The sequence below is a fragment of the Brevundimonas sp. genome, from assembly GCF_035626975.1.
Taxonomy (GTDB): Bacteria; Pseudomonadota; Alphaproteobacteria; order Caulobacterales; family Caulobacteraceae; genus Brevundimonas.
Genome location: NZ_DASPMQ010000058.1, coordinates 1 through 110,861 on the forward strand (window position 1 = coordinate 1; position 110,861 = coordinate 110,861).

Annotated in this window: 112 protein-coding genes and 2 tRNA genes (1 of these 114 running past the window's edge); 35 read left to right on the plus strand and 79 right to left on the minus strand. The window is 68.9% G+C overall.

Going from position 1 to position 110,861, the window contains the following annotated elements; all coding sequences use genetic code 11:
• Nucleotides 1-298 precede the first annotated feature (298 nt).
• From VEB62_RS14965 to VEB62_RS14985, 5 genes are all read right to left on the minus strand, one after another.
• Nucleotides 299-1,060 carry a class I SAM-dependent methyltransferase gene (locus VEB62_RS14965; RefSeq protein ID WP_324801431.1) on the minus strand — a complete coding sequence of 254 codons (762 nt, stop codon included), beginning with the start codon at nt 1,058-1,060 and terminating at the stop codon, nt 299-301.
• Nucleotides 1,061-1,086: 26 nt separating this feature from the next.
• On the minus strand, nt 1,087-1,872 hold the full coding sequence (locus tag VEB62_RS14970; RefSeq protein ID WP_324801434.1) for a class I SAM-dependent methyltransferase: 786 nt from the start codon (nt 1,870-1,872) through the stop codon (nt 1,087-1,089).
• A gap of 250 nt (nt 1,873-2,122) precedes the next feature.
• On the minus strand, nt 2,123-3,172 hold the full coding sequence (locus VEB62_RS14975; protein WP_324801437.1) for an enoyl-CoA hydratase/isomerase family protein: 1,050 nt from the start codon (nt 3,170-3,172) through the stop codon (nt 2,123-2,125).
• 39 nt (nt 3,173-3,211) lie between these two features.
• Nucleotides 3,212-3,940: a hypothetical protein gene (locus tag VEB62_RS14980; protein ID WP_324801440.1), complete on the minus strand. Its 729-nt coding sequence runs from the start codon at nt 3,938-3,940 to the stop codon at nt 3,212-3,214.
• 52 nt (nt 3,941-3,992) lie between these two features.
• Nucleotides 3,993-5,132, minus strand: coding sequence for an isobutyryl-CoA dehydrogenase (locus VEB62_RS14985; RefSeq protein ID WP_324801443.1), 1,140 nt, complete (start codon nt 5,130-5,132; stop codon nt 3,993-3,995).
• Nucleotides 5,133-5,226: 94 nt separating this feature from the next.
• On the opposite strand from VEB62_RS14985, the gene hemB reads away from it, so the two are divergent.
• Nucleotides 5,227-6,231, plus strand: a complete 1,005-nt coding sequence (gene hemB, locus VEB62_RS14990) for a porphobilinogen synthase (RefSeq protein WP_324801445.1) — start codon at nt 5,227-5,229, stop codon at nt 6,229-6,231.
• On the opposite strand, the gene VEB62_RS14995 is transcribed toward hemB, so the two are convergent.
• The 5 genes from VEB62_RS14995 to VEB62_RS15015 form a co-directional block, all read right to left on the minus strand.
• Nucleotides 6,220-7,023, minus strand: coding sequence for an MBL fold metallo-hydrolase (locus tag VEB62_RS14995; protein WP_324801447.1), 804 nt, complete (start codon nt 7,021-7,023; stop codon nt 6,220-6,222). The genes hemB and VEB62_RS14995 overlap by 12 nt on opposite strands.
• Nucleotides 7,020-7,820, minus strand: coding sequence for a TatD family hydrolase (locus VEB62_RS15000; RefSeq protein ID WP_324801450.1), 801 nt, complete (start codon nt 7,818-7,820; stop codon nt 7,020-7,022). The genes VEB62_RS14995 and VEB62_RS15000 overlap by 4 nt, the downstream gene beginning before the upstream one ends.
• On the minus strand, nt 7,820-8,797 hold the full coding sequence (locus tag VEB62_RS15005) for a DNA polymerase III subunit delta' (RefSeq protein ID WP_324801452.1): 978 nt from the start codon (nt 8,795-8,797) through the stop codon (nt 7,820-7,822). The genes VEB62_RS15000 and VEB62_RS15005 overlap by 1 nt, the downstream gene beginning before the upstream one ends.
• The gene (gene tmk, locus VEB62_RS15010) at nt 8,794-9,420 is read right to left on the minus strand and encodes a dTMP kinase (protein WP_324801454.1); all 627 of its coding nucleotides are present in this window, start codon (nt 9,418-9,420) and stop codon (nt 8,794-8,796) included. Before tmk ends, VEB62_RS15005 begins: the two co-directional genes overlap by 4 nt.
• Nucleotides 9,421-9,570: 150 nt before the next feature.
• A complete protein-coding gene (locus tag VEB62_RS15015; protein WP_324801456.1) occupies nt 9,571-10,431 on the minus strand; it encodes a septal ring lytic transglycosylase RlpA family protein in 861 nt (286 codons plus the stop codon).
• 273 nt (nt 10,432-10,704) lie between these two features.
• Here VEB62_RS15015 and VEB62_RS15020 point away from each other — a divergent pair.
• A tRNA-Ser gene (locus tag VEB62_RS15020) sits at nt 10,705-10,794 on the plus strand.
• A 125-nt stretch (nt 10,795-10,919) separates the two neighbouring features.
• Here the strand turns inward: VEB62_RS15020 and VEB62_RS15025 are convergent.
• A complete protein-coding gene (locus VEB62_RS15025) occupies nt 10,920-12,707 on the minus strand; it encodes an ABCB family ABC transporter ATP-binding protein/permease (protein ID WP_324801459.1) in 1,788 nt (595 codons plus the stop codon).
• Nucleotides 12,708-12,985: 278 nt separating this feature from the next.
• Between VEB62_RS15025 and VEB62_RS15030 the strand changes: the two genes are divergently transcribed.
• The 10 genes from VEB62_RS15030 to VEB62_RS15075 all read left to right on the plus strand — a co-directional run bounded on the left by VEB62_RS15030 (nt 12,986) and on the right by VEB62_RS15075 (nt 18,510).
• Entirely contained in the window at nt 12,986-13,147 is a 162-nt protein-coding gene (locus VEB62_RS15030; protein WP_324801462.1) for a hypothetical protein, read from the plus strand.
• A gap of 98 nt (nt 13,148-13,245) precedes the next feature.
• A complete protein-coding gene (locus VEB62_RS15035; RefSeq protein WP_324801465.1) occupies nt 13,246-14,259 on the plus strand; it encodes an ATP-grasp domain-containing protein in 1,014 nt (337 codons plus the stop codon).
• Entirely contained in the window at nt 14,256-15,125 is an 870-nt protein-coding gene (locus tag VEB62_RS15040) for an SDH family Clp fold serine proteinase (RefSeq protein WP_324801467.1), read from the plus strand. Before VEB62_RS15035 ends, VEB62_RS15040 begins: the two co-directional genes overlap by 4 nt.
• The gene (locus VEB62_RS15045; protein ID WP_324801469.1) at nt 15,122-15,643 is read left to right on the plus strand and encodes a MauE/DoxX family redox-associated membrane protein; all 522 of its coding nucleotides are present in this window, start codon (nt 15,122-15,124) and stop codon (nt 15,641-15,643) included. The genes VEB62_RS15040 and VEB62_RS15045 overlap by 4 nt, the downstream gene beginning before the upstream one ends.
• Before the next feature lie 19 nt (nt 15,644-15,662).
• Nucleotides 15,663-16,229, plus strand: a complete 567-nt coding sequence (locus VEB62_RS15050; RefSeq protein WP_324801472.1) for a thioredoxin domain-containing protein — start codon at nt 15,663-15,665, stop codon at nt 16,227-16,229.
• Between the two features lie 189 nt (nt 16,230-16,418).
• Nucleotides 16,419-16,880 (plus strand): helix-turn-helix domain-containing protein, encoded by a 462-nt coding sequence (locus VEB62_RS15055; RefSeq protein WP_324801475.1) that lies wholly within the window; start codon nt 16,419-16,421, stop codon nt 16,878-16,880.
• A 23-nt stretch (nt 16,881-16,903) separates the two neighbouring features.
• Nucleotides 16,904-17,239, plus strand: a complete 336-nt coding sequence (locus VEB62_RS15060) for a hypothetical protein (RefSeq protein WP_324801479.1) — start codon at nt 16,904-16,906, stop codon at nt 17,237-17,239.
• 18 nt (nt 17,240-17,257) lie between these two features.
• Nucleotides 17,258-17,695 carry a hypothetical protein gene (locus VEB62_RS15065; protein ID WP_324801481.1) on the plus strand — a complete coding sequence of 146 codons (438 nt, stop codon included), beginning with the start codon at nt 17,258-17,260 and terminating at the stop codon, nt 17,693-17,695.
• 53 nt (nt 17,696-17,748) lie between these two features.
• A complete protein-coding gene (locus tag VEB62_RS15070) occupies nt 17,749-18,021 on the plus strand; it encodes a hypothetical protein (protein ID WP_324801484.1) in 273 nt (90 codons plus the stop codon).
• Between the two features lie 69 nt (nt 18,022-18,090).
• Nucleotides 18,091-18,510: a helix-turn-helix domain-containing protein gene (locus tag VEB62_RS15075; RefSeq protein ID WP_324801487.1), complete on the plus strand. Its 420-nt coding sequence runs from the start codon at nt 18,091-18,093 to the stop codon at nt 18,508-18,510.
• Nucleotides 18,511-18,550: 40 nt separating this feature from the next.
• Here VEB62_RS15075 and gltB read toward each other — a convergent pair whose 3' ends face one another.
• The 4 genes from gltB to VEB62_RS15095 all read right to left on the minus strand — a co-directional run bounded on the left by gltB (nt 18,551) and on the right by VEB62_RS15095 (nt 26,756).
• Nucleotides 18,551-23,035, minus strand: coding sequence for a glutamate synthase large subunit (gltB, locus tag VEB62_RS15080; RefSeq protein WP_324801490.1), 4,485 nt, complete (start codon nt 23,033-23,035; stop codon nt 18,551-18,553).
• Nucleotides 23,032-24,465: an NAD(P)-dependent oxidoreductase gene (locus tag VEB62_RS15085; protein WP_324801492.1), complete on the minus strand. Its 1,434-nt coding sequence runs from the start codon at nt 24,463-24,465 to the stop codon at nt 23,032-23,034. Before VEB62_RS15085 ends, gltB begins: the two co-directional genes overlap by 4 nt.
• Nucleotides 24,466-24,609: 144 nt before the next feature.
• Complete coding sequence (locus VEB62_RS15090; RefSeq protein WP_324801495.1) at nt 24,610-25,290, minus strand: TorF family putative porin; 681 nt, start codon at nt 25,288-25,290, stop codon at nt 24,610-24,612.
• A 104-nt stretch (nt 25,291-25,394) separates the two neighbouring features.
• A complete protein-coding gene (locus VEB62_RS15095; RefSeq protein WP_414642059.1) occupies nt 25,395-26,756 on the minus strand; it encodes an ammonium transporter in 1,362 nt (453 codons plus the stop codon).
• 392 nt (nt 26,757-27,148) lie between these two features.
• On the opposite strand from VEB62_RS15095, the gene VEB62_RS15100 reads away from it, so the two are divergent.
• The 3 genes from VEB62_RS15100 (at nt 27,149) to VEB62_RS15110 (ending at nt 28,948) form a co-directional block, all read left to right on the plus strand.
• On the plus strand, nt 27,149-28,117 hold the full coding sequence (locus VEB62_RS15100; protein WP_324801500.1) for a hypothetical protein: 969 nt from the start codon (nt 27,149-27,151) through the stop codon (nt 28,115-28,117).
• A 23-nt stretch (nt 28,118-28,140) separates the two neighbouring features.
• Complete coding sequence (locus tag VEB62_RS15105; RefSeq protein WP_324801502.1) at nt 28,141-28,713, plus strand: fasciclin domain-containing protein; 573 nt, start codon at nt 28,141-28,143, stop codon at nt 28,711-28,713.
• Nucleotides 28,714-28,813: 100 nt separating this feature from the next.
• Nucleotides 28,814-28,948, plus strand: a complete 135-nt coding sequence (locus VEB62_RS15110) for a hypothetical protein (RefSeq protein ID WP_324801505.1) — start codon at nt 28,814-28,816, stop codon at nt 28,946-28,948.
• Nucleotides 28,949-29,041: 93 nt separating this feature from the next.
• Here the strand turns inward: VEB62_RS15110 and VEB62_RS15115 are convergent, their stop codons facing one another.
• The 5 genes from VEB62_RS15115 to tpiA form a co-directional block, all read right to left on the minus strand.
• Entirely contained in the window at nt 29,042-31,045 is a 2,004-nt protein-coding gene (locus VEB62_RS15115; protein ID WP_324801508.1) for a calcium-binding protein, read from the minus strand.
• Between the two features lie 150 nt (nt 31,046-31,195).
• Nucleotides 31,196-34,177, minus strand: coding sequence for a beta strand repeat-containing protein (locus VEB62_RS15120; protein ID WP_324801512.1), 2,982 nt, complete (start codon nt 34,175-34,177; stop codon nt 31,196-31,198).
• 104 nt (nt 34,178-34,281) lie between these two features.
• Nucleotides 34,282-35,934: a CTP synthase gene (gene pyrG, locus VEB62_RS15125; RefSeq protein ID WP_324801514.1), complete on the minus strand. Its 1,653-nt coding sequence runs from the start codon at nt 35,932-35,934 to the stop codon at nt 34,282-34,284.
• Nucleotides 35,935-36,023: 89 nt separating this feature from the next.
• The gene (gene secG / locus VEB62_RS15130; RefSeq protein WP_324801516.1) at nt 36,024-36,458 is read right to left on the minus strand and encodes a preprotein translocase subunit SecG; all 435 of its coding nucleotides are present in this window, start codon (nt 36,456-36,458) and stop codon (nt 36,024-36,026) included.
• A gap of 89 nt (nt 36,459-36,547) precedes the next feature.
• Nucleotides 36,548-37,297 carry a triose-phosphate isomerase gene (gene tpiA / locus VEB62_RS15135; protein ID WP_324801518.1) on the minus strand — a complete coding sequence of 250 codons (750 nt, stop codon included), beginning with the start codon at nt 37,295-37,297 and terminating at the stop codon, nt 36,548-36,550.
• 142 nt (nt 37,298-37,439) lie between these two features.
• On the opposite strand from tpiA, the gene VEB62_RS15140 reads away from it, so the two are divergent.
• Nucleotides 37,440-39,356 (plus strand): peptidylprolyl isomerase, encoded by a 1,917-nt coding sequence (locus VEB62_RS15140; RefSeq protein WP_324801521.1) that lies wholly within the window; start codon nt 37,440-37,442, stop codon nt 39,354-39,356.
• Entirely contained in the window at nt 39,353-40,867 is a 1,515-nt protein-coding gene (gene trpE / locus VEB62_RS15145; RefSeq protein WP_324801524.1) for an anthranilate synthase component I, read from the plus strand. The genes VEB62_RS15140 and trpE overlap by 4 nt, the downstream gene beginning before the upstream one ends.
• Here the strand turns inward: trpE and VEB62_RS15150 are convergent.
• Nucleotides 40,843-41,037 carry a peptidoglycan-binding protein gene (locus VEB62_RS15150; protein ID WP_324801527.1) on the minus strand — a complete coding sequence of 65 codons (195 nt, stop codon included), beginning with the start codon at nt 41,035-41,037 and terminating at the stop codon, nt 40,843-40,845. The genes trpE and VEB62_RS15150 overlap by 25 nt on opposite strands.
• Nucleotides 41,038-41,141: 104 nt before the next feature.
• Here VEB62_RS15150 and VEB62_RS15155 point away from each other — a divergent pair, with 104 nt between their 5' ends.
• The 3 genes from VEB62_RS15155 to trpC are packed head-to-tail and all read left to right on the plus strand — an operon-like array spanning nt 41,142 to nt 43,559.
• The gene (locus tag VEB62_RS15155; RefSeq protein WP_324801530.1) at nt 41,142-41,732 is read left to right on the plus strand and encodes an anthranilate synthase component II; all 591 of its coding nucleotides are present in this window, start codon (nt 41,142-41,144) and stop codon (nt 41,730-41,732) included.
• A 1-nt stretch (nt 41,733) separates the two neighbouring features.
• On the plus strand, nt 41,734-42,768 hold the full coding sequence (gene trpD, locus VEB62_RS15160; RefSeq protein ID WP_324801534.1) for an anthranilate phosphoribosyltransferase: 1,035 nt from the start codon (nt 41,734-41,736) through the stop codon (nt 42,766-42,768).
• Entirely contained in the window at nt 42,765-43,559 is a 795-nt protein-coding gene (gene trpC / locus VEB62_RS15165) for an indole-3-glycerol phosphate synthase TrpC (protein WP_324801537.1), read from the plus strand. Before trpD ends, trpC begins: the two co-directional genes overlap by 4 nt.
• 3 nt (nt 43,560-43,562) lie before the next feature.
• On the opposite strand, the gene VEB62_RS15170 is transcribed toward trpC, so the two are convergent.
• Both VEB62_RS15170 and VEB62_RS15175 read right to left on the minus strand, forming a co-directional pair.
• Entirely contained in the window at nt 43,563-43,757 is a 195-nt protein-coding gene (locus VEB62_RS15170; RefSeq protein ID WP_324801539.1) for a hypothetical protein, read from the minus strand.
• A complete protein-coding gene (locus VEB62_RS15175) occupies nt 43,754-44,035 on the minus strand; it encodes a hypothetical protein (protein ID WP_324801543.1) in 282 nt (93 codons plus the stop codon). Before VEB62_RS15175 ends, VEB62_RS15170 begins: the two co-directional genes overlap by 4 nt.
• A 169-nt stretch (nt 44,036-44,204) precedes the next feature.
• On the opposite strand from VEB62_RS15175, the gene lexA reads away from it, so the two are divergent.
• Complete coding sequence (gene lexA, locus VEB62_RS15180; protein WP_324801546.1) at nt 44,205-44,897, plus strand: transcriptional repressor LexA; 693 nt, start codon at nt 44,205-44,207, stop codon at nt 44,895-44,897.
• On the opposite strand, the gene VEB62_RS15185 is transcribed toward lexA, so the two are convergent.
• Nucleotides 44,891-47,032, minus strand: coding sequence for a ComEC/Rec2 family competence protein (locus VEB62_RS15185; protein ID WP_324801549.1), 2,142 nt, complete (start codon nt 47,030-47,032; stop codon nt 44,891-44,893). The genes lexA and VEB62_RS15185 overlap by 7 nt on opposite strands.
• Before the next feature lie 28 nt (nt 47,033-47,060).
• Here VEB62_RS15185 and gltX point away from each other — a divergent pair, with 28 nt between their 5' ends.
• Both gltX and gltA read left to right on the plus strand, forming a co-directional pair.
• Complete coding sequence (gltX, locus tag VEB62_RS15190; protein WP_324801553.1) at nt 47,061-48,485, plus strand: glutamate--tRNA ligase; 1,425 nt, start codon at nt 47,061-47,063, stop codon at nt 48,483-48,485.
• Between the two features lie 68 nt (nt 48,486-48,553).
• The gene (gltA, locus tag VEB62_RS15195) at nt 48,554-49,855 is read left to right on the plus strand and encodes a citrate synthase (RefSeq protein ID WP_324801556.1); all 1,302 of its coding nucleotides are present in this window, start codon (nt 48,554-48,556) and stop codon (nt 49,853-49,855) included.
• Between the two features lie 53 nt (nt 49,856-49,908).
• Here the strand turns inward: gltA and VEB62_RS15200 are convergent, their stop codons facing one another.
• The 37 genes from VEB62_RS15200 to VEB62_RS15380 form a co-directional block, all read right to left on the minus strand.
• Nucleotides 49,909-51,276 carry a DUF6880 family protein gene (locus VEB62_RS15200; protein ID WP_324801559.1) on the minus strand — a complete coding sequence of 456 codons (1,368 nt, stop codon included), beginning with the start codon at nt 51,274-51,276 and terminating at the stop codon, nt 49,909-49,911.
• 65 nt (nt 51,277-51,341) lie between these two features.
• Complete coding sequence (gene lpxB, locus VEB62_RS15205; RefSeq protein ID WP_324801563.1) at nt 51,342-52,511, minus strand: lipid-A-disaccharide synthase; 1,170 nt, start codon at nt 52,509-52,511, stop codon at nt 51,342-51,344.
• On the minus strand, nt 52,508-53,338 hold the full coding sequence (lpxI, locus tag VEB62_RS15210) for a UDP-2,3-diacylglucosamine diphosphatase (protein WP_324801566.1): 831 nt from the start codon (nt 53,336-53,338) through the stop codon (nt 52,508-52,510). Before lpxI ends, lpxB begins: the two co-directional genes overlap by 4 nt.
• Entirely contained in the window at nt 53,335-54,120 is a 786-nt protein-coding gene (gene lpxA, locus VEB62_RS15215; protein WP_324801569.1) for an acyl-ACP--UDP-N-acetylglucosamine O-acyltransferase, read from the minus strand. Before lpxA ends, lpxI begins: the two co-directional genes overlap by 4 nt.
• Nucleotides 54,117-54,596: a 3-hydroxyacyl-ACP dehydratase FabZ gene (fabZ, locus tag VEB62_RS15220; RefSeq protein ID WP_324801572.1), complete on the minus strand. Its 480-nt coding sequence runs from the start codon at nt 54,594-54,596 to the stop codon at nt 54,117-54,119. Before fabZ ends, lpxA begins: the two co-directional genes overlap by 4 nt.
• Entirely contained in the window at nt 54,589-55,620 is a 1,032-nt protein-coding gene (lpxD, locus tag VEB62_RS15225) for a UDP-3-O-(3-hydroxymyristoyl)glucosamine N-acyltransferase (RefSeq protein WP_324801578.1), read from the minus strand. The genes fabZ and lpxD overlap by 8 nt, the downstream gene beginning before the upstream one ends.
• A gap of 1 nt (nt 55,621) precedes the next feature.
• Nucleotides 55,622-56,200, minus strand: coding sequence for an OmpH/Skp family outer membrane protein (locus VEB62_RS15230; RefSeq protein ID WP_324801581.1), 579 nt, complete (start codon nt 56,198-56,200; stop codon nt 55,622-55,624).
• A 34-nt stretch (nt 56,201-56,234) separates the two neighbouring features.
• Nucleotides 56,235-58,664 (minus strand): outer membrane protein assembly factor BamA, encoded by a 2,430-nt coding sequence (gene bamA / locus VEB62_RS15235; protein ID WP_414642060.1) that lies wholly within the window; start codon nt 58,662-58,664, stop codon nt 56,235-56,237.
• A gap of 32 nt (nt 58,665-58,696) precedes the next feature.
• Nucleotides 58,697-59,914, minus strand: coding sequence for a M50 family metallopeptidase (locus tag VEB62_RS15240; RefSeq protein ID WP_324801584.1), 1,218 nt, complete (start codon nt 59,912-59,914; stop codon nt 58,697-58,699).
• A gap of 23 nt (nt 59,915-59,937) precedes the next feature.
• Nucleotides 59,938-61,134: a 1-deoxy-D-xylulose-5-phosphate reductoisomerase gene (gene dxr / locus VEB62_RS15245; RefSeq protein WP_324801587.1), complete on the minus strand. Its 1,197-nt coding sequence runs from the start codon at nt 61,132-61,134 to the stop codon at nt 59,938-59,940.
• A complete protein-coding gene (locus tag VEB62_RS15250; protein ID WP_324801590.1) occupies nt 61,131-61,946 on the minus strand; it encodes a phosphatidate cytidylyltransferase in 816 nt (271 codons plus the stop codon). Before VEB62_RS15250 ends, dxr begins: the two co-directional genes overlap by 4 nt.
• A complete protein-coding gene (gene uppS, locus VEB62_RS15255) occupies nt 61,946-62,701 on the minus strand; it encodes a polyprenyl diphosphate synthase (protein ID WP_324801593.1) in 756 nt (251 codons plus the stop codon). The genes VEB62_RS15250 and uppS overlap by 1 nt, the downstream gene beginning before the upstream one ends.
• Before the next feature lie 32 nt (nt 62,702-62,733).
• A complete protein-coding gene (gene frr / locus VEB62_RS15260; protein WP_324801596.1) occupies nt 62,734-63,291 on the minus strand; it encodes a ribosome recycling factor in 558 nt (185 codons plus the stop codon).
• Between the two features lie 29 nt (nt 63,292-63,320).
• The gene (pyrH, locus tag VEB62_RS15265; protein WP_324801598.1) at nt 63,321-64,064 is read right to left on the minus strand and encodes a UMP kinase; all 744 of its coding nucleotides are present in this window, start codon (nt 64,062-64,064) and stop codon (nt 63,321-63,323) included.
• Nucleotides 64,065-64,117: 53 nt separating this feature from the next.
• Nucleotides 64,118-65,791, minus strand: coding sequence for a ribonuclease J (locus VEB62_RS15270; RefSeq protein WP_324801601.1), 1,674 nt, complete (start codon nt 65,789-65,791; stop codon nt 64,118-64,120).
• Complete coding sequence (locus VEB62_RS15275; RefSeq protein WP_324801604.1) at nt 65,788-66,570, minus strand: type III pantothenate kinase; 783 nt, start codon at nt 66,568-66,570, stop codon at nt 65,788-65,790. The genes VEB62_RS15270 and VEB62_RS15275 overlap by 4 nt, the downstream gene beginning before the upstream one ends.
• Entirely contained in the window at nt 66,567-67,316 is a 750-nt protein-coding gene (locus VEB62_RS15280; RefSeq protein WP_324801607.1) for a biotin--[acetyl-CoA-carboxylase] ligase, read from the minus strand. Before VEB62_RS15280 ends, VEB62_RS15275 begins: the two co-directional genes overlap by 4 nt.
• A gap of 7 nt (nt 67,317-67,323) precedes the next feature.
• Nucleotides 67,324-68,766: an NADH-quinone oxidoreductase subunit NuoN gene (nuoN, locus tag VEB62_RS15285; RefSeq protein WP_324801610.1), complete on the minus strand. Its 1,443-nt coding sequence runs from the start codon at nt 68,764-68,766 to the stop codon at nt 67,324-67,326.
• A gap of 7 nt (nt 68,767-68,773) precedes the next feature.
• Entirely contained in the window at nt 68,774-70,252 is a 1,479-nt protein-coding gene (locus tag VEB62_RS15290) for an NADH-quinone oxidoreductase subunit M (RefSeq protein WP_324801745.1), read from the minus strand.
• Between the two features lie 11 nt (nt 70,253-70,263).
• On the minus strand, nt 70,264-72,333 hold the full coding sequence (nuoL, locus tag VEB62_RS15295) for an NADH-quinone oxidoreductase subunit L (RefSeq protein ID WP_324801613.1): 2,070 nt from the start codon (nt 72,331-72,333) through the stop codon (nt 70,264-70,266).
• 2 nt (nt 72,334-72,335) lie between these two features.
• A complete protein-coding gene (gene nuoK, locus VEB62_RS15300; protein WP_324801617.1) occupies nt 72,336-72,644 on the minus strand; it encodes an NADH-quinone oxidoreductase subunit NuoK in 309 nt (102 codons plus the stop codon).
• On the minus strand, nt 72,644-73,270 hold the full coding sequence (locus VEB62_RS15305) for an NADH-quinone oxidoreductase subunit J (protein ID WP_324801620.1): 627 nt from the start codon (nt 73,268-73,270) through the stop codon (nt 72,644-72,646). Before VEB62_RS15305 ends, nuoK begins: the two co-directional genes overlap by 1 nt.
• A gap of 74 nt (nt 73,271-73,344) precedes the next feature.
• Nucleotides 73,345-73,836, minus strand: coding sequence for an NADH-quinone oxidoreductase subunit NuoI (gene nuoI, locus VEB62_RS15310; protein WP_324801622.1), 492 nt, complete (start codon nt 73,834-73,836; stop codon nt 73,345-73,347).
• Nucleotides 73,836-74,147 (minus strand): hypothetical protein, encoded by a 312-nt coding sequence (locus VEB62_RS15315; protein WP_324801625.1) that lies wholly within the window; start codon nt 74,145-74,147, stop codon nt 73,836-73,838. The genes nuoI and VEB62_RS15315 overlap by 1 nt, the downstream gene beginning before the upstream one ends.
• Nucleotides 74,144-74,371 carry a hypothetical protein gene (locus VEB62_RS15320; protein ID WP_324801628.1) on the minus strand — a complete coding sequence of 76 codons (228 nt, stop codon included), beginning with the start codon at nt 74,369-74,371 and terminating at the stop codon, nt 74,144-74,146. Before VEB62_RS15320 ends, VEB62_RS15315 begins: the two co-directional genes overlap by 4 nt.
• Entirely contained in the window at nt 74,368-75,555 is a 1,188-nt protein-coding gene (gene nuoH, locus VEB62_RS15325) for an NADH-quinone oxidoreductase subunit NuoH (protein WP_414642061.1), read from the minus strand. Before nuoH ends, VEB62_RS15320 begins: the two co-directional genes overlap by 4 nt.
• A 3-nt stretch (nt 75,556-75,558) precedes the next feature.
• Entirely contained in the window at nt 75,559-77,604 is a 2,046-nt protein-coding gene (gene nuoG / locus VEB62_RS15330; protein ID WP_324801630.1) for an NADH-quinone oxidoreductase subunit NuoG, read from the minus strand.
• Nucleotides 77,605-77,641: 37 nt separating this feature from the next.
• Nucleotides 77,642-78,097: a TM2 domain-containing protein gene (locus tag VEB62_RS15335; protein ID WP_324801633.1), complete on the minus strand. Its 456-nt coding sequence runs from the start codon at nt 78,095-78,097 to the stop codon at nt 77,642-77,644.
• Nucleotides 78,098-78,163: 66 nt separating this feature from the next.
• Nucleotides 78,164-78,670, minus strand: coding sequence for a hypothetical protein (locus VEB62_RS15340; protein WP_324801636.1), 507 nt, complete (start codon nt 78,668-78,670; stop codon nt 78,164-78,166).
• Entirely contained in the window at nt 78,667-79,173 is a 507-nt protein-coding gene (locus VEB62_RS15345; protein WP_324801639.1) for a hypothetical protein, read from the minus strand. The genes VEB62_RS15340 and VEB62_RS15345 overlap by 4 nt, the downstream gene beginning before the upstream one ends.
• A 2-nt stretch (nt 79,174-79,175) precedes the next feature.
• Nucleotides 79,176-80,489: an NADH-quinone oxidoreductase subunit NuoF gene (gene nuoF / locus VEB62_RS15350; protein WP_324801642.1), complete on the minus strand. Its 1,314-nt coding sequence runs from the start codon at nt 80,487-80,489 to the stop codon at nt 79,176-79,178.
• 3 nt (nt 80,490-80,492) lie between these two features.
• Complete coding sequence (locus VEB62_RS15355) at nt 80,493-80,759, minus strand: hypothetical protein (RefSeq protein WP_324801644.1); 267 nt, start codon at nt 80,757-80,759, stop codon at nt 80,493-80,495.
• Nucleotides 80,756-81,418, minus strand: a complete 663-nt coding sequence (gene nuoE / locus VEB62_RS15360; protein WP_324801647.1) for an NADH-quinone oxidoreductase subunit NuoE — start codon at nt 81,416-81,418, stop codon at nt 80,756-80,758. The genes VEB62_RS15355 and nuoE overlap by 4 nt, the downstream gene beginning before the upstream one ends.
• Nucleotides 81,415-82,632 carry an NADH-quinone oxidoreductase subunit D gene (locus VEB62_RS15365; RefSeq protein ID WP_414642064.1) on the minus strand — a complete coding sequence of 406 codons (1,218 nt, stop codon included), beginning with the start codon at nt 82,630-82,632 and terminating at the stop codon, nt 81,415-81,417. The genes nuoE and VEB62_RS15365 overlap by 4 nt, the downstream gene beginning before the upstream one ends.
• 47 nt (nt 82,633-82,679) lie before the next feature.
• A complete protein-coding gene (locus VEB62_RS15370) occupies nt 82,680-83,276 on the minus strand; it encodes an NADH-quinone oxidoreductase subunit C (RefSeq protein WP_324801752.1) in 597 nt (198 codons plus the stop codon).
• 23 nt (nt 83,277-83,299) lie between these two features.
• Nucleotides 83,300-83,953, minus strand: a complete 654-nt coding sequence (locus VEB62_RS15375) for a NuoB/complex I 20 kDa subunit family protein (protein WP_414642062.1) — start codon at nt 83,951-83,953, stop codon at nt 83,300-83,302.
• On the minus strand, nt 83,923-84,300 hold the full coding sequence (locus tag VEB62_RS15380; protein WP_324801652.1) for an NADH-quinone oxidoreductase subunit A: 378 nt from the start codon (nt 84,298-84,300) through the stop codon (nt 83,923-83,925). Before VEB62_RS15380 ends, VEB62_RS15375 begins: the two co-directional genes overlap by 31 nt.
• Nucleotides 84,301-84,561: 261 nt before the next feature.
• On the opposite strand from VEB62_RS15380, the gene VEB62_RS15385 reads away from it, so the two are divergent.
• Nucleotides 84,562-84,638, plus strand: a tRNA-Asp gene (locus VEB62_RS15385).
• Between the two features lie 82 nt (nt 84,639-84,720).
• On the opposite strand, the gene VEB62_RS15390 is transcribed toward VEB62_RS15385, so the two are convergent.
• A complete protein-coding gene (locus tag VEB62_RS15390; protein ID WP_324801654.1) occupies nt 84,721-85,080 on the minus strand; it encodes a hypothetical protein in 360 nt (119 codons plus the stop codon).
• Nucleotides 85,081-85,319: 239 nt separating this feature from the next.
• Between VEB62_RS15390 and VEB62_RS15395 the strand changes: the two genes are divergently transcribed.
• The 3 genes from VEB62_RS15395 to VEB62_RS15405 all read left to right on the plus strand — a co-directional run bounded on the left by VEB62_RS15395 (nt 85,320) and on the right by VEB62_RS15405 (nt 88,892).
• Nucleotides 85,320-86,915 (plus strand): DEAD/DEAH box helicase, encoded by a 1,596-nt coding sequence (locus VEB62_RS15395; protein WP_324801657.1) that lies wholly within the window; start codon nt 85,320-85,322, stop codon nt 86,913-86,915.
• A 101-nt stretch (nt 86,916-87,016) separates the two neighbouring features.
• Entirely contained in the window at nt 87,017-88,075 is a 1,059-nt protein-coding gene (locus tag VEB62_RS15400) for a GGDEF domain-containing protein (protein ID WP_324801659.1), read from the plus strand.
• A 31-nt stretch (nt 88,076-88,106) separates the two neighbouring features.
• On the plus strand, nt 88,107-88,892 hold the full coding sequence (locus VEB62_RS15405; protein WP_324801662.1) for a lysophospholipid acyltransferase family protein: 786 nt from the start codon (nt 88,107-88,109) through the stop codon (nt 88,890-88,892).
• Here the strand turns inward: VEB62_RS15405 and VEB62_RS15410 are convergent.
• From VEB62_RS15410 to VEB62_RS15465, 12 genes are all read right to left on the minus strand, one after another.
• The gene (locus tag VEB62_RS15410; protein ID WP_324801665.1) at nt 88,882-89,220 is read right to left on the minus strand and encodes a TfoX/Sxy family protein; all 339 of its coding nucleotides are present in this window, start codon (nt 89,218-89,220) and stop codon (nt 88,882-88,884) included. The genes VEB62_RS15405 and VEB62_RS15410 overlap by 11 nt on opposite strands.
• A gap of 32 nt (nt 89,221-89,252) precedes the next feature.
• Entirely contained in the window at nt 89,253-90,059 is an 807-nt protein-coding gene (locus tag VEB62_RS15415) for a MetQ/NlpA family ABC transporter substrate-binding protein (RefSeq protein ID WP_324801667.1), read from the minus strand.
• A 22-nt stretch (nt 90,060-90,081) separates the two neighbouring features.
• Nucleotides 90,082-90,747, minus strand: coding sequence for a methionine ABC transporter permease (locus VEB62_RS15420; protein ID WP_324801670.1), 666 nt, complete (start codon nt 90,745-90,747; stop codon nt 90,082-90,084).
• The gene (locus VEB62_RS15425; RefSeq protein ID WP_324801673.1) at nt 90,747-91,736 is read right to left on the minus strand and encodes a methionine ABC transporter ATP-binding protein; all 990 of its coding nucleotides are present in this window, start codon (nt 91,734-91,736) and stop codon (nt 90,747-90,749) included. Before VEB62_RS15425 ends, VEB62_RS15420 begins: the two co-directional genes overlap by 1 nt.
• A complete protein-coding gene (locus VEB62_RS15430) occupies nt 91,736-92,134 on the minus strand; it encodes a HesB/IscA family protein (protein WP_324801675.1) in 399 nt (132 codons plus the stop codon). Before VEB62_RS15430 ends, VEB62_RS15425 begins: the two co-directional genes overlap by 1 nt.
• Before the next feature lie 7 nt (nt 92,135-92,141).
• Nucleotides 92,142-92,528, minus strand: coding sequence for an SUF system Fe-S cluster assembly protein (locus VEB62_RS15435; protein ID WP_324801678.1), 387 nt, complete (start codon nt 92,526-92,528; stop codon nt 92,142-92,144).
• Complete coding sequence (locus tag VEB62_RS15440) at nt 92,525-93,763, minus strand: cysteine desulfurase (protein ID WP_324801681.1); 1,239 nt, start codon at nt 93,761-93,763, stop codon at nt 92,525-92,527. The genes VEB62_RS15435 and VEB62_RS15440 overlap by 4 nt, the downstream gene beginning before the upstream one ends.
• Nucleotides 93,742-94,764 carry a Fe-S cluster assembly protein SufD gene (gene sufD, locus VEB62_RS15445; RefSeq protein ID WP_324801683.1) on the minus strand — a complete coding sequence of 341 codons (1,023 nt, stop codon included), beginning with the start codon at nt 94,762-94,764 and terminating at the stop codon, nt 93,742-93,744. Before sufD ends, VEB62_RS15440 begins: the two co-directional genes overlap by 22 nt.
• Nucleotides 94,761-95,510, minus strand: coding sequence for a Fe-S cluster assembly ATPase SufC (gene sufC, locus VEB62_RS15450; RefSeq protein WP_324801686.1), 750 nt, complete (start codon nt 95,508-95,510; stop codon nt 94,761-94,763). Before sufC ends, sufD begins: the two co-directional genes overlap by 4 nt.
• A gap of 322 nt (nt 95,511-95,832) precedes the next feature.
• The gene (gene sufB / locus VEB62_RS15455; protein ID WP_324801688.1) at nt 95,833-97,302 is read right to left on the minus strand and encodes a Fe-S cluster assembly protein SufB; all 1,470 of its coding nucleotides are present in this window, start codon (nt 97,300-97,302) and stop codon (nt 95,833-95,835) included.
• A gap of 3 nt (nt 97,303-97,305) precedes the next feature.
• A complete protein-coding gene (locus tag VEB62_RS15460) occupies nt 97,306-98,445 on the minus strand; it encodes a cysteine desulfurase family protein (RefSeq protein WP_324801691.1) in 1,140 nt (379 codons plus the stop codon).
• Nucleotides 98,442-98,915, minus strand: a complete 474-nt coding sequence (locus VEB62_RS15465) for an Rrf2 family transcriptional regulator (RefSeq protein WP_324801694.1) — start codon at nt 98,913-98,915, stop codon at nt 98,442-98,444. The genes VEB62_RS15460 and VEB62_RS15465 overlap by 4 nt, the downstream gene beginning before the upstream one ends.
• Nucleotides 98,916-99,076: 161 nt before the next feature.
• Here VEB62_RS15465 and VEB62_RS15470 point away from each other — a divergent pair, with 161 nt between their 5' ends.
• Entirely contained in the window at nt 99,077-99,727 is a 651-nt protein-coding gene (locus VEB62_RS15470) for an alpha/beta hydrolase (RefSeq protein WP_324801697.1), read from the plus strand.
• Between the two features lie 18 nt (nt 99,728-99,745).
• Here VEB62_RS15470 and VEB62_RS15475 read toward each other — a convergent pair whose 3' ends face one another.
• Together VEB62_RS15475 and VEB62_RS15480 are read right to left on the minus strand one after the other, a co-directional pair.
• Complete coding sequence (locus tag VEB62_RS15475) at nt 99,746-100,948, minus strand: exo-beta-N-acetylmuramidase NamZ family protein (protein ID WP_324801699.1); 1,203 nt, start codon at nt 100,946-100,948, stop codon at nt 99,746-99,748.
• Nucleotides 100,945-101,370 (minus strand): DOMON-like domain-containing protein, encoded by a 426-nt coding sequence (locus VEB62_RS15480; RefSeq protein WP_324801701.1) that lies wholly within the window; start codon nt 101,368-101,370, stop codon nt 100,945-100,947. Before VEB62_RS15480 ends, VEB62_RS15475 begins: the two co-directional genes overlap by 4 nt.
• A gap of 297 nt (nt 101,371-101,667) precedes the next feature.
• Here VEB62_RS15480 and tyrS point away from each other — a divergent pair, with 297 nt between their 5' ends.
• From tyrS to VEB62_RS15505, 5 genes are all read left to right on the plus strand, one after another.
• Complete coding sequence (gene tyrS, locus VEB62_RS15485; protein WP_324801704.1) at nt 101,668-102,930, plus strand: tyrosine--tRNA ligase; 1,263 nt, start codon at nt 101,668-101,670, stop codon at nt 102,928-102,930.
• Between the two features lie 72 nt (nt 102,931-103,002).
• Nucleotides 103,003-103,353: a GIY-YIG nuclease family protein gene (locus VEB62_RS15490; RefSeq protein ID WP_324801757.1), complete on the plus strand. Its 351-nt coding sequence runs from the start codon at nt 103,003-103,005 to the stop codon at nt 103,351-103,353.
• 9 nt (nt 103,354-103,362) lie between these two features.
• The gene (locus VEB62_RS15495; protein ID WP_324801707.1) at nt 103,363-103,830 is read left to right on the plus strand and encodes a peroxiredoxin; all 468 of its coding nucleotides are present in this window, start codon (nt 103,363-103,365) and stop codon (nt 103,828-103,830) included.
• Nucleotides 103,831-104,062: 232 nt separating this feature from the next.
• On the plus strand, nt 104,063-105,181 hold the full coding sequence (locus VEB62_RS15500) for a peptidoglycan DD-metalloendopeptidase family protein (protein ID WP_324801713.1): 1,119 nt from the start codon (nt 104,063-104,065) through the stop codon (nt 105,179-105,181).
• Nucleotides 105,165-105,737, plus strand: coding sequence for a bactofilin family protein (locus tag VEB62_RS15505; RefSeq protein ID WP_324801716.1), 573 nt, complete (start codon nt 105,165-105,167; stop codon nt 105,735-105,737). The genes VEB62_RS15500 and VEB62_RS15505 overlap by 17 nt, the downstream gene beginning before the upstream one ends.
• A gap of 165 nt (nt 105,738-105,902) precedes the next feature.
• Here the strand turns inward: VEB62_RS15505 and prfB are convergent.
• From prfB to VEB62_RS15520, 3 genes are all read right to left on the minus strand, one after another.
• A protein-coding gene (gene prfB / locus VEB62_RS15510) for a peptide chain release factor 2 (RefSeq protein WP_324801719.1) occupies nt 105,903-107,025 on the minus strand; the annotation gives its coding sequence in 2 pieces (ribosomal slippage) (nt 105,903-106,955 and nt 106,957-107,025; 1,122 coding nt in all).
• Between the two features lie 102 nt (nt 107,026-107,127).
• Nucleotides 107,128-109,518 carry a penicillin-binding protein 1A gene (locus VEB62_RS15515; protein WP_324801759.1) on the minus strand — a complete coding sequence of 797 codons (2,391 nt, stop codon included), beginning with the start codon at nt 109,516-109,518 and terminating at the stop codon, nt 107,128-107,130.
• A 60-nt stretch (nt 109,519-109,578) separates the two neighbouring features.
• Nucleotides 109,579-110,316, minus strand: a complete 738-nt coding sequence (locus VEB62_RS15520; protein ID WP_324801722.1) for an exonuclease domain-containing protein — start codon at nt 110,314-110,316, stop codon at nt 109,579-109,581.
• 170 nt (nt 110,317-110,486) lie between these two features.
• Between VEB62_RS15520 and VEB62_RS15525 the strand changes: the two genes are divergently transcribed.
• Together VEB62_RS15525 and VEB62_RS15530 are read left to right on the plus strand one after the other, a co-directional pair.
• The gene (locus VEB62_RS15525) at nt 110,487-110,627 is read left to right on the plus strand and encodes a hypothetical protein (RefSeq protein WP_324801724.1); all 141 of its coding nucleotides are present in this window, start codon (nt 110,487-110,489) and stop codon (nt 110,625-110,627) included.
• Nucleotides 110,624-110,861, plus strand: partial view of a hypothetical protein gene (locus VEB62_RS15530; RefSeq protein ID WP_324801726.1) — the 5' portion only. It continues 188 nt past the right edge of the window; only the first 238 of its 426 coding nucleotides appear in the window; it begins with the start codon at nt 110,624-110,626; its stop codon lies beyond the right edge, outside the window. Before VEB62_RS15525 ends, VEB62_RS15530 begins: the two co-directional genes overlap by 4 nt.

The window sequence follows — 110,861 nt, forward strand, 5'->3', positions numbered from 1 at the left end:
GTCGACGGGATGGGCAAAGTATGCGCCCGGCTCCAGCTGTGCGCAGGAGACGGGGTTTGGCGACAGGTGATGTCGTTGATCGTGCTGGATATTCACCCGCTGAACCCGACTATAGATTCCCGGATTGTCAGCACAGCGTCATGGGCTGATCGCGCGGCTTCCTTCTCCCCTTGGGGGTGGAAGAGGATCGCATGCGATCCGATGACGGGTGGCCCGTCAGGGCCGGATGAGGGGGATGTTCGCGGCGAGCTGTTCGCCAGCCGGTCCGGGCCGCCATCTCCCACCGCTGCGAGGTTCCCTACGCCGGCTTGCGGAACCGCAGCATGAACTGGCTGGTCTTGCCGCGGATGGAGGGGTCGAAGACGCTGGCGGTGCGCGGGTCCGCGGGGTCCGCCAGCAGATCGCTTTCGGCCTCGAGCACGAAGCCGGCGGCGGCCACCTCGCGTTTGACCGCCTCGATGTCGATGCGGTGCAGGCTGTCGGCGGCGGCGAGATCGGAACCGGCGACGGCGTGGTGGTCGATGATGACATAGAGCCCGCCGGGCTTCAGCGCCCGGAACACGGCGGCGTTGACCTTCGCGGCGGTGTCGGCCGGGAACGGCGCCAGATGCAGGTCGTGGTAGTTCTGGGCGGTGAAGACCAGGTCGAGGCCCGCCGGGAATTCCGGCGCGCCGATCGGCGAGCGGATGGCGTCGACATTGGGCAGGGCGTCGACGGCGTTCAGGCTCTCGCCATAGCTGGCCTGGAAGCCGATGAATTCGGCGGGCTGCCAGGCGGTGACATGACCCTCCGGTCCGGCGGCGGCCGAGAAGACGCGGGTGAAATAGCCGCCGCCGATGATCATGTCGGCGATCTTGTGACCCGGCGCGACCCGGGCGAAGGCGAGCGTCTCGGCCGTATGGCGGGCCTCGTCGCGGGCGCGGTCTTCGGCCGGGCGGACCGGATCAGCCAGGGCGGCGGCGTAAGCGGACGGCTCCTGAAGCGGCAAGGGCGCGGGGGCGAAGGCGGTAGTCGAGATGGCGACGAGCGCCGAGGCGGCGAGGAGTAGAGAACGACGCATGACAATTCTCCTGTCGAAACGAGGCCTTAGCCCGGCTTGCGGAAACGGTAAACGAACTGGTCGGTGCGGCCGCGGATGGCCTCGTCGAAGACGTTGACGGTGCGATCGTCGGCCGGGTTCACGAGCGCCGAGGATTCGCCGTCGAAGACGAAGCCCGCCGCCTCGACCTCGGCGCGCAGGGACGCGCCCTCGATGCGGTGCAGGGTCTGGACCTCGGTGTGGCCCGTGCCGGGGCGGCCGGAATGGTCGACGACGACGAAATAGCCGCCGGGCCTGAGCGCCGCGAAGATGGCGCGGTTCATGGTCGCCACATCGGTGTTGAAGGCCGGGATGTGGAAGTCGTGATATTCCTGGCTCATCCAGACGACGTCGAGCGGCTCCGGGAAGCTCATGGTGTTGAGGTCGCCGTTGACCCGGACCACGTTGGGGTAGGCCGCGACCAGGGCGTCAGCGCGCGGGTTCTCGCGCTCGGCGGTGCGGTTGGGCACGAAGGCGTAGACCTTGCCGGTCTCGCCGACGACGCGGGCGAACAGACGGGTGAAATAGCCGGCGCCGGGGCGGATGTCGGCGACCTTGTCGCCCGGCTCGATCATGGCGAAGGCCAGCATGCGGTCGGGGTGGCGCAATGGGTCGCGGGCGACCTCGTCGGCGGGGCGCAGCGGATCGCCGATGGCGGCGCGGTGCAGGTCGGCCAGCCGCATCGTCCCGTAGGTGCGCTCCGCCATCCGGTCCTCGCGGCCGGCGTACGGGTCGGAGCCGCAGGCGGTGAGCGCCAGCGCGGCGGCGAGGGCGAAAACGGACCGTTTGAGCATGATCGTCTCCTGAACCAGCGGCGACAGCCAAGCTCCGGAACGGGGCGTGATGCAAGGGGTTTGCGATCCGGTTCTGCGCTGCCGCTCACCTCTTACCGTCATCCTCGGGCTCGACCCGAGGATCAGAGGCTGGGCCGGGCTGTGCGTCGGGGAAGGCTCAACGAGCGGGACCGCATCGGCCTCGACGGAGCACCGGACGGTCTGATCCTCGGGTCAAGCCCGAGGATGACGGCGCTGGAGGGGAGACGGGTCAGGGAAGCGGCGTCCACTCCTCGCCTTCCGGCAGCGGGGCGAACAGGCGGTCCAGTTCGGCATCCGACACGCCGGTGAGATCGGCCGGCGACCATTTCGGGGCGTTGTCCTTGTCGACGATCACCGCCCGGACGCCTTCCTGGAAGTCGGGGGTGCGGACCACGCGGCCGCCGAGGCGGTATTCCATGGCCATGTTTTCGGCGAAGGAGCCGAGGGCCGCGCCGGTGCGGAGCTGGCGCAGGGTGACCTTGAGGGACTGGGGTGACTTGGTCCCGAACGTGGCCAGCTGGGCCAGGGCCCAGTCGGAACCGTCGGCCTCGAGGGCGGCGAAGATTTCCTCGACCGTGTCGAAGGCGAACAGGCGGTCGATGGCCGGAAGGTGAGGCTCGATCGGAGGCTCGCCGGCGTCGGTCTCCAGCCCGTCGGCGACGTCGACCGGGTGGGCCGGGTCGGCGGCGAGGATGGCGCGGAAGGCGTCCAGGGCGTCGGACGACAGGTAGTGGGTGTGGATGCCGAGGAAGACCGTGTCCGCCGCCTTGAGCCGGGCCCCGGTCAGGGCCAGCCAGACGCCGGTCTGGCCGGGCAGGCGCGGCAGGAACCAGCCGCCGCCGACGTCGGGGAACAGGCCGATGCCGGTCTCGGGCATGGCGTAGGTGGTGCGTTCGGTGGCGATGCGGACCACGGCCGGCTCGGAGATGCCTACGCCGCCGCCCATGACGATGCCGTCGACCAGGGCGGTGACCGGCTTCGGATAGTCGAACAGCAGGTGGTTGAGCTTGTATTCGGTGTCGAAGAAGGCCTTCGCCTCCGAGGCATCCCCTGCCCCGCTCCCGGCGATCATGCGGATGTCGCCGCCGGCGCAGAAGCCGCGTTCGCCTTCGTGGTCGATGAGTATGGATTTGACGGCGTCGTCGGTCCGCCACGCCAGCAGCGCCTCGATCATCGTCTCGCACATGGCGCGGTTCAGCGCGTGCAGGGCCCTGGGTCGGTTCAGGGTGAGGCGGCCGACGCCGGAGGAGACGCGGACGAGGACTTCGGGTTCGGTCATGGCGCCGCTCTAGAAGGGCGGAGAGGAGCCGTCCAGCCTTCAGCGCGCCGGCGTCACCGTCATGTCGTAGGGAATGAACAGGGCCAGCTCGAGCGGGCCCGACTGTCGCCATGTGACGCGGTTCGACATCCCGTCGACCTGCACCGCGTATCCATCCCCGAAGGTCGCCGCGGTCGTGCGGGCGTCGGCGGCGATGGCGGCGAGAATCGGCGCGCGATACTGGGCCGGATTGACCACGGACAGTTGCCAGTCGCCGCTGATGTCGGACAGCGAGCGGCCGACGGGCGCGACGCCGTCGACGAATGCCTCGATCCGTTCCGAGGCGGCGTCGAGGGTGTCGTTCTCGCGGATCGGCGTCTTGACGACCAGGCTGGCCACGCTGGTGTCGCTGCGGCCTGGATCCATGCCCAGCGTCAGGGTCGAGACCATGTCTTCGGTCAGCGGCACCAGCGTGCCGTCGTCCTCGATGCTGAGGTCGATGTCGGCGCGCCCGGCGGCGGCGCGCGCCATGGCGCGAAGGGTCCGGGTGATCTCGTCGCGGCGGCCCGGCGCGTCGCGGGTGTCGTTCACGACCCGCACGGCCACGATCAGATTGTCGGCCCGCCGCTCCAGCTGGATCACCGGGATGTCGTCGGGGTCCCATTCAATGGCGCGCGAGCCGGTGACGATGATCTCATCGACTCCGACGTAGTTCGACGCGTCCTGGGCAAGCGCGGGCGTCGCGCACAGGAAAAGGCCGATGACGGCCGAGGCTGCGATCCGTTTCATGATGAGATCCTCCCGCCATGACCATGACAAGTCAGGCGGAAGGCGTCACCCCCTACTGCCGCATCATCTCCCGCGCCGTGATCACGCGCATGATCTCGTTGGTGCCCTCGAGGATGCGGTGGACGCGCAGGTCGCGGACGATGCGCTCCAGGGGGTAGTCCTTGAGGTAGCCGTAGCCGCCGTGCAGCTGCAGGGCCTCGTCGGCGATCTGGAAACAGGCGTCGGTGGCGAAGCGCTTGGCCATGGCGCACCATTTGGTCGCCTCGGGATGGCGGGTGTCGAGGGCCCAGGCGCCGCGCAGGACCAGCAGGCGGGCGGCCTCCAGCTGGGTGGCCATGTCGGCGAGCTTGAACTGGGTGTTCTGGAAGTCGGCGATCGGCTTGCCGAACTGCTTGCGCGAGGCGACGTAGTCGAGGGTGGTTTCGAGCGCCAGCCGGGCGCCGCCCAGCGAACAGGCGGCGATGTTCAGCCGACCGCCGTCGAGGCCCATCATGGCGTAGCGGAAGCCGTCGCCCTCCTTGCCCAGCAGGTTGGCGGCGGGGATGCGGCAGTCGTCGAAGGCGACGATGGCGGTGGGCTGGGAATTCCAGCCCATCTTCCTCTCCTGGGCCCCAAAACTGAGGCCGGGCGTATCCTTCTCGACGACGAAGGTGGAGATGCCCTTGGGGCCGTCCGCGCCGGTGCGGGCCATGACGACATAGACGTCCGAGGTTCCGGCGCCGGAGATGAAGGCTTTCGAGCCGTTGAGGACGTAATGGTCGCCGTCCAGCTTCGCCGTGGTGCGCAGGCCGGCGGCGTCGGAGCCGGAGCCCGGCTCGGTCAGGCAGTAGCTGGCGATCAGCTCCATCGAGACGAGGCGCGGCACGTAGCGGGCGCGCAGGTCGTCGGAGCCGAACCGGTCGATCATCCAGGTGGCCATGTTGTGGATCGAGATGAAGGCGGCGGTGGAGACGTCGCCGCGCGACAGCTCCTCGAAGATCAGCGCGGCCTCGACCCGGCCCAGGGCCATGCCGCCGTGCTCCTCGCCGGTGTAGATGCCGCAGAAGCCCATCTCGGCGGCGTGCTTCATCACGTCGACGGGGAAGTGTTTGGTCTCGTCCCACTCGGCGCTGTGCGGGGCCAGTTCGGCGTCGGCGAAGGCCCGGGCGGCGTCCTGGATGGCGCGCTGGTCGTCGGTGAGGGCGAAGTCCATGGGGCGTTTCCTGAATCGATGCAGCGCTTCTATCCGAACCGGCGACAAACTGAACCCTCCCCCCGGCGGCGAGGCTTCGTCTATAAGCGCGGCCATGACCCAGCCGTTCGCCCCCGCCGCCTTTCCCTACGCCCGCCCCCGCCGGCTGCGCAGCGCGCCCTGGGTGCGGCGGCTGGTGGCCGAGACGACGCTGACGCCGGCGGACCTGGTCTGGCCGCTGATCGTGCACGACGGGGCGGATGAGCGCGTGGCGGTCGCCTCGATGCCGGGCGTGTTCCGGCTGAGCCCGAAGGCGGCGGCGGCGGCGGCGGTCGAGGCGCGCGATCTGGGCATTCCGGCGGTGGCGCTGTTTCCGAATGTCGACGGGGCGATCAAGGACGGCGTCGGCACCGGCGCGACCGACCCGGACGGGCTGATCCCGGAGTGCATCAAGGCCATCAAGGACGCGGCGCCGGAGATCGGGGTCATGACCGACGTGGCGCTGGACTGCTACACCGACCACGGCCACGACGGGGTGCTGGAGAACGGCCGCATCGTCAACGACGCGACGCTGGAGCGGCTGGCCGAACAGGCCTTCATCCACGCCCACGCCGGGGCGGACATCGTCGGCCCCTCGGACATGATGGACGGCCGGGTGCAGGCGATCCGCGAGGCGCTGGAGGCCAACGGCCTGCACGACGTGATGATCCTGTCCTATGCGGCCAAATACGCCTCGGCCTTCTACGGGCCGTATCGCGACGCGGTGGGATCGGCGAGGCAGCTGACCGGCGACAAGAAAACCTACCAGATGGACTACGCCAACTCCGACGAGGCGCTGCGCGAGGTGGCGATGGACATCGCCGAGGGCGCGGACGCGGTGATGGTCAAGCCGGGGATGCTGTACCTCGACATCGTCCGGCGGGTGTCCGAGACCTTCCGGGTGCCGACCTTCGCCTACCAGGTGTCGGGCGAGTATTCGATGATGCGGGCGGCCATGGCCAACGGCTGGCTGGACGAGGACCGGGCCATCCTAGAGAGCCTGCACGCGTTCAAGCGCGCGGGCGCGGCGGGGGTGCTGAGCTATTTTGCGGCTGACGCCGCACGGCTGCTACAGCGCTAGACGCCCCGTCCAGCCATCGAACGCCACCTCGACGTTCGCTGGAACCGCCGCCGACAAGGCGTTGTAATCCAGATCGATATGCAGGTTGGTGAGCACCGCCCGCTTCACCCCGGCGCGGGCGATCCAGTCGAGGGTCTTTTCGACGTGGGCGTGGGTCGGGTGGGGCGTCCAGCGCAGGGCGTCGACGATCCACAGGTCGCAGCCGCGGACGGCCTCGATGGCCGCCTCGTCGAGATCGGAGACGTCGCTGGAGTAGGCCACGGGGCCGATGCGATAGCCGACCGAGCGGATCGGACCGTGGGCCTGGTCGAAGGTGACGATGGGCACGGGGCCGCCGGGGCCGTCGACGGACCAGGGCTGGCCGTGCGGCGGCAGCGGCCGGGCGTCGAGGATGGCGGGATAGCCTTCGACGCTGTCGAAGATGTAGCGAAAGCGGCCGTGCAGGGCGGCGTGGGTGGCGGCGTCCATGAAGGCCGGGATGCGGCGGCGGGCGCGCATGGCGAAGACGCGCAGGTCGTCAACGCCGTGGGTCTGGTCGGCGTGGTCGTGGGTGTAGAGGACGGCGTCGACGTGTTTGACCCCGGCCGCCAGCATCTGGGCGCGCAGATCGGGCGAGGTGTCGATCAGGACGCTGGTGAGGCCCTCCGGGCCGTGACGGCGGACCAGCAGCGAGCAGCGGGTGCGGGCGTTCCTGGGTTCGGCCGGATCGCAGGCGCCCCAGTCGCCGTCGCCGCGGGGCACCCCGCCGGACGAGCCGCAGCCGAGGATGACGACCTCCAGTTCGCCGGTCATGCCGCGTCCTTGGTTTCTGGCGGCCTCGGGATACGGTCGAACAGGGCGAAGAACGCGTCCGTGGTGCGCGCCTCGGCCTCGTCGCGCGACCAGCCGCGGATCTCCGCCAGCTTGTCGAGGACGTGGCCGATGTAGGCCGGCTCGTTGCGCCGGCCCCGGTGCGGGACGGGCGCGAGGTAGGGACAGTCCGTCTCGATGATGATCCGGTCGGCGGGCATGGCGGCGATGATCTCGCGCACCTCGGCCGCGGCCTTGAAGGTGGCGATGCCGGAGACCGAGAACCATGCCCCGAGTTCCGCAACCTTTTCCGCCAGTTCCGGGCCGCTGGTATAGCAGTGCATCAAGAAGCGGAACGGTCCCCTCGCCTGCTCTTCCGTCAGGATGTCGGCCATGACGGCGTCGGCCTCGCGCGTGTGGACGACCAGCGGCAGGCCGGTGCGGCGGCCCGCCTCGATATGCTGGCGGAACACCGCCGCCTGGGTGTCGCGCGGGCTGAGGTCGTAGTGGAAGTCGAGGCCGCATTCGCCGATGCCGATGACGCGGGGGCGGCCGGCCAGCTCGACCAGCCGGTCGGCGGTCAGGTCGGCGTAATCCTTCGCCTCGTGCGGATGGACGCCGACCGTGGCCCAGATGTCGTCGTGGGCCATGGCGAGGGCGTGGGTGGCCTCGAAGGTCGACAGCCTGTCGGAGATCTCGACCATCAGCCCGACGCCGGCGGCGCGGGCGCGGGCGATGACGGCGTCGCGGTCCTCGTCGAACTGGGGGGCGTGCAGGTTGACGTGGCTGTCGATCAGCATCAGGCGCGGGCCTTGGTCCGCTGCAGGTCGGCGAGCGCCCCGGCCAGCACGTCGGCGCGGTCGAGATTGATGGCGGCGGTGCGGTCGGGCAGCTCGGACAGCCGTTCCCACAGTTCGGCCCAGCGGGCCCCCGACTTGCCTTCCTCGAGCGCGCGGACCTTCACGGCGGCGATCAGCCGGTCCATCAGGGTCTCGAACCGCTCCTGCCCTTCGGGACCGCGGAACCTGTCGGCGACGGCCATGGCCTCGGCCCGGTCCACGGTGGAGGCGGACACCCAGGCCTGGGCCAGCTGGTCGGCCTCGAGCGTGGCGCCGGAGGCCAGGGCCAGCGCCTGCCCGGGCGAGCCGGCGGCCATGCCGGCGATGCGGGCGGCCTCGGCCGAGGGGACGCCGGTGCGGTTTCGGACCAGGTCTTCCAGGGCATGCGGCGGCCAGACCGGGAAGGCCAGCCGGCGGCAACGCGAGCGGATGGTGGCCAGCAGCCGGCCGGGCGCGTGGGTGACGAGGAACAGCACACCCCGCTCCGGCGGCTCCTCAAGAACCTTCAGCAAGGCGTTGGCAGCGTTGAGATTCAGGTCGTCGGCGGCGTCGATGATGGCAACCCGGTAGCGGGCCTGCGACGGGCTCTTGGAGAAGAACTCCGGCAGGTCGCGGGCCTGGTCGACCGAGATGGACTTCTTCGTCTTGCCGCCCTCGACGGCGCGTTCCAGCACGAGCAGATCGGGATGGGACTGGGCCGTGATCAGCCGGGCCACCGGATCGTCGGGACGGGTCCCCAGCAGGCCGCGCGAGGGATCCGGGGCGGCGCCCAGCAGCCGGCGGGCGGCGCGGTAGGCGAAGGTCGACTTGCCCGAGCCCTCGACCCCGCAGAGCAGCCAGGCGTGGTGCAGCCGGCCCTTGTCGAAGGCGTCGAGGAAGGCGGCCTCGGCCGCGGCGTCGGGGATCAGGTCGAATCGGTCGCGCGGATGCTCGCTCACAGCAGCCGGGCCCCGACGGCGGCCCAGACCCGGGCGGCGACCGTGTCCTGATCGCCTTCGGCGTCGATGATCACGCAGCGCTCGGGATGGGCGGCGGCGATGTCGCGGAAACCGCGGCGCAGCCGCTCGTGGAATTCGAGCCCCTTGGACTCGAACCGGGTCTCGAACAGGCCCCGCCCGAAGGCGCGCTCAAGCCCGACCTCGACCGGCAGGTCGAAGACGAGGGTCAGGTCCGGCTGGGTCCGGCCGACGATGGCGGCGTCCAGCGCCTCGATGAACCCGGCCGGGGTCCCGCCGCCGACGCCCTGGTAGGCGCGGCTGGAATCGGCGAAGCGGTCGCAGACGACCCAGCGGCCCGCCTCCAGCGCGGGGCGGATGGTGCGCTCCAGATGATCGGAGCGGGCGGCGAACATCAGCAGGGTCTCGGTCATCGGCGACCAGCGTCCGGCGTCGCCGTTCAGGGCGATGTTGCGGATGTCCTCGGCGCCGTCCGAACCGCCCGGCTCGCGGGTCTGGACGACCTCCAGATCCCGGGCGCGCAGCCGTTCGACCAGCCGGGCGACCTGGGTCGACTTGCCGGTCCCCTCGCCGCCCTCGAATGTAATGAATCTGCCCTGGGTCACCGGCGCACAATGGCGGCGCCGGCCCGGTTCGCAAGGGTCCAGACCATTTTTGCCACAGGTCGAATCGCCCTGAATCCAAAAAACGGTCCAGTTTCATGTGGAGTGAAATCCGAGACGTGACGGGCGCCGCCCACCGCGACCGATTTCGCTCTAGGCTCCGGAAATCGTCGTGGCTTCAGGATACCCCCGCGAGACCACCGCGCGCCGGGAGCGCTCGGCCGCGCCCCCATCCGGCCATGGCCCGACCAGCACCCGGAACTGCCCCGGCAGGGCCTCGTCGACGGTCGCGCCGCCGCCCAGATGTTGTGCGGCGCGCCGGGCCTGGCGGGCGTCGGACCACGTCCCCGCCTGGACCCAGACGCCGGGGCGGGTGGACGCTCCGGCCGACGGGGACGTCGTCGGCTGATTCACGGGGACCGGCGTGGGCGCCGGAGCGGGTGCGTAGGGAACGGGATCACGCCGCGGCGACGGTCGCGCCTCTGCGTTCTGCACGACCGAACCGCCGCCGAGGCGCGGCGCGCGGCCGAGGTAGCGCACCCGCACCTCGCCGACGCCGGCCGAGCGCAGGTCCAGCGCCTCGGCCGCCCCGCGCGACAGGTCGATGATGCGCCCGTCCACGAACGGCCCGCGGTCGTTGACCCGGACCACGACGCGGCGGCCGTTGGCGAGGTTGGTGACCTCGACCAGGCCCGGCAGCGGCAGGGTCTTGTGGGCCGCCGTCAGGGCGTTCATGTCGAAGCGCTCGCCGGTCGCGGTCGGGCGGCCGTGATGGGCGTCGCCGTACCAGGAGGCCTGTCCGGTCTCGTCATAGTCCGGCTGTTCCGCCGGCTGATACCAGCGCCCCCGGATCTGATAGGCGCGCATGGTCCCGGAAACGATCGGGGCCGGATCGGTGACGACCGGGACCGCGCCCCGCGCGCCGCCCACGTCCGGCCGCGCCCCGCCGGCGCAGGCGGCCAGCAGCGACATCAGTCCGGCGAGCAGAAGTCCCTTGAGCAGTTTCGCAGCCATGGCCCGTCCTCAACGGCCAGGAGCATGACCAAAGACATTTCCGCTTTGGTTAACGGCGCGTTTGGCGCTATGCGGCGGGTCCGCTCGCGGGACACGGACAGGTGGCCGGGTGGTTTAAGGCAGCGGTCTTGAAAGCTGCTGACCTTGGGCGCTTGAAAGGGATGGCTCCGCGAAATAGGAGCCTGCAGCCGGTTCGTTTAGTCAGCGGGTCGTTCGGCATGGGGACCAAAACCGCCCCATAGGCGTGTCGCAAGCGGCGGCGCCCGCCGGTATGGAAGTGTGGCCGAGTGGTTTAAGGCACTGGTCTTGAAAACCAGCGACGGTGTGAGCCGTCCGTGGGTTCGAATCCCACCGCTTCCGCCAACTCGATTCCCGGACCTGGATCGGACCAGGGTCCAGATGATCGGCGACCGTATTCCCCGACCCGTCGGAGGCAATACTGGTGCGCCAAGGTTGATGGCTCACCGTCGAACCCACGGGCCGGTCGGTCAGGGAACCGGGGCGATGTCGAGGCGCCCGGCCGCGGCCTCACGCTTCTGGCGCGACCACATCGCCGCGTAAACGCCGCCCTGGGCCAGCAGATGCTCGTGGCGACCGCGCTCGACGATACGCCCGTGGTCGATCACCAGGATGTCGTCGGCGTCGACGATGGTGGAGAGGCGGTGGGCGATGATCAGCGTCGACCGCTCCGCCGAAACCGCCCGCAGACTGGCCTGGATCTCCCGCTCCGTCCGGCTGTCCAGTGCGCTGGTCGCTTCGTCGAACACGAGAATGGAGGGTTGTTTCAGGATCACCCGCGCGATCGCGATCCGCTGCTTCTCGCCGCCCGAGAGTTTCAGACCCCGCTCGCCCACCTGGCTGTCGTAGCCGTCCGGGAGGCTTCGGATGAAGTCGTGGATGCTGGCCGATCGGGCCGCATGCTCCACCTCGTCCCGGCTCGCGCCGGTCCGGCCATAGGCGATGTTGTAGTAGATCGTGTCGTTGAAAAGCACCGTGTCCTGCGGCACCACGCCGATCACCCGACGCAGGCTTTCCTGGGTGATCTCGCGGACGTCCTGGCCGTCGATCGTGATGCAGCCGTCCCCGACGTCGTAGAACCGGAATAGAAGGCGCCCGATCGTGGACTTGCCGCCTCCGGTCGGACCGACCAGCGCCACCGTGCCGCCGGGAGGGATGTCGAACGACACATCCTTCAGGATGGGCCGCCGCGGGTCGTATCCGAACGACACCCGATCGAAACGGACGTGGCCGCGTCGAACAATCAGAGCGGCCGCCCGGGGCGCGTCTTCAACTTCCACCGGCTGATGGAGCAAGTTGCCCATGGCCTCGATGTCGGTGACGGACTGCCGGACGCTGCTGTAGACCATTCCGAGCAGGTTGAGCGGCGCATAGAGCTGAAGCAGGTAGGCGTTGACCAGAACGAAGTCGCCGACGGTCATGGCGCCCGAGACGACGCCCCGCCCGGCCATCAGCATCACGGCGACGGACCCCGCCGAGATGATGACCGTCTGGCCGATGGTCAGCAGCGACTGCATGCTCTGGCTGCGGATCGCGGCCCGTTCATAGGCGCGTTTGGCCGTCTCGTAGCCGTCGGCTTCATGACGTTCGGCGCCGAAGTATTTGACGGTCTCGTAGTTGAGGATGCTGTCTGTGGCCTTGACGCTGGCGACGACGTCGCGCTGGTTCATGTCGCGGCGCAGATGCACCTGCCTGCGGGTGATGATCGCCGTAAAGGCCGCGTAGGCCCCGATGCCGGCCAGGGTCACCAGGGCGAAGTCCAGGCTGTAGAAGCGCCAGAGGATGGCGCAGACCAGCACCAGTTCCAGAACCGTCGGCAGGATGCTGAACAGCACCAGTTCCAGCAGAAACTCGATGCTGGCGGTGCCGCGTTCGACGATGCGGGACAGTCCGCCCGTCTGGCGCTCGATATGAAAACGCATCGACAACCGGTGCAGGTGCCGGAACACCTCCAGCGCGGTCAGCCGGATGGCCCGCTGGGCGACGCTGACGAACACCAGCTGGCGCAGGTCGCCCGTCATCTGGGCGGCGATGTTGGCGACGCCGTAGGCAAGAATCAGCGCGACCGGAACGATCACGATCGCCTCGACCGAGAAGGCGTCGATGATCTGCTTGTAAACCAGGGGCGCGCCGATGCTGACGAGCTTGCCCACGACGAGCAGGGCGATCGCCGCGACCACTCTCAGGCGCAGGATCGGCTCGCCTCGCGGCCAGAACAGCGACAGCAGCCGCCTCGCGATGGGTCCGGGGTCGGTCAAGGAGCCGTCCAGGGGCATGAAGGATCGCCGGAATCGAGTGCGTCGCGACGCGCGTCCCTCTGAACAGTCAAGGATCGAGACACACGCGGACGTGGAGTATGGCCTGGTCGGACCACGAAAACGAGATCAACCATGAAGAGCTATTGTAATTGATTCTCGCCGTTGTAGCGTCCGGCGGTGGCGTCGATCGCCGCTGCGGCATGGCTCATTCATGTCGTGTTTCAACTACCGAAAGGTCTCACGTTATGGAAAGCGGAAAGAAAACCTTCGCGTTCAAGTTGGCTGAGAAGAAGCGGAGTGGTGTGGCGGACGGCAAGTGGACGGCGCGCGCCGGCGTGGCGGTGGCCGGCTGCACGGACCCGACGGAACAGGGCATGTATCGCGAGAGCATCTACACGGACGGTCGTCCCGCGCCGCTCGACAAAGGCTACTGGTGCTGAACCAGAGCCTCCAGGCAGGGGCCCCGTCGCGGGGCCCCTGTTTTTCATCAGCCAACCGTCGACCGTAAGCCCCGCCAAACGGTTATGAGGCCCCAGGCATGGCGAAACGCGTGCTGATCGTCACCAATTCCTACGACCTTCACGCCGATCTGGTTTCGGCCAGGCTGAGCGCGATGGGAACCGCGCCTTTCAGGCTGAACCTCGACGAATTTCCAAAGGACTTCGACGTCACCCTGAGCTTCGCCGATGGACGCTGGAGCGGAGGGCTGACGCATTTGCCCACGGGTGACGCGGCGCCGATCGGGGAGATCGGGGCCGTCTGGATGCGCAAGAAGGCGGACTTCAGCTACAGATCGGGCAAGCTTCCGCCCCAGGAAAAGGCCTTCGCCGACGGCGAGATGGAGCACATCCTGTTCAGCATGCTCTACACGCTGGAGTGCTACTGGATGAGCCATCCGTTGGCCGTGCGGGCCGCGAGCTGGAAGGGCGAGCAGTTGCTGCGCGCGACCCGGATGGGGTTCGACGTCCCCGCCTCGATCATCACAAACCGGCGCCCCGACGTCGATGCGTTCCGGCACGCCGTCGGCGGCGACATCGTGTTCAAGACGCTCTCGTCCCCCATTCTGGCCGCCGACGAGGTCGCGGCCGAGGACCGGATCGCCGGCCACCTCTCGACGACGCTCATCACCGACGAGGACGAGGCGTTGCTCGACGCGGTCGCGGAGCTCCCCAGCTTCTTTCAGCCGAATGTGCCCAAGGCCCACGAACTGCGCGTCACCGTCATTGGAGACCGCGTGTTCGCGGCCAGGATTCACTCACAGGCCGATCCGAGGACCATGATCGACTGCCGGGATATGTCGGCGGAGATTCTCTATGAGGCCGAGGTTCTGCCGGCGGAGGTCTCGCATCGCTGCCTGGAGTTCGTGCATAGCTACGGTCTGACCTACGGCGCGATCGATCTCATCGTCACGCCGGAGGGGCGATACGTCTTTCTCGAGAACAATCCCGTCGGACAATTTCTGTTCGTGGAACAGCTCGTGCCGGCCCTGGACATGACGGGCCATACGGCCCGTTGTCTTTCGGACGCCATACAGAAAGAAGAGCGGACGTGAAGATCAGGGCCCCTGTCGAGAGGATCGAGGCGCGGAGACAGAGCCGGGTGCTCGTTCTCGCCGCCTCCAACCTCGAGCTCGACCTGCTGCCGTCGTTGTACGACGCCTTGCGCGAGATGGGGCGGAGCGAGCGGCTGGACGTGCTGTTCTATTGCCGGGGCGGCGTCGTCAACGCGGCCCGGCGGATCGCCCTTCTCCTGCATGAATTCACCGACCACCTGACTCTCATCGTGCCCGACCGGTGCGAGTCGTCGGGCACCATCGTGGCTCTGGCCGCCCATCAGATCGTGGCGGGACCCGTCGCGGTGTTCTCCCCCGTCGATCCGCTGCTCCAGGCGAGTTCCCCGACTTCCGGCGAGGCGCCGCTTGCGATCTCGGCCCAGGACGTCCGCCTTTTCGGCGAGATGGCCCGGCAGTGGTTCGGAATACCCGGCGAAGAGGCCCCGGCCGCGGCCATGTCCGCCCTGTGCGAAAACATCTTCCCCACGACGCTCACCGCCTTCTATCGATCGTGCCTCGAGACGCGCGAGATCTGTCTCGAACTGCGCGCCCTGGCGTCGCCTTCGGAGGACGCCCGGAACGTCGAGGTCGTGGACCGGCTGATCTACGGACATCACTCCCACACCTTCGCCCTGAGGCGCGACGATCTGGCGGCCCTTGGCCTGCCTGTACGGGGGGACCCGTCGACGGAGGATTCGGCCTGGGAGATCGCCCGATCGATCCGGGAATCGATCGGGGCGGCGGCGCGCGCCGACCTGGACGATGACTGGGTCGATGCGATCATCGCGACGCGGGAGGGCGTCCGCAGCCGTCGACGCAAGCCCTCCGGCCTCGCCCCCGCCTGGGACGCCGGCCCGGTCGAATGAACGACACCGCAGCCTATATCGGCGAGGCCTGCCGCTTCTACGCGATGTTGGTCCTGTTCGCGGCCGCGATCGGCAAGGCGGGCGCCGTTCGGGCCTTCCAGGGCACGCTCGAAGCCATCTTCGGCTTGACCAGCCCATGGAGCCGGATCGCCACCCTGGCGCTCATCGTCGTGGAGGGGGGCGTGGCGACGCTCCTGTTGGTCGGCGGAGACGTGGCGCGGGCGGCGATGATGATCGCGGCGGCCCTCTTCGTCGCCTTCCTGGCCACGATCTCGACGGTGCTGGCCAGGCGGGCGCGGGTCGCCTGCAACTGCTTCGGGGGTTCGTCGCACCGGATTTCGGGTTTCGATCTGGCCCGAAGCGCCGGTCTGCTCGCGGCCTGCGCGGTCTACTTCGCCCCGCCCGCCCGCGTCGCCTCCTTGTCGGCCGCCGGGCTCGTCCTGATGTTCGGCGTCGCGGCGATCACCGCCCTCCTGTCCGTCCGCCTGTCGGACGTCGCCTTCCTGATGCGTCGTTGAGGAAAGGACAGACTCGGGAATGAACGTCACGGTGCTCGAGTTCGCGATCGCCTTTCTGCTGTTCGCGGTGGCGCTGACCCTGTTTCTGGTCTTGCGCCTGGCGGCGCGGGTCGCGGCCCTCGAAGGGGCGCTGCACGCCCCCAGGCTTCAGATCGGCGACGTCGTGCCTGATTTCGAGGGACGACGCGCCGCGGACGGCGGCTCGTTCACCTCGGCCGGCCTGGCGGGGGGGAACACCGCCCTGATCTTTCTGTCCGCCGGCTGCCCGCAATGCGTCGCCAAGCGCCCGGATCTGCTGGCGATGCTCCCCGGCATGAACCGCGCCGAGGTCACATTCTGGATTGTCCCCGCCGATGATGCTCACGACCTCTCGGAGATCGTAGGCGGCTCTGCGCTCGAGGCGCACGTGCTCATCCTGAAATCCGACGTCCGTCGTCGCTTGAACCCGAACAACATCGTGCCGTCCTACCTCTTCATCGACGACCAGATGGTCGTACAGGACCAGAGCCATATGGAGGACGAGAATTGGCTCGACTTCGTCAGGCAGATGAAAGCGATCTCGACCGAGACGGCTGAGCCGGTCTGAGTTCCCAGGGTCGCCAGACCGCCGCCGACCGACGACCCGGTCCGCCCGGGCCATCCCGCCGCGCCCACTTCCACCGGCGCGGCCCGGGCGTCGCCCCGGCGTCGAGATCGGACGCGATGCGGTCGAGTTTCGAGAAATGCCGTCTGGCGTCCGTCCCCTGACCAACATAGGCTCCGCCACGGAGGGGTGATGGCGGGTCGACTTACAGAGCGTCAGCTGGAGTGTTTGCTTCTCTCGGCCACGATGACCGACAAGGACATCGGACGGCATCTCGGCATCTCGCACCACACCGTCAGCCTGCACGTCCGCGAAGCCCTTCGCCGACTCGAGGTGTCGTCGCGAAAGGCGGCGTTGCGCCGCCTAGCGGGCGATCCGCTATACGGACCCGAGGGTATGGCCGCCCCGCCCAACCCGGCGCTGCATCAACCGGCGCCGGGCGATCCAGTCGACGACGCGGATAGGACGACCCCGACAGGGGCAGGCGCCTGGTTTCTCCCGCGGCCTCCGCGGCCGGGCCTCCGCCTTGGACTCATTCTCGTCTTCGCCGCCGTCGCCGCCTTGATCACGGTGGGTATCGTGAGCGTTGTGTCCGGGGCCGTCGGGGTCCTGGCGCCGCACGCGCCGCCCGCCGCCATCCTGACGCAGGACTGATCATCGAGCGTTAGGAGCCACCCATGAAAAACAGACACGTAGGCGTCCGGATCGCCCGTCGCCTCCAGACCGCGGAACATGCGGTCGACAAGGCGATGGTCGAAACCAGCGCCCTGATCCAGGCCATGATCGAGGGGCGGACGGACGCGGGGCTGGCCGCGGAGGTCGGTCAGTCCGCCTTGCTGAACATGGTGCGAAGCCTGAACCAGCTGGCCGAAGCCCGGGGGGCGGTCGTCGAAGGGCACGAAGGACTGGCCGCCGTCGCCTCCGCCCAGGGAATCAGCTGGCGGCTCGAAGGCCCCCTCGAGGGAAAAAACACCCTGGCCGAGGTCCGGACGATCGAACGAACCGCCGCCTGACCGGGGCAAGGACGCAGCATGAGCGCAGCCCAGCTTTCTGTCCTCGGTCTGAGTCTCGTCAGCATCGGGCTTCTACTATGGGTGGGGAGATCGGCGGAACGCATCGCCGCCATCGCCTTCCTGGTCGCCATGATGGTCACGCCCCTCGTCGACGGCTGGCAGATCGGCGGCCTGCGCTGGGGCGTCGGCCTCCTGGCCGTCGGCCTGTTCGGAACCCTGGTCTGGTTGAGCCTGGCGGCGGTGCGGTGGTGGTTGGTGGCGGCGGCGGGCGTTCAACTGCTGTCGATCGCCACCTACCTCGTCGCCATCCTCGATCCCGACGTCCAGGTCTGGGCCAGTGTCTCGTTCCGCATCGTGGTGTGGGTCGAGCTCATGCTGATCGGCCTGTTCGGCGTCTGGGAGTGCCGCACCGCGCCCTACGCCCGTCCCCCCGTTATCTCCCGCCGACGCTCCTGACACCAACCCCTATGCGGCCGAGGCCGGCCGTCGTCCTGAAGGAGGGCGAACCCATGTCACAGAGATGGACTTTCGAGTCAGCCGTGGCGTTCTGGCGCCAGCACCACAATGCGGATCTTGAGGCGATCTGGGATCGCTTCATCGCCGCCGAGGCCTTCATCCTCGACCACAAGCCTCGGGCCGCGATCGAAGCGGACATCGTCCTGGAGGTCCTGTTGCAGCAGGGTCCGGACGGTCGCGGCGACGGTCGGGACCGCGGCGCGCTGCATGGCCTTCGCGCCTACATACGGACGCTGCAGGCCGAGCCGGCGACGGCGGCGGCCTAGACCGGCGGCGCGGCGCCTCTTGCCCGACGGGCGCGGAGTCGGCCATGGTCTCCCCCGGGGGAGATCTGCATGCCGCGCGCCATCGACGTCACCGATCCGGTCGACCGCTTTGTGGGTGAACGCCTGAGGACGGCTCGCCTGCAGCGCGGCATGTCCCAGACCGAGCTGGGCCAGGCGATGAACCTCAGCTTCCAGCAGATCCAGAAATACGAACGCGGCGCCAATCGCATCTCGGCTTCCATGCTGGTCCGCGCCGCCAGGGCGCTGGGCTGGCCCGTGGCGGACTTCTTTCCGCCGGAGGACCTCGACCTGACCTCGCCCGAGCGGGTCGAGCTCGGTGCGATCCGGGGCGGGGCGGCGCTGGCGGATTGCTTCCTGAAGATGGCCCCCGCCCACAGGACCGTCCTGCTTCAGGTCGCCGAGGCGTTCGCGCGGACGGGCCGCCAGGCCGACGCCGCCACGAGAGAACAGGCGCCGGCCGCCCGCTGAAACGGGCGGAAGCTTCGCCAACGCCGGCTTCCGCGACCGGTCAGGCGCGCCGGACGCTCACCGAGAGCCGCTCTTCCGCCAACGGCAGGATGTGGCTGAACCCGGTGACCGCCTCGGGCCACCGCTCGAGCAGGCGGAGCGCGATCGGGGAGCGGGTTTCGGCGGCGTGGCGGGCGACCAGGTCGTGCAGGCGCACGGCGGCCTCGCCCATCACCTTGCCCGCAACTACCGAGGCCGCGTTGAGACGGCCCTGCGCGGTTCCCTCGGGATCGTGGATGAAGGCCTCGCCCCCGGACATGCCGGCGCCGAAATTCCAGCCCGTCGAGCCGAGGATCACCACCACCCCGCCGGTCATGTATTCGCAGCCGTGGGCGCCGCAGCCCTCGATCACCGCCGTCGCGCCCGAGTTCCTCACCGCGAACCGCTCGCCGGCCGCACCGGCCGCGAACAGCGCGCCGGAGGTGGCGCCGTAGAGGCAGGTGTTGCCGATCAGGGCCGCACCGGCCGCCCAGGACGGCGGACGGACGATGATCTCGGCCCCCGACAGCCCCTTGCCGACATAGTCGTTGGCCTCGCCGTCGAGTTCGATGCGCAGACCCTTCATGCCCCAGGCCGCCAGAGACTGGCCGGCGGCGCCGCGCAGGTTCAGGGTCAGATGGCCGTCCGGCAGGTCCTTCCCGAACCGCCGCACGATGTGCGACGAGGTCCGCGTGCCGATGGCGCGCTGGGTGTTGGCCACCGCATAGGTCAGCTGCATCTTCTCGCGCCGCTCGAGGAAGGGCGTGGCGTCCCGCTCGATCTGGGCGTCCAGCGCGTCGGGCACGGCGTTGCGCGGCGCATCGGCCGGGCGCCGCTCGTCGCCCTCCCCCACCCGCACCAGCAGCGGGTTGAGATCGAGGTCGTCCAGCTGGGCGCCGCCGCGCGACACCTGGCGCAGCAGGTCGGTGCGGCCGACCGCCTCGTCCAGCGACCGCAGACCCATGGAGGCGAGCACCTCGCGCGTCTCCTCGGCGATGAAGCTGAACAGGTTGACCACCTTGTCCGCCGTGCCGGTGAACATGGCGCGCAGCCGCTCGTCCTGGACGCAGACGCCGACCGGGCAGGTGTTGGAGTGGCACTGGCGCACCATCAGGCAGCCGACCGCGATCAGCGAGGCGGTGCCGATGCCGAACTCCTCGGCGCCCAGCATGGCGGCGACGACGATGTCGCGCCCGGTGCGCAGGCCGCCGTCGGTGCGCAGGCGGACGTGACCGCGCAGGCCGTTCAGGCTCAGCACCTGGTGCGCCTCCGACAGGCCCAGTTCCCACGGCAGGCCGGCGTGCTTGATCGAGCCGAGGGCGGAGGCCCCGGTGCCGCCGTTGTGGCCGGCGATCAGGATCACGTCGGCCCGGGCCTTGGCCACACCCGCCGCGACCGCGCCGATGCCGGACTGGGCCACCAGTTTCACCGTCACCCGGGCGTCGGGATTGATCTGCTTCAGGTCGTAGATGAGCTGGGCCAGGTCCTCGATGGAATAGATGTCGTGGTGCGGCGGCGGCGAGATCAGGCCCACCCCGGGCGTCGAGTGACGCATGCGGGCGATGAATTCGGTGACCTTGAAGCCGGGCAGCTGCCCGCCCTCGCCGGGCTTTGCGCCCTGGGCCACCTTGATCTCGATCTCGCGGCACTGGTTCAGGTATTCGGCGGTGACGCCGAAGCGGCCGGAGGCGATCTGCTTGACCGCGCTGTTCGGATTGTCGCCGTTCGGGCGCGGATGGTAGCGCTCGGGATCCTCGCCGCCCTCGCCCGAGACCGAACGGGCCCCGATACGATTCATGGCGATGTTCAGCGTCTCGTGCGCCTCGGGCGACAGGGCGCCCAGCGACATGCCGGGCGTGACGAAGCGCTTGCGGATCTCGTTGACGCTCTCGACTTCCTCCAGCGGGACCGGCGCGGCCTCGCGGAAGTCGAGCAGGTCGCGCAGGGCCACGGCCGGCAGTTCGCGGGCGCGGCGGGAATAGGCCTTGAACCGCTTGTAGTCGTTGCGGGTCGTCGCATCCTGCAGGCGGTGGATCATCTCCGCGTCCCAGGCGTGGGTCTCCTCGCCGGCGCGGACACGATGCGCGCCGCCGATGCGCAGGCCGGGCCGGGAGGTGCCGAAGGCCCGCTGCCCCCGGGCCGCCGCCTGCGTCTCGATCCCCGCCAGACCCACGCCCGAGATGCGCGAGGTCATGCCCGGGAAGAATTCGGCGACCAGGGCGCGGCTGAGGCCCAGCGCCTCGAACTCGCAGGCGCCGCGGTAGGCCGAGATGACGGAGATGCCCTTCTTGGCGAGAATCTTCATCAGCCCCGCCTCGACGGCGGTCTTGTGGTTGAGGCAGGCGTCCCGGAGCGTGAGGCCCGGATAGCGGCCGCCGTCGAGCCGTTCGAGGAAGCTCTCCTGGGCCAGCCAGGCGTTGACCGCCGTGGCGCCGCAGCCGACCAGCACGGCGAAGGCATGGGCGTCGATGGCCTCGGCCGAGCGCACCACCAGCGAACAGAAGGTGCGCAGGCCCTCGTCGACCAGCCGGCCATGCACGGCGGCCGTGGCCAGGATCATCGGGATCAGGACCCGGGTCCCGTCTGCGCGTTCGTCGGTCAGGACGATCAGCCCCGCGCCGCCCCGGGCCGCCGCCACCGCCTCGTCGCGAATGCGATCGAGCGCGGTCTTGAGCGCCTCGCCGGGCCGGGCGTCCGGCGCGGGCGCCGGGAAGGTGCAGTCGATCACGGTGGTCGAGCCGGCCCCCACGACGTCCAGCATCCGCTCGTACATGCCGGTGGTCAGAACGGGACTGTCCAGCACGAAGACCTGGGTCTGGGTCTCGTCCTGGGCGAGGATGTTGCCAAGATTCTTGAACCGGGTGCGCAGGCTCATCGCCCCCGCCTCGCGCAGGGAGTCGATCGGCGGGTTGGTGACCTGGGCGAAGGCCTGGCGGAAATAGTGGGAGAAGGGCCGGGTCTGTTCCGACAGCACAGCGGGCGGGGCGTCATCGCCCATGCTGGCCACGGCCTCCTTGCCCTCGCCGGCCATGGGATCCAGCAGGGCGTCGATATCCTCCTGGGTCCAGCCGACGGCGGCCTGGAACCGGGTCAGGGCCTCGCCGGTCAGGCCGCGGGGTTCAGGGCCTGGGCCGATCCGGGGCTCCAGCTCGACCATATTGGACAGCCAGTCGCGGTAGGGATGCTTCGCCGCCAGCCGGTCGATGGTCTCGGTCTCGTCATAGAGCCGTCCCGCCTCCAGATCGACGGAAATCATCCGGCCGCCGCCGATGTGCAGGCGGCGGGCGATGCGATCGTCGGAGACGCCGGTCATGCCGGCCTCGGAGCCGCAGATCAGCAGGCCGTCGGTGGTCTCGGCGGCGCGCAGCGGCCGCAGCCCGTTGCGGTCCTTGCCCGCCAGGACCCAGCGGCCGTCGGTGGCGCAGATGGCGGCGGGACCGTCCCACGGCTCCATCACGGCGTTGCAGTAGGCGTAGAGCGCCCGATGGTCGTCCGAGATCAGGCCCTCGATCGGCGCTTCCGGGATCAGCAGCGCCTTGACCATGGGCGCGGGACGTCCGGCGTGGACCAGGACCTCGAAGACATTGTCCAGGGCCGAGGAATCCGAGCCGCCGGCCTGGATGACCGGCTTGACCGTGGCGTCGTCGGCCCCGAAGGCCTCGGCGGTCATGCGGATCTCGTGGCTGCGCATCCAGTTGGCGTTGCCGCGCAGGGTGTTGATCTCGCCGTTGTGGGCCAGCATCCGGAACGGCTGCGCCAGCCGCCATTCGGGGAAGGTGTTGGTCGAATAGCGCTGGTGGAACAGGGCGACATTGGCCTCGACCCGGACATCGTTGAGGTCCGGATAGAAGTCAGCCAGCGCCTCGGCCAACATCATTCCCTTGTAGATCACCGAACGGGCCGACAGGGAGCAGATGTAGAAATGCTGCAGGCCCGCCGCCGTCGCCCGGGCCTCGATGCGCCGGCGCAGCAGGTACAGGGCCCGCTCCAGCTCCTCGCCGGTCAGACCCTCGGGAACGCGGAGCATGATCTGCTCGATCTCGGGACGGGTGGCGGCCGCGCGCTCGCCCAGCACCTCGACCCGGGTCGGCACCTGGCGCCAGCCGTACAGCCAGAAGCCGGCGGCCAGCACCTCGCGCTCGACGATGGTGCGGGCGCGTTCCTGGGCCCCGAGGTCGGCGCGGGGCAGGAAGATCATGCCGACGGCGATGGGGCCGGCGCCGGGCTCATGGCCGGCGTCGCGCACCTGGGCCTCGAAGAAGGCGCGCGGCAGGCCGATCAGCAGGCCCGCGCCGTCCCCCGACTTGCCGTCGGCGTCGACGGCGCCGCGGTGCCAGATGGCCTTCAGCGACTTCAGGGCGAGCTCGACCACCTCGCGCCGGGGCCGGCCGTCGATGGCCGCGATCAGGCCGACGCCGCAGGCGTCCCGCTCGGAGGCCGGATCATAGGCGTGGGCGTCGATCAGCGTCTGGCGATCGGCCTCGTACTGACGGGGATCGAAGCTCATGCCGCCACCTGTTCACGAGAGGTCAGCCAGGCGTCGATCTCGGCCGCCGCGTCCTGTCCGTCCTTGACGGCCCAGACCACGAGGGAGGCGCCGCGGACGATGTCGCCGGCGGCGAACACGCCCTCCAGCGTCGTCGCCTTGGTGCGCCCGGCGGTGCGGATGGTCCGCCAGTCGGTCAGGGCCAGATCGGGTTCGGCGAACAGGGCCGGCATGTCCTCGGGCTCGAAGCCCAGGGCCTCGATGACGAGGTCGGCGGGCAGGTCGAATTCGCCGCCCGGCACGGGCTCGACGCTCCAGCGGCCCTCGGCCGACTGGGCCGCCAGCGCCATGCGCTGGGCCCGGACACCGGCAGCGCGGCCGGCCTCGCCGAGCACGGCGCGGGGGGCGGCCAGCCATTCGAACACGACCCCCTCCTCCTCGGCGTGAGCGACCTCGCGGGCGCTGCCCGGCATGTTGTCGCGGTCGCGGCGATAGAGGCAGGTGACCGAGGCCGCCCCCTGCCGGACGGCGGTGCGGACGCAGTCCATCGCCGTGTCGCCGCCGCCGATGACCACGACGCGGCGACCCGAGGCGTTCAGGGCGCCGCTGTCGAAGGCCGGAACGGCGTCGCCGAATCCCTTGCGGTTCGAGGCGATCAGATAGTCCAGCGCCGCGACCACGCCCTCGGAGCCGCAGCCCGGAGCCGTCAACCGCCGCGCCTGGTAGACGCCGGTGGCGATCAGCACCGCGTCATGGGCCGCCCGCACCTCGGCGAAGGGAAGGTCGCCCCCGACGTCGACGCCCAGCCGGAAGACCACGCCGCCCTCGGCGAGGCGGTCCAGTCGGCGCTGCACCACCGGCTTCTCCAGCTTGAAGCCGGGAATGCCGTAGGTCAGCAGGCCGCCCGCGCGGTCGTGCCGGTCGTAGATCGTCACCGCATAGCCCGCCGAGCGGAGCCGGTCCGCCGCGGCGAGCCCGGCAGGGCCCGCCCCGACGATCCCCACGGAGCGGCCGAGCTCGACCAGCGGCCGGACCGGCGTGACCCAGCCATTCTCGAAGGCCATGTCGCCCAGCCAGCGCTCGACCGAGCCGATGGTCACCGTCTCCCAGCCAGACTGTTCCAGGGTGCAGGCCCCTTCGCAGAGACGGTCCTGCGGGCAGATTCGGCCGCAGATCTCGGGCAGGGTCGAGGTGGCTTCGGACTGTCGCCAGGCCTCCTCGAAGCGGCCCTCGGCCGCCAGTTTCAGCCAGTCGGGGATGTTGTTCTCCAGCGGACAGCCGGTCTGGCAGAACGGCACGCCGCACTGGGCGCAGCGGCTGGACTGCACCGTGCCGGCCGCGACCGCGAAGTCGTTCTGAATCTCTCCGAAATCGCGGATGCGTTCATCCGCCCGCGCCTTCAGGGGCGCGGTTCTCGGGGTGATGACAAAGGTCTGGTTCGCTGACGCCACTGAAGTCCTCTTCGCAACTGCACAAGGCTAGGGAGCGAGAGCTCTCTTGGCAACTTACGTGCGCAGAATGCGCGAATAATCGTATTCAAAGCAAAATACATCCCGGCAAGGCCATCAAACAGCATGACCTTGCCGGGATAGCCGTCAGAAGGTCGCCTTCAGCCCGACCGTCACGCGGTCGTCCGACAGCGGCCCGTCCACATCGGTGTCATGGAACCGTGCGTCGACGGCCAGATAGTCCGTCAGGGCGTAGGCCACTCCAACGTTCCAGGTCGTGTAGTCGTCGTTGACGTCCAGCGCCTGGTGGCCGACGGCGGCGGTGAGGGTCCACCTGTCAGCCGGCGTATAGGCGATGTTGCCCTCGACATAGGTGGCTTCGTCGTCGACCCCGAAGAAGTTCGGCGACCAGAACACCACGGCGCCGGCGGTGACCGGTCCGATGGCGCGCGATGCGGCGGCCTTCAGTTCCACATAGTCGTAGTCGGAAACCGCCGGGGCGCTCGGGTAGATATAGACTACAGCCCCGACGTCCAGCGCGAAGCCCGCGGCCTCAGTGCGGTAGCCGCCGTAGAAATCCACCTCGGCGTCGGTCTCATCGCCGAAGTCGACGTTCGAGGCCCATGCGCCCGCGTAGAAGGAGCCGGCCGTCAGATCGACGCCGGCCTGGAGGGCCGGATCCTCGTCGGTCTGGCTGAAGCCCCGGAAGACATAGTCGCTGACCACGCCGACATTCCAGGCGACCTGGGGTCCGTCCTGGGCCGAGGCGCTGGATGCGGCCAGCAGGGCGCCCGCGGCGGCGGCGCAGGCGAAGGTGGTTCTCATCATCGATATCCCCTCTGTTTTTGATGGTTGTTGAGACGCACGTTTACTGGTGGCGACGCGGAGAGGCGTCTCCGCGTCGCCGGGATCATGGGCGCTGACAGGCGCCCTCAGGCCGCGTCCATCACTTCGCCGTGGAGGTGGCCGTCGAGTCCTTCGACCTCCTCCTGGGCGCTGACCCGCAGGCCGGTCGTGAACTTGCACACGATCAGGATCACGAAGGTCGCCACGGCGCTCCAGCCGATGGTGACGCCGAGACCCCAGGCCTGTTTGGCGACCGTCGCGCCCTCGGCCACGCCGTTGACGGCGGCAGAGGCGAACACGCCGGTGAGCAGGGCTCCGAGGATGCCGCCCGCGCCGTGAATGCCGAAGGCGTCCAGGCTGTCGTCATAGCGCAGGAGCTTCTTGATCCAGACCGAGGCGGCGTAGCAGACCGGTCCGGACGCCAGGCCGATGATGACCGCGCCCTTCGGATCGACCAGGCCGGCCGCCGGCGTGATGGCGACGAGACCGGCGATCAGGCCCGACAGGGCGCCGATCAGGGACGGCTTCCGCTTTTCCATGACCTCGACGATCTTCCAGGTCAGTGATCCGGCCATGGCGGCGAGAATCGTATTGAGCAGGGCCACGGAGGCGATCGAGTCCGGGGTCCAAGCCGAGCCGGCGTTGAAGCCGATCCAGCCGACCAGCAGCAGGCAGGCGCCGATCATGGTCAGCACCGGATTGTGCGCCACGATGGGCGACTGGCCGTAGCCCTTGCGGGCGCCGAGGAAGATGGCGCAGACCAGACCGGCCACGCCGGCGTTGACGTGCACCACCGCCCCGCCCGCGAAGTCCAGCACGCCGGCCGCGCCGAGGAAGCCGCCGCCCCAGACCCAGTGGCAGATCGGCGCATAGACCAGCAGCGTCCACAGTCCGGTGAACAGCAGCAGGCCGGAGTATTTGATCCGTTCAGCAAAGGCGCCGGCGATCAGGGCCGGGGTGATGATGGCGAAGGTGAGCTGGTAGGCGATCCAGAGATATTCCGGCAGGCCGGGCGTCAGGCTGTGGGCCGTGGTCGGCGTCACGCCATTGAGGAAGAAGGCCTCAAGGCTGCCGATGTAGGTCTGCACCGTCTCGCCGGAATAGCCGGCGATCGGCTGGCCGATCCCGAACGAAAGGGAGTAGCCGGCGACGAACCAGGCCAGGGTGACCACGGCGGCCACGCCGAGCGACTGGGTGATGGTCGCGATCACGTTCTTGCGCCGGACCATGCCGCCGTAGAACAGCGCGAGGCCCGGCAGGGTCATCAGCAGGACCAGGGCGGTCGAGGTCAGGATCCAGCTCGAGGCCGCGCCGTCGAGGGCGAGGGTCGTCTGATGCGCCAGAAGCGCGGGTGCAGGCGCCGCGGGCGCGGCCGCGGCAGTGGTTGTGACGGCCAGGCCGGCCAAGGCAAGGGCGACGGCCCCGGTTAGTCCGCTACCAAGTCGCATCGTTCAATCCCCCTGAACAATATTACGCAGATGCAAAATGTTTACCGCATTTGCGAAATAGGCAAGTGGGCGGACAAAGTTTGTTGGAAATTTCTTCTCCTGCAGCGGAGATCACACAGGCGAGTTGCAAAAAATACCCCGCCTGGTAGCCCTTGCGGCTAATCTATAGCGGGAAACGTGGCATTCGCACTCGCAATATTCGAGGCGTTCGCGAACCCTCCGATCTCTCAACTGGTCAGAAGCCGATGCCGCGGTTTCGAGCCGCACGCCGCACGCCGCCAGGACCGGGCCGGTGTCTGCTCCGGCGGGTGGCGATCGTGGCGGCCTCCCGACCCCGACCGGAACAGTGTCGGCTTACAGACGTTTCAGGGGCCGCTCGACGAGAGGTTTCCATGAACAAGATCATCCCGACAGCCGCCGCGCTCGCCCTGGCGTTCAGTCTGCCACACGCGGCCATGGCGCAGAACGGCCACGGACAGGGCGGCGATCACGCCCGCCAGGACAAGGGCGGCGGCCGCGGCGCCGAGGCCCGGCCGGAGAAAGGGCGGAGCGGCGGCCAGGACGGCGCGGCGTCGGAACGCGGCCGCGCCGCCGGTCAGGCCGCCCGGCAGACGCCGCCGCCAGCCCGGGATGCGGTGCGACGGCCCGACTCTCCCGGTCCGGGGCAGGGCCAAGGCCGGAGTCAGGGCCAGGGGCGCGACGATGACGATCGGCCGGGCCAGAGCGACCTGCGGACGACGACCGTGGTCGCGGCCGCCGGGACGCCGGTGACGGTGTTCCGTGTCGAGCGGGACCGCGGGCTGATCGCGGGCTGCCCGCCGGGGCTGGCCAAGCGCAACAACGGGTGCCTGCCTCCCGGGCAGGAACGCCAGATCGCGCGCGCCCGCTATGACTATCTGTGGAGGTCGCGGAACGACGACTGGCTGTATCGCTACGACGACGGCTATCTGTACCGGGTGGACCGCACGGGCTCGGTGATGGGCTGGCTGCCGGTGCTGGGCGGCGCGCTGTTTCCCGGCGCCGTATGGCCGACGCAATACGCCTATCAACCGGTCCCGACGTACTATGCCGAGTACTACCGGCTGAGCGCTCCCTACGACTACCGCTATGCAAACGGGGCGCTGTATGGCGTCGATCCGAGGACGCAGGCGATCACCCAGGTCGCGGCCCTGCTGACGGGCCAGCCGATCACCGTCGGGCAACCGATGCCCGTGGGCTATGACGTCTACAATGTGCCCTACGCCTACCGGAGCCAGTACGTCGACAGCCCGAACGGCCTCTATCGCTACAGCGACGGCTACATCTACCGGGTCGACCCCACCACCCAGCTGGTCCAGGCGGCCATCCAGCTGCTCACCTGAACCGCGCGGCAGGAGACATCGATATGCGAACCATCATGCGCCGGGCGCTGACGCCCCTCGCCGTCATCATGCTCGCGGCCTGCGGCGGCGGTGACGACAAGGCCGGCGGGGAGAAGGCCGAACAGGCCCAGCCCTCGTCCCGCACGCTCGCAGCCACGCTGCAGGCGGCGGCAGGCAACGACACCTTGGGCGAGGTCGTATCGAACGCCGGCCTGACCGGCGTCCTCGAGGGGGTCGGGCCCTACACCGTGTTCGCGCCGACCGACGCCGCCTTCACCACGGGCGCGCCGGGCGCCGACTTCACCGACGAGACCATGCGGGCCCAAAGCGCGGCCCTGCTCCGGGCCCATATCGTTCCGGGCGCGCTGAGCCGGCAGGATATCGCGGCGGCGATCGAGCGGGCCGGAAACGGGAGCGTCGAGATGCGCACCATGGCGGATGGACTGCTGACGTTCACCCGCGACGGCGAAGCCATCGTCGTCACCGCCGGGAACGGCGCCCGCGCCCGTCTGACGGGCGAGGAGGCCGTGGCCAGCAACGGCGTGCTGCAGCCTGTGGACGGCCTGCTGGTCAAGCCGGACACGCCGGCGACCTAGCTCCCCTCCCGGCGCGGCCGGCCTGCAGTCGCACACCAGCGTTCTTGCACTGCAACATGAACGGCGTCATAGTTGTGGCGGAGGGGCTGGAGGCCGACACATGTTCGACGCTCTACGCTGCGCCTGGAAAGGCCATATATTCGTCGACAGCCGCAGCCAGCCGGGCACCCAGGTCTGCGTGCGCTGTCGCCAGCGCAAGCCGTTCGAGGGCCTCGAACCGCGCAAGCCGGATTGATCCCCGGGAAATCCGCGCCGTCCGGCCTGAACCCGTCGCCACCGGACTGGATGTGACCGACCCGGCCAGCGGTCGGCGAACCGTGCGAACCGCCTAGACGTCGTTCCACGGGCTCCAGGGATCGACGAGGGCCGGGGGGAGGTCTCCGTCCCAACGGGCGCCGTTCAAGACGGAGGCCGGTTCTGGCCCGGGCTCCGCCAGCGAGGCCGCCGGAGCCGGCGGCGGCGGGGTGATGTCCAGCTCCGTGCCGTCGCTGAAGCGGATCCGCTCGATGTTGAACAGGGTGTCGATGCCGTCGCGGCCGACCACGCTGTCGCCGATGGTCACGTACCCGTTTCCGGCCTGGATGGTGTAGTCGGCGCGGACCCCGGACATCACGACCGTATCGACCCCCGCGCCGCCGTTGATGCCGTCGTCGCCGCCCCGGCCCGAGAAGGTGTCGTTCCCGGCTCCGCCCCTGAGGACGTTGTTCAGGGCGTTGCCCACGCCGCTGAAGGCGCCCGAGCCGGTGTAGATCAGCTCTTCGAAATTGGCGCGGAGCGTGTAGGCGGACAGGGCGGTCTCGACGAAATCCACCCCCTCGCCGGCGTTTTCGATCAGGGTGTCGCCGGCCACGGAAACCACATACCGGTCATTGCCCAGGCCGCCCTGCATCTGGTTGGCGGCGCCCGAGCCGCCGATCAGCCGGTCGTCCCCGGCCATCCCGACCAGCACGTCCGCGCCCGCCCCGCCGTCCAGGACGTTGTTGGCGCCGCCGCCGAGCAGCACGTCGTTGAAGGCCGAGCCGAGGATGTTCTCGATGTCGACCAGGATGTCCTGACCGCCCTCGCCGTCGTTGCTGGCGCGGCCGTTGGCGATCGAGACGGTCACGCCGGCCCCGACAGCGGCGTAGTCGGCGGTGTCGGCCTGTCCGCCGCCGTCCAGGCGGTCGTTCCCCGCCCCGCCGCGCAGCACGTCATTGCCGACCGCGCCGAAAAGGCTGTCGTCGCCCGCGGCGGCATTCAGCGTATCGACGCCCGCGCCGCCGAAAAGACTGTTGGCCCCTGCATTGCCCGTGCCCGTGAAGGCGCCGGCGCCGGTGAAGCGAAGCCCCTCGAGATTTTCGCGCAGGGTGTAGGCGGCCAGTGCGGTCTCGACGGTGTCCTGACCCTCGCCCGCCAGCTCGTAGACCGTGTCGCTGAGCACGGACACGACATAGAGGTCGTCGCCCAGCCCGCCCTGCATCTGGTTGGCCGCGCCGGTCCCGCCGACCAGCCGGTCGTTTCCGGCCAGGCCGATCAGCACATCCGCGCCGGTCCCGCCGGTCAGCGCATTGGCGCCCGCGTCGCCGATCAGCACGTCGTTGAAGGCCGAGCCGGTGATGTTCTCGATCCCGTTCAGGGTGTCGACGCCGCCGTCGCCGTCATCGGTGGCCATCGGCTGGGCCTGGTCGAGGGTGACGAAGACTCCCGAGGCCGCGTCGATGTAGCTGGCCGTGTCGAAGTTGGCGCCGCCGTTGAGCGTATCGTTCCCGGCGCCGCCGATCAGGGTGTCGACCAGGGTTCCACCCGCGAGAACGTCGTCGCCCCCCATGCCGTACTGGACGCCGAAGCCCGAGATGTAGTTGTCCTGCGCGTTCCCCCGGCCAATGGCGGCGGGACTGTATTGTTCACGCAAGGCATGGCTGAGCCCGCTGCCGAAGAATTCGACGTAGCCGTGGATCAGTCGCTCGACATGCTCGGGCAGGGTGACGTCGAACTGCTGGCTGTAGAGGGTGTCGGTTCCCTCCCCGGCGACCTCGACGGCGCCCGTCCCGGCGTAGATGTCATCGCCCAGGCCGCCGTAGAAGATATTCGGGCCGGCGATGCCGCCGGTCATTATGTCGTTGCCGGCGTGGCCGTAGACCGTCAGCGAGCCGGTCTGGACAACCCCGTAGAAGGCGACGCGGAAGGCGTTCAAATTCTGCCGGCCGTCGACGACGATGGTGAGCGGTTGGGACGACGCGGCGTAGCTGTTGAACCGGACCTCGTCGTAGCTTCCCGCTCCGAGATCAATCACGAAGGAATACTGGCCGTTATAGCCGTTGCTGTTGAGGTCGACGGTGTATCGGATGGGCATCGGATTTCTCCGCCTGAGAACCGCCTCTGACCAATGCGGCCCCCGCAATAGAACACCCGTGCGGGCGCGGCGGCAACGTCGTTATCGCGCGACGAGCCTCGGGGGCTGTTGGAGGCCCGGACGGCGGCGAGTTGCGCGTCTCCGATCCCGCTAGAAGCCCCAGGGGCTCCAGGGATCCGGGATCGCCAGGAACACGTCGTCGATCGGGCGGAGGCCCGCCGGAGCGAACAGGACCTCCGGCTTCGCCGCCGGCAGCTCCGTCGCCGCCGGAGCGGCGGACGGGGACAGTTCGATCACGGTTCCATCACTGAAGCGGACCCGCTCCACCCCGTACAGGATGTCGAGGCCGTCGCGCCCGCCGACGCTGTCGCTGATCGAGAAATAACCCGCACCCTCGTTGACGGCGTAGTCGGCCTGGAGGCCGGACATCACCACCGTGTCGACCCCTCCCGCGCCGCTGATGATGTCGTCGCCGCCGCGGCCGGACAGGGTGTCCGCTCCGGCGCCGCCGGCGATGTTGTTGTTCTGGGCGTTGCCGTTGCCGGTAAAGGCGCCGGAACCCGTATAGATCAGGTTCTCGACATTATTGGCCAGGGTGATGGAGGCCAGGGCCGTCTCGACCACGTCGGTCCCCTGGCCCGCGGTCTCGACGATCGAATCGCCCACGGCCGAGACCACGTAGCGGTCATTTCCGAACCCGCCCTGAAGGATGTTGGCGACGCCCGATCCGCCCATCAGCACGTCTTCGCCCTCGTAGCCGACGAGCGTGTCGCGGCCGAGGCCGCCGCTCAGCACATTGGCCCCGGCGTTGCCGACCAGCACGTCGTCGAAGTTTGAGCCGGTGGCGTTCTCGATGCCGACGTAGGTGTCGACTCCGCCGTCGCCGTCGTCCAGCACCTGGGTCTTGGCGAGCTCGACCCGTACCCCCCCGCCGGCCAGCGAGTAATCGATGGTGTCGCCGCCGGTCCCGCCGCCGGTGAAGTGATCATTGCCGGCCCCGCCCCGGAAGGTGTCGGGCCCGTCGCCTCCGATGAGGATGTCATCGCCGCCCATGCCCGACAGCAGGTCCGCCCCGTCGCCGCCCGTAATCTGGTTGGTCTGGCCGTTGCCGGTCCCGGTGAAGCCGCCGACGCCGGTGAAGCGCAGGTTTTCGACGTTGGCGTGCAGCGTGACCGAGGCGACTGTCGCCTCGACCGTGTCCAGGCCCTCGCCGGCGTTCTCGATGATGGTGTTGCCAAGGGAGTGGACCCGGTACAGGTCGTCGTGCTGGCCGCCAATCAGGGTGTTGGCGGCGCCGGCGCCACCGTCAAGGATATCGTTCCCGCCAAGGCCGACGAGCGTATCCGCGCCGAGGCCGCCCATGAGGAGGTTGGAGGCGCCCGAGCCGATCAGGGTGTCGTTGAACGCCGAACCCGTGACGTTCTCGATGCCGATCAGGGTGTCGGCTCCGCCATCGCCGTCATTCGAGGCGACGCCGCCGTTGAGGTTCACCGATGCGCCGGCGGCGGCAGTCACATACTCGACCGTGTCTATGCCGCCGCCGCCGTCGATCTGGTCATTGCCAGCGCCGCCGCGGAAGGTGTCGGCGCCTTGCAGGCCGACCAGGTGGTCATCGCCGCCCAGGCCGACCAGGACATCATTTCCGGTATTGCCCCGGATCATGTTGTTCAGGGCGTTGCCGGTTCCGGTGAAATGAGCTGTGTTTCCGCTCGGCGGCGTGAAGATCAGGTCCTCGAAATTGTCGCGCAGGGCGTAGTTCAGGGCCGTGGTGTCGACCGTGTCATGGCCCTCGCCAGCCTGTTCGATCATCGAGTCCCCGGCCGCCCGCGAGATGTAGTAGTCGTCGCCGAGGCCGCCCATCAGCGTATTGGCGGCGCCGAATCCGCCGTGCAGGACGTCATTCCCTTCGTAGCCGAACAGGGTGTCCGCTCCCCACGCGCCGGTCAGGTTGTTGGCCGCCGCGTTGCCGAGGCCGGTGTGCGGTCCGTCGCCCGTAAAGGCCAGATTCTCGAAATTGGCTTTCAGCCTGTAGGTGGCCAGGCCCGTGTTGACGGTGTCGACACCCTCGCCGGCGTTCTCGATCAGCGTGTCATTGGCGTTGACCTCGTACAGGTCGTCGCCAAGCCCGCCCTGTAACGTATTGGCGGCGCCCGGGCCGCCGACGAGGATGTCGTCGCCGCCGAGGCCGATCAGGTAGTCGGAGCCCGCGCCGCCCTCGAGACGGTTGTTTGAGCCCTCGCCGATCAGGACGTCGTTATAGGCGCCGCCGATCAGGTGCTCGATGCCGTCGAGGGTGTCCACGCCGCCGTAGCCGTTGTTGGACACCACGCCGTCGTTGAGATCGATGATGACGCCCTGCGTCGCATCCTCGAAAAGCGCGGTGTCCGAGCCGACTCCGCCCGACAACAGGTTGGCGCCCGCGCCTCCGGTCAGCCGGTCGTCGCCGTCGCCGCCGAACAACTGATCGCCTCCCGCCCCACCGTAGAGCGCGTCCGCATCCGCCTCGCCATGGAGCAGGTCGTCCGCCGACCCGCCGCGCAGAACATCGAACCCGGTCCCGCCATGGGCGTGGATGACGTTGATCGTCGCGGCGGCGTCCAGCCAGTCGTTGCCGCTGCCGCCGTCGAACTCGATCAGGCCCGTCATATCGGTGCCACCGAGGTCGCCGATCGTCAGCCTGTCATCGCCATTCGGCGTGTAGATGATGTCGCCGCCGCTCAGGTAGTAGGGCGGGTCGACCCAGTTATGCGACCCACTGTACCGGAAGCCCTCGACGCCTTGCATGGTGACGGTGGCCTGCAATGGCCCCCCACTGTGCGGCTGAGCCATGGTGAAGATCGCCTCGCCGCCGACTCCTGCGTGAAGCGAGAAGGTCTGCAGGCCGAACGTCTGGGTGCTGTCCTGGTAGGTCTCGAGGATCGGGACACGGACTTCGAGCAGATCGAAGCCATCGCCCCCGTCGATGACGTCGGAGCCGTCGCTGCCGCTGACATAAGGGTTGACGTAGTACAGGAAGAGATCCGCTCCATCGCCGCCGTTGAGCGTGTCGTTGCCTCTGTAGCCGGCGATGGTGTCGTCTCCGGCCGAGCCGGTGATCGTCTCGCTGGCGTTGGTGCCGTTATAGGTGGGCATGGTGGCGCTCCCGGCCGGATAGAAGGCGCATTGAACACTGTCCGCCGACTCACGCAACGGCGGTTAACGAAGCCGTGTTCCCGCGCAGGCGGTGCGGGACGTCCTCAGACCAGCCGGCTCTGCACCACGGCGGCCTCGATGAAGCCGGCGAACAGCGGATGCGGGGCGAACGGGCGGCTCTTGAGTTCGGGGTGATACTGTACGCCGATGAACCACGGATGGTCCTCGCGCTCGACCGTCTCGGGCAGGACGCCGTCGGGGGACAGGCCGGCGAAGGTCAGGCCGGCCTTCTGCTCGATCGCCTCGCGGTAGTTGATGTTGACCTCATAGCGGTGACGATGCCGCTCGCTGATCGTGGTCGAGCCATACATCTGCGCGATCTTCGAACCCGGCTTGAGGGTCGAGTCATAGGCGCCGAGGCGCATGGTGCCGCCCATGTCGCCGCCCTGCTGGCGCAGGACGCGCTGGTTGCCCTGGGTCCATTCGGTCATCAGACCGACGACGGGCTCGGACGTCGGGCCGAATTCGGTGGAGGAGGCCTTCGGATAGCCCGCCAGGTTCCGGGCCGCCTCGATCACGGCCATCTGCATGCCGAAACAGATGCCGAAATAGGGAATCTTGCGCGTGCGGGCGAAGCGGGCCGCCTCGATCTTGCCCTCCGAGCCGCGCTCGCCGAAGCCGCCTGGGACCAGCACGGCGTGGGCGCCCTGCAGGCGGGCCTCGCAGGCCTCGCGGTCGCCCTCGAAGGTCTCGGCCTCGACCCAGTCGATGTTGACCTTGACGTTGTTGGCCACGCCGCCGTGGTGAAGCGCCTCAATGAGGGATTTGTAGGCGTCCTTCAGCACCGTGTACTTGCCGACCACGGCCACGGTGACCTCGCCATCGGGGTGCAGCCGGCGGCGGGCGATCTCCTGCCAGCGGGACAGGTCGGGCGCGGGCGCGTCGGCGATGCCGAAATGGGCCAGCACCTCCGCGTCGAGCCCTTCCTGGTGATAGTCGAGCGGCACGGCGTAGATGTCGGCGGAGTCCATGGCCTGGATGACGCCGCTTTCGCGGACGTTGCAGAACAGGCCGATCTTGCGCTTCTCCTCCGGCGGGATCGGGTATTCGCAGCGGCACAGCAGGATGTCGGGCTGGATGCCGATCGAGCGCAGCTCCTTGACCGAGTGCTGCGTCGGCTTGGTCTTCATCTCGCCGGCGGTCTTGATGAAGGGCAGCAGGGTCAGGTGGACGAAGCAGCTCTGGCCGCGCGGCAGGTCCTGGCCCAGCTGGCGGATGGCCTCGAAGAACGGCAGGCCCTCGATGTCGCCGACGGTGCCGCCGATCTCGACGAGGACGAAATCGACCTCCTCGCCGTCGTCGGTCAGCGCGGGGGTCAGGCAGAACTGCTTGATCTGGTCGGTGACGTGCGGAATGACCTGCACCGTCGCGCCCAGATAGTCGCCGCGCCGCTCCTTTTCGAGGATGGTCGAATAGATGCGGCCCGTGGTGATGTTGTCGGACTTCGCCGCCGAGACGCCGGTGAACCGCTCATAGTGGCCGAGGTCGAGATCGGTCTCGGCCCCGTCGTCGGTGACGAAGACCTCGCCGTGCTGATAGGGGCTCATCGTGCCCGGATCGACGTTGAGGTACGGGTCCAGCTTGCGCAGCCGAACCTTGTAGCCGCGCGCCTGAAGCAGCGCGCCGAGAGCGGCGGAGGCGAGGCCTTTTCCCAATGAGGAAACCACGCCGCCGGTGATGAACACGTAACGGGCCATGGGAGATCACTCTACCGCTGATTCGAGCGGCGTATTGCGGAGACTATGAGGGCGGGAGAGGAAGGCGGGGATAAGGTCCCCGCCCACCCTTATTGCGCCGGCGCGGGCTGGGCCGGCGCCGGCTGGGCCGGTGCGGGCTGGGCGGCCGGAGCCGCGCTGCTCAGGAAGTCGTCGAGCGACGGACCGGCCGGCTGGGCCGGAGCCGTGGCCGGATCGGCGGCCGGAGCTTCCGAGGCCGCGCCCGGCGGGGTGGCGAGCGCGCCGATGGCGTCGCGGTCGGCGATCGACTGGCTGGAGCGGCTGATGTTGCCGACGATGGTCAGGCCGATGGCGCACACGAAAAACAGAACCGCCAGAACCCAGGTCGTCTTGGTCAGCAGATTGCCGGCCCCCCGCGCGGTCATGAAGCCCGAAGGCCCGCCGCCCATGCCCAGCGCACCGCCCTCGGAACGCTGAATCAGGATCACGCCGGCGAGCGCGATCGAAATGAGGATCATGGCGACGAGGAGAATGGTCTGGAGCATGGCAGCCGATATGTGTGGCGCCAGGCGGCGCCGATCAAGCGGCGGCGTCTATCATCGATGGGAAGCGGGGGCAAACGGGCTCTGCGGCGTCAGGCGGCGCGGATGATCGGCAGGAAATCAGCCGCCTTGAGCGACGCGCCGCCGACCAGGGCGCCGCCGACCTCGGGCACGGCGAGGATGTCGCGGGCGTTGTCCGGCTTGACCGAGCCCCCGTACAGGATGGGCGCCGCGGCGCTGGCCAGGCCCAGCCGCTCGATCATGGCGGCGCGGATGGCCCGGTGGACCGCCTCGATCTGTTCAAGCGTCGGCGTCAGCCCCGTGCCGATGGCCCAGACCGGTTCGTAGGCGACGGCGAAGTCCCGGCCGGTGACGGCGTGGGGCAGCGAGTTCATGACCTGGCCACGAACCACCTCGACCGCCTGGCCGGCCTCGCGCTGTTGCAGCGTCTCGCCGACGCAGACAATCGGGGCCAGCCCGGCCCGGACCGCGGCCTCGGCCTTGGCGGACACCAGCAGGTCGGACTCGCCGAACTCCTGGCGGCGTTCCGAATGGCCGACGATGACCAGACCGGCCCCGGCGTCCTTCAGCATTTCCGCCGACACGCCGCCGGTATGGGCGCCGCTGATCTCCGCCCGGCAATCCTGGCCGCCGACCTCGATCGCGCCTCCCCGGACCGCCGCGGCCATTCGCTCGACCAGGGTGGCGGGCGGGCATAGGGCGACGCGGCAGGCGGCGGGCCCATCGCCGAGCGCCCGACGCAGCGCCTCGACCTCGACCAGACTCGCGCCCAGGCCGTTCATTTTCCAGTTGCCGGCGATCAGCTTCACGGATTGTTTCATCGAGCCTGTCTAGGCGGAGGTTTTCGCCAAGCCAAGCCGTCCGGCGCCGAGGTGCGTCGCCATTGTCTTGCCGTGCCGCCCCGTCACCCCCTATAGGCCGAAGCGACTATCGTCGCCGCTCATCCGCCAGGACCGCTCGCCAATGATCTCCCTGTTCCGCAATTTCGCGAAATCGAAGTGGGCGATCGGCCTGCTGGTGCTCACCGCGCTCGGCCTGCTGGTTACGGGCGGGTCGCAGACGGACATTCTGGGCAGCCTGCAGGCGCCCAGGGTCGTCTCGGCCGGCGACCGCGGCCAGAGCCCGCAGGAGTTCCGCGCGGCCATGGACCGCCAGCTGGAGCAGATCCAGGCGCAGCAGGGCCGCGCCGTCACCTATGAGGAGTTGCTCGCCCAGGCCAACCTGACGGCTATCCTGAAGAGCCAGGCGGATCAGCTCGGCTTCTTCGCATGGGCGTGGAAGGCCGGCGTCCGGCCCGGCAACGAGTTGATCCTTCGCCAGATCCGGGCCATTCCGGCCTTCTTCGATCCGGTCACCCAGCAGTTCGACGAGAAGCTCTACGAATCCCGGCTGGCCGAAGCGAACATGACGCCGGAGCTTCTGGAGCAGGAAGCCCGGGACCAGTACAGCCGCGCCCACTACGGCTCGGCGCTGATATCCGGGATGCGCCTGCCGCGCATCTATGGCGCGGTGTACGCCAACCTGAATCAACAGACCCGCGACGGCCGCTGGTTCGTCCTGACCCAGGACATGGCCGGAACCGCGCCGCGCCCGACGGACGCCCAGCTGGCGTCCTTCATGAGCCAGAACGCCGCCGCCCTGCGCAACCCGGAGTTCCGGACCGGCTCCCTGGTCATCTTCGACAACCCGGCCGATCGGAACATCGCCATCAGCGACGAGAAGATCCAGGCGCGTTTCGACTTCCGCAAGGACGCCCTGTCCCTGCCCGAGCGGCGCACTTTCACCACCCTGACGGCGCCGACCCGCGCCGCCGCGGATCGGATCGCGAACGCCCTGCGCGCCGGTCAGGCGCCCGCCGCCGTCGGCGAGGCCAACGACCTGCAGCCGGCCGAGTACGCCGACACGCCGCGCAGCGCGATCAGCGACCCGGCGGTGGCCGCGGGCGTGTTCGGCCTGAACATCGGCGACGTGTCCGCCCCGGTGCAGGCCCGCGTCGGCTTCGTGGTCGCCAAGGTCACCGGGATCACCCCGGGGCGCGAGGTGACGCTGGCCGATGTCCGCGACCAGATCGTCGAGGAGCTGCGGGGCCAGGAGGCCCGCGGCGCCGTCGCCCGCCGGGTCGAGGCCTTCGAGGCGGCGCGCCGCGAGGGCAAGAGCGTCGAGGACGCCGTCCGTCAGGTCGGCGCCCGGATCGTTCCGATCCCCGCCGTCAGCCGCGAGGGCCGCACCCCCGCCCGCCAGCAACTCAACGTTCCGACCCCCGTGCTGGACGCCATGTGGAAGCTGACCGAGGGGCGGGCCAGCGAACCGACGGGGCTTGGCGAGGGACAGTATTTCGTGGTCCGCGTCGATGACGTCGTCCCCGCCGCCATGCCGGCGCTCGACGACGTGCGCGAAGCGGTGACCAGCGGCTGGATCGCGCGCGAGAACGTTCGCCTGCTCTCGGCCCGTTCCGACGCGCTCATGGCGCGCCTCCGCGCGGGCGAGGACATCGCGGCCGTCGCGGCCTCGGTCGGCGCGACCGTCACCAGCCACACCGGCGCCAAGCAGGATCAGGCGACCGCCGAGCGCCTCGGCCAGGGCGTGATGGCCGGCCTGTTCAACACCCAGCGGGGCCAGCCGTTCGCGCAGCCCCAGTCCGAGAACAGCATCGCCATCGGTCGGGTCGACCGCATCGTCGCGCCCACGCCGGCCCTGGTGGTCGACGAAGCCGAGCAGTGGCGGGCCCGCCTCGGCGCCGCGACGGGCGACCCGCTGTTCGCGGCCGCGGTGGCCGCCGCCGCGGAACGCATGAAGGCGACCCACGACGAGGCGCTCGCCCGCCAGGCCCTGGGAGTCACGGCGACGCCGGCGGCGCCGGCGCGACCCGCGGGGCGATGACCCCGGACGCGGGTTCGTCGAGGGCCGACTTCGCCGCCGGCTGGTCCCAGGGTCGGCCCCGGGTCGTCGTGCGCCGCCTCGTGGACGACCTGGAGACGCCGGTCTCGGCCTTTCTGAAGGTCGGCCACGGCCGCATCCACGCCTTCCTGCTGGAATCGGTCGAGGGCGGCGCCGTCAACGGCCGCTATTCGATCATCACCCGCGAGCCGGACGTCGTCTGGCGCTGCCGCGACGGTCGGGCCGAGCTGGCGCGGGGCGCGGGCGTGGCGGCCGGCGCCTATGTGGCTGAAGCGGGCGATCCGCTGGCGTCGCTGCGTCGGCTGATCGCAGCCTCGCGGCTCGAGCTGCCGGGCGACCTGCCGCCGATGGCCGCCGGCCTGTTCGGCGTGTTCGGCTATGACATGGTGCGGCTGCTCGAGCCGCTGGGACCGCCCAACCCCGATCCGCTGGACCTGCCCGACGCGGTGCTGACCCGGCCGGCGCTGGTGGCGATCTTCGATTCGGTGAAGCACGAGATCGTGCTGGTCTCGGCCGCCTACCCGGACGGCGGCCTCTCCGCTGACGCGGCTTTCGACGCCGCCGTGGCCCGGCTGGACGCGTTCGAGGCCGAACTGCGCGCCCCCCTGCCCGCCATCCCCGCACCGGTGGAGGCCGCCGTCCCGCCGTTCCGCTCGGCGGTGGACGAGGCGGCGTTCGGCGCGATGGTGGCCCGGGCCAAGGACTACATCGCCGCCGGAGACATTTTCCAGGTGGTGCTGAGTCACCGCTTCGCCGCGCCGTGGACGGGCGATCCATTCGCCTTCTACCGCTCGCTGCGGCGGCGCAATCCGTCGCCCTATCTGTTCTTCCTCGACTTCGGCGAGTTCCAGCTGGCCGGATCGAGTCCCGAGATTCTGGTGCGGCTGAAGGACGGCCGGGTGACGATCCGCCCGCTGGCCGGCACCCGGCCGCGCGGCGAGACGCCGGAGGCCGACCAGGCGCTGGAGGCCGAGCTGCTCGCCGATCCGAAGGAGCTGGCCGAGCACCTGATGCTGCTGGACCTGGGCCGCAACGATGTCGGCCGGGTCGCCGCGCCGGGCACGGTCAGGGTCACCGAAAGCTTCAAGGTCGAGCGCTACAGCTCTGTCATGCATATCGTTTCCGACGTCCAGGGTCAGGCCGACCCGCGGCTGGACGCAGTGGACACCCTGCTGGCCGCCCTGCCCGCCGGGACCCTGTCGGGCGCGCCCAAGGTGCGGGCGATGGAGATCATCGACGAGCTGGAGACCGAGAAGCGCGGCGTCGGTTACGGCGGCGGCGTCGGCTATATCTCGGCCGGGGGCGAGGCCGACATCTGCATCGTGCTGCGGACCGCCCTGTTCGCCGGCGGCAAGATCCATGTGCAGGCCGGCGCGGGCGTCGTCGCCGACAGCGATCCGGCGGCGGAGTACGCAGAGACGAAAGCCAAGGCCCGGGCGCCGATGGGCGCGGCGGAGGACGCCTGGCGCTACCCGTTCGGGAACGCGGGCTGAGCGGCCGACGGCTCCTCGAACCGGACGCCCGGTCCCAGCACCATGATCCCGGCCATCATCACCGCCGCCGTCGCCGCGAGGGCGGCCGCCCCGAGCGCCGCCCAGGGGTTGGCGCGCCGCACCGGCGGCGTCAGCAGGAGGCGCGCCCTGTCGATCCTGATGTCGGCCATGCAAGCCCCTCCCTCGAAGGCCCCACTTCGGCCGATCGTGGTTAACGAACGCTTACCCCAACGTCTGCTTGGCGCGGCGTCCGGCGCCGACTAGAAGCCAAGGCATGATCCTCGTCGTCGACAACTACGACAGCTTCACCTGGAACCTGGTCCACTACCTCGCGGAACTGGGCGCGGAGACGCGCGTGGTGCGCAACGACGACCTGACCGCGGCCGAGGCCTGGGCGCTGAAGCCCGAGGCGGTGCTGCTGTCGCCGGGGCCGTGCACGCCCAATGAGGCGGGCATCTGCCTGGCCATCCTGGACACCGCCCCGCTGGATATGCCGATCCTCGGCGTCTGCCTCGGCCACCAGGCCATGGGGCAGGCGTTCGGCGGCGACGTGATCCGCGCCAAGAGCCTCATGCACGGCAAGACCTCGCCGATCGAGCACGCGGGCCGGAGCGTCTTCGCCGGCCTGCCCTCGCCGTTCACGGCGACGCGCTACCACTCGCTGGCGGTGAAGCGCGAAACCCTGCCGGACGTGCTGGAGGTGACCGCCTGGACCGCCGACGGCGAGATCATGGGGCTGGCCCACCGGACGCGGCCGATTCACGGCGCGCAGTTCCACCCCGAGTCGATCGCCACCGAGCACGGCCACGACCTGCTGGCCAACTTCCTCGACCTGGCCAACATCAAGCGCCGGGCGATGGTCTGAGGTGGCGGATAGTTTCAAGCCCCTGCTGGCCAAACTGGTCGACGGCCGCGTGCTGTCGGACGAGGAGGCGCACGCCTTCTTCGCGGCCTGCCTGAGGGGCGAACCGACCCCGGCCCAGGTCGCCGCCGCCGTCACCGCCCTGCGCATTCGCGGCGAAACGGTGGGCGAGATCGCCGCCTTCGCCAACGCCATGCGCGACGCCGCCCTGACGCTGGATCACCCCTACGACGTCATCGACACCTGCGGCACCGGCGGCGACGGCCAGCATACCTTCAACATCTCGACGGCGGCGGCGCTGGTGCTGGCCGGCGCCGGGCTCAAGGTCGCCAAGCATGGCAACCGCGCGCTGAGCTCGAAGTCCGGCTCGTCGGACGTGCTGGCGGCGCTGGGGGTCAACCTGGCCGCCACGCCGGCCCAGCAGAGGCGGTCCCTCGACCGGGCCGGGATCGCCTTCCTGTTCGCCCCCGCCTACCACGGCGCCATGCGACACGTCGGGCCGGTGCGCGCGGAGATCGGTTTCCGCACGGTTTTCAACCTGCTGGGGCCGCTTTCGAATCCGGCGAATGCGAAGCGGCAGGTGATGGGGGTTTATGATCCCCGTCTGCTCGAGCCGCTGGCCGAGGTGCTGGGGCGGCTCGGGGCCGAGCGGGCCTGGGTCGTGCACGGACAGGGGCTGGACGAACTGACCACCACCGGCGCGACCGAAGTGGCCGAATGGAAGGACGGGGCGGTGCGCCGATTCACCGTCACGCCGGAGGACGCCGGCCTGCCCCTCGCGGACATCGCCGACCTGCGCGGCGGCGACGCCGAGGAGAACGCGCTCGCCCTGCGCGCCCTGCTGGACGGGGCCAGGGGAGCCTATCGCGACATCGTGCTGCTCAACGCGGCGGCGGCCCTGGTGGTCGGCGACCGGGCGGCTGACCTCGCCGCGGGCGCGGCGCTGGCCGCGGCGGTGATCGACGACGGCCGGGCGGCGAAAGCGCTGGCCGACCTGGTCGAGGCCACGAATGCGCCGATCGAGGAAGAACCGGCGTGACCGTCGACGTGCTCGAGCGCATCGCCGCCTACAAGCGCGAGGATGTGGCGGCGCGGAAGGCGGCGCTGTCGCAGGACGTCGTCGAGGCGCGGGCCCGCGAGGCGTCGCCGCCGCGAGGGTTCCGGGCCGCGCTGGAGCGGCATGTCGGGACGACCGGCCGCCCGGCCCTGATCGCCGAGATCAAGAAGGCCAGCCCGTCCAAGGGGCTGATTCGCGCGGATTTCGACCCGCCGGCGCTGGCCCGGGCCTATGAGCGCGGCGGGGCGTCGTGCCTGTCGGTGCTGACCGACGGGCCGAGCTTCCAGGGCGACGACGCCTTCCTCGGACAGGCGCGGGAGGCGACCGCCCTGCCCTGCCTGCGCAAGGACTTCCTCGTCGATCCGTGGCAGGCAGCCGAGAGCCGGGCGCTGGGGGCGGACTGCATCCTGATCATCCTCGCCATGATCGACGACGCCCTCGCCGCCGAGTTGCTGGCCGAGGCCGGGCGGCTCGGCATGGACGCCCTGATCGAGACCCACGACGAGGCCGAAATGGCCCGCGCCTGCAAGCTGGGCGGCGACCTGATCGGGATCAACAACCGCTCGCTGCGGACGTTCGAGGTCGATCTGGCGGTGACCGAGCGGCTGGCCATGCTGAGCCCGGTGCGGGCGTTGCTGGTCGCCGAGAGCGGCATCTTCACGCCGGACGACGTGGCGCGGGTGTCGGCGGCCCATGCGCAGGCGGTTCTGGTCGGCGAGAGCCTGATGCGGCAGGCGGACGTCGCGGCGGCGACGCGGCGGCTTCTCGAATAGACTTCAGGAGCGCCGACGAGAAGGCGTGCGCTTCACGCGCACCTTATCGATCGCGGGCGTCCGGAACGCCGCAGTGATCGGCACAAAGAACTGGCGGAAAGCGTCCTTCGCCACTTCTCTTAGAAACGTGGCGTCAACGATGACCATCGGTGCAACCGCCGGCTTGTGCGACTTTCGGAACTGCACGGTCTCGGTCATCTCCAGCTCCTCTCTCGCCACAGACCAACGCAAAAACTGATCACTTCGTTCGCAACGAACAGAATGAAGCATACCACGTCTGCGGCCCACCGGAAGATTTCAAGGGCCAAGGTCCCAAGCACCATCCATTCCGGCGCATCATGAGCTTGCATGAACTTGACGAGTAGCGCCAAGCCCAACGCGCAAAGCGAAATGACCGACGCCATGATGGTGGCGACCACCACTTGCACTCCCAAGCGGATCGCCATCGCCGCCTCCGCCGGCACCTTGATTTCCATTCGTTGCGTCCCCTCGCGTAACCGCAACAGCATAGCGAACACCTTCGCAACACCAAGTTGAGCGCGGCCAGTAACCGGACCTTAACCGGAACAGCACAGGAACACCTTGTGGACGTTTGCGGTTTGTTCCGCTAGCGTTCCCGCAACGGGATTCGCCTCGAGGACCTCCATGCTCACGCGCAAACAGCACGAACTCCTGATGTTCATCCACGAACGGATCAAGGAGACCGGCGTCTCCCCCTCGTTCGACGAGATGAAGGAGGCGCTGGATCTGGCGTCCAAGTCGGGCATCCACCGGCTGATCACGGCGCTGGAGGAGCGCGGCTTCATCCGCCGGCTGGCCCACCGCGCCCGGGCGCTGGAGGTGGTCAAGCTGCCGGAACAGGCGACAACCTCCCAGCCGCGGGGCCGCCAGCCCTTCCGCCCCGATGTCATCGAGGGCGGCGGACGGCCCTTCGCCGCCGAGCCCGCCAACGACACCCGCGAACTGTCGCTGATGGGCAAGATCGCCGCCGGCACCCCCATCGCCGCCATCGAACACGAACAGGCCCGCTATCCGGTGCCCGAGGCCATGCTGGGCGCCGGCGAACACTACATGCTTGAGATCGAGGGCGATTCGATGATCGAGGCGGGCATCCTCAACGGCGACCTGGTGGTCATCAAACGCGTCGACACCGCCTCGTCGGGCGAGATCGTCGTGGCCCTGGTCGAGGGCGAGGAAGCCACGCTGAAGCGGCTGCGCAAGAAGGGCGGCTCGATCGCCCTGGAGCCCGCCAACCGCAACTACGAGACCCGCATCTTCGGACCGGACCAGGTCGAGGTTCAGGGCAAGCTGATCGGCCTCATCCGCCGCTATCACTGAGCTCCGCTGTCGCTGACGTCCGGGTCGCCGAACCGGCTCCACGGCCGGTCGCCGCGCACCTCGGCCGACCAGAAGGCGCGCCAGCGATTGGCTGACGGCGATCCGTCGCGCCAAAGTTCAACCGCCCCGCCGCGGGCGTAGTCCACGCCGTCGAGCACCAGCCGGCCCTCGCACGAGGCCGGCAGGGCCGCGACAGGCGCACGGACGCTGATCACCGGCGCGGCCCGGCACAGGGCGTCCAGCTGTTCCGCCGACGGCGCCCGCCTGCCCCACCACAGGGCGACCGGACCCGCTGCGGGCGTCGCGGGCGCGCAGGAGAAGCGGGTGCACGCCCAGCCCTCCTCCGGACGTTCGACGGGCGTGACCCCGCGCCGGCGGGACCAGACGTCGACGGCGAACTGGCGCACGCCGGGCCGGGCCACGACCGCCTCCCCCGCCTCGAGCCATGCCGCATTGGTGCCGCCGTCGCCGATCCACAGGTCGGGCGTCGGCGCGCGCGGCCACAGCATGACCGCCGCCGCGAACGGCAGGCCGAGCCAGCGCAGGGGTCCGCGCCACAGGCAGCAGAACAGCACGCCAAGGAAGGCGATCGGCAGCACGACGTCCGGCGCGCTCGCGACCGTCCGCACCGCGCCGGGCAGGCTCGCGGTCCACGCGCCGATGGCCAGCATCAGTTCGATGCCCTTGGCAGCCGCCCACAGAAAGGGCGCGCCGAGCCCCAGCGGCTCCAGCAAGGCGCCGACAGCGAGGGCCGGCATGATCAGGAAGTCCGACACCGGCGCCGTCGCCAGATTGGCGGCCAGGCCGTACATGGCGGTGCGGTTGAAATGCTGCATGGCGAACGGCCCGGTCGCCGCGCCCGCGACCAGGCTGGCCAGCACGGCCGCGCCGACCCAGGCCGCACTCCTCTGGACGATCAGGATGGGCAGGGGCGCCGAGATCTCGCGCGGCCGCGTCGGCCAAGCCTCGACCAGCGCGACGAGCGCCGCCGTGGCCGCGAACGACATCTGGAAGCCCGGCGTGACGATCGCCTCCGGCTGGAGCAGCAGCACCGCGAAGGCGGCCACGGCCAGGGCGTGCATGGTGATGGCCTGCCGGTCGAGCAGGATGGCGACGAAGGCGATTGAGGCGGTGATCGCCGCCCGCTCGGCCGGCGGCGGCGCGCCCGAGATCACCAGATAGGTCCCCACCGCCAGCAGCCCGCCCACCGCCGCGACCTTCTTGCCCGGCACGCGCAGCGCCAGCCACGGCCAGGCCGCGACGAACAGTCTGATCAGGAAGAAGGCGAAGCCCCCGACCACGGCCATGTGCAGGCCCGAGATCGACAGGATGTGGGCGAGGCCGGAATCGCGCATCACATCGACGTCGTTCCGATCCAGCCACGCCTCGTGGCCGGTCGTCATGGCGGCGGCGATCCCACCGGCGCGCTCGCCCTGCCGCGCCACGATCCGTTTGGCGAGGTCATAGCGCAGGCCGTTCACCGCCATGGCCGCGCGCAGCCGCCACGGCGGCTCCGGCAGGGAGGCCGGCCGCGTGTCGCCCAGCCCGAACGCCACACCGCCCATGGACTGGAAAAAGGCGGTGCGGCCGAAGTCATAGGCGCCGGGGCTGGCGGGCGCCGGCGGCGGATTGATGATGGCGAAGATGCGGACGGCGTCGCCCGGCTCCGGGGCGACGCCGCGCACCGTGGCGCGCAGGCGCACCGGCGTATCCTCCGGCGCGAGGCCGCGGATACGGACCGGAGCGATGACCACGCGGGGGCCGGCGGCGCCGGGGCTGTCGACATCGACCACCCAGCCCTCGACCACGGTCGGCTCACCCATGGCCGGGGCGATCGGAGCCGTGACGGCGTCGGTGCGCAACCTGGCCACGGCGAGGCCAAGGGCGAAACAGGCCAGCAGCATCAGCGGCAGGGTCCAGACGCGGGTCAACCTCAGCCGGCGCGCGCCCAGCCAGGCGACGACGGCCAGCACCGCGACCGTCAGCAGCGGCCACGCCAAGGGCTCGGTCTTCAGCGAGAAATAGACGGCGCAGCCGCCGCCCAGCGCCACCGGCGCCCACAGCCGCCAGCGCAGCGACTGGGCGAGAACCTGGTCACGCAGAAATCCGGCGAAGCGCGCACTGAGGCTGGGCATAGCCGGAGCGGGCGGTATAACGCCCGCCATGACCTCCCCGTCCGCTCCCACGCCCGAAGTCGTCACCCGCTTCGCCCCCTCGCCGACCGGCTATCTGCACATAGGCGGCGCTCGCACGGCGCTTTTCAACTATTTGTACGCGAAGCGACACAACGGCCGGTTCCTGGTCCGGGTCGAGGACACGGATCGTGAGCGCTCGACCGAGGCTGCTGTCGCCGCCATCTTCGACGGCCTGAGCTGGCTGGGCCTGTTCGCCGACGACGAGCCGGTGTTCCAGTATTCCCGCGCCGACCGCCACCGCGAGGTGGCTGAGATGCTGCTCGAGACCGGCCACGCCTACCGCGATTTCCTCACGGCCGAGGAAACCGGCGCCCTGCGCGACGCCGCCAAGGCCGAAGGACGCACCTTTGAATCGCCGTGGCGCGACCGCGCGCCGACCGTCGACGATCTGTCGAAACCGCACACGGTGCGCTTCCGACGCCCGACAGAGACGGCCGTGGTCGTCGAGGACGCGGTCCAGGGCCCGGTGCGCTGGGATTCGGCGTCCCTGGACGATCTGGTCATCCTGCGCTCGGATGGCGCGCCCACCTACAATCTGGCCGTGGTGGTCGACGACCACGACATGGGCGTGACCCACGTCATCCGCGGCGACGACCACCTGAACAACGCCGCCCGCCAGAGCCTGATCTACGACGCGCTCGGCTGGACGCGGCCGACCTTCGCGCACATCCCGCTGATCCACGGTCCGGACGGCGCCAAGCTGTCGAAGCGGCACGGCGCCCAGGCGGTGCACGAATACGCCGAGATGGGCTACCTGCCCGAGGCCATGCGCAACTATCTGGCGCGGCTGGGCTGGGCCCATGGCGACGACGAACTGTTCTCGGACGCCCAGGCGATCGAATGGTTCGACCTGACCGGCGTCGGCCGGGCTCCGGCGCGGCTGGACTTCGACAAGCTGGCCCACGTCAACGCCCACTGGATCCGCCTCGCCGACGACGACCGCCTCGCCAAATTGACTCTCGACGTGCATCTGGCCCGGGGCCACACGCTGGGGCCCGACGACGAGAACCGGCTGACACGGGCGATGCCGTTCATCAAGGACCGGGCGAAGACCATGCTCGACCTGGCCGACCAGACCGCCTTCGTGCTGAAAACCCGGCCGATCGCCATCGAGAGCAAGGCCCGCGAGATGCTGTCCGGCGAGTCGGGCGAGCGGATCGGACGGCTTCGCGACCGGTTGGCCCTGTTCGAAAGCTGGGACGTGTTCGCGCTCGAGGCCGAGCTCAAGGTGTTCGCCGAAGAGGAAGCCGTCGGCTTCGGCAAGATCGGCCCAGCCGCGCGTGCGGCTCTGACCGGCGGGTCGACCTCGCCCGACATTGCGAAGACGCTGGCGGCGCTCGGACGGGAAGAGAGCCTCGGGCGTTTGAATGATGCGCTGCAACAGACTATCTGATTTTCCGTAGCGAAAAACATGACCGCCGCCTCCCCCGTGCGAGGCCGCTGTCTGATCAAGGGGCCCCTATGACTGAACTCGCCAAACCCGCCGGCACGGCGACCCTCACCTACGGCGACAAGTCCGTGGAATTGCCGGTGCTGGCGGGTTCGACCGGTCCCGATGTGATCGATATCCGCAAGCTGTACAGCGCCACCGACGCCTTCACCTACGATCCGGGATTCACCTCGACCGCGGCGTGCGAGAGCGCCCTGACCTTCATCGACGGCGACGCCGGCACCCTGCTGCATCGCGGCTATCCGATCGACCAGCTGGCGTCTAAGGCCAACTTCGTCGAAGTCTGCCATCTGCTGCTGCACGGCGAACTGCCGACCGCCTCGGAATACGAGGCGTTCGAGCGCAACATCACCATGCACACCATGCTGCATGCCCAGTTCGACCGCTTTTTCGAGGGTTTCCGCCGCGACGCCCATCCGATGGCGATCATGGTCGGCACGGTGGGGGCGCTGTCGGCGTTCTATCACGACAGCCTGGATATCCATGATCCGGTGCAGCGGAACATCTCGGCCATCCGGCTGATCGCCAAGATGCCGACGATCGCGGCGCGGGCCTACAAGTATCACATCGGCCAGCCGTTCATTTCGCCCCGCAACGACCTGAACTACGCCGAGAATTTCCTGCGTATGTGTTTCGCGGTTCCGGCCGAGGACTATGTGGTCAATCCGGTGCTGGCCAGGGCCATGGACCGCATCTTCATCCTGCACGCCGACCACGAGCAGAACGCGTCGACCTCGACGGTGCGCCTGGCCGGCTCGTCGGGCGCCAATCCGTTCGCCTGCATCGCCGCCGGGATCGCCTGCCTCTGGGGCCCGTCGCACGGCGGGGCCAACGAGGAGGCGCTGAACATGCTCAAGGAGATCGGCACCCCGGACCGCATCCCGGAGTTCATCGAGGGCGTGAAAGCCAAGAAATACAAGCTGATGGGCTTCGGCCACCGGGTTTACAAAAACTACGATCCGCGCGCGAAGGTGATGAAGGAAAGCGCCGACGAGGTGCTGGCCGCCGTCGGCGATCCCAACGACCCCCTGTTCCAGGTGGCCAAGGAGCTGGAGCGGATCGCCCTGAACGACGAGTATTTCATCGAGCGCAAGCTGTTCCCCAACGTCGACTTCTATTCGGGCATCACCCTTTCGGCGATGGGCTTCCCGACCTCGATGTTCACCGTGCTGTTCTCGCTGGCCCGCACGGTCGGCTGGATCGCCCAGTGGCAGGAGATGATGGCGGATCCCGGCCAGAAGATCGGCCGCCCGCGCCAGCTCTACACCGGCCCGACGGAACGGGACTACGTGCCGATCCAGAACCGGGGCTAGGACGACAAGACAGCGCCGGAGCGAAAGCTCCGGCGTTTTTCACTCTGGCCGGCCTACCAGCGCCTGCGTCGGGCGGCCGTCATGGCGTGGAGTTCCGCGACGAACGCCGCATGATCCTCCACCGGGACGCCCTCGCCCGCCGCCGCCGATGCGACGACCTCCGCCTCGGCGATCAGGGCCTGCACCTCTTCGGTGACACCCTCCCCGAGACCGACCAGCGCCCGGGCGCGCGCGCGCAGGAGCACGAGGGCGGCGAGGGGGTGGCGGCCGGCCAGCCGCGCCGCCCACAGGGGAACGTCGTCGTGAGCGCCCCTGATCTCGCCGGCCCGGGCCACTATCAGGGCCGCCGCCTCGCGCAACGCCGGCCAGCCCATCAGGAATGCGAGACCGCGCATGGCGTCGGGGTGGATCGAGGCGAGTTCGAATGCCCGGTCCGTCGCTACCACGTCCTCGAAGTCGGGCAGCCGGGCGATGAAGGCTCGCAGGTCGTCCGCGGAAAGAGTTCGTTCGAACCGGGCCCATCGCGCTTCGTCGGCGTCTTGCGTGCGCCCTTCGGCCTCGAGGACGGCGATCTCCGCCGCTGACCACGCATCCGGCGGAGGTTCCGGCTGGCCGGCCCGCCCCCAGCGGCTCCCAGGGCGCGGAGTGGCGCGTGACATTTCCAGCGCGGCGCGCGCCTCGGCCGCGCGACCGGCCAGGGCCAGGCGGCGGGCGATCTCGGCCCCGATCTCGGGCTTGCGGGCGTCGTCCTCGGGGACCGAATGAATCCAGGCGTCGAGGTCGCCGCTCCGGTCAGCCAGCTTGCGCACCACCAGCGCGAGACGGCCGGTGGGCTTCGGCCCATGCGAGATGTCGCGCAGAAGCCGGCGGGCCAGGCCGGGATCGAGCGCGTGGGCGCCCCGGCCGATCCACGACGCCCACTGATTGAGCCGCGTCGACAGGGCTTCCGCGAGAAGGGGGCCCGCGACATCCGGACCGGCGGAAGAGGCGACCGCGGCGAGATCGGCGGTGCCGGCGTCGAACAGCAGCGGCAGTTCGCCCCTGGCGTCGCTGACCCGGACCGTCAGCCCGGGATAGAGATCGAACCAGGCCACGAGCCGGTCGAGTGCGAGCCGGACATCGAGCGGGGCCAGCCGGTCGGTGATGATCCGCAGCAGCGAGCGCAGATCACTGATCAGGGCCGGTCGCTTGCGCCATGACACCCGGGCCCGGCTGCCGGCCAGGGCGGCCAGCCGCTTGTCGATCTCCAGAGCCAGGTCCGCCGCGCCCACCTCCGCCGCCAGTTCCATGCGCAGACGCCGCTTCAGACCGGCGTCGGCCGCCGCAGCTTCAATCAGCAGATCGGCGAGGCGATCCGCACCCAGCGCGGCGAGGTTCGGAGCCGAAACCGTCTTCTTCCCTGTCGTGGGTCGCTTCGCCATGCGTCCGTGAACCGTTGCGCCCGTCGCGGGCGATCCCCGTCTCAACGCATGAGCGGGCGAGCGGCCTAACGGCCTCCCTTCGTCGCGATCACCCTGAGCACCGCCTCCGCCGCGATCTCCGACGGGTCGCGCCCTTCCCGGCCCATCAGGTCGAGCGCCGCCGTCTGGCGCGCCGCCTGCACCGCGCGCGCCTCGGGATGGGACAGCAGCCGCCCGACCTCGGCGGCGAGCTTGTCCGGCGTGGCGTCGTTCTGGATCAGCTCTTTCGCGATCTCCTCGCCGGCGGCGTGGTTGAACAGGGTCGCGTACTTGCCGGTGAAGAACGGCTTCATGATCGCGTAGCTGAGCGGCTGGAAGCGGTAGGAAATGACCATCGGCGCGCCGGCGAGGGCCAGTTCGGTCGACACGGTGCCGCTGGTGGCCAGGGCGACGGTCGCGGCCTGCATGGCCGAGTATTTCTCCGACTCCGGCACGACGTGGGCGCGGAACGGCCAGGCCGCGACGCGCGCCGTGACGTCGTCGGCAACGGTTCCGGCGGCCACCACGGCCACCTCCAGCGTCGGATTCTGCCGCTTCAGGCGAGCGACGGCGGCCTCGTAGACCGGGGTCATCAGGCGGATTTCGGACGGACGGCTGCCCGGCAGCACCAGCAGCAGGGGCGCGTCCTGGGCGATGCCGCGCGAGGCCCGGAAGGCGGCGGGGGCGGCCGCGCCCATATCGACGTGCAGGGCCTGGGATCCGACCACGGTCGTCGGCAGGCCCTCGCGCTCGAACCACGGGGCGTCAAAGGCGTAAAGCGCCAGCAGGTGATCGACCGACGCCGCCAGCGTCTTCGCCCGGCCCGGGCGCGAGGCCCAGACCTGCGGTCCGACGTATTTGATCAGGGGCACGTCCGGCAACGCCGACCGGATCGCCCTGGCCACCCGGATGGTGAAGCCCCAGCTGTCGATCAGGACCACGGCGTCAGGCCGCTCGGCGACCGCGAGCGCCGCGGTGTCGGCCACCCGCCGCTTGACCACCCCATAGGCCTTGAGGCCCTCGAGCCAGCCGAGCACCGACAGGTCCGTGATGTCGAACGCGCTGGCGACCCCGACCTCGGCCATTTTCGCCCCGCCGACGCCGACGAAGGTCACGTCCGGTCCGAGCCGGGCCTTGAGGGCGTGGGCCAGACCCGCGCCCAGGGCGTCGCCGGACGCCTCGGCGGCCACCAGCATGATCTTGAGCGGACGGCTCACCGGCTTTCGCCCCAGACAAACAAACCCAGCCGGTCCGCAACCTCGACGATGGCGGGATGGTCAATGAGGATCAGCTTGCCCGCCACGCCGCCGACGCCGGCCAGGCCCGCGGCGGCGGCCAGTTCGATGGTCTGTGCGCCCATTACGGGCATGTCGACGCGCAAATCCTGGATCGGCTTGGGCGCCTTGCCCAGCGCGCCCTTGCGATCCGCCGGCGAGCCACGCAGGTCGGCGGGCAGGCTGGCGACCCGGGCCAGCATGGCGTCGGTGCCCTCCTGGGCCTCGACCGCCAGCACCAGGCCGTCGCAGACGACCGCGCCCTGGCCTATATCCAGTTCCCCCGCCTTTTCCGCCACATGCAACGCTTTCCTGAGGTCGGACAACTGGTCGGGCGTCGGCATGAGCGCGCCCAGCGCGCCCCTCGGCAGGGTCTCGCCGCCGAGGATATCGTCGGCGCCCTCGATGGCGTAGCCCTCGCCCTCGAACACCGAGAGGATCTTGCGCAACAGGGCGTCGTCGCCTCTGGCCGCCGCCGCCACGATCCCCGGCAGCAGGGTCGCGCCCTTGAAGTCCGGCTTCAGGCTCCTGAAGTCAGGCCGGTTGACCGTGCCGGCGAAGCAGACGGCGTCGCAGCCCGCCTTCTTCAGCGCGGAGAGGACGCGGCCGATCTCGGCCATGCCCGCGTCGACGCCCGGGTAGCGGGCCAGATGCGGATCGGCGAAGCCGGCAAGCCGCACCACGAACACCGGCCTGCCCTCGGCCTCGCAGCGCGCGGCCACGGACAGCGGCAGGGCTCCTCCGCCGGCGATCAGGCCCAGCTTGCTCATTCGCCCGGCAGGCAGAGGGGGCGTTTGCCGTCCTCGCGGATGAAGGCGACGATTTCCATGATCTCCGGCAGGTCGGCATAGCTGGCGGCCACGGCCTCGACGCGATCGGCGAAGGTCCCGCCGCTCTCGAACAGGTCCCGATAGGCGGCCAGAAGCCGGCGGATGGCGTCCTTGCCGTAGCCCTTGCGCTTCAACCCGATCAGGTTGAGGCCATGCAGACGCGCATGATTGCCCCAGGCCGAGCCGTAGGGGATGACGTCGCGGGTCACCGCCGCCAGCCCGCCGACGATGGCGCCCTGCCCCACCCGGCCGTTCTGGTGCACGGCGGCCAGTCCACCGAGGAAGACCCGGTCGCCGATCCGGGCGTGACCGCCCAGCGTGGCGTTGTTGGCCATGACGACATTGTCGCCAACGACCGCGTCGTGGCCGACGTGGGCGCCGGTCATGAACAGGCCGCTGGAGCCGACCCGGGTCACGCCCGCGCCCTGCGGCGTGCCGCGGTTGAAGGTCGAATGCTCGCGGATCAGATTGTCGGCGCCGATCTCGAGCGTGACCGTCTCGCCCTTGTAGCCGCCGTGCTGGGGATCGCCGCCGATGACGGCGAACGGATGGATGACGGTGCGGGCGCCGACGGTGGTGTCCTGCTGGATCACCACATGGCTGACCAGACGCACGTCCTCATGCAGGACCACGCCGGGGCCGACGACGCACCACGGCCCGACCTGAACCCCCTCCGCCAGCCGCGCGCCGGCGTCGACGAGGGCGGTAGGATGGATGCTCACGGCGCGACCGGCTGGTCTACGGTGACCATCATGGCGGCGAAGTCGGCCTCGGCCGCCAGCTTGCCGTCGATGAAGGTCTCGCCGCGGAACTTGAAGATGTCGCCGCGCTGCCGGGTGACCACCACCTTCATGCGCAGCTGGTCGCCCGGACGCGCCGGCTTGCGGAAGCGGACGCCGTCAATCGACATGAACATGATGATCTTGCCCTCGACGGCGACGTCCATGGTCTTGGACATCATCAGCGCGCCGGTCTGGGCCATGGCCTCGATGATCATCACGCCCGGCATGACCGGATCGATGGGGAAATGGCCCGGAAAATAGGGCTCGTTGTGGGTGACGTTCTTGATGCCGGTGATCGAGGTTCCGGACACGAAGTCCTCGGCCTTGTCCACCAGCAGGAAGGGATAGCGGTGCGGAAGGCGCCGCATCACCTCGGCGTAGTCGATGGTTCCCCCGGCTCCCGTTTCGTCACTCATTCCCGGCCTTCCCTGCGCCTGCCTTTCCGGACGCCTGTTTGGCGAGCCAGACCGCTTCGCGCAAGAACTGTCGCAGGGGTTTCGCGGGATATCCGGACCAGGTCTCGCCCGGTGGAATGTCCTGCAGCACCCCGGCGCCCGCAGCCACGCGCGCGCCGTCGCCGATGACCAGGTGGTCGCCGACCCCGGCCTTGCCGCCGAACATGACGCCGTCGCCGACGGTGACCGACCCTGACAGGCCGGTGTTCGCGGCCATCAGGCAGTTGCGCCCGATGACGCAGTTGTGGCCGATCATGACCAGATTATCGATCTTGGTGTTCTCGCCAATGACCGTGTCGTCATAGGCCCCCCGGTCGATGCAGGTGTTCGCACCGACGCTGACGCCGTCCTGCAGGATCACCCGGCCCAGCTGGGGCACGTCCACCGGGCCCGAGCGCGATCCGGCGGCGCCGAAGCCCGGTTCGCCGATCCGGGCGCCGGACAGCAGCCGGACGCGGTCGCCGATCAGGGTGAAGCCGAGGGTGACATTGGAGCCGATGACGCAGTCGCGGCCGATCTGGACGCCGGGGCCGACGACGGTGTTGGCGCCGATCCGGGTTCCGCGCCCGATGCGGACGCCGGAGCCCAGCACCACCCCCGGTTCAAGCACGACCGTGTCGTCCTCGACGGCCTCTTCGGGCGCGACAGAGCGGATCAGGGCGATCGGGCGATGGAACAGCAGCGACGCCCTAGCCCAGGCGGCCTGCGCCTCACCGGAGACGATGACGGCGGCGCCGGAAGGAGCGGAATCGACGGCGGACGCCGGAACGATCACGCAGGCCGCCCGGGTGTCGGCGAGCGCCGCCAGGAAGCGGCGATCGCCGAGGAAGGCCACGTCGCCTTCGCCGGCGGTTCCCAGGGGGGCGACGGCCGAGACCTCGCGATCCCCGCCGCGCATGACTTCGGCCCCGATCCGGCCCGCGAGATCACCGACCGTCAGGGCCGGCAACTGCTCGAAGAAGCGCGCATCGGGGCCTCGGCCCATATTACTGACCCGGTTGCTGAGCCGGAACCGTCATGCGGGTGAACGACAACGACGGCAGCGCCGCGTTCACGCGCTGGATCGCCGCCTCCGTCAGATCCATGGTCGGATTCACGCGCAGCACGCCGTCGCGCGAGATCAGGATGCCGCAGCCGCGCTCGGCGTAGAGCGCCATGATGACCGGATCGGCCGCCTGGGCGATCGACTGGAGCTGGACCGCCTGGGTGTAGCGGAGCTCGTTCTCACGGGTCTGGGCGAGTTGGCGGGCCTCCTGAACGCGCGTGTTCAGCGCCTGTTCGCGCTGGGCGAACTGGTCCTGCGGGATCGTGCCCCGGCCCTGCTGCAGCGCCTGGACTTCCGACTGGACGAACTGCTCGTAGGGAGCCATTTCGGCCTGAACCTCCTGCTGCAGGCGCTGCATGCCGGCCTGGACGGACTGGCCGGCGGTCGACTGGGCCAGCAGGCGGTCGTGGTGATAGACGCAGACGCCGGGGATGGCGGGTCCGAAATTCTGATCCTGGGCGGCCGCGGCCGTTCCGGTCAGCATGGCGAGGGCGAAAGCGCCCAGAGCGAGGGTTTTCATCGTTATGCCTTTGAGCGGGCCGGCGGCCCGTCGGTTAGAACTGGGTTGAAGTCGAGAAGCGGAAGGTTTCGGTCTTGTCGTAGTCCTGACTGCCGAGAATTTTGCTGAGGTCGAAGCGGATCGGTCCCATCGGCGAACGCCAGTGGATGCTCAGGCCCGCTGATGCGCGGAGTTCCAGGTCGTCGACGATCCGGGTGCTGGGCGTGCCGTCGGAGTTGAGGGTGTAGCGGTCATCCAGGGCGCCCACGGTGCCGACGTCGGTGAACAGCGAGGTGCGGATACCGTACTCCTCCGGCAGGCCGTTCGGAACCGTCAGTTCGAGGGTGCCGATGACGTAGAAATTGCCGCCCAGGGCGTCCGTCGTGCTCAGATCGCGCGGACCGATGCCCGCGGTCTCGAAGCCCCGGAAGCTGTTGCCGCCCTTGAAGAAGCGGTCGTTGATCCGGATCGGATCACCGCCCCAGCCGGTCACATAGCCGGTCGAGGCCGCGGCCGTGACGACCCAGCTCGGTGTGATGCCCCAGTAGGCCGAGACGTCGGCCTCGGTCTTCACATAGTTCACGTCGCCGCCGATGCCGGCGAAGTCCTGACGGAGCGTGCCCGTCCATCCCCGTGTCGGGCGGACCGGATCGTTCCGGCGATCGACAAACAGGGTGTATCCGGCCGACGAGTTCAGGAAGGAGCCGACCTGGTCGCACAGGGCGTTCGAACCCGAGCCGCCGGTGTTGCAGAAATTGGTCGGGACGATGATCTCGTCCGCCTTCAGGAAGTAGCGGGTGCTGAGCAGGGTGTAGGCGTTCAGCGGGTAGGACAGGCGCACGCCGCCGCCGGTGGAGCGGTAGTCGTACGAGGAGTATTCGCTGAGGTCGTAGCGCGAGTGGAAGGCGTCGAAGCCGGCGCGCAGGTCGCGGCCGAGGAATTTCGGTTCGGTGAAGCGGAAGTCGATCTGCTGGCGCAGCGAGCCCCATTCGACCCGGGCGACGACGTTCTGGCCCCGCCCGCGGAAGTTCCGCTCGGTGATGCCCAGATTGACGACGAAGGAGTCGACCGAACTGAAGCCGGCCCCGACCGACAGCTCGCCGGTCGGCTGCTCCTCGACCGTGACATTGACCACGGAGCGGTCGGGGGCGGACCCGCGCGCTTCCTCGACGGTCACCTCCTTGAAGAAGCCCAGGGCGCGCAGATTATTGCGCGAGCGCTCCAGCAGGGTGCGGTTGAAGGCGTCACCCTCGGTCAGCATCATCTCGCGGCGGATGACGTTGTCCAGGGTGCGGGTGTTGCCGATGACGTTGATCCGGTCGACGTAGACGCGCTGGCCCTCCTTGACGTTGAAGGTGACGTCGACGGTGTCGGTCTCGGGATTGGCGCGATAGGTCGGCTCGATCTCGACGAAGGCGTAGCCGGCGGACCCGGCCGCGAAGGTCAGGGCGTCGACCGCGGATTCGATCTTGTCGCTCTCGTACAGCTGGCCGGTCCGGATCGGCAGCAGCAGCTTGAGGAATTCGGGGTTCAGCCGGTCGTTCTCGGTGACGACGTCGACCGTGCCGAAATTGTAGCGATCGCCTTCGTCCAGCGTGATGGTGATCCCGAAGGCGCTGTCGTCCGGCGCCAGCTCGGCGACCGCGGACAGGACCCGGAAGTCGTAGTAGCCGCGGTTCGTATAGAATTTCCGCAGCTGTTCCCGGTCGTAGTCGAGGCGGTTGGGGTCATAGTTGTCGTTCGAGGAGAAGAACTGCCACCACTGCGACCGCTTGGTGACCATCACCTCCTGCAGATCGCCGTCCGAGAAGGCGGTGTTGCCGAGGAAGGTGATCGCGCGGACGCCTGTCTCGGGGCCCTCGTCGATCTCGAAGACCACGTCGACGCGGTTCTGGTCCAGCTGGACCAGCTTGGGCGTGACGGTGGCCGAGATGCGGCCCGACAGCCGATACAGTTCGACGATCTTGCCGACGTCCTCCTGGACCCGGGCGCGGGTGTAGATGCCGCGGGGCCGCAGGGTGACTTCCTCGCGCAGCTTCTCCTCGCCGATCGCGCTGTTCCCCTCGAACACCACCTGGTTGATGATGGGGTTCTCGACGATCTCGACGACCAGGTCGCCGTTGGGCTGGACGCCCAGCTGGACGTCCGCGAACAGCTGGGTACGGGTCAGGGTGCGGACGGCCACGTCCAGAACGCCCGGATCGACCGTGTCGCCGGGCTGGATCGGCAGGTAGGACAGGATCGTCGTCTGGTCGATCCGCTGGTTGCCGCGCACCAGGATGCGGTTGATCATCACCCGCTGCTCCTGCGGGGCGGCGGGCGTCTGCGCCGCCGGCTCGACCACGACGGTCGGGGTCGGCTGGGCCGCGGGCGGGGCGGTCTGGGCCAGCGCCGGACCGGTCAGGCCGGCCGCGATGGCGAGGGCCAACAGGCTCGGGCTCAGGCCACGGGCGAAACGAAGGGCGGACGCGTCTTGTTGGATCATGCGGGAAACCATCGGGGGCTGGCGTCGGCTCATCAAGCGAGCCCGCCGAGGAATTTGAACAGGCCGTTTTTCTGCAGGTCGTTCCAGGTGGCGAACAACATCAATCCCGCCAGCAAAGCAAGACCGACCCGGTAACCGACTTCCTGAACGCGCGCCGGGACTGGCCTTCGCGCCACAGCTTCATAGCCGTAGAACAGAAGGTGCCCCCCGTCGAGAACCGGTATCGGCAACAGGTTCACAATGCCGATTCCGATCGAAACCAGGGCGGCGAAACTGAGGAAGGTCAGGGCGAGGTTGCGGGCTATCACGGCCGGGTCGGGATTGGCCTCGACCGCCAGCCGGGTCACCCCGCCGGCCGCCTTGGCGATGCCGATCGGCCCGTTGAGCAGATCGCCCGATTCCTTGCCGATAAAGATCCGCCCGATATAGGTCGCGGTCGTTTCCACCGTCTTGCCGATCGTTTCGGTCCCCCGGACCGCCGCCTCGACGGGGTTGAGCCTGCGGAAACGGTAATCCGTGCTGACCATCGGCCCCATCGCCAGGCCAATGCGGGCGATGCGCACCTCGCCGGCCAGTTCATCGTTCTCCAGACGGCGCACCGGCGTCGCGGTCAGGGTCACCGGCCCGCCCGCCCGCTCGACCGTGAAAGTCAGGGGGTCTCCGGCGCTCATTACCACGAGGCGGGTGACATCCCCGTCCTCCACCACTGGTCGGCCATTGACCGCCACGATCAGGTCGCGCGGCCGGAAACCGGCCGCCGCCGCCGGCGTGCCTTCGGTCACCTGGACGACCCGGGGGGCGACGATCCGCTCGCCAATGACGCTGAACAGGATCGTGAACAGCACCAGGGCCAGCAGGAAGTTCGCCGCGGGGCCGGCCGCCACGATGAGCGCCCGCTGCCAGATCGGCTTGAAATGGAAATAGTCGCGCTCCGCGCCCGGGCCGTTCTCGGCGATCACGCGCTGGCGCAGTTCGGCGAGACCCGCCTGGTCCGGCACGCTGGAGGCGTCGAGGTCGCCCGAAAACTTGACGTAGCCGCCCAGCGGCAGCCAGGCCATCCGCCATTCGGTGCCGTGGCGGTCGACGCGGCTGACGATGGTCTTGCCAAACCCGATCGAGAACCGGTCGATCTTCACGCCGAAGGCGCGCGCGACAAGGAAATGGCCCAGTTCGTGGATGGTGACGATAAACGTCAGCACCAGCAGGAACGGCACGATGTAGAGCAGCGCCTGGCCCAGGAAGCCCGTCATGCCGTTATGTAACCCTCCGTCATTCAGGCCGCCGCGGCCAGACCCCGGACGATCGACTCCGCCACTCGCCGCGCCTGTGCATCCACGGCCAGGGCCGCATCGCAGGCGTTGCGGGAACCGGAATCCACCCCCGAGGTCGTCACGCGCGACAAGGTGTCGGCGACGACTGCGGCAATATTGAGAAAGCCCAGACGGCGGTCAAGAAACGCCAGCGCCGCGACCTCGTTGGCCGCGTTGAACACGATCGGCGCCGAGCCCCCGGCCCGAAGCGCCTGCCGGGCCAGTCCGAGGGCCGGAAACAGCGCCTCGTCGGGCGCTTCGAAGGTCAGTCGGCCCAACGCCGCGAGGTCCAGCTTCGGCGCCGGCCAGGCGATCCGGTCGGGCCACGCGAGAGCGCAGGCGATCGGCGTCTTCATGTCCGGCGGGCCGAGTTGGGCCAGGGTCGAGCCGTCGATGTATTCGACGAGGCTGTGAATGATCGATTCGGGATGCACGACCACGTCGATGCGGTCGGCCGGCATGTCGAACAGATAGGCCGCCTCTATGGCCTCCAGACCCTTGTTGGCCATGGTGGCGCTGTCGACCGAGATCTTGGCCCCCATGCTCCAGTTGGGATGGGCCACCGCCTGTTCCGGAGTGATGTCGGCCAGCGCCTCGCGCGGCATGCCCCGGAATGGGCCGCCCGACGCGGTCAGGATCAGTTTCCCGACCTGGTGCGGCGCGTCATGCGGGAACACCTGGAAGATGGCCGAGTGCTCGGAATCGACCGGGATCAGCCGCCCCCCCGCCCGACGTACCCGCCCGATCAGGGCCGGACCGCAGCAGACAAGGCTCTCCTTGTTGGCCAGCGCGAGGGTCGCGCCGGTGTCGGCGGCCGCCCAGGCGGAGCGCAGGCCCGCCGCGCCGACGATGGCGGCCATGACCCAGTCGGCGGGCCGCGCGGCGGCTTCGATCACCGCCCCCTCCCCGGCCGCGGCCTCGACCCCGGTTCCGGACAGGGCCTGCCGCAGTTCGTCGAGGCGGGCCGGATCGGCCGTGACCGCCAGTTTCGGCTTCCAACGCCGCGCCTGTTCGGCCAGCCGCGCGATATTGGCGCCGCCGGTCAGGGCCTCGACCTCGAACGCCCCGGTCCCGGCCGCCTCGGCCTGGTCCATCAGGTCCAGCGTCGAGGAGCCGACCGACCCGGTGGAGCCCAGGACGGTGACGCGCCGCCGGATCATGATCCGGCCCCGAAGGTCACGAACAGCAGCCGTCCGCACGCCACCACCACGACCGCGAACATCAGGCCGTCGACCCGGTCCAGCAGGCCGCCGTGGCCGGGGATCAGCTTGCCCGCGTCCTTGACCCCGTAGCGTCGCTTCAGGGCCGATTCCCACAGGTCCCCGGCCATGGTGGCCAGCGCCGCGCCCAGGCCGAGCAGACCGCCCCAGCCCGGTCCGATGCCCATGTCGAGGAAGGTCGCCAACAAGACGCCGGCGCCGGTCCCCGCCGCCAGCCCGCCGATGAAGCCGGACCAGGTCTTGTTGGGCGAGAAGCGCGGCCACAGCTTTCGGCCGCCGATCAGGCTGCCGACCAGATAGGCCATGATGTCCGAAGCCCAGGCGATGATGAAGGCGGACACCGTCCAGGCCAGGCCGCTGGCTTCCGTGCCGTCCCTGAGCCAGATCAGCAGCACCGCCGGCCAGCCGAGATAGAGCACGCCATAGGCCGCATCCAGCGCCTCCTGGCCCCGGCTGCGCGCGAACAGCCCCGCCGCGGCGGCGCAGAAGACCAGCATGACCAGCGACAGGGACAGTTGCTCGACATGGGCCGAGATGACCGCCGCGAACAGGCCGAACGCCACGGCGCCGGCCATCAGCCGCCAGGCCGTCGCCGCGCTCATCATCGCCCACTCGATGGCGAGCAGCGCGCAGGCCAGCAGCATCAGGGCGAGGAACCACAGGCCGCCGGCCCAGATGCCGAGAACCGCCGCCGGAGCCAGCACCACGGCCGACGCGGCCCTGAGGCCGATGTCCCCGGCTCGCATCGCCATCAGCCGGCCGCGAGCGCGGGAGCGGCCGACAGGCCCCCGAAGCGCCGGTCGCGATTGCGATACTGGTCGACGACGTCCGCCAGCGCCTCGCGCCCGTAGTCCGGCCACAGCACGTTCTGGAAGACCAATTCCGCGTAGGCGGCCTCCCACAGCAGGAAGTTCGACAGCCGCTGCTCGCCGGAGGTGCGGACGATGACGTCGACGGGGGGGCCGCCGGCGGTCGACAGGCCGAGGCCCAGCGTCTCCTCGTCGAGGGGGCCGGCGGCCTCGCCGGCCCGCACCCGTTCGGCGTACCGCCGGGCGGCGTCGACGATGTCGGCCCGACCGCCGTAGTTGAAGGCCACCTGCAGCAGGAATTTGTCGTTGTGCGCCGTGCTCGCTTCGGTGCGCTCGATGATCTGCGCGATATCGGCGGGAAGGCCCGCGCGGCGGCCGAGCACCCTCACGCGAACGCCCTCGCGCTCCAGCCGCTTGAGATCGCTGGCCACATAGGAGCGGACCAGCCCCATCAGATCGGACACTTCCTCGGCCGGCCGCCGCCAGTTTTCCGTCGAGAAGCCGAACACCGTCAGGCAGCGGATGCCGAGAGCCGGCGCCGCCTGGACGGTGCGCTTCAGGGCCTGGACGCCCTCGCGGTGCCCCATCGCCCTGGGCAGGCCGCGCGCCTGCGCCCAGCGTCCATTGCCGTCCATGATCAGGGCGACGTGGCGGGGCCCATCCGGCGCGGGCGGAGACTCAAGGGGTTCGACGGGCATGACCGGCGCGTATCCTACGGCAAAACGCGCCGTCAAACCTGCATGATCTCAACTTCCTTGGCCTTCAAGGTCTCGTCGATGCGCTTGATGGCCGCGTCGGTGTCCTTCTGGACCTCGGCCTCCATCTTTTTCTGCTCGTCCTGGCTGATCTCGGAGGCCTTCTCGGCCTTCTTGAGATCGTCGTTGGCGTCGCGGCGGACGTTGCGGACGGCGATCTTCTGCTGCTCGGCGTATTTCCCGGCCAGCTTGGCCAGATCCTTGCGGCGCTCCTCGGTCAGCGGCGGGACGGGAATGCGCAGGGTCTGGCCGTCGACGATCGGATTGAGCCCGAGGCCGGCGGCGCGGATGGCCTTTTCGACCGGCCCCACCATGCTCTTGTCCCAGACGTTGACCGAGATCATGCGCGGCTCGGGCACGCTGATCGCGGCCACCGCGTGAAGCGGCGACATCGAGCCATAGGCCTCGACCTGGACCGGCTCCAGCAGGCCGGCGTTGGCCCGGCCGGTGCGCAGGCCCGAGAACTCCTCCCGCAGCGCGTTGACCGCCTTGTCCATGCGGTCGCGGTAAGTTTTGAGATCAGGCTTGGCCATGGTCTTTTCTCTCGTTCTTTAATGGCTTGTCAGGCTGATTTAGCTTTTGAGGTGATGACCGTGAAGGTTCCTTCGCCGGTCAGGGTCTTGCGCAGGGAGCCGTCCCCGCGGATCGAGAAGACCACGATCGGAATGCCGGAGTCACGCATCAGGGCGATAGCGGAGGCGTCCATGACCTTGAGGTCCTTCGCCAGCACGTCGTGATAGGTCAGGGTGTCGTAGCGCGTCGCCGTGGCGTCCTTCTTGGGATCGGCGGTGTAGACGCCGTCCACGCTGGTGCCCTTGAGCAGGGCGTCGCAGCCCATTTCAGCGGCCCGCAGGGCGGCGCCCGAATCGGTGGTGAAGAACGGCGCGCCGACGCCGGCGGCGAAGATCACCACCCTGCCCTTCTCGAGGTGGCGCAGGGCGCGGCGGCGCACATAGGGCTCGGCCACGGCGTTCATGGTCAGGGCGCTCTGCACCCGCGTCTGCACGCCGATCTTCTCCAGCGCCGCCTGCATGGCCAGGGCGTTCATCACCGTCGCCAGCATGCCCATGTAGTCGGCGGTGGCGCGATCCATGTCGCCGGCCGCCTTGGACAGGCCGCGGAAGATATTGCCGCCGCCGATGACCAGGCAGATCTCGACGCCCTCGCGCGCCACCTGGGCCACCGCCTCGGCCACCGTGGCGACGGTCTTCATGTCGATGCCATAGGCCTGATCGCCCATCAGCACCTCGCCCGACACCTTGAGCAGGACGCGCTTGTAGCGGAACTCTGGCGGGGCGTCGGGCATGGGTGGTCCTTGGGCGGAGGAATCGGCTCCTTATAGGAAGCCCGGCGGTGGGTTCAAAGCCTCAGGATGATGGTCTCGACGATCGGGCGACGGTCCCAGATCTGCTGGCTGGCCTTCTTGAGGGCCCGCGAGACGGCCTGTTCGATGACCAGTTCGTCGTTCAGCGCCTCGCCCTTCAGCTTCATCACCGCCGCCTCGGCCCGTTCGGCCAGGTCGTCGAGGGCGTCGCCCAGCGGCGACTCGTCGTCGCCCGGCAGGCCGATGGCCCGCACGTCGATGTCGCTGACGATCTTGCCGCGCCGGTCCATGGCGAAGCTGACGATCAGCACCCCGTTGGTCGAGGCGTGGCGGCGCTCGTGCAGGGCTTCGCCCTGTTCGGTGACCAGACGCCCGCCGTCCACGTAGAGACGGCCGCTCGGCACCTCGTCGATGATGGCCGCGGGCCCCGGGGCCAGGCGGACCATGTCGCCGTTGCGGGGCGTCACCGTCTCCGGCACGCCGATGTCCCTGGCCAGGTTGGCGTGTTCGGCCAGGTGGCGGCGCATGCCGTGGGTCGGCACGGCGATCCTTGGCCGGGCCCACGCGTACATCTGGCGCAGTTCCTCGCGGCACGGATGGCCGGAGACATGGATGCCGGGGTGGTCCTTCTCGGTGTAGATGCGCACGCCGCGGTCGGTCAGCTTGTCCTGCAGCCGGCCGATCGACAGCTCGTTGCCGGGGATGACCCGCGACGAGAAGATGCAGTGATCGCCCTTGCTCAGCTTGATGTAGGGATGGGTGCCCTCGGCCACGCGGGACAGGGCCGCGCGCGCCTCGCCCTGGCTGCCGGTGCACAGGTACAGGATCTCGTCGGCCGGCCAGACCCGCGCCTCCTGTTCCGACAGGAACGGCTTGATGTCCTGCAGCATGCCGACGTGCTTGGCTGCCGAGGTGATGCGATGCATCGACCGGCCCGCCAGCGACACGCGGCGGCCCGCCGCCTCGGCCGCGCGGATGATGCTGTCCATGCGCGCCACGTTTGAGGCGAAGCAGCCGACGGCGATGCGCCCCTTCAGCCCGCCGATCAGTTCGGCCAGGGCGTTGCGCACCGTGCCTTCCGATCCCGCCACGCCCTCGACGAAGACATTGGTGGAGTCGCAGACCATGGCCAGCACGCCCTCGTCGCCGAGGCGGCTGATGGCGTCCGCGTCGGTGACCCCGCCGACGATCGGATCGTCGTCGATCTTCCAGTCGCCCGTGTGCAGCACCGTGCCCAGCGGGGTGCGGATCGCCAGGCCGTTCGGCTCGGCGATGGAGTGGGTCATGGTGATGAAGTCGACCGTGAACGGGCCGACGTCGATCCTCCCGCCCAGCGGCACCTCGATCAGCTCGACCTGGTCGAGGATACCCGCCTCGCGCAGCTTCTCGCGGATCAGGAAGGCGGTGAACGGCGTGGCGTAGAGCGGGGCCTTCATGCGCGTCCACAGCCAGCCGAGGGCGCCGATATGGTCCTCATGGGCGTGGGTCAGCACGATGCCGCGGATGGTCTCCCCCTCGAGGAAGGCGGGATCCGGCACGATGACGTCGACGCCCGGCGTCGACAGGTCGCCGAAGGTCACACCCACGTCGACCACGATCCACTCGCGGTTCGCCTCGGGACCGTAGCCGTACAGATTCAGGTTCATACCGATTTCGCCCGACCCGCCCAGCGGCAGGAAGACGAACTCGTCACTGGTTTGCTTTTTCATATGTCCTTGAGATGGGTATTCCGCCGCCAGATTTCGAGGAGGCCGCGGATGGTCAGGTCCGGATCGAACCGGTCGATTGAGTCTGTTGCGCCTTCGAACAGCGAGGCGACGCCGCCGGTTCCGATGACGGTCATGGGCTTGCCCCACTCCGCCTTGATGCGCGCGACCAGGCCCTCGATCAGGGCGACATAGCCCCAGAAGACGCCCGACTGCATGTTGGACACCGTGTCCTTGCCGATCACCTTGTCGGGCCGCTGAATGGCGATGCGCGGCAGCATGGCGGCCGCCTCGTGCAGGGCCTGCAGGGACAGGTTGATGCCGGGCGCGATCACCCCGCCCTCGAAGGCCCCGTCAGCGGCCACGACGTCGAAGGTGGTGGCGGTGCCGCTGTCGATGATGATCAGGTCGCCCGGATAGACCAGATGCGCCCCGATGGCGTTGACCAGCCGGTCCGCCCCCGCCTCGCTCGGCTTGAGGATGCGCACCGCGATGCCGAGGTCGACATTGTCGCCGATGACCAGCGGCTCGACGTTGAGATAGCGCCTCGACAGGTTGCGCAGGTTGAAGATCGACTGCGGCACCACGCTGGAGATGATGCAGCCGTCCAGCGCCGCCAGCTTCAGGTCGTGCATCGACAGCAACTGGCTCAGCCAGACCGCGTATTCGTCGGCCGTGCGGCTGCTCTCGGTGGCGGTGCGCCATTGGGCGACCCAGTCCGCGCCGTCGTGGACCGCGAACAGGGTGTTGGTGTTGCCTTGCTCGATCGCCAGAAGCATCACGCGGCCTCCCCGAAGAATACGTCACCGGCCGAAATCAGCCGCAGCGTGCCGTCGGCCAGCCGGAGCCTGAGCGCGCCGTCGGGGGCCACGCCCTCGGCCCGCCCCTCGACCGTTTCATGTCCGAGCCGGGCCGTCGCCGGTCCATCCAGCCCCGGCGTCCGCGCTCGCCACGCGTCCAGAATGGGCTCGAAGCCGAGCGTTTCCCACCGCTCCAGCCAGACCGCGAACGCCTCGGCCAGCCGGGCGGCGGCGGCCTCGACCGGTGGCGGGGCGCCGACATCGCCGCGCAGATGATGCGCCAGCGCCGTGGCGGGCCGTTCGGTCCCGGTCGGGGCGTGGGCCAGATTGACGCCGATCCCGACCGCCAGCCACAGGCCTCCGGACGGATGGGCGCCGGACTCGACCAGCACGCCCGAGGCCTTCTCGCCGGCCAGCAGCACGTCGTTGGGCCATTTGATCGTCACCAGCGACGGCGGCGCGAAGGCGTCGAGCAGGTCGGCCACGGCCAGCGCCGCCAGGAAGGTGACCTGCGCGGCCTCGGCCGGCGGCTTCGGGGTGGTCATCAGCAGGGTGGCGAACAGGTTGCCCGTATCGCTCTCCCAGGCCCGGCCGCGCCGGCCGCGACCGCCGGTCTGGCGGCGCGCGACGATCCACAGCGGGCCGGTCTCGCCAGCCTCGGCCCTGCGGCGGGCCTCCGCATTGGTGGAGTCGGTCTGGTCGAGCAGCAGGAGGGGCGCGGCGGGCATGAACGCCCTACCCGGCTCCGAAACCGACGGCGGCGGCGACGGTCAGCGGCTCCAGCCAGGTCAGGCCGATGATGACCAGCGGGAAGGCGAAGGCGGCGCAGGCCCAGGCGATGGTCTTCGCCTCGATCGGCGCCCAGTCCGTCCCCGCCTGGTCCGGCGCCGGGTCGAACCACATCAGCTTGATGATCCGCAGATAGTAGAAGCCCGCCACGACCGAGGCGATGAGGCCCGCGGCGCCGACCATCCAGTAGCCGGCGTCGGCGGCGGCGCCGAACACGGCCCATTTGCCCCAGAAGCCTGACAGCGGCGGCATGCCCAGCACCGAAAGGCAGAGCACGGTCAGGGCCAGGGTGGTCACCGGCCGTTCTTTCCGCAGCCCGGCGAAGTCGGCGATGGTGCGGATCGGCCGGCCGTTGCGGCCCAGCGACAGCAGAATGGCGAAGAAGCCGAACTGGTCGATGACGTACAGGGTCATGAACAGCAGCATCGACTGGACGCCCAGCGTCGTGCCCGCCGCGATACCCAGCAGGGCGTAACCGATGTTGGCGATCGACGAATAGGCCAGCAGGCGCTGGAGGTCCCTCTGCGCCAGGCCGCCGAAGGCCCCGACCACGAACGAGATCAGCGAGATCAGGATCAGCACCTGGGCCCACTGGTCATGGGAGCCGGCGAAGGCGCCCTCCAGCGTGCGGGCGATCAGCACCATGGCCGCGACCTTGGGCGCGGTGGCGAACAGGGCCACGACCGGCGTCGGCGCGCCCTCGTAGACGTCGGGCGTCCACATGTGGAACGGCGCGGCCGAGACCTTGAAGGCCAGGCCGCAGATCAGGAACACCAGGCCGAAGACCAGGCCGGTCGACGGATTGGTGGCGGCGTAGGTGGCGATGTCCTCGAACCGCATCGAACCGGCGAAGCCGTAGATCAGGCTCGCGCCGTACAGCAGCAAGCCGGACGACAGGGCGCCGAGCACGAAATACTTCAGCCCCGCCTCGGACGCCTTCAGGTCGTCGCGGTGGAAGGCCGCCAGCACATACAGGGCCAGCGAGTGCAGCTCGATGCCGACGTAGAGCGAGATCAGGTCTCCCGAGGAGGCCATCATGCCCATGCCCGCCGAGGCGAGCACGATCAGCACCGGGTATTCGAAGCGGGCGATGCGCGCGCGCTTCATCCAGCCGTCGCCGAGCACCACGGCCACGGCGCTGGACAGGAAGATCAGCGTCTTGCCGTAGACCGCCAGCGGATCGGCCACATAGGCGCCGTTGAAGGCCTGGCCCAGCGGACCGGTCACGGCCAGGGCCGTGGCCCCGAGCAGCAGCAGCACCGACAGGACGGACACGGCGCGCGCGCTCTTCTCGCCGGCGAAGGCGCCGACCATCAGGAGCACGAGGCCCCCGACCGCGAGGGCGGCTTCCGGAGCCGAGAGCTGAAGGGCGGAGATAAGATCAGGCATCATGGTCTCACCCGCCGATCGCAAGTTGATAGGCGGAGGTCAGGGCCTCGACCGAGGCGGCGGTGTAGTCCAGCACCAGGCCGGGCTGGACGCCCAGCCAGATCGTGCCGAGGATCAGCGGGACGAAGATCAGCAGCTCGCGCTTGTCGACGTCGGTGATGGCCTTCATCGCCGGGTTGGTGATCTCGCCGAACATGACGTTGCGGTACAGGGTCAGCGCATAGACCGCCGAGAAGATCACGCCCGAGGCGGCGAACAGGGCCGTCCCGGTCGAGACCTGGTAGATCCCCGTCATCGTCAGGATCTCGCCGATGAAGCCCGAGGTGCCCGGCAGGCCGACGTTGGCCATGGTGAACAGCATGAAGATGGCCGCGAACCACGGCATCCGCGCGGTCAGGCCGCCGTAGAGGGCGATCTCGCGGGTGTGCATCCGGTCGTAGACCACGCCGACGCAGAGGAAGAGCGCGCCCGAAATCAGGCCGTGGCTCAGCATCTGGAACACCGCGCCCTGCACGCCCTGATCATTGCCGGCGAAGATGCCCATGGTCACAAAGCCCATGTGCGCCACCGACGAATAGGCGATCAGCTTCTTCATGTCGGTCTGCCGGAAGGCGACCAGCGAGGTGTAGACGATGGCGATCGCCGACAGCACGAAGATCAGGGGCGCGAACATCTGCGACGCCTGCGGGAACATCGGCAGGTTAAACAGGATGAAGCCGTAGCCGCCCAGCTTCAGCAGAATGCCGGCCAGGATGACCGAGCCCGCCGTCGGCGCCTGCACGTGGGCGTCCGGAAGCCAGGTATGGACCGGCCACATCGGCATCTTGACCGCGAACGAGGCGAAGAAGGCCAGCCAGAGCAGCGGCTGGGCGTAGGCGGGGAAGGCGAAGGTCTTCAGCTCGGGAATGCTGGTGGTGCCGGCCGTATGCGCCATCCACAGCATGGCCAGCAGCATCAGGACCGACCCGAGCAGGGTGTAGAGGAAGAATTTGTAGGCCGCGTAGATGCGGTTCGCCCCGCCCCACACCCCGATGATGATGAACATCGGCACCAGGGTGCCTTCGAAGAAGATGTAGAACAGGAACAGGTCCAGCGACGTGAACACGCCGATGCACAGCGTCTCCAGCACCAGGAAGGCGATCATGTAATCGACGACCCGCTCCTTGATCGTCGTCCAGCTGGCGAGGATGCACAGCGGCATCAGGAAGGCGGTCAGCAGCACGAACAGGACCGAAATCCCGTCCACGCCCATGTGGTATTCGGCGCCGGCGAACCAGACGTATCGCTCGACGAACTGATAGGCCGCGCTCGACGCGTCGACGCCCGCGACCAGCACGCCCGAGACGGCGAGGGTCGCCAGCGTCGTGATCAGGGCGACCCAGCGGGCGGCGCCGGCCGCCTCGCCCTTGCCGAGCAGACGAACGAGCAGGATCAGCCCCGCCCCGACCAGGGGCAGGAAGGTGACGACGCTCAGGATGAAGGGGATCTGGGGCAAGATCAGGCTCCCCACGCATAGATGGCGTAGGCGAGGAAACCGGCCACGCCGAGCAGCATCACGAACGCATAGTGGTAGACATAGCCGGACTGGAGCTTGGCCAGCCGGGCGGCGGATTTCAGCGAGGCCCAGGCGGCGCCGTTCGGACCGAGGCCGTCGATGATCTTCATGTCGCCGACCTTCCAGAACAGGTCGCCGGCCGCCTTGGCGCCGCGCACGAAGACGAAGTCGTAAATCTCGTCGAAATACCACTTGTTATAGAGGAAGGCGTGGACCACGCCGCCCCGCTCGGCCATGCGGCGCGCCATGCCTTCCTTGAGGACGTAGAGCCACCAGGCGGCGAAGGTGCCGATCAGGGTCAGCACCAGCGGCGACCAGACCACCCAGGTCGGGACCTCGTGGGCCTCGTGCAGGACATGATTGTGCGGGCCGTTGAAGATGGCGCCGCGCCAGAACTCGCCCTCGTGATGCCCGGTGAAGAACCCTTCGAACATGAAGCCGGCGGCGACCGCGCCGACCGACAGCACCAGCAGCGGCACAAGCATGACCCATGGGCTCTCATGCGGCTTCAGCGGGCCGTGGTGCGCGTGGTCGTCATGTGCGTCGCCGATCGGCTCCGAATGCGTCTCGAGCTGGGCGTGCGAGGCGTGGTCGTCCTCGTGATGGGCGCCCTCCTCCTTCCACACCGGCTTGTTGTGGAAGGTCATGAACACCAGCCGCCACGAATAGTAGGCGGTCAGGCCGGCGGCGAAGATGCCGACCAGGAAGGCGAACAGGCCCATGGCCGAATGGCCGGAAGCCGCCGCCGCCCAGGCGCTCTCGATGACGATGTCCTTGGAGTAGAAGCCGGCGAAGCCGCCGATCCCGGGAATGCCGAGGCCGGTGATGGCGATGGTGCCGATGGTCATCACCGCATAGGTGACCGGCAGCAGCTTCCACAGCCCGCCCATCTGCCGCATGTCCTGCTCGTGGTGCATGCCATGGATCACCGAGCCGGCCCCGAGGAACAGCAGGGCCTTGAAGAAGGCGTGGGTGAACAGGTGGAACATGGCCGCCTCATAGGCGCCTACGCCCGCAGCGAAGAACATGTAGCCGAGCTGCGAACAGGTCGAATAGGCGATGACCCGCTTGATGTCGTTCTGGGCCAGGCCGACCGTGGCGGCGAACAGGGCCGTGACCGCGCCGGTCAGGGCGATGACCGAGGCCGCCAGCGGCGCGTACTCGTAGATCGGCGACAGCAGGCAGACCATGTAGACGCCGGCCGTGACCATGGTCGCGGCGTGGATCAGGGCCGACACCGGCGTCGGGCCCTCCATGGCGTCCGGCAGCCAGGTGTGCAGGAAGAACTGAGCCGACTTGCCCATGGCGCCGATGAACAGCAGCACGCCGGCGAGGTCGAGCGCCGACCAGGTCTGGCCGAGGAACTCCCAGCCCGTGCCCTCGCGCGCGGCGATCATCGGGAACAGCTCGGCGAACTCGATGGTGCCGAACATCCAGAAGACGGTGAAGATGCCGAGGGCGAAACCGAAGTCGCCGACCCGGTTGACCACGAACGCCTTGATGGCGGCGGCCGAGGCGGTGGACTTCTTGTACCAGAAGCCGATCAGCAGATAGGAGGCCAGCCCCACCCCTTCCCAGCCGAAGAACAGCTGCATGAAGTCGGCGGCGGTGACCAGCGCCAGCATGGCGAAGGTGAACAGCGACAGATAGGCGAAGAACCGGGGCTTGTCGGGGTCCTCGGCCATGTAGCCCCAGCTGTAGAGGTGGACCAGCGAGGACACCGTGGTGACCACGACCAGCATGACCGCCGACAGGGCGTCGATGCGGATGGCCCAGTTCGACTGGAAGTCGCCGACGTGGATGAAGGGCGCGATATGGACCGTGAACGGTTCCAGATGGCCCCAGGTCCACTGGCTGAAGACGACCCACGCGATCGCGCACGAGAAGAACAGCAGGCCGGTGGTGATGGATTTGGACAGCAGGTCGCCCAGCCGCCGGCCGGACAGGCCGACGACGGCCGCGCCCAGCAGCGGGGCGAAGACGCCGAGAGTGACGAGAAGCTCGAGGTTCACGATCAGCCCTTCATGACCGAGGCGTCGTCGACGGCGATGTCGCCGCGATTGCGGAAGAAGGTCACCAGGATGGCCAGGCCGACGGCGGCCTCGGCCGCGGCGACGGTCAGGACGAACATGGCCATGACCTGGCCGGAGACGTCGTTGAGATAGGCCGAGAAGGCGACGAAATTGATGTTCACCGCCAGCAGGATCATCTCGATCGACATCAGGATGATGATGACGTTCTTGCGGTTCACGAAGATGCCGAAGACGCCGATGGTGAACAGGATGGCGGCGACCGCCAGATAGTGCTGCAGGGTGATTTCCATCAGATCAGATCCTCGGCGGAGACGCCCGCGCCGCTGGTCGCGCCCTTGACCTCGACGGCGGTCTTCCGGTCGCGATTGACCTGGTCGTGGGCCTTCTGGCGCTTGATGTTGGGCTTGTGGCGCAGGGTCAGGACGATGGCCCCGATCATGGCGATCAGCAGCACGATCCCCGCCGCCTGGAAGATGTAGACGTAGTCGGTATAGAGCACCCGCCCGATGGCCTCGGCGTTGGTGGCGTCGGAGGCCGCCACGGCCGGGGCGGTCGCGTCGGAGGCGGCCCCGCCGTTCACGACGACCAGCGAGACAGTGATCATCTCGGCCAGCAGCACGCCCGCGACGATCGCCGCCAGCGGCAGGTAGCGCGCATAGCCCTCGCGCAGCCGCACGAAGTCGACGTCCAGCATCATGACAACGAACAGGAACAGCACGGCCACGGCGCCGACGTAGACCACGACCAGCAGCATCGCCAGGAACTCCGCGCCCAGCAGGACGAACAGCCCCGCCGACGAAAAGAAGGTCAGGATCAGCCACAGCACGCTGTGCACGGGGTTCTTCGCGGTGACGACCATCAGGCCGCCCACCACGGCCACCGCCGCCAGCAGATAGAAGGCGATTCCTTGCAACATCTGAGGCCTGCGCCCCTTTCGGTTATGGGCGGCGATCCCCGCTGGAATCGCCCGGCCCGTTCAGCGGTTGCGCCTTAACGGTAAGGCGCGTCGAGTTCCAGATTCTTCGCGATCAGCCGTTCCCAGCGGTCGCCGTTCGCGAGCAGTCGTTCCTTGTCGTAGAGCAGCTCTTCCCGGGTCTCGACGGTGAACTCCGAGTTCGGGCCCTCGACGATGGCGTCCACCGGGCACGCCTCCTGGCACAGGCCGCAATAGATGCATTTGACCATGTCGATGTCGTAGCGGGTCGTGCGGCGGCTGCCGTCGGCGCGCGGCTCGGCCTCGATGGTGATGGCCTGGGCCGGGCAGATGGCCTCGCACAGCTTGCAGGCGATGCAGCGTTCCTCGCCGTTCGGATAGCGGCGCAGAACGTGCTCGCCCCGGAAGCGCGGCGACTGCGGGTTACGCTCGAACGGATAGTTCACGGTGGCCTTGGGCCGCGCCATGTATTTCAGCGACAGACCGATGGCGCCGATGACGTCCAGCATCATCGCGCCTTTGGTCGCCTGGACGAGGCGGGTGAACATCAGAAAGCGCTCCAGGAAATCAGGCACGACCCATCAGGATATTTTTCGACCACCCGGGCATGCTGCGACAGCTGCGAGCCATCGCATTCCCCCGGATTGCGCGAAACCGTTCGCCCGCTGTCGCAGTTCGCGCTGGTCGAATTGCGCCTCATCTCGGCGAGGCACCGGGCGTGCTGCCGCGCCGCTTCGCGCTCGATGGCCTGCTGGCGCCGTTCCCACTGATAGACCGACACCGGCTCGGCCTCGTAGGTCGGGACGGTGCAGGCCGTCAACGCCGCCGCGGCCAGCAGAAGAGTCATCGACCGGATCATCGGTCCCTCCTGACCACGGTTTCGCAGCCTTCCGGCTGGTCGTCGCGATCGGCGCGGCTGTCCCGACAGGCCGGATGCATCCGGTCCGCTTCCGAACGGGCCCGCTCGGCCCGATCCAGCGAACCGGCCGTGGTCGTCTCTTCCTCACGCCCGAAGCTGAAGGCGCAGCCGCCCACGGCGACCGAGGCGGCCATCAGGCCGGCAAGGACGAGGCCCCGGCTCATGCACTCACCCCGAACACGCGCCAGGCGGCGACGACGACGACGGCGACCAGCGAGGTCGGCAGGAATATCTTCCAGCCCAGACGCATCAGCTGGTCGTAGCGGTAGCGGGGCACGAAGGCCTTCACCAGGGCGATCATGGCGAACCAGAAGATGATCTTTGCGAAGAACACCAGGAAGTAGAACAGGTTGGCCACGAACTCCGGCCAGTCGTTGAGGAAGTCGGTCGGGAAGCCCGGGTGCCAGCCGCCGAAGAACAGCAGGCTGATCATGGCGCACATGAAGACGATGTTGGCGTATTCGCCGATCATGAACAGCAGGTACGGCGTCGAGCTGTACTCGACCTGGTAGCCGGCCACGAGCTCGGACTCCGCCTCCGGCAGGTCGAACGGCGGGCGGTTGGTCTCGGCCAGGGCCGAGACGAAGAAGATGATCGCCATCGGGAACATCACCACGATGGTCGGCAGGGTCGCCAGGCCGCCCCCGAATGCGAACCAATTCCAGATCCAGCCGCCCTGCTGGGTGACGATCTGGGTCAGGTTCATCGTCCCGGACAGCAGGATGACGTTGATGATCACCAGGCCGATGGAGACCTCATAGGAGACCATCTGCGCCGCCGACCGCAGCGAGCCCAGGAACGGGTACTTCGAGTTCGAGGCCCAGCCGCCCATGATGATGCCGTACACGCCCAGCGAGCTGATCGCGAAGATGTACAGGATGCCGACGTTGAGGTCGGAGATGACCCAGCCCGGCGCGAACGGGATCGCCGCCCAGGCGATGAAGGCCAGCACGAAGGTCAGCAGCGGCGCGAGCAGGAAGACCAGCTTGTCGGCGCCGGCCGGGACGACGATCTCCTTCAGCACGAATTTGAAGAAGTCGGCGAACGACTGCAGCAGACCGAACGGACCCACGACGTTGGGCCCTTTGCGCATCTGCACGCCCGCCCAGATCTTGCGGTCGGCCAGCAGCAGGAAGGCCAGCGAGATCAGGATGCCGACCGTGACGAGCAGGATGCCGCCCGCGGTGATCAGCGTCCATCCGACCGGGCTCGACCAGAAGGTGGGCGGGATCAGTCCCCACAGCCAGACCGCCAGCCAGGCGAGGCCGCCCGCGACCGCCAGACCGACCACGGTCAGGAAGACCACGGCCAGCGGGTTCTTCGGACGGGAAGGAACGACGTCGGTCATCGGTTACTCCGCCGCCATCGCGACCGGCGCCACCCGCAGGGCGGACAGTTCGGCCATCGTCACGCTGGCGCGCGCGATCGGGTTGTTGAGATACGGGTCACGGACCGCCGAATGGAAGGCGACGTCGCCGAGCTCGCCCTTCCTTCCGAGCGAACCCACGTCGAACGAGGCCGCCGCCGGCAGGTAGTCGATCCGCCCGAAAGTCGGATGATCGGCCATCAGCTTCGCGCGCAGGGCGTCCAGGGTGTCGTACGGCAGGGTCTGGCCGACCTGCGCCGACAGGGCCCGCAGGATGGCCCAGTCGTCCTTGGCCTGGCCCTTCGGGAAGACGGCGCGCTCGGCCATCTGCACCCGGCCTTCGGTATTGACGTACAGGCCCGGCTTCTCGGTGTAGGCGGCGCCGGGCAGGATGACGTCGGCGCCGTGCGCGCCGCGGTCCCCGTGGCTGCCCAGATAGACGCGGAAAGCCTTCGACTTCGACAGCTCGATCTCGTCGGCGCCCAGCAGGAACAGCACGTCCAGCGCGCCCTTGCCGACCATCTGCGCGGCGGTCAGGCCGCCCTCGCCAGGCACGAAACCCATGTCGAGACCGGCGACGCGCGAGGCGGCGGTGTGCAGGACATTGAATCCGTTCCAGCCCTCGGTCACGACGCCGACCTTCTTCGCCAGCGCGCCGAGCGCGTTCAGCACGGCCGGACCGGTCTCGCCGGTCAGGGCCCCCGCGCCGACGATGATCGCCGGCCGCTCGGCCTTCGTGAGGAAGTCCATCGCCGCCTTGGGCAGCTTGCCCAGCGTCTTCGAACCGGCGCCGAGCCAGCTGTAGTCGAAGGTCAGATCGACCTGCTCCCCGATCACGCCGACCTGCGTCTTGCCGGCCAGCCATGCCTTGCGCAGGCGGGTGTTGAGCAGCGGCGCCTCGGTGCGCGGATTGGCCCCGACGACCAGGATGGCGTCCGCCTTTTCAATGCCCTGCAGACCGGAGTTGAACAGCCATCCCTCGCGCGGACCATCGCCCACCGCCGCGCCGTCCTGGCGGCAGTCGGTATTGGCCGAGCCGAGGGCGCGGAACAGGTCCAGCGCCGCCTTCATCGATTCCGCGTCCTGCAGGTCGCCGGCCACGACGCCGATCTTCTCCGGCTTCGCGGCCTTGATCTTCTCCGCCACGACGCCGAGCGCTTCCTCCCACGTCGCGGCGCGCAGCTTGCCGTTCTCGCGGACATAGGGCCGGTCGAGGCGCTGGCGTTGCAGGCCGTCGACGGCGTAGCGGCTGATGTCCGACAGCCACTCCTCGTTGACGCCCTCGTTGACGCGCGGCAGCACGCGCATGACCTCGGCGCCGCGGGCGTCGACGCGGATGTTCGAACCGAGCGCGTCCATGACGTCGATCGACTCGGTCTTCTTCAGCTCCCACGGGCGGTAGTGGTACTGCCACGGCCGGTGGGTCAGGGCGCCGACCGGGCACAGGTCGTTGACGTTGCCCGACAGCTCGCTGTCGACCGCCTTCTCCAGATAGGTCGTGATCTCGGCATCCTCGCCGCGCGAGATCATGCCGATGTCAGGAACCCCGGCCACTTCCGTCACGAACCTCACGCAGCGCGTGCACTGGATGCAGCGCGTCATGAAGGTCTTGATGGTCGGACCCATGTTCTTTTCTTCGACCGCGCGCTTGTTCTCCGCATAGCGGGAGCCATCGCGGCCATAGCCCATGGCCTGGTCCTGCAGGTCGCATTCGCCGCCCTGGTCGCAGATCGGGCAGTCCAGCGGGTGGTTGATGAGCAGGAACTCCATCACCCCTTCCCGCGCCTTCTTGACCATCGGCGTGTCGGTGAAGATTTCCTGGCCCTCGGCGGCCGGCAGGGCGCACGAGGCCTGCGGCTTCGGCGGCCCGGGCTTCACCTCGACCAGGCACATGCGGCAGTTGCCGGCGATCGACAGCCGCTCGTGATAGCAGAAGCGCGGGATCTCGTGCCCGGCGCGCTCGGCGACCTGCAGCACGGTCATGCCGGGCTCGAACTCGGTCTCTACGCCGTTGACTTTCGCGATGGGCATTCGCCGCGACCTCTGCGTTTCTTCTAAGCGAACCCGATCAGAACCAGGACTTGTTCCCCACGACGTAGTCGCGGTGGAACTCTGCGTCCGGCTTGACCAGGTAGATGATGAACTCGACGAAGGCGATCACGCCGACGATGAACGGAATGATCCCGAAGGTGATCCAGCCGACCGTGCCGCCCAGCAGCATCAGAACCCCGGCCGTCGTCTTGCCGAGGTAGAATTTGTGGATGCCGATCCAGCCAAGGAAGAAGGCCAGCAGGGCGGCGACGATCCTGTTCTTGTCGCCCGACAGGGCGCCGGCGTTGCTGGCGGTGACATAGATGTTGGTCGCCACGCTGTCGGTCACCTCGAAATCGACGTCGGCGCCGGCCAGGACGGCGCGCGCCTCGCCCATCAGTCCGCCACGCGTGAAGGTATACCGGGCGCCGTCGTCGCCGCTGATCAGGCCCGAACCGGTATAGTCGTCGTAACTCAGAACCTTGCCGCGCATGTCAGTCCCCCCGACTGCAGTTGGAAACCGGCGGGGCGCCGGTTTCGCGTGAAATTCGTCCGTCCATCAGGCGCCTCCGCCCGCGTTCGCCGGAACGGTCAGTTCCACGCGGTCGACCGTGCCGTCCGGCAGCGTCGTGTTGATGGTGATGGCCTCGCCGTCAAGGACGAAGCGCGTCACCGGATCGCCCGACTGGTTCATCCAGCGGTTCTGTTCAGTCGTGGGCGCGTCGACCGGCTTCCATGTGATCAGGTCGCCTTCGACGCGGCACTGGGCCCGACGGCGGCCGCTGTCGACCGGCGCGCGCCACGAGGCGTTGACGATCTCGCCCTCCAGACCGTCGATGCCGATGTCGCCGATCGCCTGTCCGTGGATGGCGGCCAGGCCGGCGCGGCAGACACGGCGCAGGTCCGCGGCGTCCAGCACCGCCGGTGCGGCGAGCGCGGCGTCGGTCTCGGGCGGCGTGGCGGAGACCACCTCCGCCGGCGTCGGCGCAGCCTCGTCCGCCCGCTCGCCGCAGGCGGCGAGGGTCAGCGCGGTCAGGGCGAGAATGGCAGGGAGCAGGGTCTTCATGCGGCGGCTCCCCACTCCACGCCGGACACCACGCCCGGCTGGGGCTCACCGGCAGTGAAGACCGTCAGCATACGACCGTCGGGCGCGCGCCAGGCAAGACGGCAAGGCCCGAGCCCGGCTCCCGCGCAGGCCTCGACCTCCGGCAGCACGACCAATTGGCTGCTACAGGCGCCCACGATCTGGCCGGTCTGGAACTCCTCGGGACAGACCTTGAAGCGTTCACTGTCTGCGGAGTTCGTATCGACAGGCTGGAAACCCGCTTTCAGAAGGCGGGCACGAACATCGAAGTACCGGCCGTCCACGTCAGGCAGTCCTTCGACCCGCACGCCCTTCTCGACGAGCTGATGCTCATAGGCGCCGCCTTCGAACATCGTGTCGCCGGTTCCGATCGCCGAAACAGTCTCCGCCTTCGTCTCCGCCGGCGTCGGCGCAGCCTCGTCCGCCCGCTCGCCGCAAGCGGCGAGGGAGAGGCTGGCCAGCATCAGGACGGCGATCCGGCGCATCGTTACTCCGCCGCGATCGCGTGGCCGGCGAAGTTCGCGCGGCGGCTGCGGTAGGAGGAGATGCGCTCCTCGATCTCGTGGCGGAAATGCCGGATCAGGCCCTGAACGGGCCAGGCGGCGGCGTCGCCGAGGGCGCAGATGGTGTGGCCCTCGATCTGGGTCGAGACCTCCAGCAGCAGGTCGATTTCGGTCGGGTCGGCCTCGCCGATGGCCATCCGCTCCAGCACGCGCCACATCCAGCCTGTGCCCTCGCGGCAGGGCGTGCACTGGCCGCAGCTCTCGTGCTTGTAGAAATAGCTGATGCGGGCGATGGCGCGGACCAGGTCGGTCGACTGGTCCATCACGATCACCGCCGCCGTGCCGAGGCCCGAGCGCATTTCGCGCAAGGAGTCGAAGTCCATCAGGGCGACTTCGGACATCTCTCTGGTGATCAGCGGCACCGACGAGCCGCCCGGGATCACGGCCTTCAGGTTGTCCCAGCCGCCGCGCACGCCGCCGCAATGCTCTTCCAGCAGCTGGCGCAGCGGGATCGACATCACCTCTTCGACGTTGCAGGGCCGGTTCACGTGGCCGCTGATCGACATGATCTTGGTGCCGGTGTTGTTTGGACGGCCGAAGCTGGCGAACCACTCGGCCCCGCGCCGCAGGATGGTCCCCACGACGGCGATCGACTCGACGTTGTTGACCGTGGTCGGGCAGCCGTACAGGCCGGCGCCGGCCGGGAACGGCGGCTTCAGACGCGGCTGGCCCTTCTTGCCCTCCAGGCTCTCCAGCAGCGCCGTTTCCTCGCCGCAGATATAGGCCCCGGCGCCGTGGTGGATGTAGACGTCGAAGTCCCAGCCATGGACGTTGTTCTTGCCGATCAGCCGGGCCTCATAGGCCTGCTTGACCGCCGCCTCCATCCGCTCGCGCTCAAGCACGTATTCGCCGCGCAGGTAGATGTAGCAGGCGTGGGCCTGCATCGCGAAGGAGGCGATCAGGCAGCCTTCGATCAGCAGGTGCGGATCGTGGCGCATGATCTCCCGGTCCTTGCAGGTCCCGGGTTCGGACTCGTCGGCGTTGACCACCAGATAGTGCGGCCGGTCCTTGAGTTCCTTCGGCATGAAGGACCACTTCAGCCCGGTCGAGAAGCCGGCGCCGCCGCGGCCGCGCAGACCCGAGTTCTTGACGTTGGTGATGATCCAGTCGCGCCCGAGGTCGAGCATGTCCTTCGTGGCGTTCCACGCGCCGCGGGTCTTCGCCCCGTCCAGCGTCCAGTCCTGGAAGCCGTACAGGTTGGTGAAGATGCGATCCTTGTCTTCGAGGATTCCGACCATGATTCAGTCCATCTCCCGCATGCGGCGGCGGTGATAACGGGTGCGCAGGAAGATGGCGGCCAGCATCAGGACCCAGCCGAAGGCGAGCGCCGAATAGCCGACGCCCTGGACCGCGGGTCCGGCGGCTCCGGCGTAGCCCGCGGCCCAGACGGCGATCGCGCCGAGGATCACCAGGGCGAAGCCGGCCAGCCGCTGGTTGCGGCCGACCGTGCGCAGTTCGGCGCGATACCGGGCGACGGCCGCGTCATCGGACAGTTCGGGGCGCGTCACGCGGACACCGGTTCGCTGTTGGGCAGCTTCTTGATCGGCTTGGCGGCCGAGCCGTCATAGAGTTTCGGATCGGTCAGGGTCAGGGCCCCGCCCTCCGGCTCCGAGCTGTGGCGGCCGACGCGGCTGCCCGGCTTTGGCGTCTTTCCGGCCGCGAAGTCGTCGATGACCTGCGCCATGCTCTCGGGCGTCAGGTCCTCGAAATAGTAGTCGTTGATCTGGGCCATCGGCGCATTGGCGCAGGCGCCCAGGCACTCGACCTCCTGCCAGGTGAAGCGGCCGTCGGCGCTCAGCACGTCCTTGGGACCGATCTTGTCCTTGCAGACCTTCATCAGGTCCCCTGCCCCGCGCAGCATGCACGGCGTGGTGCCGCACACCTGGATCAGGGCCGCCGAACCGACCGGAGCGAGCATGAACATGGTGTAGAAGGTCGCGACCTCCAGCACCCGGATGTAGGGCATGCCCAGCAGTTCGCCGATGGCGCGGATGGCGGGCTCGGAGACCCAGCCCTCCTGCTTCTGGACCAGCCACAGGATCGGGATCACCGCCGACTGACGACGGTCCTCGGGATATTTGGCGATCCACCAGTCGGCCTTGGCCTTCGTCGCCTTCGAGAAGGCGAACGAGGCGGGCTGTTCCTTGGCGAGACGACGAACGCTCATCGGTCCACTTCTCCGAAAACGATGTCGATGGAGCCGAGGATGGCGCTCACGTCGGCCAGCATGTGGCCGCGGTTCATCCAGTCCATGGCCTGCAGGTGGCGGAAGCCGGGGGCCGAAATCTTGACCCGGTACGGCTTGTTGCTGCCGTCCGAGACCAGATAGACGCCGAATTCGCCCTTGGGGGCCTCGACCGAGGCGTAGACCTCGCCCTCCGGCGTCCGGAAGCCCTCGGTATAGAGCTTGAAGTGGTGGATCAGCGATTCCATCGACCGCTTCATCTCGCCGCGCCGCGGCGGCACGATCTTGTTGTCCTCGGTGATGACCGGCTCGCCGGGGCAGTTGCGCAGCTTGTGGATGCACTGCTCCATGATCCGCACCGACTGCTTCATCTCCTCGATGCGGCACAGGTAGCGGTCCCAGCAGTCGCCGTTCTTGCCCACGGCGATGTCGAACTCGAGTTCGGCGTAGCATTCGTAGGGCTGCGATTTCCGCAGATCCCACGCGATGTCGGAGCCGCGCAGCATCACGCCGGTGAAGCCCCAGTCCAGCGCCTGCTGTTTGGTGACCACGCCGATGTCGACGTTGCGCTGCTTGAAGATGCGGTTCTCGGTGACGAGAGACTCGATGTCCTTCAGCGCCGCCGGGAATTCGAGGCACCAGCGTCCGATGTCGTCGATCAGGTCGGGCGGCAGGTCCTGGTGGACGCCGCCGGGCCGGAAATAGTTGGCGTGCAGACGGGCGCCCGAGGCGCGCTCGTAGAACACCATCAGCTTCTCGCGTTCCTCGAAGCCCCACAGCGGCGGGGTCAGGGCGCCGACGTCCATGGCCTGGGTGGTCACGTTCAGCAGGTGCGAGAGAATGCGGCCGATCTCGGAATATAGCACCCGGATCAGCTGGCCGCGGTACGGCACGTCCAAGCCCAGCAGCTTCTCGATGGCCAGGCAGAAGGCATGCTCCTGGTTCATCGGCGCGACGTAGTCGAGACGATCCAGGTACGGGATGTTCTGCAGGTAGGTGCGCGCCTCCATCAGCTTCTCGGTGCCGCGGTGCAGCAGGCCGATGTGCGGATCGACGCGAGTGACCAGTTCGCCGTCCAGCTCCAGCACCAGACGGAGCACGCCGTGCGCGGCCGGGTGCTGCGGGCCGAAATTGATCGTGAACTTGCGGTCGTCGAGCGCGCGCGCGTATGCGGTGCGCGGATCGTCCTCGAACATGTCCACGGACGCGCCCAGCGGCGCCGGAATGTGGGAACCCTCAGCCATCAGCCGTTCCCCTTCTCGTCGCCCGGCAACACCGGCAGCGGATACTCAGCGCCTTCCCACGGCGACTGGAAGTCGAAATTCCGGAACTCCTGGGTCAGCTTCACGGGCTCGTAGACCACGCGCTTCTGCGCCTCGTCGTAACGGACCTCGACATAGCCGGTCATCGGGAAGTCCTTGCGCAGCGGATGTCCCTGGAAGCCGTAGTCGGTCAGCAGCCGGCGCAGGTCCGGGTGACCCGAGAACAGCATGCCGTACATGTCGAAGGCCTCGCGCTCGAACCAGTCGGCGCAGGGGAAGACCGACACCACGCTGGGCACCGGCTGATGCTCGTCGGTCGTCACCTTGACCCGGACCCGAGCGTTCCGGGTCAGCGACAGCAGGTGATAGACCACCTCGAACCGCTCCTCGCGATCCGGGAAGTCGACGCCGCAGATGTCCAGCAACTGCTGGAAGCCGAAGCGGTCGCGCAGCGCCGTCAGCACCGCCGGGATGCTGTCGCGCTCGGCGATCAGCGTCAGTTCGCCAAAGGCCACCTGGGCCTGGACGCCCAGCGCGCCGACCATCTCCGCGCCGAGAGGCGTCAGGGCGGACTCCATGTCCGCGATACGGGCCACCGCGTTCATCGGTCGATGGTCCCCGTGCGACGGATCTTCTTCTGCAGTTGCAGCAGGCCGTACAGCAGCGCCTCCGCCGTGGGCGGGCACCCCGGCACATAGGCATCGACAGGCACAACGCGATCACAGCCGCGAACAACACTGTAACTATAGTGATAATACCCGCCGCCATTCGCGCACGAACCCATGGACAGCACGTAACGCGGGTCCGGCATCTGATCGTATACCTTACGAAGCGCCGGAGCCATCTTGTTGGTCAGGGTGCCGGCGACGATCATCAGGTCGGACTGGCGTGGGCTGGCGCGGGGCGCCATGCCGAACCGCTCCATGTCGTAGCGCGGCATCGAGGCCTGCATCATCTCCACGGCGCAACAGGCCAGGCCGAACGTCATCCACATCAGCGAGCCGGTCCGGGCCCAGTTGATGACGTCGTCCAGCGAGGTGGTGATGAAGCCGCGCTCGCCGAGCTCGGCGTTGACCTGCTCGAAGAATTTGTCGTGGATCGCCGGGTCGTAGCCCTGCACCAGCGTACGGCCGGCCTGGCCGAAGGCGAGCGGGGACGACGGCGCCGTTCCGGCCGGCGACGCGCCCTGGTTGCCCGCGCCGATCAGCGGATAGGTGTTGTCGGTCACTCCCATTCGAGGGCGCCCTTCTTCCATTCGTAGATGAAGCCGACGGTGAGGACGCCGAGGAAGACCATCATCGACCAGAAGGCGAACACCATCCCGGCGCGCGACAGGTCGAACATCGACACCGCCCACGGGAACAGGAACGCCACCTCCAGATCGAAGATGATGAACAGGATCGAGACCAGGTAGAAGCGCACGTCGAACTTCATCCGCGCGTCGTCGAAGGCGTTGAAGCCGCACTCGTACGCCGACAGCTTCTCCGAATCCGGGTTCTTCGGGGCCAGCACCCAGGCGGCCAGCATGAAGCCGAGCCCGAGCGCCGCCGCGATCCCGACAAAGACCACGATCGGCAGATATTCGAGAAGGAATGCATTCATCCGGAGGGACCTCGTCCGCCGTGAAGGGAGGGGCGGATTCGGCGCTTTCTAGACCCGGAACCGCGCCCGTTCAAACCCATGCGGCGAAAGGTTTTTCTTGAGAATGGTTCGCAGATTACGCGGCCTCGACCGCGGTCGGCGTCGCCGCGAGGAAACCGCGGAAAAACTGTCGAAGTCGGCGGCTTCGTCGCTTGACAGCGCGAGGCCGCCCCGCCTAAACGACGCCCCTCGCCGCGACGCACTGCTTCGCGACCGGGAAACGCGGGTGTAGCTCAGTTGGTTAGAGTGCCGGCCTGTCACGCCGGAGGTCGCGGGTTCGAGTCCCGTCACTCGCGCCATTCCCTCTGATAACGCAGTCAGGGAATGGCGCTTTCCGCTCCGCGAGCGGTCCTTGGAATCGTCCGGATCAGAATCGAGGCGTCAATCGCGCCCGGCCATCAGCACATTCTGCACGCGGCGGCCCAGAGGATCGCGCGATTGCCAGGTCTCGCCGACATTGGCGTCGATCATGGTGGTGCAGAAGCGCGGGATCAGCATGCTGGGCCGGATGTTGCTGAGGCAGACGCGTTCACCCTGTACGGCCCACCGCGCCGACAGGCGCCGGCCGTCCGAGAACTGGGCGGCGTAGGTTCCGTCCGGATTGAACCAGTGCTTGACCCAGCCGCCGTCGGCATAGCGCGACAGCACCGTGTTTCCGAAAGCGGCGTTGATGTCGGCCCGGACCGGGCTCGCCAGCAGACAGGCGGCCGAAACGGTCGCCACGGCAAGCGTGCGAAACATGTGGTACCCCTACTAAGCCCTTCCCGAGGCGGACTATTAACAATCGTTTAGGGAATGCCAAGCCCTCACCCCGGTTCCGCGAATAGTTGACTCTGGCGTGGGGGCTTCTATATGCGGCGCACGTTCGGGACAGGACTGGCGAATCCGCGCCGCCCGCTCGCCCATGGCAAGGGCGGTTCCGCGACATCGCACGACGGCCCGATGCGCGGGACGTCCTTCAGTACCTGTCCAAAGGACCCATGACCGAATTTTCCCAGCTGGGCCTCTCGCCCACGACCCTGCAAGCGGTCGCCGACACCGGCTACACGACCGCCACCCCGATTCAGGCCCAGGCCATTCCCGTGGCCCTTGCCGGGCGCGACGTGCTCGGCATCGCCCAGACCGGGACCGGCAAGACCGCCGCCTTCACCCTCCCCCTGATCGACCGCCTGTCCAAGGGCCGCGCCCGCGCCCGGATGCCGCGCGCCCTGGTGCTGGCCCCGACCCGCGAGCTGGCCGACCAGGTCGCCTCCAGCTTCGAGAAATACGCCAAGGGCACCAAGCTGACCTGGGTGCTGCTGATCGGCGGCGTCTCCATGGGCGACCAGGTGGCGGCGCTGAACAAGGGCGTCGACGTCCTGATCGCCACCCCGGGCCGGCTGCTGGACCTGTTCGAACGCGGCAAGATGATGCTGAACGGCGTCGAGTTGATGGTGGTCGACGAAGCCGACCGCATGCTCGACATGGGCTTCATTCCCGACATCGAGCGCATCTTCAAACTGACCCCGCCCAAGCGCCAGACGCTGTTCTTCTCGGCCACCATGCCGCCCGAGATCACCCGGCTGACGACCCAGTTCCTCAAGGACCCGACCCGCATCGAGGCCTCTCGCCCGGCGATGACGGCCGAGACCATCACCCAGTATCTGGTCCGCATCCCGTCCAGCGATCCGAAGATGAAGCGCGCCGCCCTGCGCGCCCTGATCGGCCGCTCCGACGTGAAGAACGGCATCGTCTTCTGCAATCGCAAGTCAGAGGTCGACGTCGTCGCCAAGTCGCTGAAGCAGCACGGCTTTGACGCCGCACCGATCCACGGCGACCTGGACCAGTCGCTGCGCATGAAGACGCTGGCGGCCTTCCGCTCCGGCGAACTCAAGCTGCTGGTGGCCTCCGACGTCGCCGCGCGCGGCCTCGACATCCCCGACGTCAGCCACGTGTTCAACTACGACGTCTCGCACCACGCCGACGACTACGTGCACCGCATCGGCCGCACCGGCCGCGCCGGCAAGACCGGCCAGACCTTCATGATCGTCACCCCGGCCGACGACCGGTCGCTCGACAAGGTGCTGAAGCTCATCAAGATGAAGCCGGAGGAGCTGACGCTCGACAGCGCCGACCTCGGCGCCGGTCCGGGCCGTCGTCCGGAGAAGCCCGAACGGGCCGAGCCGTCGCGCGAGCGCGGCGAGCGCCCGTCCCGCTCGCGGCGCGCGCCCATCGCGGCCGCCGAGGCCGTCGAGGCCGCTCCGGCCATCGCGGAAACGCCGCCGGCCCCGATCGAGGCCGAGGCTCCCGTCGCCGAATCCGACGCGCCCGCGCCCGCCCGCCGGACCCGCAGCCGTCGCGGCGGCGCCCGGTCCGCCCCGGCGCCGGTCATCGCTCCGCCTGAAGCGCCCGTCGAAGCGTCGATCGCCGCCGTCGACTCCGCCACCCAGGCCCGACCGGCCCAGGAAGCGCACCTGCGCCAGTCGGACCGGCGCGGCGCGCGCACCGAAGCTGAGCCCCAGCGCGCCCACGGCCGTCCGTTCGGGGAATCCGAAGTCCCGGCCTTCCTGCGCCGCGCGGTGTCGATCAAGACCTAGGACCCGGCCTTTGGCGTCTGGCTTAACCCGGCGTTACGGAACCACGGTCTAGCTTGCCGTCATGAGGTCGCCGTCTCAAGGCGATCCGCCAGAGGATGTCCATGACGGAAGCGGTCGAAGCCACGCTGAGGGGCCCCGAAGCCTATTCCCTGGCGCGTCAGGCCGTCGAGGCTATGGAAAACGCCTCGGTCTGGCCCACGCCGCTCAACTTCGAACTGTGGCTGCAGTATCTCGGGGATCCCGAGGGCGCGCTGGGCCGTGAGATCGAGCGCATGCTCACGGCCGGCGAACCGTTCACCGAGGCGGCGGCCGAGATGCTGGCGGCCGAATATCTGCCGCGCGGGCGCCTGACCGAGGAAATCCGCGACGCCGGCCGCGTGCTGGATCGTGAGTTGTCCAGCGTCTCGGAAGCCATTTCCCGCGCCCACAAGGCCCAGTCCGACTATGGCCGCACCCTTGAGGGCGCCGCCGGCAGCCTCGAATCCGCGGACGGCGCGCCCCAGCTCCGGGCCATCGTCTCCGGCCTGTCGGACGCGACCCAGAAGGTCCAGCGAGACAATGAGGCCCTGGAGAAGAAGCTGGAGCTCTCGACGCGCGAGATCGCCCGCCTCAGCGAGCACCTCGAACAGGTTCGCCGCGATTCCATGACCGACGCGCTCACCAGTCTGGCCAACCGCAAGGCGTTCGATGAAGAGCTGGAAAGCGCCTGCCAGGACGCCCTGTCCGGAGGCGGGCGCCTGTCGCTGGCCGTTCTCGACATCGACCATTTCAAGCGCTTCAACGACACTTGGGGGCACCAGACCGGCGACCAGGTGCTGCGTTATGTCGCCAGCGTGCTCGGCAAGACGGCCAGGGCGCCCCGTCTCGCCGCCCGCTACGGCGGCGAGGAGTTCGCCCTGATCTTCCCGGGCGAGACCCTGCCCGAGGTCGAGGCGGCGCTGGAAGGCATCCGCAAGGAGATCGGCTCCCGCTCGCTGCGTCGCCGCTCGACCAATGATGACCTGGGCGCTGTCACGGTCTCGATCGGCTTCGCCCATTGCCGCGGCGGCGAGAACGCCACCAGCCTGCTCGGCCGCGCGGACGCCGCCCTCTACGCCTCCAAGCGATCGGGGCGGAACCGGGTGACCTGCGCCGACTGGCTGGACGACGCCGCGGCCTAGACCCGGCGCCAAATCGCGCCATAGTCGTCGGATGCGAAGCTTGGCTTTCAACATCGCCTACTGGGCCCTGTCGATCGGCTATACCCTGGCCGCCGTGATCGCGGCCCTCGCGCCCGGTCGGCGCGCCACCGGCTGGATCATCCGCCGCTATGTAAAGCGTATGGTGCAGGCCATGCGCCTGCTGGCCGGCATTCGCATCGAGTACCGCGGCGAGGGACGGCTGCCCTCGGGCGCCTTCATCATCGCCGCCAAGCACCAGAGCTGGGGCGACGGCTTCTCGGTCTACGACCGCTTCGACGACCTGGCCTTCGTCACCGGCGACCACCTGGAGAAATTTCCGCTGATGGCCACGGTGCTGCGCAAGCTCGGCGCCATCGTGGTCAACAACTGCGGCGGCCGCGAAGCGCGCGAGGCCTTGAAACACCGCGCCGCCGACGCCCACGCGGCGGGCCGCAAGATCCTGATCTATCCCGAGGGCAATCTGGCCAGGGTCGGCGAGAAATTCCGCTACCGCTCCGGCGTCTGGCACATGTACCGCGACTTCGACATGCCGGTGGTGCCGCTGGCCACCAACCTCGGCCTGTTCTGGCCGCAGGAGGCGTTCGAAAAACACCCGGGCACGGCGACCCTGGAGTTCCTCGATCCGATCCCGACCGGCCTGCCCAAGGACGAGTTCCTCGCCCGGCTGGAAGCCGCCGTGGAAGGCAAGACCGCCGAACTGGTCGCCGAGGCCACCGGCCGGGCGGTCACGCCGGCCGTTCAGGTGCCGACGCCGGACGAACTGGCCCGGGCGGCGGCCGTCGCCGCTAGGGCCTAGGCCTGGGCTTGCGGGGCTTCCGGGCGGCCGCCTTGCGCAGGGCGGCGTCGATCGACTGTCGCGCCCAGTCCGCGGCCTCGTCCGGATCATCCAGCGCGCTCTCGGGCAGCGACCAGTAGGCCATCGCCATCATCGCTCCGTCCCTCGTCGGGTAGGTGAATTGCCGCGCCCCCGCGTCCGCCAGCAGGGGGGCGTTGACCTCGTCGGCCTTCAGCCAGATCACCCCGTCATCCAGCAGGGCGAAGATCAGGCCATTCGCATAGACGGCGGCCCCGCCGAACATCCGCTTGATCTCGAGCGGACCGAGCGCCGCGAGATGTTCGCGCACCCATTCGCCGAAATCGGATCGTAGGCCATTGGTCAGGCCGCCGGGATCACGGCGCCGTCGTACTTGCGCGCGATGAAGTCCTTGACCGCCTGGCTGCGTAGCATCGCGGCCAGAGCGACGATGCGCGGGTCGGTCCGGTTGTCCGGCCGCGCCACCAGATAGTTCACATAGGGGCTGTCGGCGCCCTCCAGCGTCAGGGCGTCGGTCCGCGGCTTCAACCCGGCGTCGAGGGCGTAGTTGGTGTTGATCACCGCCATGTCGACCTGGTCGAGCACCCGCGGCAGGGTCGCCGATTCCAGCTCGCGGAAGCGCAGTCCCCTGGGGTTGTCGACGATGTCGCGCAGGCTCTGCAGGGGGTTGGCCGGGTCCTTCAGCCGGATCAACCCGGCCTTCTGCAGCAGGATCAGCGAGCGGCCGATCGACGAGGCGTCGTTGGGCACCGCCACCTGGGCGCCCTGCGGCAACTCGGCCAGCGTCCTGAACCGCCGCGAATAGGCCCCCAGCGGCTCCACATGCACGCCCGCGACGGTCACCAGGTCCGACCCGCGCGAAGCGTTGAACTCGTCCAGATAGGGCCTGGTCTGGAAATAGTTCACGTCCAGCCGCCGCTCGGCCAGCTGGGTGTTGGGCTGGACATAGTCGTTGAACACCTTGATCTCGATGTTCACGCCCTCCGCCGCCAGCAGCGGCTTGATGTGCTCGAGGATCTCCGCGTGCGGCACGGCGGTGGCCCCGACGATCAACGGCGCGCCCGGCCCGGCGGCCTTTTCGGCGCCCTGTCCGCATGCGGCGAGCGCCACAGCGGCGGCGGCGAGCGTCAGGAGGGTGCGGCGGATCATGATCTGGCCTTTCGGGGAGCGATCAGCGGTGGGAAACGGCGGCGACCAGCCGGTCGCCAAGCATCTGCAGGGCCTGCACCAGCAGCAGCAGCAGGACGACGGTCACCACCATGACATCGGTCTGGAAGCGTTGGTAGCCGAAGCGGATCGCCAGATCGCCCAGGCCGCCGGCCCCGACCACGCCGGCCATGGCGGTATAGGACACCAGGGCGATGGCCGTGACGGTCGCGCCCGCGATGACCCCCGGCATGGCCTCGGGCAGCAGGGCGCGGGTGACGATCTGGAAGGTCGAGCCGCCCATGGCCTGGGTGGCCTCGACCACGCCCTTGTCGACCTCGCGCAGCGCCGTCTCGACCAGCCGCGCATAGAAGGGCGCGGCCCCGACCACCAGGGGCGGGATGGCTCCGGCGACGCCCAGCGACGTGCCGACCAGCATCACCGTCACCGGCAGCATGACGATCAGCAGGATGATGAAGGGCACCGAGCGCAGGATGTTGACGACGAGCGACAGTCCCGCGTTCAGCACCGGATTGGCCGCCAGCCGGCCCCTCCCCGACAAATAGAGCAGCACGCCCAGCGGCACGCCGAACAACACCGTCAGAACCATCGAGCCGCCCAGCATCAGCAGGGTGTCCCGGGACGCGCGCGCGATTTCGAGCCAGTCGATATTGGCGAACAGGGCGCCCATCAGGCCGCCTCCACCACGACGCCGCGGGCGCTCAGCTGGGCCACCGCCGCCTCGGCGTCACCGCCGGTGAAGGCCACGACCAGCTGACCATAGGGCTCGCCCCGGATGCGGCTGATCCGGCCCGACAGGATCGAATAGTCGACCCCGACCGAGCGCGCGACGCGGCTCAGCTCCGGCTCATAGGTCGAGCCGCCGCGGAAGGTCAGTTTCGCCAGCCGCCCGCCAACCGGCGCCAGGGTGACGTCGAACGCCTCCTCGCCCTCGGCCAGCATGGCCTGCGTCGCCGGATGCTTCGGGTGCAGGAAGACGTCGGCCGTCGCCCCCTCCTCCACCACCCGGCCGTCCTTGAGCACGGCGACGCGGTCGCAGACCCGGCGCACCACCTCCATCTGGTGGGTGATCAGCACGATGGTCAGCCCCAGCTCGCGGTTCAGCTGGTCCAGCAGGTTCAGGATGTCGTCCGTGGTCTCGGGATCGAGCGCGCTGGTCGCCTCGTCGCACAGCAGCACCTTGGGTCCCGTGGCCAGCGCCCGGGCGATGCCGACCCGCTGCTTCTGACCGCCGGACAGCTGGGCCGGGTGTTTCCGCGCATGCTCGGTCAGCCCCAACCGCTCCAGCAGTTCGGCGACCCGCCGGTCGACCTCGGCGCCCGGCCGACCCTCCAGCCGCAGCGGAAAGGCCACGTTCTCGGCGATGGTCTTGGCGTTCAGAAGATTGAAATGCTGGAAGATCATCCCGATCCTCCGCCGCGCCGCGCGCAGCTCGGCCGGGGCCAGGGCCGTGATCTCCTCGCCATCGACGGTGACGCGGCCTTCGTCCGGCCGTTCCAGCAGGTTGATGGTGCGGATCAGTGTCGACTTGCCCGCCCCCGAGCGCCCGACCACGCCGAACACCTGCCCCGCCGCCACTGTCAGGTCGACGCCGTCCAGCGCCACGCGCTCGCCCGCAGCGCTCCGGAAGCGCTTCGTCACCCCCTCGAGCCGGATCATCAGCCGGCGTCCAGCGCCTTGGCCGGGATGATGGTGACGCTCTCGCCGCAACCGCAGGCGTCGGTCTGGTTCGGGTTCCGGAACACGAATTTGGAGGCCAGCTTCGTGGTCTCGTAGTCGATCTCGGACCCGATCAGGAACAGCACCGCCTTGGGGTCGATCAGGATGGTGACGCCCTTGTCCTCGACCACCTCGTCCATAGGCTCGACCGTCTCGGCATAGGCGAAGGTGTATTCCTGCCCCGCGCAGCCGCCGTTCTTCACCCCGACGCGCAGGGCGACATAGGGCTTGTCGGCGTTGGCCATGATCTCGCGCACGCGATCGGCGGCGGCCCCGGTCAGGGACACGACCTTGGGCCGGGGACGGCGCGGACGGGCGGTGGTCTGAAGCTCGGTCATGGCGTCCTCAGAACATGTTCAGGGCCAGCTTGGCCTCGTCGCTCATCTTCGACGAATCCCACGGCGGGTCGAAGACGATGTCGGCCTGGGCCGAACGGATGCCGTCCACCTTCAGGATCGCCTGCTCGACCCACACCGGCATCTCGCCGGCGACCGGGCAACCCGGGGCGGTCAGGGTCATCTCGACCTTCACATCGCGCTCGTCGGACAGGTCGACCTTGTAGATCAGCCCCAGCTCATAGATGTCGACCGGGATCTCGGGGTCGTACACCGACTTGAGGGCTGTGATGATCTCGTCGGTCAGCCGGTCCAGCTCGGGCTGGCTGATCTTGCCCGACTCCACGGCCGCCGTCCGGCCGCCGTCGTCCTCGAGTGTGGTCGTCTGGTCGCTCATGCAAAGAACTCACGGGCCTTGATCAGGGCGTCGGCGAAGGCGTCGGCGTCCTCTGTCGTATTATATAGGGCGAAGCTGGCGCGGGCGCTCGACGTCAGGCCGAACCTTTTCGCCAGCGGCTCGGCGCAGTGCAGGCCGGCGCGCACGGCGACGCCGTAGCGGTCCATGACCTGGGCGATGTCGTGGGCGTGCGCCCCGTCGACGGTGAAGGTCAGGATCGCGCCCTTCCCCTCTGCCTCGCCGACCACGCGCAGCCAGTTGACGCCGGCCAGCCGCGCCCGCGCATGTTCATACAGGGCATGCTCGTGGGCGGTGATCGCCGCCTTGTCGAACTGGCTCAGCCATTCGATCGCGGCGCCGAGGCCGATCGCCTCGAGGATCGGCGGCGTGCCGGCCTCGAACCGGTGCGGCGGCCGGGCGTAGGCGATCCGGTCCATCTCCACCGTCTCGATCATCTCGCCGCCGCCCTGGTATGGCGGCAGGGCCTCCAGCGCCCCGGTGGTCCCATACAGGGCTCCAATGCCGGTCGGGCCGTACAGCTTGTGGCCGGTGAAGACGTAGAAGTCGCAGCCGATGGCCTGCACGTCCGGCGCGGCGTGCACCGCGCCCTGGCAGCCGTCGATCAGCACCCGCGCGCCGACGGCGTGGGCCATCTCCGTGATCGCCCGCACCGGATTGATGGTGCCCAGCACGTTCGACATGTGGGTCACCGCCACCATGCGCGTCTTCGGGCCGAGCAGGTCGGCATAGGCCGCCATGTCCAGCGACCCGTCGTCCAGCACCGGGATCCACTTCAGCACCGCCCCGCGCCGCTCGCGCAGCAGATGCCACGGCACGATGTTGGAGTGGTGCTCCATCTGGCTGACGATGATCTCGTCGCCCGGATGGATCGACTGGCCGAAGCTGGAGGCGACCAGGTTGATCGCCTCGGTGCCGCCCTTGGTCCAGACGATGTTCGAGGCGGCCTCCGCGTTCAGGAACCGCGCCACGCTCTCGCGGGCCGCCTCGAACGCCTCGGTGGTCTCGTTGGCCAGGGTGTGCAGGCCGCGATGGACGTTGGCGTAGCTGCCCTCCATCGCCCGCACCATGGCGTCGATCACCGCCCGCGGCTTCTGCGCCGAGGCGGCCGAGTCCAGATAGACCAGCGCCTTGCCGTTCACCGACCGCGACAGGATCGGGAACTGGGCGCGCGCGGCGTGGGCGTCGAAGCGTGTCACAGGCGAGCCGTCAGCCATTCCCTCACCACCTCCCTGGCGCCGTCGTGTTCGATGCGGTCGATGACCTCGACCAGAAACGCCTCGGTCAGCAGGGCCCGCGCCTCGTCCAGCGGAATGCCGCGTTGCTGCAGATAGAACAGCGCCGCCGCGTCCAGATTGCCGACCGTGTTGCCGTGCGCGCACTGCACGTCGTCGGCGTAGATGATCAGCTCCGGCTTGGCGTCGACCTCGGCCCGCTCGCCGAGGATCAGCGCGTGGTGGCCCATGCGCGCGTCGGTGCCGTCAGCGCCGCGCTCGACCACGATCTTGCCCTGGAAGACGCCGCGCGCCGTGTCGCGCACCACGCCCTTGGTCAGCTGGGAGGTCACGCCGTCGGGGCCGAGATGGTCGACGACACTGGTCAGGTCGGCGTGACGCGCGCCGTCCAGCAGGTAGAGGCCGTCCATCCGCACGTCCGCCCCGGCCCCGGCGTGGGCCAGCTGGGTCTCCTGCCGCTGCAGCTTCGCGCCCGTGGTCACGATCGTCTGACGATAGCGGCCGCCCGGCGCGACCCGGACCTCGGCATTGGTGATGGCGAGGACGTCGTCCGGCTCGTCGGCCAGCACGATGCGTGTGACCTCGGCCCCGTCGGCGACATCCAGATCGATCCGGTTGTGGGCGACGTAAGCCGAGCCCGCGCCTTCGTGGCTTTCCAGCAGCAGCAGGCGCGCGCCGGGCCGGACGGCGATGCGCACCGAGGCGGTGTGGCCGGTGTTCACGGCGTCCGAGACGAAGCGCAGGCGCAGGGTCTGTTCGCCGGACGCCACGAAGGCGTCGGCCCCGACCGCCCGGCCGTTGGCGAAGGCCAGCATCTCGCCGCCGAGCGCCGCGAACGGCCCCTCCCCGGTGACCTGCGCGGCCGCAGACGGCTCCGGCGTCTCACGAAGAAACTTCCGCAGGTCGCTGTATTTCCACGCCTCCACCCGGCGCGAGGGGAAGCTGGAGGCGTCCTTCAGATCGATCCGGACCGGTGCGTTCACGCCGGCACCGGCAGATACTGGTCGTACCCTTCCGCCTCCAGCAGATGGGCCAGCTCGGGGCCGCCCGAGGCGACGATGCGGCCGGCGACCAGCACATGCACCCGGTCCGGTTTGATGTAGTCGAGCAGCCGCTGGTAGTGGGTGATCACCAGCATGGCCCGGTCGGGGTTGCGCATCGCATTGACCCCGTCCGCCACGATGCGCAGGGCGTCGATGTCGAGCCCGGAATCCGTCTCGTCGAGGATCAGCAGCGACGGCTCCAGCAGGGCCATCTGCAGGATCTCCATCCGCTTCTTCTCGCCGCCCGAGAAGCCGACGTTGAGCGGCCGCTTGAGCATGTCGAAGTCCATCTTCAGCGCCGCCGACGCCGCCTTGACCATCTTCAGGAAGGCCGGGGCCGACACCTCGTCCTCGCCGCGCGCGCGTTTCTGGGCGTTCAGCGCCGTGCGCACGAAGGTCAGGGCCGGGACGCCGGGAATCTCGATCGGATACTGGAACGACAGGAACACGCCCTTCGCCGCCCGCTCAGCGGGCTCCAGCGCCAGCAGGTCTTCGCCCTTCCAGGCGACCGCGCCCTGCGTCGCCTCATAACCGGGCCGTCCCGACAGGGCGTAGCCCAGGGTCGACTTGCCGGCCCCGTTCGGCCCCATGACGGCGTGCACCTCGCCCGCCGGAACGTCGAGGCTCAGCCCCTTGAGGATCGGCTTGTCGCCGACGGAGACGTGGAGGTTGGTGATGGAGAGCATTGTCAGATCTTTGAAAGCGGATGCGTTGCGTTGAGATTTTCGAGCGCTCGACCGAAGTCCCCCTCAGACCATCCGGTGAGCGACGAAACCTCCCAGCTCCAATCACTCGCGGTAGCCTTGGCAAGCAATCGGTGAGCGAGAGCGACCTCATCAGGCGCTCGCAACTCCCGCCACTCGATATCGTCAAGGCCCGGGCCGACAGCTTCAGCCGCAGCAACGAGTTCTCGGTCGTCTCTCGCCCAAGCACCAAAGCGGAGGTGAACTGCCAGCGCCCGTGCGAGTTCGAGGGGCCGCGCTTCAGGCGAAAACGGACTGAAGTCAGTCACCCCACGCTCCCTTCCAGCGAGATCGCCACCAGCTTCTGCGCCTCGACGGCGAACTCCATGGGCAGCTCCTGCAGCACGTCGCGGACGAAGCCGTTGACCAGCAGGGCCACCGCCTCCTCCTGCGACAGGCCTCGCTGCTGGGCGTAGAACAGCTGGTCGTCCGACAGGCGCGTCGTCGTCGCCTCGTGCTCCAGCTGGGCCGAGCCGTTGCGGGCCTCGATATAGGGCACGGTGTGCGAGCCGCACTCCTTGCCGATCAGCAAGGAGTCGCACTGGGTGAAGTTGCGCACCCCCGTCGCCTTCGGATGCACCGAGACCAGGCCGCGATAGGTCGAGTCCGACTTCCCGGCCGAGACCGCCTTGGCGATGATCCGGCTCTTCGAGTTCTTGCCGAGATGGATCATCTTGGTGCCGGTGTCGGCCTGCTGGCGCCCGTTGGTGATGGCGATGGAATAGAATTCGCCCGAGCTGTCCTCGCCCTTGAGCAGGCAGGACGGGTATTTCCAGGTGATGGCCGAGCCGGTCTCGACCTGGGTCCACGACACCTTGGAGCGATCGCCGCGGCAGTCGGCGCGCTTGGTGACGAAGTTGTAGATGCCGCCCTTGCCGGTCGCCGGATCGCCCGGATACCAGTTCTGCACCGTCGAATATTTGATCTCGGCGTCGTCCAGCGCCACCAGTTCGACCACGGCCGCGTGCAGCTGGTTCTCGTCGCGCATCGGGGCGGTGCAGCCCTCCAGATACGAGCAGTACGACCCCTTGTCGGCGATGATCAGCGTCCGCTCGAACTGGCCGGTCTGGCTCGCATTGATGCGGAAATAGGTCGACAGCTCCATCGGGCAGCGCACGCCCGGCGGGATGTAGACGAACGAGCCGTCCGAGAAGACCGCGCTGTTCAGGGCCGCGAAATAGTTGTCCGACACCGGCACCACCGAGCCCAGGTACTGGCGCACCAGTTCCGGGTGTTCGCGCAGGGCCTCCGAGATGGGCATGAAGATGATGCCGACCTTGGCCAGTTCGGCCTTGAAGGTGGTGACCACGCTGACGCTGTCGAACACCGCGTCCACGGCGTAGCGCGGCGCGCCCTCGACGCCCGCCAGCACCTCCTGCTCCTTCAGCGGGATGCCGAGCTTGGCGTAGACGGCGAGGATCTCCGGATCGACCTCGTCCAGCGACTTGAGCCCGGCCTTCTCCTTGGGCGCGGCGTAGTAGAACAGCGACTGGTAGTCGACCGGCGTGTACTTCACCGACGCCCAGGTCGGCTCCTCCATGGCCAGCCAGCGCTCATAGGCGGCGAGGCGCCATTCCAGCATCCACTCGGGCTCGCCCTTCTTCTCCGAGATGAAGCGTACGATGTCGGCGTTGAGGCCGCGCGGCGCGAACTCCTGCTCGATATCCGAGCTGAAGCCGTGCTCGTACTTCTCCAGAGCGGCGACGGCGGCGACGGTTTCCTGAACAGCGGCCATGACTTACGCGACTTCCTTCACACGTTCCGAATGGCGCGCGCGATACTTTTCCCAGGAGGCGACCCAGGCCTCGGCGAACCGGTCCCAGTCGCTTTCGACCGTGCCCCAGCCGCCCGAGACGCGGACCCCGCCGGTGGCCAGACGGTCCAGCCCCATGGCCGAGATCGCCTTGGAGGGCTTGGTCTTGCCCGACGAACAGGCCGACCCGGCCGACACCATCACGCCCATCAGGTCGAGGGTGATCAGCTGTTGCGGACTGTCCCAGCCCTCGACGGCCATGAACAGGGTGTTGGGCAGGCGTTCCACCGCGCCGCCGATGATGGTCGCGCCGGCAGCCCGGACCTTCGCCTCGGCCGCGTCGCGCCACGCCTTGTGCGCCGAGGCCAGCGGCAGGTCGCGGGCGGCGCAATCGGCGGCCACGCCGAAGCCGGCGATGCCCGGGACGTTCTCCGTGCCCGCGCGCAGGCCGCGCTCCTGCCCCGCTCCGTGCAGGGTGCGGATGATCGGCGCGCCCTCCTTCGACACCAGCGCGCCGACGCCCTGCGGCCCGCCCAGCTTGTGCGCCGACAGGGTCAGGGTGTCCGCGTCCAGCGTCCGCATGTCGACCGGGATCTTGCCCGCCGACTGGATGGCGTCGACGTGCAGCCAGCCGCCGGCCGCGCGCACCAGCTTCGCCGCCGCCTCGATCGGCTGGATCACGCCGCTCTCATTGTTGGCGTGGTGGATGGCGACCACGGCCCGGCCCGGCCGCTTGAGCGCCCCAGCCAGCCAGTCGAGATCGACCACCCCGTCGCCGTCGACCGGCAGGATTTCGAACGGCCTGCCGCTGACGTTGGCCGCCTCGGCCACGCACGGATGCTCGGTCGCCCCGACGATCAGCCGCTCGCAGCCCGCCGCCAGCGCGCTGAGGATCGCCTGGGCATTGGATTCCGTGCCGCCGCTGGAGAACACTACCGCCGTCGGATCGGCCCCGACCAGATCGGCCACCTGCGCCCGCGCCGTCTCGATGCGCGCCCGGGCCCTCCGCCCCGCGGCGTGCACCGCCGAGGGATTGCCGTTGTCGGCCAGCGCCTTCGCCATCACGTCCTGGACTTCCGGACGCACCAGACCCGAGGCGTTGTAATCGAGATAGATGCCGCTCACGCCGCCACCCCCACGTCCGGCGTCGCATCGGACCGCCGCCGGCCGGTGCGGTTCATCACCACATCCTCCAGCGACACCCCGGCCAGATAGCGGTGGATCTCGTCGCCGAGGTCTTCCCAGAGATTGTGGGTGATGCAGCGCTCGCCGGCCATCATGCAGCCCTTGGGCGACGAATGGCCGATGCAGCGGGTGGCCCGGATGGGCTCGTCGACCGCCAGCACGATCTCGGCGATCACGGTCTCCTGCGCGCCCTTGGCCAGCCGGTAGCCGCCGCCGGGCCCGCGCACGCTCTGCACCAGGCCGCTCTTGCGGAGCCGGGCGAACAGCTGCTCGAGATAGCTCAGCGATATCTCCTGGCGCGCCGCGATCTCGGCCAGCGAGACGGCCCGCTGCACCCCGTCGGCGCGGCCGTTCTTGGCCAGATCGGCCATCGCCATCACGGCGTATCGTCCCTTGGTCGACAGTCGCATCGCGCACCTTCAAAAATCGCGCGCTTTTCGAGGGTCCTGTGCTAGAACCCGCGCCTTCGCAAACGCGTCACCACGCATGGCGGACTTAGAAAGTCCTACCGGCGCGGTCAAGTATTACGCACCTGCGAAACGACAGTTGAACACGGGAATTCGCGCCGCCCATGCCTGAAGTCATTCTGCCCGGGGCCTCGGGCCGCATCGAAGGCCGTTATTCGCCGGGCAAGCGCCCGAACGCCCCCATCGCCCTGATCCTGCATCCGCACCCCAAGGCGAACGGGCACATGAACAATCCGGTCGTGGTGACCCTGTACCAGCTGTTCGTGAAGCGCGGCTTCGCGACGCTGCGCTACAACAGCCGCGGCGTCGGCAAGTCGCAGGGCGAGTTCGACTCGGGCATCGGCGAGCTGGCCGACGCGGCCACGGCGCTGGACTGGCTGCAGTCCAACAACCCCGGCGCGACCCAGACCTGGGTCGCCGGCTACCAGTTCGGGGCCTACATCGGCATGCAGCTGCTGATGCGCCGGCCCGAGACGGACGGCTTCATCTCGGTCTCGCCGCCGTCGAACATGTACGACTTCAGCTTCCTGGCCCCCTGCCCGGCCTCGGGCCTGTTCCTGCACGGCACCAACGACACCGTCGTCCCGCCGGTCGAGGTCGAGCGCGTGGTCAACAAGCTGCGCACCCAGAAGGGCATCGTCATCGACTACGAGCTCGAAGAGGGCGCGACCCACTTCTGGCAGGACCATATCCCCGCCGTCGAACGACGAGTCGGCGCCTATCTGGACAAGCGGCTTACGGAAAAGCCGGCGTAAGGGCTTACTCCCGGCCGCTCAGTACAGCAGGAACGGCTTCCGCTCTTCCCGCCAGGCCAGTTCGTCCGGAATGGTCAGGGCGTCCAGTTCCTCCGGGGTCGATCCCGGCGCATCGACCCACTCCCGCAGCGCCGGCCCGCCGTTGATCACGTCGATGGCCAGTTTCCCGAACTCGTATTCGTACGGGAAATCCCGCCACAGGTCGTAGTCGGGGTACAGGTTGCGGATGGCCTTGAACGCCAGCGCCTGCACGCGCCACGGCTTGAAGGCCGCATGGTCGTAGGCCGGGCCCGCGACGTGCATCTGCACCCCGTTGCACAGCCTGCCGACATGCTTGTGGAAGGTCGGCTCGAACCAGCAGTCGCGTAAGGTACAGCCCTCCAGCCACTGCGGCGCCAGCGCCTGCATCTCCGCGATCACCCGCCGCGCGTCGATTTCCGGCGCCCCGAACAGCTCCAGCGGCCGGGTGGTGCCCCGCCCTTCCGACAGCGTCGTGCCCTCCAGCATCACCGTGCCCGCATAGGCGCGCGCCATCGACACGTTCGGCGCATTGGGGCTGGGGTTGATCCACTCGCGCTCCAGCAGCGGCCAGCCATGGCCGGGCCCCTCGTCCGGCCGCCAGCCCTCCATTTCGATGACGCGATAGTCGACATCCAGCCTGAACCGGTCGATGAACCACAGACCCAGTTCCCCGAGCGTCATGCCGTGCCGCATCGGCATCGGCCCGGCCCCGACGAAGCTCTCCCAGCCCGGCCGCAGCGTCAGCCCCTCGACCGGCCGCCCGGCGGGGTTCGGCCGGTCCAGGACCCAGACGGTCTTGCCGTGCTCCGCCGCCGCCTCGAGCACATAGAGCAGGGTGGTGATGAAGGTGTAGATGCGGCAGCCCAGGTCCTGCATGTCGACCAGCAGCACGTCGAACGTGCCCATCGCCTGGCCGGTCGGCCGTCGCGTCTCGCCATACAGGCTGAACACCGGGATGCCGTGCCGCGGATCGGTGAAGTCCGGCGACTCCATCATATTGTCCTGCAGATCGCCGCGCATGCCGTGCTGCGGTCCGAAGGCGGCGGTCAGGTTGATGTCGGGACAGGCCGCCAGCGCGTCCAGCGAATGCGTCAGGTCCGCCGTCACCGACGCCGGATGCCCCAGCACGGCCACGCGCTTGCCCTTCAGCGGCGCGCGCAGCTCAGGATCGGACAACAGGCGGTCGAGGCCGAATTTCATGCGGGCTCCGGAGGCGGCAGGGTCAGGACGAACGAGTCGGGATGATGGAAGTCAGGCTTATCGGACGGGTGCGCCAAGGCCCAGTAGGACAGGTTGCCATCGACGTCCTCGATGACGGCGGACAGGCCGATGCGGTCGATGAAGGGCCAGTCCTTCCAGCTCACGATGGCATCCATCTCAAAGTCGTCGCCTGTTCTGTCCGCCCTGATCACGCGGATCGGACCCTCAAGGTTCGCCATGCCCTCACGATAGCCGCTGAACCCGTAGGCAGCCCACTGTCCTGACGGCGAGATGTTGAACTCTGCGTAGCGTCCGTCCCTCAACAGGGCGAAGACCTCGAAACAGGTGCTGCGCCAGAGACCGTCGGTTCGACCGACATCGGACGACCTGGGAATCTCAATCCCCGGTGTCACGTCGGTCATCTGCCGTCGCACCGCCTCCGCGAACCGGAGTTGTTCTTCGGAACGGACCCGGGCGATCGACTGGGAAGGTTCCGGGATACGTATGTGGTCGGCGAAACCCGCCACAACGAAAGAGACGCCGACATAGCCCCGCCCCTCGATATCGACCGAGACGCGGATCGACCCTTCCGTCTGGCCGGGCGCTTCCCCGTGTGGGCGCAGGACACCATTGAGGATCATCGGTCGCCGCTCGGTTCGCCTACGCAGATGACCGTGCTACACGCCCCTTCCCTCCCAAGCCAAGCCTGATCCCCCGCCATGACCGCCGACACCGCCTTCCAGTCCGACTTCCTGCGCACGCTCCGTGACCGCGGCTATATCCATCAGATCACCCACCCGGCCGAGCTGGACGCCGCCGCGGCGACCGGCGTGGTGACCGGCTACATCGGCTTCGACGCCACGGCCCCGTCGCTGCACGTCGGCAGCCTGATCCAGATCATGATGCTGCGCCGCCTCCAGCAGGCCGGCGGCAAGCCCATCGTGCTGATGGGCGGGGGCACCACCAAGGTCGGCGACCCGACCGGCAAGGACGCCTCGCGGCCCCAGCTGACCGACGAGACCATCGCCGCCAACATCGCCTCGATCCGCACCGTGTTCGAGCGCTTCCTGACCTTCGGCGACGGGCCGACCGACGCGGTCATGCTCGACAACGACGCATGGCTGTCGACCTACGGCTACATCCAGTTCCTGCGCGAATACGGCACGCATTTCACGGTCAACCGGATGCTGGCCTTCGACTCGGTCAAGCTGCGCCTCGAGCGCGAGCAGCCGATGACCTTCCTCGAGTTCAACTACATGCTGATGCAGTCGGTGGACTTCCTCGAGCTGAACCGGAGCCTGAACTGCACCCTGCAGATGGGCGGTTCGGACCAGTGGGGCAACATCGTCTCGGGCGTCGACCTGGTGCGCCGCGTCGACCACAAGGCCGCCTTCGGCCTGACCACGCCGCTGCTGACCACGGCCTCGGGCGGCAAGATGGGCAAGACCGCCCAGGGCGCCGTCTGGCTCAACGCCGAACAGCTCTCGCCCTACGACTACTGGCAGTTCTGGCGCAACGTCGACGACGCCGACGTCGGCAAATTCCTGCGCCTGTTCACCGATCTGCCGCTCGCGGAGATCGAGGCGCTGGAAACCCTTGAGGGCGCCGGGATCAACGACGCCAAGAAGGCGCTGGCCGACGCGGCGACGACCATGCTGCACGGGGCGGACGCGGCCTCGCACGCCCGCGCCGCCGCCGAGGCGGCCTTTGAGAAGGGTGAAGTTTCGGCTGACCTTCCCGTTATTGAGCTCCCCAAAGGAGAGTGGGAGCAAGCCCGATCCACAAGAGCTCTTGTGAAGGCTGCGGGATTTGCTCGATCTCTCAGCGAGGCCTCACGCCACATGGCGGGTAACGCCATCCGGATTAACGACGAGCTGATTACCGAAGACCGTTTCCACGAGTATGATGAGCTCCTGCCCGAGTTCGGGGCCTTCAAGGTGCAGTTCGGCAAGAAGAAGATCGTGCTCGTTAAACCCATTTGATTTCCGCTCATCCCCGCGAAGGCGGGGATCCAGAACGGACCGGGGGACCAGGCTCTGGACTTCTTCACCTACATCGTCGCCAGCCGCCGCAACGGGACGCTCTACACCGGCTCCACCGACAGCCTTCTTATCCGGGCCGCCCAGCACAAATCGAAGCGGTTCCCCGGCTTCACCGCCCGTCATGGCGTCGATCTTCTGGTCTGGTTCGAGCGTCATCCAACCCGCGACGCCGCCTTCCGGCGCGAACGCCAGATCAAGAAATGGAACCGGGCGTGGAAACTTCGGCTGATCGAAGAGAACAATCCTGACTGGAAAGACTTGGCCGAAGAAATTCGTCTGGGTGATCTCAGGGACGCCCAGGATTGGACGCCGCTAGCGGAAGATCTGGATCCCCGCCTTCGCGGGGATGAGCGGGGAGACTAGGAGTCTGCAATGACTGAAATCACCGAAGGCCAGCCGGCCCCCGCCTTCGACATGGCGACCGACGGCGGCGGCCGCGTCTCGTCCGACGGCCTGAAGGGCCGCACCGTGGTGCTGTATTTCTACCCCAAGGCCGACACGCCCGGCTGCACCTCGGAAGGCCAGGACTTCTCGGCGCTCGCCGGCGAGTTCGCCGCCGCCGGCGCGACCGTGATCGGCGTCTCGCGCGACCCGGTGAAGAAGCTCGACCGCTTCAAGGCCAAATACGATCTCGGGGTCATCCTCGCCTCCGACGAGCCCGGCGATGTGACCAAGGCCTTCGGCGTCTGGGGCGAGAAGTCGATGTACGGCCGCGTCTACATGGGCATCGAACGCGCCACCTTCCTGATCGACGGCGCGGGCGTGGTGCGGCGGGTCTGGCGCAAGGTCCGGGTCAAGGGCCACGCCGCCGAAGTCTTGGCGGCCGTCCAGTCGCTCTGAGGACGGACGAATCTACAGAGCCGCAGATGTAACAGCGGTTCCAAAGATTCGCGGATACGCCTGACAGGCGAAGAATGGCCCCGAATACCTTCGATATTCACCTGAAAGCCGGCCAGGATGGTTAACAAGTCGTGAACACGCTTGTCCACCACGACAAAGGTGGCGCATAACCCGTCGCCGTACGTGGGGGCGTTGCGTAATGACCGAAGAGACGACTGGGCGACAGTCTCTGATGGGTCGGTGGTTTCCGACCCGGTATGTGTATCTGCGGGATGGCGACGAGGTCCGGGCCTGGGCCCTGACGCCGGGCCGCCAGGCGCTCGGCGCCGTGGCCGGGGTGCTGATCGGCGGCTGGTGCCTGGTCGCCTCGGGCGGCTTTGCCTGGGACCTCGTCATGCAGAGTCAGGCCGACCGCACGGTCGCCCGCGCCCGCGCCGCCTCGGAACGGCTCAACGCCGACCTGCAGGCCCGGCTGGACAGCGCCGTCGTACGCATGACCGCCACCACCGGTTCGCTGGACGAGATGGCCCAGATGGTCGAGCGCCGCCACGCCGCCCTGACCCAGGTGATGGGCATGTTCCGCGGCGTCGACGGAGCCCAGGCCGCGCTGGCCCCCGCTCCGTCGCTCGATCCCGCGGAACACACGCCGGTGCAGCGCATGCTGGCCGTGCGGATGGACCAGGAGCGGCTGATCGCCCGCGCCGAGACCGTGGCGCACACCCGGGCCGAACGGCTGCGGCTGGCCTTCCGTCTCGCCGGCCTGAACCCTTCCGCCTATGCGCCCTCCAGCAGCGCCGGCCTCGGCGGTCCGCTGGTCGAGGCCAGCGACCCGCGCGCCCTCGCCGCCGTGCTGGACGTCGACGAGGCCTTCGCCATGCGTATCCGCAGCGCCGCCGACAACCTGTCGGACATGCGGAGCCTGGCCGACGCGGCGGAGGGCATGCCTTTCCACCGCCCGACGACGGCGCGGACCACCTCCGGCTTCGGGGCCCGCTTCGACCCGTTCAACCGCCGCCTCGCCCTGCACCAGGGGCAGGACTTCGCGGCGCCGCTCAACACGCCCATCCGGGCCCCGGCTCCCGGAATCGTGTCTTTCGTCGGCGTGCGTTCAGGGTATGGCAACACCGTCGAGATAGATCATGGACGCGGATTCAAGACGCGCTACGCCCACCTGAACTCCATGGCCGTCCGGTCCGGCCAGCGCATCGCGCTGGGCCAGCGCATCGGCGCCATGGGCACGACCGGACGCTCCACCGGCGTTCACCTGCACTATGAGGTGTGGATGAACGGCCGCCCGCAAAACCCCGCCCGCTTCATGAGAGCCGGAGACCAACTTGTTCAACAAGACTAAATCCCCCGCCCCGTCGTCGACGCAGCCCCGCGCCGACACCGGTTCCGCCATTCCGCCGCTGCCCGACCTGCCCATGCCGGGCGGCTCGTCCGCGGCGGCGTCGCCGGTCTCGCGCGTCGCGGCTTCGCCCGTCAGCTCGCGCGGCCTGTCGACCCTGTCGTCTGACCTGCAGTTCGACGGCAACATCTCGGGCGGCGGCGATCTGCAGATCGACGGCGCCATCAAGGGCGACGTGCGCGTCGGCCGGCTGATCGTCGGCGAGACGGGCGGCGTCGAGGGCAATGTCTCGGCCGACTACGTCGAGGTGCGCGGCCGCATCGTCGGCGCCGTCTCCGGCAAGCAGGTCAAGCTGATCGCCACGGCCTATGTGGACGGCGACATCACCGCCGAACAGCTGTCGATCGACATCGGCGCCTATTTCCAGGGCCGGGTGCTGCAGGGCCGCCGCGAGGCTCCGCCCGCCGCCGCGCCGCGTCCGTCCGCCGCGGCCGCCAGCGCTACCCCCCCGCACGGCGACGACCGCCCCCATGTCATCGACATGAAGTCGGGGGCGTAACCACCCTCGGCCGTCATCCTCGGGCTTGACCCGAGGATCAGACCATCCGGTGCGCGGTGGACGGAGTTGCGGTCACGCTCGCCGGGCCGTCCCCGTCGCACAGCCCGGCCCCACGTCGGATCCTCGGGTCAAGCCCGAGGATGACGGCGGGAGAGTGTGGGCCACTTACTCCACCGTGCTTCCCCGGGTCTCGCCGACCCGGGCGGCCAGCGCCGCGCCCATGAAGGCGTCGAGGTCGCCGTCCAGCACCCCCTGGGTGTCGGAGGTCTCGACGTTGGTCCGCAGGTCCTTGACCATCTGGTAGGGCTGCAGGACGTAGCTGCGGATCTGGTGGCCCCAGCCGATGTCGGTCTTGGCGTCGGCCAGCGCCTGGGCGGCGGCCTCGCGCTTCTGAAGCTCCAGCTCGTACAGCCGCGCGCGCAGCATCTTCCACGCCTGTTCGCGGTTCTGGTGCTGCGACCGGCCGGCCTGGCAGGCCACGACCGTGTTGGTCGGGATGTGCGTCAGGCGCACCGCCGAATCGGTCTTGTTGATGTGCTGCCCGCCCGAGCCCGAGGCCCGGTAGGTGTCCGTGCGCACGTCGGCGGGATTGATGTCGATCTCGATGGTGTCGTCGACCACGGGCGAGACCCCGATCGAGGCGAACGAGGTGTGGCGCTTGGCGGCGGCGTCGTACGGGCTGATGCGGACCAGCCGGTGCACGCCCGATTCCGACTTCAGCCAGCCGTAGGCGTTCGGCCCCTTGATCAGGACGGTGGCGGACTTGATGCCGGCCTGTTCGCCGCCCTCCTCGGCCTCGACCTCGACCTCGTAGCCGTGGGCGCGGGCCCAGCGGCTGTACATGCGCAGCAGCATGCCGGCCCAGTCGTTGGATTCGGTGCCGCCGGCACCGGAGTTGACGTCCAGATAGGCGTCGTTGCCGTCGGCCTCGCCCGACAGCAGGGCCTCCAGCTCGGCGCGGGCGGCGCGGTCCTTGATGGCCTTGAGCTGGGCGCGGGCCTCCTCGAGCGTGGCCTCGTCGCCCTCCTCGTCGGCCATGTCGGCGAGCATGACGCCCTCCTCCAGCCCGGTCTCCATCTGGCGGACGGTGTCGATCTGGGCGGCCAGGCGCGAGCGGTCGCGCGACACGGCCTGGGCCTGTTCGGGATCGTTCCACAGGGTCGGGTCCTCGACCCGGGCGTTCAGCTCATCGAGCTTTCGAAGCGCGACATCCCAGTCAAAGACGCCTCCTGAGCAGAGCGATGCTCTGCTCGATGTCGGCCTTCATGGCCTCGACATCCGGTCTCATCGCGAACTCCTGCGACACAAGTGGAGGCGCGACATAGAGCGCGCCGGGGCAAAGGGGAAGTGGGGGCCGGGGATTGGGGACCGGGGAAGTCCCCCCAGCCCCTCAGTACAGCCCGCTCAGGTCCTCGGCCGGCTCCTTCTTCGCCGGCGGCGGCGTCGGCGGCGGCGTGGGGGTGCTCGAGGGCGGGATTCCGGCGGCCTCGTCCTGCTCGCGGCGGATCAGCTCGTTGTAGTTCTGCGGGCCGGTGGGAACCTCGCGGCGCGGCTGTTCCTCCTCGCGCCGGCGTTCGGTGCCGGGGCGGAAGGCCTCCTCGATGCCGTTGACCGTGCGGAAGATCGCGTTCCTGGGCCGCACGAACGGCCGGGCCGGCCGCTTGCGCAGGGCGACCTGCATGAATTCGTTGAACACCGGCACCGGGCCGGTCGCGCCGGTCTCGCCCGAGCCCAGCGGCCGGTTGTCGTCGAAGCCGATGAACACCCCGACCACGATGTCGGACGAAAAGCCCACGAACCAGGCCGAGCGGTATTCGTTGGTGGTGCCCGTCTTGCCGCCGACCCAGCGGCCGAGGCCGCGGGCGCTGGCGGCCGTGCCGCGCTGGACGACGCCTTCGAGGATCGAGCTCATCTGATAGGCGGTGATCGGGTCGATGACCTGCGTGCCGCGCGGCTGCAGCCGCGGCGACTCCTGGCCGGTGAAGGGCCGGCCGCACTCCCGGCAGCGACGATCGTCGGCGCGGAAGATGGTCTCGCCGTCCCGGTCCTGCACCACCTCGATCAGGTACGGATTGACCCGACGTCCGCCGTTGATGAAGGCGGCGTAGGCGGCGGTCAGGCGGTACGGCGTGGTCTCGCCCGCCCCCAGCGACACCGACAGGTTCGGCTGCAGATTGTCCGACACCCCCATCTTCTTCGACAGGTCGACCACGTTCTGCATGCCGATCGCCTGGGCCAGCCGCACGGTCATGACGTTGCGCGACAGCTCAAGCCCCCGGCGCAGGCTCTGCGGCCCATAGTATTCCCGGCTGTAGTTCTCGGGGCTCCACCGCGTGCCGCCCGGGCCGCCGGCGAAGCTGATCGGCGCGTCCAGCACGATCGAGGCCGGCGTGTAGTCGCCCTCCAGCGCCGTCGCATAGACGAACGGCTTGAACGCCGAACCCGGCTGGCGTTCGGCCTGGGTGGCGCGGTTGAAGCTGGACAGGGCGTAGCTATAGCCGCCGACCATGGCCAGCACCCGGCCGGACTGGGGCTCGATGGCCACCAGGGCGCCGTTGACGGCGGGCACCTGCTTCAGGGCGAACTGGCCGCCGCGGGGCTCGACGAATATCAGGTCGCCGCGCTTCAGCGGGCGGTTGGCGTTGGCCCAGGCCGCGTCCTCGGCCAGCAGCGTCCCGCTCGAGCCGTCGGAGGCGCTGCGCACCCGGACCGTGTTGCCGGAGACGCTCTCGACGGCGGCGGCGCGCCAGGCCCGGCGCTCGGGCGGGCGCTGGCCCTCCATGGCCTTCTCCCGCCAGCCCTCGGCGAAGTCGGTCGTGCCCCAGGCGCCGCGCCAGCCGTGACGCCGGTCGTAGTTCTCCAGCCCCCTCATCAGGGCGTCGCGGGCCGCCGACTGCAGGTCGGGGTCCAGCGTCGTGCGCAGATAATAGCCGCCGCGGTTGACCTCCTCGCGGCCGAAGCGGGCGATGGCCTGGCGGCGCGCCTCCTCGACGAAGAAGTCGGCGTCCGCGTACTGGGCCCGGCGCGGGGCGTCCTGGGTGATCAGCGGACGGGCGCGGGCCGCGACCAGTTCCGCCTCGGTGATGAAGCCGCTCTGGCGCATCTCGCCCAGCACCCAGTCGCGCCGGCCCTTGGCCGCGCCGGGGTGGCGCTTGGGATGGTAGTTGTTCGGTCCCTTGGGCAGGGCCGCCAGGAAGGCCGCCTCATCCGAGGTCAGCTGGTCCAGCGACTTGCCGAAATAGTTATAGGCCGCCGCCGCCACCCCGTACGAGCGATAGCCGAGGAAGATCTCGTTCAGATACAGCTCGAGGATCTGCGGCTTGGTCAGGGTCGCTTCCAGCCGGTTGGCCAGGATGGCTTCCTTGACCTTGCGGTTGATGCTGGATTCGTTGGTCAGCAGGACGTTCTTGGCGACCTGCTGGGTGATGGTCGAACCGCCCTCCAGACGCCGGCCCGTGGCGGCGTTGAAGACGTTCTTGAGCATGGCCCGGCCCAGGCCCGAGACGTCGACCCCCCCGTGGCTGAAGAAGTTGCGGTCCTCGGCGGCGAGGAAGGCCTGCACCACCGGCTCCGGAACCTGCTCGTACGACACATAGATGCGCCGCTCGTCCGAAAACTCGCCGATGAGGGTGCCGTCGCCGGCATAGACCCGCGTCGCCGTCGCCGGCCGGTAGTCGGCCAGTTCCGAGGCGTCGGGCAGGTCGTGGAACAGCCAGGCGGCGTAGATGGCCACCACCAGACCGGCCAGCGCGATCGCGCCCAGCAGGCCGACGCCCGCCATCACGAACCAGCGTTCGGCAATCTTCACTTGGCTCTCCGAATGACGCGCCCAGCCGGTGGTTTAGCCCGCGCCGGAAGCCGCCGCCAGAGGGCCCGTCACAGCCCCGGCGCGACGCGCCAGTTCCTGTCGCGCCGCGGCCACGACATCGGCGTCCATGTCGCCCTGCCCGGCCATCCAGCGCAGATAGTCGTCCGGCGGCTCGGCCCAGGGCTTGCCGCGATGCTTGCCGAACGGAATCCGCTCGACCCGCCGCGGCTCGCGCGTCCATTCCAGCATCTGCTCGACGCTCGCCTCCTTCAGCAGGTCGATCAGGATATGCGCCGTCACCCAGGCGTCCGGCCCCGCCCGGTGCGCCGGATTGGCCAGGGCGGGGTCCAGTTTCAGCCCGCGCCAGTAGCGCAGCACCTGGTTCGAATGCCCCGGCGCCTGCGGCCATACGGCCTTGGCCGAGCGCACGGTGCAGATCCACGGCAGCCCGCCGGTGGCCGTATCGGCGATGAACCCCCGCTCGAACCGCGCCGAATGCGCCACCATCAGGTCCGCCGGCTCGGCCAGGAGCATCTCCCGCAGCCGGTATTCGTCGCAGTGCGGATCGTCGTCGCAAAAGTCGTCGGGCGTCAGATGATGCACGGCCATGGCGTGGACCGAAATCTCGCCCCGGGGCCGGAACAGTTTCGACACGGGCGGCAGGGCCCGCCAGCCCTCCCCGGCGCGCACCACATCGACGATCCCGACCTCGATGATCTCCGAGGTCCGGTCTCCCCCGGTGGTTTCCAGATCGACGACTCTCAGACGCATGGGCCCGAGATAGGCGGTCAGGCGGCGCAGCGCGAGCGGGGCGGGCATCGCCCGCACAACAGGCCCCCACAACAGGGACGAGCCCGCCGCTCCATGACGTGATATTCAAAAGCTTGACGGGCGAGCCGGCGCCAGTCGAAGAAAACCGTGCCTGACCCTGGAGACACGCCATGCCAGACGATCAAATCCCGGCCCCGCCGACCCCCCCGCCGCCGCCGCCGCCTCCGCCGCAACTGCCGCCCGCGGATCCCGGCATGCCGCCCGTCTACCCGACGACGCCGCCGGACGACTCCGACATAGCGCCCGAATGATCGAGTGGCTGTGGGCGGGTCTGCTGATCCTGGCGGCCTCGCATCGGGCCACCCGGCCGATGGCCCTGTTGCTAGCGCTCAAATGGGCCGCCAACTACGCGGCCTTTCGCCTGATCTCTGAAACCGCCCCGGCCCTGATCGACATCGCCCTCGGGACGGTTGGCGTCATCTGGCTCTCCCGCCTGCATTCCCGCTGGGCGGACATGGTGATCGCCGGCTTCGTCCTGACGCCGC

Bases quoted from the DNA above. Each gene is read 5' to 3' on its own strand.
- VEB62_RS15430 (WP_324801675.1), bottom strand. From the start codon at position 92,134: ATGACCGAGCTTCAGACCACCGCCCGTCCGCGCCGTCCCCGGCCCAAG.
- pyrH (WP_324801598.1), bottom strand. From the start codon at position 64,064: ATGCCCGACGCCCCGCCAGAGTTCCGCTACAAGCGCGTCCTGCTCAAG.
- bamA (WP_414642060.1), bottom strand. From the start codon at position 58,664: ATGATCCAACAAGACGCGTCCGCCCTTCGTTTCGCCCGTGGCCTGAGC.
- VEB62_RS15375 (WP_414642062.1), bottom strand. From the start codon at position 83,953: ATGGAAGAAGGGCGCCCTCGAATGGGAGTGACCGACAACACCTATCCG.
- sufC (WP_324801686.1), bottom strand. From the start codon at position 95,510: ATGCTCTCCATCACCAACCTCCACGTCTCCGTCGGCGACAAGCCGATC.
- VEB62_RS15435 (WP_324801678.1), bottom strand. From the start codon at position 92,528: ATGAGCGACCAGACGACCACACTCGAGGACGACGGCGGCCGGACGGCG.
- VEB62_RS15370 (WP_324801752.1), bottom strand. From the start codon at position 83,276: ATGGAGTCCGCCCTGACGCCTCTCGGCGCGGAGATGGTCGGCGCGCTG.
- nuoG (WP_324801630.1), bottom strand. From the start codon at position 77,604: ATGCCCATCGCGAAAGTCAACGGCGTAGAGACCGAGTTCGAGCCCGGC.
- hemB (WP_324801445.1), top strand. From the start codon at position 5,227: ATGACCCAGCCGTTCGCCCCCGCCGCCTTTCCCTACGCCCGCCCCCGC.
- gltX (WP_324801553.1), top strand. From the start codon at position 47,061: ATGACCTCCCCGTCCGCTCCCACGCCCGAAGTCGTCACCCGCTTCGCC.
- VEB62_RS15280 (WP_324801607.1), bottom strand. From the start codon at position 67,316: ATGCCCGCCGCGCCCCTCCTGCTGCTCGACCAGACCGACTCCACCAAT.
- secG (WP_324801516.1), bottom strand. From the start codon at position 36,458: ATGCTCCAGACCATTCTCCTCGTCGCCATGATCCTCATTTCGATCGCG.
- lpxI (WP_324801566.1), bottom strand. From the start codon at position 53,338: ATGAGCAAGCTGGGCCTGATCGCCGGCGGAGGAGCCCTGCCGCTGTCC.
- VEB62_RS15105 (WP_324801502.1), top strand. From the start codon at position 28,141: ATGCGAACCATCATGCGCCGGGCGCTGACGCCCCTCGCCGTCATCATG.
- VEB62_RS15250 (WP_324801590.1), bottom strand. From the start codon at position 61,946: ATGGCGATGCGAGCCGGGGACATCGGCCTCAGGGCCGCGTCGGCCGTG.
- VEB62_RS15415 (WP_324801667.1), bottom strand. From the start codon at position 90,059: ATGATCCGCCGCACCCTCCTGACGCTCGCCGCCGCCGCTGTGGCGCTC.
- VEB62_RS15405 (WP_324801662.1), top strand. From the start codon at position 88,107: ATGCGAAGCTTGGCTTTCAACATCGCCTACTGGGCCCTGTCGATCGGC.
- VEB62_RS15400 (WP_324801659.1), top strand. From the start codon at position 87,017: ATGACGGAAGCGGTCGAAGCCACGCTGAGGGGCCCCGAAGCCTATTCC.
- nuoN (WP_324801610.1), bottom strand. From the start codon at position 68,766: ATGCCTGATCTTATCTCCGCCCTTCAGCTCTCGGCTCCGGAAGCCGCC.
- sufB (WP_324801688.1), bottom strand. From the start codon at position 97,302: ATGGCCGCTGTTCAGGAAACCGTCGCCGCCGTCGCCGCTCTGGAGAAG.
- VEB62_RS15170 (WP_324801539.1), bottom strand. From the start codon at position 43,757: ATGACCGAGACCGTGCAGTTCCGAAAGTCGCACAAGCCGGCGGTTGCA.
- VEB62_RS15305 (WP_324801620.1), bottom strand. From the start codon at position 73,270: ATGTTGCAAGGAATCGCCTTCTATCTGCTGGCGGCGGTGGCCGTGGTG.
- dxr (WP_324801587.1), bottom strand. From the start codon at position 61,134: ATGATCCGGCGGCGCGTCACCGTCCTGGGCTCCACCGGGTCGGTCGGC.
- VEB62_RS15380 (WP_324801652.1), bottom strand. From the start codon at position 84,300: ATGAATGCATTCCTTCTCGAATATCTGCCGATCGTGGTCTTTGTCGGG.
- VEB62_RS15140 (WP_324801521.1), top strand. From the start codon at position 37,440: ATGATCTCCCTGTTCCGCAATTTCGCGAAATCGAAGTGGGCGATCGGC.
- VEB62_RS15230 (WP_324801581.1), bottom strand. From the start codon at position 56,200: ATGAAAACCCTCGCTCTGGGCGCTTTCGCCCTCGCCATGCTGACCGGA.
- trpE (WP_324801524.1), top strand. From the start codon at position 39,353: ATGACCCCGGACGCGGGTTCGTCGAGGGCCGACTTCGCCGCCGGCTGG.
- lexA (WP_324801546.1), top strand. From the start codon at position 44,205: ATGCTCACGCGCAAACAGCACGAACTCCTGATGTTCATCCACGAACGG.
- tyrS (WP_324801704.1), top strand. From the start codon at position 101,668: ATGACCGCCGACACCGCCTTCCAGTCCGACTTCCTGCGCACGCTCCGT.
- nuoI (WP_324801622.1), bottom strand. From the start codon at position 73,836: ATGTTCACCCGCCTCGTCCAGGCGACCAAAGGCGCGATGATGCTGGAC.
- VEB62_RS15065 (WP_324801481.1), top strand. From the start codon at position 17,258: ATGAGCGCAGCCCAGCTTTCTGTCCTCGGTCTGAGTCTCGTCAGCATC.
- VEB62_RS15525 (WP_324801724.1), top strand. From the start codon at position 110,487: ATGCCAGACGATCAAATCCCGGCCCCGCCGACCCCCCCGCCGCCGCCG.
- VEB62_RS15060 (WP_324801479.1), top strand. From the start codon at position 16,904: ATGAAAAACAGACACGTAGGCGTCCGGATCGCCCGTCGCCTCCAGACC.
- VEB62_RS14965 (WP_324801431.1), bottom strand. From the start codon at position 1,060: ATGCGTCGTTCTCTACTCCTCGCCGCCTCGGCGCTCGTCGCCATCTCG.
- VEB62_RS14980 (WP_324801440.1), bottom strand. From the start codon at position 3,940: ATGAAACGGATCGCAGCCTCGGCCGTCATCGGCCTTTTCCTGTGCGCG.
- VEB62_RS15320 (WP_324801628.1), bottom strand. From the start codon at position 74,371: ATGAGCCGGGGCCTCGTCCTTGCCGGCCTGATGGCCGCCTCGGTCGCC.
- VEB62_RS15150 (WP_324801527.1), bottom strand. From the start codon at position 41,037: ATGGCCGACATCAGGATCGACAGGGCGCGCCTCCTGCTGACGCCGCCG.
- VEB62_RS15440 (WP_324801681.1), bottom strand. From the start codon at position 93,763: ATGGCTGACGGCTCGCCTGTGACACGCTTCGACGCCCACGCCGCGCGC.
- VEB62_RS15345 (WP_324801639.1), bottom strand. From the start codon at position 79,173: ATGCGCCGGATCGCCGTCCTGATGCTGGCCAGCCTCTCCCTCGCCGCT.
- VEB62_RS15340 (WP_324801636.1), bottom strand. From the start codon at position 78,670: ATGAAGACCCTGCTCCCTGCCATTCTCGCCCTGACCGCGCTGACCCTC.
- VEB62_RS15395 (WP_324801657.1), top strand. From the start codon at position 85,320: ATGACCGAATTTTCCCAGCTGGGCCTCTCGCCCACGACCCTGCAAGCG.
- VEB62_RS15520 (WP_324801722.1), bottom strand. From the start codon at position 110,316: ATGCGTCTGAGAGTCGTCGATCTGGAAACCACCGGGGGAGACCGGACC.
- VEB62_RS15425 (WP_324801673.1), bottom strand. From the start codon at position 91,736: ATGATCCGGCTCGAGGGGGTGACGAAGCGCTTCCGGAGCGCTGCGGGC.
- VEB62_RS14975 (WP_324801437.1), bottom strand. From the start codon at position 3,172: ATGACCGAACCCGAAGTCCTCGTCCGCGTCTCCTCCGGCGTCGGCCGC.
- VEB62_RS15240 (WP_324801584.1), bottom strand. From the start codon at position 59,914: ATGACGGGCTTCCTGGGCCAGGCGCTGCTCTACATCGTGCCGTTCCTG.
- VEB62_RS15050 (WP_324801472.1), top strand. From the start codon at position 15,663: ATGAACGTCACGGTGCTCGAGTTCGCGATCGCCTTTCTGCTGTTCGCG.
- VEB62_RS15315 (WP_324801625.1), bottom strand. From the start codon at position 74,147: ATGATCCGGTCGATGACTCTTCTGCTGGCCGCGGCGGCGTTGACGGCC.
- VEB62_RS15270 (WP_324801601.1), bottom strand. From the start codon at position 65,791: ATGAAAAAGCAAACCAGTGACGAGTTCGTCTTCCTGCCGCTGGGCGGG.
- tpiA (WP_324801518.1), bottom strand. From the start codon at position 37,297: ATGAAACAATCCGTGAAGCTGATCGCCGGCAACTGGAAAATGAACGGC.
- VEB62_RS15465 (WP_324801694.1), bottom strand. From the start codon at position 98,915: ATGCGACTGTCGACCAAGGGACGATACGCCGTGATGGCGATGGCCGAT.
- VEB62_RS14995 (WP_324801447.1), bottom strand. From the start codon at position 7,023: ATGACCGGCGAACTGGAGGTCGTCATCCTCGGCTGCGGCTCGTCCGGC.
- VEB62_RS15090 (WP_324801495.1), bottom strand. From the start codon at position 25,290: ATGATGAGAACCACCTTCGCCTGCGCCGCCGCCGCGGGCGCCCTGCTG.
- VEB62_RS15470 (WP_324801697.1), top strand. From the start codon at position 99,077: ATGCCTGAAGTCATTCTGCCCGGGGCCTCGGGCCGCATCGAAGGCCGT.
- VEB62_RS15335 (WP_324801633.1), bottom strand. From the start codon at position 78,097: ATGCGCGGCAAGGTTCTGAGTTACGACGACTATACCGGTTCGGGCCTG.
- VEB62_RS14970 (WP_324801434.1), bottom strand. From the start codon at position 1,872: ATGCTCAAACGGTCCGTTTTCGCCCTCGCCGCCGCGCTGGCGCTCACC.
- pyrG (WP_324801514.1), bottom strand. From the start codon at position 35,934: ATGGCCCGTTACGTGTTCATCACCGGCGGCGTGGTTTCCTCATTGGGA.
- VEB62_RS15155 (WP_324801530.1), top strand. From the start codon at position 41,142: ATGATCCTCGTCGTCGACAACTACGACAGCTTCACCTGGAACCTGGTC.
- gltB (WP_324801490.1), bottom strand. From the start codon at position 23,035: ATGAGCTTCGATCCCCGTCAGTACGAGGCCGATCGCCAGACGCTGATC.
- VEB62_RS14985 (WP_324801443.1), bottom strand. From the start codon at position 5,132: ATGGACTTCGCCCTCACCGACGACCAGCGCGCCATCCAGGACGCCGCC.
- VEB62_RS15120 (WP_324801512.1), bottom strand. From the start codon at position 34,177: ATGCCCACCTATAACGGCACCAACGCCAGCGAGACGATCACCGGCTCG.
- frr (WP_324801596.1), bottom strand. From the start codon at position 63,291: ATGGCCAAGCCTGATCTCAAAACTTACCGCGACCGCATGGACAAGGCG.
- VEB62_RS15185 (WP_324801549.1), bottom strand. From the start codon at position 47,032: ATGCCCAGCCTCAGTGCGCGCTTCGCCGGATTTCTGCGTGACCAGGTT.
- VEB62_RS15200 (WP_324801559.1), bottom strand. From the start codon at position 51,276: ATGGCGAAGCGACCCACGACAGGGAAGAAGACGGTTTCGGCTCCGAAC.
- lpxD (WP_324801578.1), bottom strand. From the start codon at position 55,620: ATGGGCCGAGGCCCCGATGCGCGCTTCTTCGAGCAGTTGCCGGCCCTG.
- VEB62_RS15515 (WP_324801759.1), bottom strand. From the start codon at position 109,518: ATGGCGGGCGTCGGCCTGCTGGGCGCGATCGCGCTGGCCGGTCTGGTG.
- fabZ (WP_324801572.1), bottom strand. From the start codon at position 54,596: ATGAGTGACGAAACGGGAGCCGGGGGAACCATCGACTACGCCGAGGTG.
- VEB62_RS15495 (WP_324801707.1), top strand. From the start codon at position 103,363: ATGACTGAAATCACCGAAGGCCAGCCGGCCCCCGCCTTCGACATGGCG.
- VEB62_RS15480 (WP_324801701.1), bottom strand. From the start codon at position 101,370: ATGACCGACGTGACACCGGGGATTGAGATTCCCAGGTCGTCCGATGTC.
- VEB62_RS15000 (WP_324801450.1), bottom strand. From the start codon at position 7,820: ATGCTGATCGACAGCCACGTCAACCTGCACGCCCCCCAGTTCGACGAG.
- uppS (WP_324801593.1), bottom strand. From the start codon at position 62,701: ATGCCCGTCGAACCCCTTGAGTCTCCGCCCGCGCCGGATGGGCCCCGC.
- VEB62_RS15115 (WP_324801508.1), bottom strand. From the start codon at position 31,045: ATGCCCATCCGATACACCGTCGACCTCAACAGCAACGGCTATAACGGC.
- VEB62_RS15015 (WP_324801456.1), bottom strand. From the start codon at position 10,431: ATGGCTGCGAAACTGCTCAAGGGACTTCTGCTCGCCGGACTGATGTCG.
- VEB62_RS15070 (WP_324801484.1), top strand. From the start codon at position 17,749: ATGTCACAGAGATGGACTTTCGAGTCAGCCGTGGCGTTCTGGCGCCAG.
- VEB62_RS15500 (WP_324801713.1), top strand. From the start codon at position 104,063: ATGGGTCGGTGGTTTCCGACCCGGTATGTGTATCTGCGGGATGGCGAC.
- VEB62_RS15420 (WP_324801670.1), bottom strand. From the start codon at position 90,747: ATGGGCGCCCTGTTCGCCAATATCGACTGGCTCGAAATCGCGCGCGCG.
- nuoE (WP_324801647.1), bottom strand. From the start codon at position 81,418: ATGAGCGTTCGTCGTCTCGCCAAGGAACAGCCCGCCTCGTTCGCCTTC.
- nuoF (WP_324801642.1), bottom strand. From the start codon at position 80,489: ATGGTCGGAATCCTCGAAGACAAGGATCGCATCTTCACCAACCTGTAC.
- VEB62_RS15055 (WP_324801475.1), top strand. From the start codon at position 16,419: ATGGCGGGTCGACTTACAGAGCGTCAGCTGGAGTGTTTGCTTCTCTCG.
- VEB62_RS15045 (WP_324801469.1), top strand. From the start codon at position 15,122: ATGAACGACACCGCAGCCTATATCGGCGAGGCCTGCCGCTTCTACGCG.
- VEB62_RS15035 (WP_324801465.1), top strand. From the start codon at position 13,246: ATGGCGAAACGCGTGCTGATCGTCACCAATTCCTACGACCTTCACGCC.
- VEB62_RS15110 (WP_324801505.1), top strand. From the start codon at position 28,814: ATGTTCGACGCTCTACGCTGCGCCTGGAAAGGCCATATATTCGTCGAC.
- nuoK (WP_324801617.1), bottom strand. From the start codon at position 72,644: ATGGAAATCACCCTGCAGCACTATCTGGCGGTCGCCGCCATCCTGTTC.
- nuoH (WP_414642061.1), bottom strand. From the start codon at position 75,555: ATGACCGACGTCGTTCCTTCCCGTCCGAAGAACCCGCTGGCCGTGGTC.
- VEB62_RS15390 (WP_324801654.1), bottom strand. From the start codon at position 85,080: ATGTTTCGCACGCTTGCCGTGGCGACCGTTTCGGCCGCCTGTCTGCTG.
- VEB62_RS15095 (WP_414642059.1), bottom strand. From the start codon at position 26,756: ATGCGACTTGGTAGCGGACTAACCGGGGCCGTCGCCCTTGCCTTGGCC.
- VEB62_RS15175 (WP_324801543.1), bottom strand. From the start codon at position 44,035: ATGGAAATCAAGGTGCCGGCGGAGGCGGCGATGGCGATCCGCTTGGGA.
- VEB62_RS15075 (WP_324801487.1), top strand. From the start codon at position 18,091: ATGCCGCGCGCCATCGACGTCACCGATCCGGTCGACCGCTTTGTGGGT.
- VEB62_RS15475 (WP_324801699.1), bottom strand. From the start codon at position 100,948: ATGAAATTCGGCCTCGACCGCCTGTTGTCCGATCCTGAGCTGCGCGCG.
- VEB62_RS15100 (WP_324801500.1), top strand. From the start codon at position 27,149: ATGAACAAGATCATCCCGACAGCCGCCGCGCTCGCCCTGGCGTTCAGT.
- VEB62_RS15365 (WP_414642064.1), bottom strand. From the start codon at position 82,632: ATGTTCGAGGACGATCCGCGCACCGCATACGCGCGCGCGCTCGACGAC.
- gltA (WP_324801556.1), top strand. From the start codon at position 48,554: ATGACTGAACTCGCCAAACCCGCCGGCACGGCGACCCTCACCTACGGC.